Raw genomic sequence first — 115343 nt, forward strand, 5'->3', positions numbered from 1 at the left:
ATAATTTGTCCATCTTTCATGGCGATGATGACATCACTATAGCGAATCGCCTGATTCATATCGTGCAGGACCATCACGATGGTTAATCCATGCTCGACATTGAGCTCTCGAATGAGCTCCAGAATGTCAAATTGATAATACATATCCAAATAAGTCGTCGGTTCATCTAAGAAAAGGATCGGTGTTTTTTGCGCTAAAGCCATCGCAATCCATACACGCTGCCGTTCTCCGCCTGACAATGAGGCAAGAGGCACCTTTCGCTTATCCGTCAGCTTTGTACAGGACAGTGCCCACTCAATTGCTTTCTCATCTTCTTCCTTGTCACTGCCGCGCATCGTCTGATAGGGCGTTCTCCCAAATGCCACGACTCGTTCGATCGTTAAATCGAGCGGCGCTTCATTTTGCTGATGAACGACTGCCAGCTTTCTCGCGAGTTCCCTTGGCTTGAACGCATTCAGCTCTTGCCCATCTAAATGAATCTGTCCTTTATGTGGACAATGGTTATGTGCCATCAAAGAAAGTAACGTGGATTTTCCCGAGCCATTTGGACCGATAATGGTGGTGATTTTCCCCTTTTCAATCTTTGTAGTGACCGATTGAACAATATCCCTCTGCCGATCATAGGAAAACGACACCTCACGAATGTCCATGCAGACGATCCCCCCTTCTTAATAAAAAGATCAGAAACGGCCCGCCAATAACAGCCATGATTGTAGAAGCAGGGATTTCATTTGGTGCCACAAGCGTTCTGCCGAGCGTATCAGCCGTCAAAATGAGCAAGGCCCCGCTTAACGCAGAAAATGGAATCAGTACCCGATGGTCCGAGCCGACGAGCCTTCTAGAGATATGGGGAATGAGCAAGCCGACAAAGGCAATCACGCCCGCTACCGCAGCAGTCACCGCTGCTAATAACACCGCCGTGATTGAAATCAAAAGGCGCATTCTGGTCACACGCAATCCTAAGTTTTTCGCCGTCTTATCTTGAAGGGCAAGCAAGTTACACCATCTGCTAAAGAAAAGCGCAACCACAAGCCCAACGACGCCATAGACACCGATTAAACGGACATCTCCCCACGTTTTCATCGTCAGATTTGACTGTCCAGACTGATTAATGGTGATATTGAAATAGCTGCAAATGGTCACAAACGCTTCTGCCATCCCTGTAAACATGGCATTGATGGCGATCCCCACCAGAATCATTCGAATCGGGCTTAAGCCGCCTTTCCAAGACAACACGTATACGAGGAAGCAGGCAATTGCCCCGCCTAAAACTGAAAATAAAGGAGAGTAGAAATAAAATTGAGGAAGCGCTGTAATTGCCATTAAAGAAAAGAAGCTAGCTCCTGATGAAATACCAATAACACCGGCATCTGCTAATGGATTCCTCATCACAGACTGCAAGAGGACACCGGAGACAGATAAAGCCGCCCCTGTAAACATCGCAATGAGCATGCGGGGGATTCTTAAATCTTTAATGATTTCTACCTGTGCATGTTGACCGGTCATAAGCCCTTCCAATAATTCAATCGGTGTAACATGAATGCTCCCCGTAATGGCGGAATAAATAAATACGCCGGCTAGTAAGAGACTGACTATCAGAAATAAAATCCCTGTTTTTTTCATCTTGAACGTCCTTTTATCATTAAGATTCGCCGCTTATGACGGATACAACATACGAGTCAATTCATCTAATGCCTCTGCTGCCTTTAAATTGCCTGTTGTCCCGAATAAGCTTTCTTCGAGGTCGTACACCCGGTCTTGTTTGACCGCATGGAAATGTTTCCAGATGTCATTTGTTTTAAATTCTTGATCAAACATTTTGACGACTTCATCCGGCATCCCATGTGCGGCTCGGAGAATGATATCTGGATTGGCTTTTTGTAAATACTCCGTATTGGATGCCAAATACTCCATTTTCTCACCTTTTACGATGTTCTTTCCTCCTGCAATACGCACAAGATCACCGATATACGAATTCTCTGTTGCCACTAAATAACTGCCTGGTACACCAAGCAAAATGAGAACGGATGGCTTCGTCTTTCCCTTCGTTCTCTCTTGTATGTCTTTCTTTTTTTGTTCAAAATCATCCACAATGCGTTTCGCTTGTGTCTTTCTATCATATTTTTCTCCAAGCTTTGTGATGGTGTTCTCCATCTTGTCCAGGCTCTCAAGGTTGAGGTATGTCGCAGGGACAGAAGCTTGTTGAAAAGGCGTTTCTAAATCATATTGAAGGGTCGTGACAGACAGGACATCTGTCGGTTGAAGTGATTGGATGATTTCCATGTCCGGGCTCATTGGGTTACCGACTGCTGGGAGTCCTTTGTATCGAGCCGGCAAGGATTTTTGACTTGTTGGCACCCCGACAAGATCTACCTCTAGCGCATCCATGATCTCAGCAGTAGCTACAGTCGTTGCCACAATGCGGGCACTTGATGCTGCGCTTTTTTTGCCTTTCGCTGAGCTTTCAGCTGATTGTGAGCAGCCTGCTAAGAAGACGCACACACATAGAGCCGTGATCAGGGTACATAACATTCGATGCTTCAAAAAACAGAAGCCTCCTTTCGAAAAAAAGGAAGTGGATGCGCCGAGATGAATGGCGCACCTCACTTAACATAGATTCTTTATCTTGTACGAGTTTGATACTTTCTGACGAGCACGAATAGTGATCCGCCGAATAAAAGAATGTACACCCAAAGAAGTGAAGTATCTCCTGTTTTTGGGTTCAGCTGACCTGTCTCAGACTTGGTTTGATCATCTGATGGCGTAAAGGTCATCTGCTCTGCACCCGTTTCCTCAGGGGCGAGATTCGCAAGCTGGCTTGGTTGAGAATCGTGATCATTCGGATTTTTCACAAAGCCGATGCTCTCATCGTCTCCGATCACCGTCGCAATTCCGCTTCCTTCACCAAGTGAAATGCCTTTCGTATCATAGACAAGTTTGACATCGTACTGCTCATGATAATTGGCAGTTGGAATGTCAATTTTCACGCGTGCTGCCTGATCACTGCTTACACTTTTTGCTTCATATTGAATCACTCGTGTATCTGCTTTTTGATCAGTCTTTGCAACTAGCGTCTCTTCAAATTTACCGCCGGTTCCTACTTGGAACGACGTGATGGCTGAGCTGTTCTTCACAGTGTATGAAACGAAATGGCGGCCATTTTTCACCACCAATGTCGCAGGGCTCACGACGTAATCGTTCATGCGAGAAAGCTCATCTTTGTCTGCTTTCTTCATTGAGAAAGGAAGCTTGTACACCCCGTCTTTTAGCTGAACTGTCTCTTGATTCGTTCCGCCGTTCGTTGTGTCTGGTGCTGGTTTATTTGGTTTTGGTGTTTCTGGTGTAGCCGGTGTTTCTTCCTCTATTTGACCGTCCTTCAGTGGAACGATACTTTTTGAATCAAATTGAAAACGAATATCGTACGTTTGATCATAGTGAGCGGCTGCTACCACAATGTGTACTTTTCCGTTAACTGCTTTTTTCAGATCAGACACTTCAAATGAAACCACTCTTGTGTTCTTTGCTTGATCTGTGCTCACGTTTTTCACTTCTTGATAAGAACCGTTTTTCTCTATTTTCAAAGAATCAACTGACGTATGATCCTTCACCGTAAAGGAAACGGTTTGCGTTCCATTTTTAACGGTTAACGATGCTGGATGTGAGAAGTATTGGCTCATCCGAGATGCCTCATCCTCATCGCCCTTCAGCACACTGTAGTTGATACGATACACACCATCTTTTAATTGGTTCTGCGGTGAATCAACTGGTGTTGTGCCGTTGTTATTGTCAGGCATTTCCGGCTGATCGTCTGGTGTTGTGCCGCTTTGATCATCCGGCTTTGTTTCGCTGTCACCTGGTGTCGTACCACTTTGATCATCTGGTGTTGTTTCACTGTCGCCTGGCGTCGTACCGTTTTGATCATCTGGTGTTGTTTCACTATCGTCTGGCTTCGCAGGCGTGACAAGTGTGAGACTGCTCTCGTCGAAAGCGATCTGTACGTCATACGCCTCATCATAAATAAAGCCGCCTAAGTCCCAGTAAATTTTGACCCAGCCATTTAATTTGGCTGATACATCGGCTACATCAAATTTGATCACACGCGTATTCGCTGTCTCATCTTCACTGACCGTTTCAGTGGTGACGAGAGAGCCATTTTGTTCGACCTTGAAATCTGTGATTTCTTTGCTTTGCTTCAGCGTCAAATAGGCAGTCGTCTTGCCATTTTCGATGATGAGCTTAGCTGGCTTTTCTGTATACGTATCCATCATGGATGCTTCAGTGCTGCCATTTTTTAAAATGGTGAATCCGGCCGTATATTCACCATCAACCAATGATGCCGCCTGAGCCGTTCCTTGAGGCAGCTGAAACGCAGTCAACAAACTGAATAAAACGAGCAGAATAGCTGTCTGTAGATGAAAAAGACGTTTCAAAAGATGACACTTCCTTCCGTTAATGCTTGATGATCCACTTTCTCGCTAAAAACCCGCCTGAACATAAGACAAGCACAAGGAGCCATCCCATCTGGCTTGTATCACCAGTTTGAGGATTTTCTTCTTGTTTTGTTTTGGTGGATGAATCAGTTGTTTTGGTTGTTTCTTTTGATGATTCTTGATGTTTTGCTGCACCTGCTGTTTCTTTTGAACTGTCAGAAGAAAGTGACTTGATGCTGCTTTCATCGAATTTCAGTTGGATGGTATAGTCATGATCATAATCAGCCGATTTGACTGTGACATGGATTTTTGACTTGATTGGTTTAGACAAACTCTGTGCTTGGAATTGAACAAGCCTTGTATTGGCTTTCTTATTCGTTGATAGAACCGTCGTATCGACATAGCCGCCATTTCCCGGCACTTTAAATTCCGTTACCCAGCTGCTGTTTTTAATGGTCATTTGAACCGTTAGCTTGCCATTTTTCACGATCACTTTTGCCGGCTTCAGCCAGTAATCATTTGCCATCGAAACGGCAGTTCCTTCGGCCTTCATCACAGTGTAATTGACGGAGTATGTACCATCATTTAATGAAGCAGCCTGTGCATTTGAAAAAGGCAGTATAAGTGCCAGAAGCAATGCAGCCATGAAGGCTGGCATCCTGATCCATTTTTTCATCAAACGAATTTCCTCCCTTTTTATTGAACAGTTGCTGCATCAAACTTGACGCGAATATCGTAATTGCCTGTATATCCAATGACCGGTACAGTCACACTCACTTTAGCTGGTACAACATCTGTCAGGCTGTTGACATTGAACTCTACCGTTCTCTTATTAGCAGCTGTGTTTGTACTGATCACCTTCGCATCTTTGTAGACACCTTGATCCAATGTTTTAAAGCTTGTAATCCAAGAGCTGTTCGTTAACGTGACTTGCGCTTTGATTTTTCCGTCCTTCACAACAAGCTTAGCTGGTTTTTCAAAATACGTATTTGCTGTTGACGTTGAATCACTGTCTGCTTTCCATACCACATATTGTGCTGAATATTGACCATCTGCTAAGCCTGCTGCTGAGGCAGAGCTAACCGGGGCTAGAGCAAACAATAGGACAAAGCTAAAGAATAATAAGACGTGTGATGCTGAACGAAGTGATTTCATATATATCCTCCTAAATGATATTGATAATTATTCTCAATAGACAATAAAAAAAATAACCTTTATCAGCGTATGAATCACACTCACAAATGATTATGATAATCATTATCAATAGAGACCAAAAAATAAATCTTTGCTTTTGACAAGTCAAAGATGTCTGTTGCTACATGATGTAGTGATACACGGTTTAGGTAATCTGTCCCATTCATGATACCATGGCATAACCTCCCCATTCCATTACAGGGAAAAGAACCCTCTTCTCCTTGATATTATATGATGAATGAAATTATTGTCAACATCATTTTTCATACTATTGACTTAGATTTCTGGAAAATCACAAAAAAAATCGATCAGGGACACTGATCGAAATCGATTAAGAAGGGACATGTTCACCCTTTTCACTATTTTTGCGCTCTAAAGACCAAGCATACATTTCCCGTATGACTGGTTCAATTTTCTTTCCTTGTTCTGTTAGTTCATATTCAATCCGCACGGGAATGTCGGGATATACTTTTTTCTCAACAAGGCCTTCAGCTTCTAAATCTTTCAGCCTTTCTGATAATAACCGTCCGCTGATGTTCATTTCATTTTCTAGCTGACAAAAACGTTTTGGCCCTGTCAAAAGCTGATTGATGATCAGAATCACCCACTTCTTCCCTAAAATCTCCATGGCATCTGTAATTGGGCAGCCATCTACTTGAGCCATACTTTACTCCCTCCTGCTTTTCTCTACTTTTTTTCATTATAACATAATTAATTACTTGAAATAAGTCACTAACTATTATATAGTTTAGTTACTAAAAGTAACAAGGTAATCATTTTATCAATTTTCAATAAACCATTGAACATGCAGATGCATATAACATGAAGGAGATGACCGAGCTTTGAATACAATAGAGCAGGTAAGATTAGGTGTAACAGAATTACATGTGTCCAGCTTTGAGCGTTCTTTGCCTTTTTATACAGACATTTTAGGTTTTACTTTATTAGAACAGACGGATTCTACTGTCACGCTTGGCAGCAACGCAAAGGAACCAATCCTTGTGCTGAAAGAAGATGTGCAGCTGAAAGAGAAGCCGGATCATGAGCCAGGACTTTATCATTTTGCGGTTTTATTACCTACCAGAAAAAACCTGGGCACATGGCTGGCGCATGTGATCAAAAAAGGCTATCCTTTAATTGGAGCAAGCGATCACTTTTTCAGTGAAGCCATTTATTTAAGTGATCCAGATGGAATCGGCGTCGAAATTTATGCTGATCGTCCTCAGGACATATGGGTAGGTGAGCATGGAGAAGTGAAAGGTGGCGGAAATGCTCCGCTTGATGGAGATGGTCTCCTGCAAGAAGCCGCTGATTCCACCTGGGAAGGACTCCCGGCTGGTACAGTCATGGGACACTTGCATTTCCATCTCAACCCAGAAGAAGCCGATTCCTTTTATGTGAACACGATCGGTTTTCATATCCGAATGGCTCCCCCAGCCAGCTTATTCGTTGCTGGTGGCGTCTATCATCACCACCTTGCCTTTAATGCATGGGGACGCGGGAGAAAAGGAGCCATTGATCCACGTTTTTCAGGAATTAGAAGCTATACACTGGTTTTCCCAAAAGAAGACGATAGAACATCCGTCGTCGAACGTCTGACAAAAGCAGGCGTTCACATGAACACGACAGGAAAAAGTAACGAATTTATTGATCCATTTGGCGTTCTCGTTCGTTTACAGATTGAAGAAACAGACAAAAAAGAAGGTGCAGAATATGGACAAACACACAGAGGTTAAAACAGCCATTTTAAAAGATAAAATCAAACGAGTACAGCAAGAAGACGGATTTATATATATCACTGGACCTATTAAACTGCCAGTGAATTTAGACGGTAGAACGGTCATGTTTAACTGGTATTCATGGTTAAAAGATGACGGGAAAGAACCATTATCAGATGAAGCTTTAATCGAAAGCCTTTCCTCCCGTGAGCTTGCAGATCACCAGCAATCAAGTGTCCTTGTTTACGGAGATTTCGAACATGCTGATGAAGCGCTGATCCGCATGCATTCCATCTGCCACACCGGCGATATTTTCGGAAGCAAACGCTGCGATTGCGGGTTCCAATTGAAACAGTCTATGCGGATGATTGAGGACAATGGAGCAGGCGCACTGTTTTATTTAGCCAACCATGAAGGACGCGGGATCGGTCTTTTCAGTAAAGCCATGGCCTACATCTTGCAAGAAAACGGCTACGATACAGTAGAAGCAAACGAAGCACTAGGCTTTGAAGATGACACACGTCAATATGAAGAAGCGATTGCTGTTCTTCAAACGTTGCGTACAAAGCCAGTCAGACTTATTACCAATAATCCGAAAAAGACCGATGCTATCAGTCATGCAGGCCTTTCTCTTTCTGGACGGATTCCACTTTGGGGTGATGTCTCTGAGTTCAATGAGAAATACTTGCAGACAAAAATTAACCGCTCAGGCCATATGAAGGCGGATCAAGAGGTGCGTACGATTGCCACATCATGAGCGATATATGAAACTAGCCCTTGAAAATGCCGAAGCAATGAAAGGTCAGACATCTCCCAATCCGCTCGTCGGGGCTGTGATTGTGCGAGAAAATGAAATTGTTGGGGTCGGGGCGCATATGAAGGCCGGCGAACCACATGCAGAAATCCATGCGCTCAAAATGGCTGGAGATAAGGCAAAAGGTGCCACGATCTATGTGACACTAGAGCCTTGTTCCCATCATGGCCGCACAGGCCCATGCGCTGAAGCACTTGTGAAAGCTGGCGTAGAAAAAGTAGTCGTTGCTGCACTGGATCCGAACCCGCTTGTTGCCGGGCGCGGGATTGCCATTTTACAAGACGCTGGCATACAAGTTATCACAGGCGTCATGGAGCAGGAATCCATTCTTATGAATGAAGTGTTCAACCACTTTATTACGAAAAAAACACCTTTCGTGACGCTCAAAGCGGGCATTACGTTAGACGGAAAAATTGCATCTGCTACGTCTGACAGCAAGTGGATTACATCAGAGACGTCCCGTTATGATGCACATCACATTCGCAGTATCAACGATGCGATCTTGGTCGGTGCGCAAACCGTCATTCACGACGATCCTTCATTAACAGCACGGATTCCAAACGGTCATCATCCAATTCGAATTGTCTTAGACTCTAAGCTGTCTATCCCGCTGACGGCAAAGGTGGTCACAGATCAAATGGCGCCAACATGGATCTTTACAACTAAACAAGCCGATGAAGAAAAACGAGCCGCTTTAGAAGCAGCTGGCGTCAGCGTCATCATGACGGATAGCGATACCCGGGTGCCCTTACAAGAAGTACTTCAAGTGCTTGGAGAAAGAAATATCTCCTCCCTAATGATTGAGGGCGGCGGGCAAATCAATGCCTCATTTTTAGAACAGCAGCTTGTCGATAAACTCGTCATCTACATGGCGCCCAAGCTCATTGGCGGACGACTCTCTCCTTCTTTTTTCGGAGGCGAAGGCATACGCCTCATGAGTGATGCAATTGAACTCGATCAACTCTCTCTTGAACCACTCGGAAAAGATATAAAGATAACGGGTTATCCTGTTTATCAATAACATACTTTCATAAAATAAGGATGTCGAGATTTTCTCGACATCCTTATTGTTTCTCACAAGATTTATTTTCTACAGTCTCTCTAAAAATTCAATTCGATTTCCAAATGGATCATCTACATAAAACCTGATGGCTCCATCTAACGGCTGATCTTCCTTTATAAGAATATGATGTTTCATTAATGTCTCTTTTAAATTTGATAATTTTTTTACTTGAAAAGCTGGATGAGCTTTTTTCGCTGCTTGAAATTGATCTTCAATGCCAATGTGAAGCTGTTGATTGCCACACTGAAACCAAACACCGCCACGTTTTGCTAGGTGAACAGGTTTAGGTATTTCCTTCATTCCTAGAATCTCCCCAAAAAACAAACGTGCTTTCTCTTCACTCCCCTTTGGGGCAGCTAACTGGACATGATCAATTCCAAGAAAATTTGACATCTTTGCTCTCTCCCTTTTCACATCATTTAAAAAACATTATATGTGACGATCACGTCTGAAAAATATATCTAGATGTGTACTCAAGCCCTATGATGTTGTCGATCCACAAATCATCTCCACGAAACGTGTCGTAAAATGTTTCATGTGAAACATCTGTGATCTAATATTGATCAATTTCCCTCTATCAGCCTGCCAAAGCTTTCGGGTGAAAGTCCCGGTGAAATGCGCAGGCGGTGTAAGGACATCATGCCTTGTTCCTTTTTCGCATGTCCTGGTTCAGTGGTCACAGCCATTTCATATCCTGCTTCCTTCGCCAGCTTCAGCGTGTCTTCGTTATAGCGACCGACCGGATAGCTGACCATGATTGTTTGTTGAGAAAAACGCTGGTCAAAGAATACCTTCGATCCTTTTAATTCTTCTTCCTGCTGCTTCTGTGATAAACGATTGAGCTCTAAATGATGAATGGTGTGACTCTCTATTGAAATACCATGCGCCACCATATCATCCATTTGAGCATCGGTTAAATGATGCGGACGGCCGATGGACTGCTCGATCATAAAAATCGTGGCTTTCATTCCATATTCCTTTAAAATCGGAAATGCCTTTGTGTAGTTATCCGTATATCCATCGTCAAATGTGATAAGAACATACTTTTCACTTGGTGTCGAATTGGTCGCGAGAACTTGATATGCCGCTTTCGGCGACAGCGTGACATAGCCGTTGTCTTTCAGCCATTTCATATGAGCCGCAAATTCGCTTTTTGGCACACGTAACGAATTACCGCTGGAAATACTGTGATACATCAAGATTGGAAGCGCAACGGGTTCCTTTTGCTGAATCCAGTTTTGTTTGTCTATCTCTGCCGCTTCAATTTGCTGCGTTTCTGTTGTTTCTTTCGTTTGTACTTGACCCTTTACCTCTTTGATGGCTTGCTGGTTTCCTTCTGTTTGCTGTTTCGCACCCATACAGCCCGAAATGAGCAGCATGACTAAACCAACTGCAAGCCACATACATGTTTTTTTCATTCACCAATCCTGCTTTCTCTTTATCTACCGAATGATTATAACAGAAATTGGTTAATAACTGATATCTATTTTGACAGGGTATTCATTTTTTTACACATTTCGATCATTTCAATGGCAAGCAGATGGATGGTCTCTGTTGTGAGCATTTGGTCTTCTGCATGTATGAGCAGTAAAGAAAAGGGAAGCTGTTCCCCTGCCGCCTCTTTTTGTATCAGCGACAAGTGCAGGTCATGGATGCTTCGAAACGCTTCCTCCCCTTTTTCAATCAACTGCTGTGCTGCTTCAAAGTCATCCGCTCTTGCTAGACGAATGGCTTCTACATAATGGCTTCGTGCCTCACCTGCATGGGCAATGATTTGAAAGGCTGCTCCCTGCATTTCCTCTAATACCGTCATCTGCTTCTCCTCCGATTGCTCAAGATTCATTTGCTAGTTTCAGTGCATGTTCTAGAATTTTTTCTCCATTCGCTGTTCCATATAATCTTACATTTACCACATCGACAGGTATATGATAAGGTGCCGCTGTTTTTTCTGCTGCCTTTCTCATAAAGCTAACTTGCGGTCCTAGCAAAATGACCTTTACATCGTCCCCATGCTCTTCTAATTCGTCCGCAATCGCCCCTTCAGGTATCGCATAAATTTCATAATCCAGCCCTTTTCCTTCTGCGGCTGCCTTCATTTTAGATACCACAATCGACGTCGACATTCCTGCTGCACAAGCGAGAATGATTCGTTTCATATCCCATCACTCCTATTGATAAATGACATCTGGTTCATCCCTTAATTTCCTCGTTTGGATTAATGTCTTGTACCAGTATCCTGACGCTTTCATTTGGCGATTCCGTTCTTTCTCCAGCTGGATCTCTACTAATCCGTAGCGATTCTTGAATGCATTCATCGGTGAGACATTATCCGTAAAAGCCCACAGCATATACCCCTTGCAGTTTGAACCTTCTTTTTTCGCTTGGAGGGCTTTTTTCAAATGCTGGCTGATAAATGAAATTCGGTACTGATCATCAATGATGCCGTCTTCGTTTTTAAACCGCTCTTCCTGCTCGACCCCCATACCGTTTTCAGCCACAAACCACTCGATATTGCCGTATTCTTCTTTTATTCTCATGCCCATATCATAGACGATATTCGGATAGATTTCCCAGCCTCTGAATGGATTCATTTTTCTCCCTGGGAGCTCAAATAGATCGTAATAATAAGATGGATGAAACGGTGTATTTTCGTTCCAAGCCTTGCTAGGTGCCTTAACGCGATGCGGATAGTATAAATTAAGACCGACCACATCGACTGTATGATCTTTAATGATCTGAAGCTCTTCTTCCGTTGCATCGAAAAGAATGTCATGCTTTTTCAATACATCAAGCAGTTCTTCTGGATACTCGCCTTTAATGGAGGGATCTAAGAACACTCGATTAAAAAACAAATCATACATGCGGGCCGCTTCTTGATCATGCGGAGCAGTCGATCTCGCATACGTCACTTCTGGATTGAGAATGACCCCGATTTTTGCACCGGCTGATTCCTTCAAGCCCATTTCCTGAAAAAGCTTCACCACTTTTGATGTCGCCAAGGCTTTATGATAGTTCCACTGCATCCATTTCTTCGTATTTTGCTCGAAAGGATAACGAATAGCATCTAGATACACACGAGTCTGAACAACAATTGGTTCATTAAAGGTAAACCAATGTTTGACCCGGTCTCCATAGCGTTCAAACACCTTTTCTGCATAGAGAACAAACAGCTCGACAACATGTTTAGATGACCAACCGCCGTACTTTTCAAGCAAAACGGCAGGAAGCTCATAATGCTCTAAGCAAAACATTGGCTCTACACCTGCTTCAAGTAATTCATTGATGAAATCATCAATATAACGAGCATAGGTCTCATCTACAATTCCATTCTCGTAATCTATGAGAAACCTCGACCAATTGATCGATGTCCGGTAATGAGATAACCCAATTTCCTTCATAAGGGCTACATCTTCAGGATAGCGCTCGTAAAAATTCGTTGCTCCTGCTGGTCCGTATCCTTCGTGCCATACGTGATACCCCTCCTTATACCAAAGGTCTATATACGAATCCTGATGCGGTTTCTTCCCTTTCCAACCCTCCGTCTGCCAAGCAGAAGCCGCAGCACCTAGAATAAAGTCATTGGGTATGTCGATTTTGTTCATGTTGCCACCTGACCTTTCTTCGTGTGAATTTGAAGTCCTTCCCACATCCCTTGTAAATACATAGCTCCAAGTGCTCGGTCGTATAATCCATAGCCAGGTCTGCCCGTCTCACCAAAGATCATTCGTCCATGATCTGGCCGGACATAGCCAGCAAATCCTTCCTTAAACAATGCGTTCACAATCGCTCCCATATCGAGGCTGCCTGCTGACGACAGGTGTGCCGACTCTTCAAAATCACCGTTTTCATATAAATTGACATTGCGTAAATGAGCAAAGTGTATACGCCCTTTTTTGGCATACTTTCTCGCAAGTGAAGGAACATCATTTTTCGCATTACAGCCTAGGGAACCGGAACAAAAGGTCAGTCCATGCTGTGAGCGTTCATCGAGCTGAAGGATACGATCTATTTGTTCTTCACAACTGACAATGCGGGGCAGACCAAATATGTTCCAAGGAGGGTCATCTGGATGCAGTGCCATGTTCATGTTCTCTTCCGCTGCAACTGGAAGGATATTTCCCAAGAAATAGTCTAGGTTCTCAAACAACCCTTCCGCACCCAATGCCCTGTATGCAGCCATCAACTTTCTCATTTCTTCCTGCGTATAAGACGTATCCCACCCGGGTAAGGAAAGTCGATCTTTTTCTATATCCATCTGTTCAAGCTGATGCTGAAAATAAACAAGGGTCGTCGATTGATCAGCTAGTGGGAAATCGAGCTGTGTTCGTGTCCAATCAAGGACTGGCATGAAGTTATAACAAATGACCTTCACACCATGCCTTGCTAATCTCCGGATATTTTCTTGATAATGCTCGATATAAACATCCCGGCTAGGCTTTCCCAGCTTAATATCTTCATGGATCGGGAGACTTTCTACGACTTCAAAAGCAAGATCGTGACGTTCGATTTCCGCTTTTAAATGAGCAATACTTTCCTCCGGCCACAGATCACCAGCCGGCACATCATAGACGGCACTGACAATCCCTTTCATGCCGGGAATTTGCCGAATATATGAAAGGGAGACAGGATCTTCTTTGCCATACCATCTAAATTGCATGTTCATTCATGAGCCCTCCTTCTATTCTGAATCAGGTGCTGCTTCTGGCTTCCGGTTGGATAAGAGAACAAAAGGTAAATAGATGAAAACAGCGACAACAATACAGATGAGCTGTGTGATGACAGCCCCCATACTGCCAGCGGTAGACAGCCAAGCATTCACAATCGGAGGTGTCGTCCACGGCACCATCACCACCGCTTTCCCGGCAAAACCTGTAGCGGTTGCGATATAACCAATCGTACCTGTCACGAGTGGTGTAACGATAAACGGAATCGCCATCACAGGGTTCAACATGACAGGTAATCCGAAAATAACTGGTTCATTGATGTTAAACAGTCCAGGTCCTGATGAAAGCTTGGCAATGCTACGCATCTCTTCCCTTCTACCCGCTATAAAAATGGCGATCAACAGACCAATCGTCACACCCGAACCACCAATGCTCATATACACATCCCAAAATGGCATCGTGATAATATTTGGAATCTCTTTGCCCTCTTGAAATGCTGTCATATTCACTGCAATTGATCCTAATAACAGCGGCTCGCGAATCGGTTTAATCATTTGGTTGCCATGTATACCGATCACCCAGAAAAATTGAGCCACAAACATTAACGTTAAAATACCAGGCAGTCCCTGCACAACACTTTCAAGCGGACGCTGCACGACGTTATACACCGCTTCATGCAAATAAATGCCTGTCACACGGTGAAACGCAAACCCGAATGAACTAATGATTGTAATCGTAATAATTGATGGGAAAAGTGAAGAAAAAGACGTCGCCACATTTGATGGAACAGAATCTGGCATCTTAATTTGCAGCCACTTCACCTCGGTAAGCTTACAAAAAATCTCTACAGAGACGATGGCAATGATCATACCCAAAAATAAGCTTTTTGGATCGGAGAATTGCCTCGCCAGCACATCAACAACCTCACGCATCGATCCATCGACTTCAAGAAGAAGTGTCGTCGGAATAACGGATATAAATGAAATCAATGCCATTAATCCTGGGAATAACGATTTATGTCCATTGATTTTCCCGAGCTCAATCCCGATGAGGAACACAGCCCCGATCGTTAAAAAGTTCAGCGTGGCATAATTGATTGCCTTCATAATTGGCTGAAGCTCTGCTAAAAACCTGAATATCTCAAAATGGGCAAGCCCCGTTTCCGGGCTCATGATCATATTTGCGACCAGTACAGCAAAAGCCCCCGTAATGATGATTGGCATTAATGTGACAAATGCTTGCTTAATCGCCATAATATATTTCTGATTTGTAATACGATAAGCGACATGTCCCATGACGTCGGCCGCTCTCTCTTTAAAGCTCATGATCCGTCTCCCCCTTTACAAAAACTCGTGATCATCCTCCTTTTTGATGTTATTTTAAAAGCGCTTTCATTAACATCTAATCTTTTTCCTCACAGATGCGGAAATGGGTGTCCTTTTTTTTCATCTGGCTGTTCCAACACGTGCAGCGCCGCCGTCAGTTCTTCAAATGAAGCAGCTTTGATGATTTGCTCCACCACTTCCTTCTGCTCTGTCAAACGCACAAGAAATTGATAAAGTGACTGCAATTCTTTCTGATACGTCTTCTGTATACTTAACAAACAGACGACCTGTACCCGATCTTCGCCCCACAGCACTGGTTTTCTCAACGTACAGATCGCACAAAACGTATCATCTGTTGCCGGTTTGATTGGGTGAGGGATCGCGACCAAATGACCGAACGACGTAGGTGACACTTCCTCTCTTTCCAGCAATAGCTGTTCAAAATCATCGGGGATTCGGTTTTGTTCCTGCAATACATTCACGAAAAATTGAAGAACCTCTTCCCTTGTTTGTAGATCTTGCTGAAAAAAAGTCATCTTCGGACTGATATATCGCAAGACCCCCATTTCTTGTGACCCCTGTACAAATCGTTTCAGCCTCGACATATCGTCTTCACTGAGGATCGTATGTACATCAATCACTGGCACAGGTAGTGTGTTCTGAAGCGGGATGGTACTAATGATCAAATCGATACTTCTCAAGTCATACGACAAAAGGTCACTGACACTTGCAGTTCCAGCAATCTCTAGCCTTTCGCTAAAGGCGGCCTTCAGCTTATGGAGAAGAAGCTGACTGCTTGCGACACCCGTTGCACACACAATCAAGCATTTTTTTCTCACAGTCTGAGTTTTTGTCCGCTCTATGGCAGCACCAATATGCAGCGCCAAATATCCGATTTCATCTTCATGAATCTCTACATTCTCTTTTTCCTTCAGCCATCTTCCCATATAGACACCTGCTTCAAAGGCAATCGGATAATGCCTTTTTATGTCTGATAAATAGGGGTTACGGATGTTCATATCATATCGGAACCGATGAATCGCTGATCTCAGGTGAAGACTTAGTCCCACAATCAATTCCTTGTCTGTCTGAATATCAAGTGACATGTGCTCTTCGACATAACCAAGTAATTGGTGAGTTAAACGGAAATGCTCTTCATCAAGCATGTGAAATAGCGTGTGGCCCGTTTCTCCATACGCCATCATTTTTGCCCCCATTAAATGAATCGCAATATAGGCCATTTCAGATAATGGAAAATCTATACCGAGTACGTGACGCATATCTTCTGCCATTTGCCTCGCCACTTGAAAAGCGGGCTGTGTTTGAATGTCTTTGAGTTCTCCTTCCGGCATCATGACCAATTTTTTCTCTTCAATTCGTTTGCACGCAATGGCGATATGTGTCACTAAGTTGCTTAAACCGATCTCTGACACATGAAGGCCGCTTGCCTTTGTACGTGAACGCACCATATCTTGAATCAATTGATATGTTTCTTCAGGTAAAAGGGCAGGGTTCGGATGCTCCTGCTGAAACACATGCTCAGCTAGACAATACCTTAATTTCATTTCATCTCCAGTCAGCCTCAGTCCATATTTAGGACGGTGTGCAACAGAGAGGCCATGTAAAGAGAAAATATGCTTGACTGCTTTCAGGTCATTTTTCACAGTAGATTCACTCACAAATAATTCCTCGGCCAATTCATCTAATTTCATATAGTCTTCGGACAATAAAAGCCTTCTCAATAAATAAGAGATACGATCCTCCGGCTGATTTGGAATGACTTGATTCTTTTTTTCATTTCTTTCTCTCATTGAGTTTTTCAAAAAAGTACGAAATGCTCCATAATCTTCGACAGTCAATGTATACCCTGCTCCACGTTTCATATGAAGTGTTGCCCCATGTGCTTCTAATATTGATTTAAGCGCTTTCATATCTGTTCGAACTGTTCGTGATGTGACGCCTATCAGGCGTGCAATTTCTTCACCTGTCAGCTCCTGCTCTGCCTGCATTAACCGCCTCAACAGCTCCTCCTGACGTAGAGATAACATAGACTCCCCTCCCTTGGTCAATTACTTTTGCCTATCATCATAAACGAAAATAGAACTCTTTGCCCAGTTTTTCTTTCCGACCGGGAACTTTGTTATGGCTCATACGTATGAATATGAAACAAGAGGAGGGATACATCATGTTTGTTATCATCATCATACTAGCTACTTTAGGCGCCATTACCGCCCACATGTTTACACCAAAAGATAAGCGTTCATCTTCTAAGCATTCTGCACATCACAGTTCAACAACCAGTAACTATACTGATTCGTATACACATCACGCTTCTGATGCCTCCTGCGGTGGTGATTCTGGTGGTAGCAGCGGATGTGACTAAACCAAAAAAACAGCCGCTTGTTCAGCCGGCTGTTTCGTTTATTTTATTAAAGAGCTTTCCAGCCCCGTTCAATTAAATGTTTGACATCCTTTGCAAAATCCTCGCCCTTTTCCATCACATCTTGGGCTCTTCCTGCAAAATTACTGGCGACAGCGAGTTCCATTTTTTTTAACTCAAAGTGCATAATTTTTTGGTCTATCTCCGTCATATAGGTTTCATACTCATTGTTCACAATGTCGTGTAGCACGTGATAGGCTTCTTTCCGATGACGGTGAAAGTCCGTTCCTCTCTCACCTTTCCATGACGAATCTAGAGCAGGCTTCTTGATTTCCTTTATGTCAGACTGCGCAAGATCTTGTTCTGTTCGAATATTACTTTTGGCTGTCTTTAACCGAGAGATCATTTCGTCAAATTCTGCACGTTTGTTTTCAATCCCCATATGCAGATGGTGCAGCATCTCGGATAAACTCATGTCATCCACCTCTATTAGACCTCATAAGAAAGCACGGCGTCAGCGTTTTTGAAACCGAGCAGATCATCTGCTTTTTCCAGTCCTGACATTTCTATCGTTCGCTTTCATTAAGTATAGTATAAGGTGAAAAGCCTTAGTCTTAAATAGGGAAAAGGTGTCCTTTTAACATGGTGTTTGGAAGAAAAACGGAATAATCTAAGGTCATAAATCCCGAATTATATATGAGTCTTTACGACTATATTTTACATCGTATTCAGCTACGCTATCAATAAAACGATTAGGGCTTATGATTTTGCCGCAATCGCCTCATCCTGTTCTTTTAGCGTCTTCACATTTGAGCGTGTATCCTGAACGTTTTTGATCAAGGCTTCTTTAAAGCTTGAGACCATTTCGCCCACCTCTGCTTCACGTGCCGTCCATTTGGTTACAAATTCAAGGCTGTTTTCACCAGCTTTATCTGCTGCTTTTTTCATTGTTAAAGCTTCAACTGCTTGGGAGACTTCATCTAGTTTATCCATCACTGTTTGGTAGTTTAACTTAATTTGTCCCATTATGATATCCTCCAGGTTTGTTCAGCATGAAGCTCGCTTACAAGCTGCTCCATGCTTTTGAGATCAAGCGTTTTGCGTCTTCTACTGCGTCTTCTCCTTTTTCAGCCAAACGTGCGGCATCTCCAGCTAAAGAGCTGGCAAAGGATAAGGCAGCCTGCTCTGCTTCTAGTGTACTGATTTTGAATTCGATTCGGCTCACGTAGCGTGGGTATTTATCGCTTACGATCGTTTGCAGCGCATCATGCGCTTCATTTCGCTCTGATTTGAAATCTTGGCTCCGCTCACCTTTCCAAGAGGCCCCAAGCTTTGGCTGCTTGATTTGTTTTAGATCTGTTTCTGCCGCATCTTGTTCACGTTCAACCTTACTTTTTGCTTTTTTGAGTCGAGCAATTTTCTCTTCGATCTCTGCCTTTTTATTTGAAATGCCACCGTTAAGGGCAGACAGCATATCCGATAAGCTCATATGGGTTCCTCCTCCTGTCAAAAATAAAAACGCTGCTTAGAGTCCCTCTAAACGAGCGTAATGGTGAATCGCACTTTTTCCAATATTGTTATTATAAGGTTCAAAGACTCATGTTTGAATAGGGATTTGTGCTCTTTTTATGGTATAAATATGCTTTCAATCTGCTTCATACCACACCTTAAGCCCTCTTTTATAGGGGGTCAAAATACACAACCACCCTTCTGGAAACACACATAGTCTTACGGTCCTAGGACAAACAAAAGCCGCCCGGGGGAGGGGCGGCTTTTGCAGCGGCTTATGATGCCGATTCTTCTGAGTCTTGTTGATTTTTCACGTACCAAATGAATTTCCCTGTATATCCGTAAATGATGGCAAGACCAATCGCAACAAAGCTCAGCCACATAAATGGTAAATAAGAGAATGTCGAGACGCCTAGAATCCCTGCCATGTAAATTCCGTTATCTGACCACGGAACCATACCAGACGTAAGTGTTCCACCAACCTCAGAGTTTCTAGATAACACACGTCTGTCTAATTTTAATTTGTCATAGCTTTTTTCCATGATTTTTGGTGTAAGAATTAATGAGACATACATTGCACAACCAAAGATATTCGCAAAGAATGCTACTACAAGTGTAGATAGGGTTACATTTCCTGCATTATATAATTTCTTCTCGAAAGTAGCGACAATTACTTTTAAGACGCCGAGATATTCAAGTACGCCACCAAAACCAAGTCCGAGAATAATGACCACTAGCGATCCAAGCATATTCACAATACCGCCACGATTTAACAGCGTATTTAAGAAATCTACATCTGAATTAATAGAGAAGCCGTTATAAGCTGTACCAAGCGCATCAGCTGGGTTCATTCCTTGGAATGCCATCGCCCAGACTGCCCCAAGCAGTGCACCAATTGCGATAACAGGCATTGACGGTTTTTTCAATACAAGTAATAGGACAACAATGACTGCCGGAATGATCATCCAAATATTAATCGTGAATGTATCCTGCAATGCTTGTTTTAAAAACTCTACTTTATCTTGATCAATATTTCTTCCACCATACATAAATCCAGTAATTGTAAACATAATAGCCGTAATCACAAAGGCCGGTATGGATAAAACCATCATGGCTCTTACATGCGCCAGCACGTCCACTTTTGAAAGAGAGGAAGCGAGCACAGTACTATCAGATAAAGGAGATAATTTATCACCAAAATAAGCGCCAGATAAAACAGCCCCAGCTACGATCGGTAATGGGATACCCAATCCTTCGCCAATCGCAATCATCGCAATACCTGCTGTTCCAACTGTACCCCAAGACGTGCCAGTAGCAACAGACATAATAGAACAGATAAGCAGTGTAGCTAATAAGAAGATATTAGGATGAATAAATTCCAGTCCGTAATAAATTAACGTGGGTACAACACCGCCGGCAATCCATGTACCAACAAGTGCACCTACTGCAATTAAGATTAAAACAGCCTCTAATCCATTTGATATCCCTTTTGTGATCGCATTTTGAAGGTCTTTGTACGAATGCCCTAAACGAATTCCTAAAGCGATAACCATAAACCATGAGATGAACAATGCTAGCTGAATATCTAGTTTGAAGTAAAGAGTGAATGATAAAACAATTGCTAAAAATAAGCCAAGTACAGACACGACTTCTAAAATAGACGGTAGACGTGGTGTTTTCATTTTGTTTCCTCCCTTTGTGCGTGCGTTAAGCGTTTTCAAAATATTGTGAAAAAAGTGTGTCAATTCGAAAGAAAGTGAATTGCCTGTTTTTCTCTATTTCACAGGCAATTCCACATATTAATAAAATAAAATTTTTGATATTATTATCGCTCTAGGAGCTCTGCACCCGCAATGCCAGGCTTTGTCATCTCGTAAGGATTCAAAATAATATCAAGTTCTTCTTCTGTTAACACATCATTTTGCAGGCAAAGATCTCTGATCGATTGTCCTGTTAAAATGGCTTCTCTTGCGATTCTAGCCGCGGCTTCATAGCCTAAGTGAGGGTTTACCGCAGTAATGACACCTGCACTTTTTTCGACATATTCTTTCAAACGTTTTTCATTTGCTTCGATGTCCGATAAGCAGTGATCTGTGAATGAGCGGAATCCGTTATTCATTATACTAATAGATTGAAGCAAGTTAAAGACCAGAACAGGCTCCATCACATTTAACTCAAGCTGGCCTGCTTCAGAAGCAAGACAGATGGTGTGGTCGTTCCCAATGACCTGGAATGCGATTTGGTTAATGAGCTCTGCCATGACTGGATTGACTTTTCCAGGCATAATGGATGATCCTGGCTGACGGGCTGGCAATGCAATCTCAGCAAGACCTGCACGTGGGCCAGATGCCATTAAGCGAAGGTCATTCGCAATTTTAGACATGTTCATCATGCATACTTTTAAGGCAGCAGATACTTCTGTGTATGCATCTGTATTTTGCGTCGCATCTACGAGGTGCTCTGCTCCTACTAATGGCAGTCCAGAAATATCAGCAAGCTTCTTCACGACGATTTCGATGTAGCGAGGATCTGCATTGAGGCCTGTCCCAACAGCTGTCGCACCCATATTTACTTCATATAAATGCTGTTTTGATTGGTTGATTCGTTTAATATCTCGGCTCAGCACACGGCTGTATGCTTCAAACTCTTGTCCTAAACGGATCGGAACAGCGTCTTGTAAATGAGTACGCCCCATTTTGATGACATGATCGAATTCTTTTGCTTTCTTTTGAAATACGTCCTGCATGGCCTGCATCGTCTCAAGTAAAATGTCTAACTGCTTGAGTACTGCAATATGGATCGCCGTTGGGAACGAATCATTTGTCGATTGTGACATGTTCACATGTGTGTTTGGACTTAAATGAATGTATTCGCCCTTTTGATGTCCCATGATCTCGAGGGCTCTGTTTCCAATGACCTCATTGGCATTCATATTCATAGACGTTCCTGCGCCGCCTTGAATCGGGTCTACGATGAAATATTCATGGAATTTGCCTTCAATGACTTCATCTGAAGCTTGAACGATCGCATTTCCAATTCCTTCATATAAACGTCCGACTTCCATGTTGGCTTGAGCTGCTGCTTTTTTGACAATGGCAAATGCTCGAATGAGTTCTTCATGCATGCGATATCCTGTAATCGGGAAATTCTCTTTTGCACGAAGCGTTTGAACACCATAATACACGTCTGCGGGAATTTCTTTTTCACCTAGAAAATCCTTCTCGTAACGATAAGTTGCTTGAACCATCTCGTATGACCTGCTTTCTATAGAATAGTTAAATCACTAAATCTTCTGCGATTGGCGTTTCCATAATCTTTTTCACTTCTCGTGGATCTGTTGTTTTACCTAATGCCCACATGAGCTTTGGCACGATAGCTTCTGTGTTCATGTTTCTTGAACGAGCAACCAGTTCTTGATTGATTTTACGTCCTACTTCATACACACTCATGTCTTCTCCTTCTTCGAGACACTGAGTGGTGATCACAACAGAAATGCCTTCTTCCAGCAATTCGTTGATTTTTTCTAAAAGGTTTCTTCCTTCGAAAGGAATTCCGCCGCTGCCGTAGCTTTCAATGACGACTCCTTTGTACAACCCTTTGATTGAATCTAAAAACTCAGGCTTCAGTCCTGGATGCAGTTTTAATAAACAAACGTCTGTGTTCAAGGATGCATCTAATTTAAGCGGTTTCATTGATGATCTTTTTACTTTGCTATTATATTCAATTTGATGATTTTCAATCGATGCAATATATGGGTAGTTAATACTTTCAAATGCATCGTAGCTTTTCGTTCTTAGTTTGATTGCGCGAGTTCCTTGAATGACTCTGCCATCAAACACGACATACACGCCGCCAACACCGTCACATGCAAAACGAATCGCATCTGTAATGTTTTTCTTCGCATCTGTTTTCTTAAACGTAATTGGAATTTGAGACCCTGTAATGACAATTGGCTTATCAGGATTTTGCAGCATATACGATAGTGCTGCTGATGTATAGGCCATTGTGTCCGTACCATGCGTGACGACAAATCCGTCATATTGATCATAATTTTCATAAATGGCTGTTGCGATATCAACCCAGTATTCAGGCTGCATATTGGTACTATCTATACTCATTAGGGACTTTGTGTCCATTGTGTAGTCTGCATTAATTTCGTTTAAATAGCTTAAAAGGTCCTCAGCTTTAACACCTGGAGCTAAACCATTTTCACTTTCTACAGATGCAATCGTCCCACCAGTGGTTAAAAGCAATAATTTCTTCAACAGGTCCACCTCTTTCAGTAAAATTACTTCGTTTGTCACACATATTATAAGCCAGCTTGTGCTATTCTATAATATACGCTTTACGCGTACCTTCATTGCCATTATAGTCACATAACGCGAATTAATCAAGAAATTATTACGCATAACGCGTACACTCTTTGTCAAAATATGATATACTGTTGTTGTATATAAAGGAGCGTTCATGTATGATACTCGATCGTTTAACCACCCTTAGAAAAAAGAAAAAATGGTCTCTCCAGCATACGGCAGATCGCCTAGGTATCGCCAAAAGCACCTATGCCGGTTACGAATCTGGGTACCGACGACCTTCGCTTGAAGCAGTGAAACTGCTGGCTGATTTGTATGATACGTCCATTGATTTTTTACTTGGTAGAACGGACGAGCCAGAGATACAACGCAAAATCTCTGATATCAAAATTGAGCTGACGGAAGCAAAAGAAGGAACCATCCATGTAGACGGCGTTCCACTAACAGATGAAGAAATTAAACAGCTTGTTGCCTTTATTCGGGCGAAAAACACTCTGAAAGTATAAACAACACAAAAAAGAGAGGTCCCTGTCATAGAGGGACCTCTCTTTTTCTGCTTACGACAGCTCACTTAATTCCTCTAACCGCCGCTTCGCTTCTTCTTTATTAAAGGAACTATAATAGCGATAATTCTCATCATCTAAGATGCGGTAATGCTGACTTAGCACATTCTGCTGAAGACGAAACGTACCTTTTCTCACAGACGTCCGCCACCAAACCTTTCCGCCAATCGTACGTTCAACAGATAAATGCAATTCATCGTGGGCGACGACTTCCAAAATCTCAAGCGGATCATCCCCAAGTGTCCCTTTTAAAATGTCACTATCCCTGAATAATGCACATACGGCCGCAGATTGCGTCCAGTTGAGGCGAAGACGATTCTTTTCTACCTGCTGCAAATGCCGTTTGGATAGCCCAAGCACCTCAGCCATACGGTCCTGTGTATAGTCTTTTTCTTTTCGAATTCGTGCCATTTGTTCTGTGACGAGGTCAATTACCATTTCTTTGTCCATCTCTCATCACCTCTTGATTGTTCAGTCTTTACTGACATCTTACACGATTTCTTAAAAAAAGTGGCGTCTCACCTCATGGAATGATGGCGAAAACATCTATTGATTCTGCTTTTCACCATGACCATGCTGCTGTTTCCAATTCTCTTGGGCGGTCTCATGTAAATATGGATAAATGTCTTGTTTCACCGTTTGCTCAAATACTTCTTCATCTAAAATACTGTACGCCGGAATCTTGATCAATTTCCCATCAATTTTCCGAATGAGCACATCCATGAACAGAAATCCCCTGATACTGTAACGATGCCTGCGCATATCAATAGATTGTATGTCTTGAAAAGGGATTGTTTGTTGCCGGTATAAAACAGCGCCATTCTCTCCTCGCTGAATGCGAAAAATCACATTTCCCCTCTTCGTAAAAGCCGGAAGAATCATCAAAAAAGAGATCCACCCATAGACAATGCCTAATAATCCGCCTAAAAATAAAAACAACGTATAATTCGATTCAAATGTAAGAGCTTCTGAAAATAACCAAATACCAATGATGCCAAATCCGCCCGTTGCTAAGAATGCCCATACTCTTAGAAAGGGTCTGCTCCTCACTTCTATTACTTCACTTGGATTCAAGCGCCATTCTCCTTTTCTCCATTAGAATATAGAACGTAATCCGTCCCTATGAGCCGTCTCTATCCGAAATTCATTTTCCTTCATGCCCGACACTAGCCAAGAATGCTTCTGCCCCGGAATAACAAATATCATAGACTCTACATCCGGCGTATTATTTTTATCATAAGTGACCTTCATCAAAGAATCCATTTTTCCTTTTCTGACCCTTACATCAGAAACAAATGCCCGCACAAGCTCTTGGTTCTCTGCTTTATTTAGAAAAGAAGGCCAATCATCATTCCCTTGACTGGCTTGTTCTAACAGCAGTTCAAATTCTTCCCCCTGCAAATTGATGACTGGTGTGAGGTGTTCACTCATGTGTATGTTCAAAAAGGTTGTCACTTGCTCCACAGTCTGCTGATCGTCTTTTAGTTTGTGAATCTGATGCACTTGTTGATCATAAAGCGTATGGTGTGAATACACACCTGCCTGAGTCGTATGAAAGGACGTACTGACCTCTTCATCTAATGCACCAAACCTTGAAGCTTTCACTGTATGTGATGCATCGTTCATGGCTTGAATGAAATGCCGGTATTTTTCTTTATAACGGTATTGTCTATTTCGAAATTCCAGCACGTCTTTTGCCAGCAAAGAGCGACATGCAATTTCAAATAAAAATCCAAGACGTTCATCCTCTACATCTGGATAATAGGCTTCCTTTAAAGACATCCCTTGCTCAAAATAGCCTTCACTGTAAAAACTAAAGATGAGTTCCTCGATACTTAGACTTAGCTGATCCAACTTGATCTCTCCTTATCCAAAAGAAAATGCGCCCTTCAAGAAATCACCTGCACCTTTCAACAGCGAATCTGCGGTTTCTTTTGTTTTTTCTATTCCTTTATGTATCACCTGATTTGCTTGATCAATGGTGTCATTGACTGCTTTAACACCTTGACCTGCCAGTTCAAATGCTTTTTTGCCCTGATCGACGACCGCATGAATTGGGTCTTTTAATTTCACTGCGACCTGTTCTGCAAAACCAGAAGTAAGCTTGGCGACTTTTTCACCAATAAAGCCACCTACTGCTGATCCTATCGCACCGCCAACGACTGTTCCAATCGGTCCTGCAAAACTTCCAAGAGCGCCGCCCACAACGGCACCTGCAACAGATCCGCCTGCAATAAAGACCGTATTATTCACTGCATTTCCAACAGCCTTTGCATTTTCACGCTTGAGAACTTCTGGCTGATCCCCAAATTCTGCATAGTTCTCCGCAATTTTCAGACCGCAGCCAACCGTTTCTGTTGCACCCGTGACGACCGTTGCAATGATGGCATTTCCTTTCGCAAACCTTGCACCATTTTTCAGAACAGACTTGATGCCAGCTGTGTCCTTCCAATTGATACTTCCTTTTGTGAAATCACGTACACTGTTCGTGAACGCAACTGTATCGCTAGGATAAAATTTCGTAAATTTCTTATGGACCAGGTCAGCCATCGACCAATTGGATCGTTTTAATAATTCTTTTTTACTCAGCCAAATCCTTGCCAACCGGTCAAATCTCGTTCCTTCTACCCGTCCGGTCACATCAAGAAGGAGCTTTGAATGCTGCGCAGCATAGCGGCCATTTTCTTTAATAAAGGTCGTCATGCCAAGCCCATAGTATTTTGCCTGCATCATCACAATACCAGCTAGGCTCGTGAGTGTACCATATTGATCATAAAGACTGTACATTTTCCTTAAAATATCATCAGCTTCGACCATTTTATCCGTTGCATGACGAATGGCAATGTCGTCACTGCTCAATTTGCTCATTAAGGCTTGTCCAGAACCCCATGCATCTCCTACTCCAGAAAAACAGCTTCGATAACGGGGATCACAGCCTAGGATGAGGCCATCCAGTTCACTATGTAAATCGTGGTGCTTTGTTTCGATGGCCGAAAGCTCTCCTACAAAATCATTCGCCAGCCCTGTCAGCTGATCTGGATCTACTACAATGTCACGCGCCATCACATCATCTCCCTTCTCGGTTTCTTTCTCTCCGTTCTTCTCGCCTTTTTCGCTCAAGCTCTTCCATTCTGGCGATTTCAGCTTTACGTTCCTCGATTTTGACAGCAGCATCCCGCAGTTCCTGACTTGTTTCAAGCAAGTCCTTTTCAAATTGATCATAGCGTGTCACTGTTTCCTCAAAGCTTTGATCAAATTTATCTCTTGCTTCCCCTTGCCAGCCTGATCCAACTGCCTTCAGCCGATTCTCAAGCAGCTGCTTCGACTGCCGAATGCCATCAGCAGCTTCCTGGAACTTTTGAGCGAGTGCAAGTGTTTGACTAGAATCCAACTTTCGCACCCCTTTCTCCCAAATTAACGTACAAATGGATGATTTTATATGTCCTCATTATAAATAAAAAGACACCCAAAAAAATCACCCTAAAGAACCATTCAGCACACCGCAAAATAAAAGTAGGTCTTTTTCCTCTCTAATTGTCAGAGAAAGCCTTTCTTGTTATGAAGCGCATTCAAGACATGATAAAATGAACATATTCTACAAAAGGAGTGACGTATTGATGAAAGAGGAAATGATCCAGCGATTCACAAGTTATGTAAAAGTGGATACACAGTCTGATGCAGACATAGAGAGCTGCCCATCCACTGAAGGACAGCTGAACTTAGCAAGGCAGCTAGTTGAAGAGATGAAATCCATCGGCATTCAAGAAGTGACAATGGATGAAAACGGTTATGTCATGGGCACGATCCCATCTAACACAGACAAAGAAGTGCCAACCATTGGCTTCCTGGCTCATATCGACACAGCCACTGACTTCACTGGCAAGAACGTGAAACCGCAGATTCATGAGAACTATCAAGGCGGGGACATCACGTTAAACGAAGATCTACATATCGTATTATCTCCAGCACAGTTTCCAAATTTACAAAAATACCAAGGACATACGCTCATCACGACTGATGGCACGACCCTGCTTGGTGCAGATAACAAAGCAGGTATCGCAGAAATTATGACCGCCATGCATTACCTGATTGAGCATCCAGAAATCAAGCATGGAAAAATTCGTGTCGCCTTCACACCAGATGAAGAGATCGGCAGAGGACCTCACAAATTCGATGTTGATGCCTTTGGCGCTTCTTATGCTTATACGATTGACGGCGGCCCGCTAGGAGAGCTTCAATATGAAAGCTTCAACGCCGCAGGTGCAAAAGTATCAATTAAAGGAAACAACGTCCATCCAGGGACAGCAAAAGACAAAATGGTCAGTGCTGCAAAGATCGGCATGCTCTTTCACAACAAACTTCCTTCAGATGAATCTCCAGAATACACAGAAGGATACGAAGGCTTTTTCCACCTCACGAGGTTTGTAGGAGAAGTAGAAGAAGCAGAGCTGCAATATATTATTCGTGATTTTGATAAAGAGAAATTCAACAAGCGCAAAGCACTGTTTGAAAAAATCGCACACGACTTAAAAGCAGTCTACGGTGAAAACAGCATCACCCTTAGCATTCAGGATCAATATTACAATATGAGAGAAAAAATTGAGCCAGTCAAACATATCGTAGACATCGCTCATGAAGCCATGGAAAACCGCTCAGTGACACCTGTCATTGAACCAATCCGCGGCGGTACAGATGGCTCACAGCTTTCATATAAAGGACTTCCAACGCCAAACATCTTTACTGGCGGGGAAAACTTCCACGGTAAATATGAATTCATCTCTGTAGAGAACATGCTGAAAGCGTCAGAAGTGATCGTGGAAATTGCACGTTTATTTGAAGAAAAAGCATAAACATGTTTACAACCGTTCCTGTTCGGGAACGGTTTTTTAATAAAAGTTTACAATTTTCTGAAACTTTTATGACACTTAATCGTACTAATAGAGACAACCCCAGAAAAATTCTTCTTGACGAGTGAAATAACTGGAAATATAATAGTTAAAAACAACCAGTATTTTAGACCTAAAAAAACATCCAGAATAAACCTTTAGAACTAAACGCTATTTGCTAACTATTTTCAGTTATAAACATCACTCACCCTGTCTACACTTAAAGAATAGGATGAATTGGAGGAATGTCATATGATGATTTTATTGATTATCGCTTCACTTTGCTGCTACTTACTATTCTCTTTCAAAAAAGATAACCGCACCCAAAAACGAAAAAGCGCAGAGCTTTCGGAGTTTGAAATCTTTCGTATGCGCCGCCACTACAACGGCAAACGCCGTCACCCACTAAACGATGCACCCAAACAAGTATAAATGTAAAAAGAAGAGCCTCGTCACCAGGGGCTCTTTTTAAGTATAAAAAAACGACCAAATTCATGGCCGTTTCTCTTGTTTATTTATACACCTTCGCAGGTACTTGAATCATAGGAATTCCTACATAGTACGGTGAAATTTCATATGGCTGGAAGACAACAGCGATTCCCTTTTTCGTGAAGTAGTACTGCGTGTCGTAGCCGATTTGAATATCGCTTTTTTTCAGATTCGCATAGAATTTACTTTTATGCTTCTTTGTGTAGTTATAGATATAATCTCTTACTTTTGTACGCTTTTTCTTTGTTTTTACCACATCTGTAAAGTACAGTTGCTTTGTTTTTTTCTTTGTTAACACATAGTTCATGCTCGTAACCATCGTATCCCCGTGCATACTACCGTCATTCATGTAATCATAGTTTAGGATACTTAGTTTCTTCCCATTGTTAAATTTCGTTTTAAACGATCTCTCGTATGTGATCTTCCCAATGCCTTCTTTTTTCGCTTCGTCCTTTAAGAACAAGTACGTAGAATAAGAGAATGCAATATCATCTTTTAAATCACGATTGATGGTTTTCATATGCGCTTTACTAAGGTTTTTCACCTGTGCATATTTAAACGTTTTTTTCTTTTTATAATAGTGTGTACTTACTTTTGCTTTTTTCACTTGTTTGGCATCCGCAGATCCAACTGGCGCAAACAATGAAACAATCAGCGAAAAAATGAGCAGGCTGATCGTTAGGCCTTTTTTCATTGTCATAGTAAAAACCCCCATTTTTGTCTATTACCAATTGAGTATACCATGACAAAAGAACCAAAAGAAGTGTTTTCTTCCATATTATTCTTTATTTTTCATGTGAGGTTTGTTTACCGTTTTCATAAGTTCCTGTATGCTTAAGATAGAATGTTAGATGAAGTGTGGTGTTTATCATAGAAGAGAATATTTTTAGTCATATCCGGACAACATTTCATAGTTTGTCCCCTACCCAGAAAAAGATTGCCAATTACATTTTACAAAACCCTCAGAAAGTTGTGCTTCATTCGATTAGTGCACTCGCTGCTGAATGCAACACAAGTGAAACGACGATCTTTCGTTTTCTGCGAAAAATTGGCTATGAGTCCTATCAAGTGTTTCGTGTCCATGTCGCGCAGGATATTGCGACCAATACACCTCAATCCATATACGGTGAGATCGAAGCATCTGATAGTGTCGCAGATATTAAACATAAGGTCATAGAGTTAACCACCAACTCTATTCAGGATATGAAACATATTTTAGAAGACCAAGCTGTGACACAATTTATTGAGCAAATGAAACAGGCTCATAAAACCGTCTTCTTTGGAGCAGGTGCCTCCAGTTTTATTGCCGGAGATGCCTATCATAAGTTTCTCCAGCTTGGCTTTGAAGTGAGTCTATGCAGTGATCCTCATATGATGAATATGATTGCAACACATGCAACGGAACATGATTTTATCGTCGCGATCTCACATTCAGGAGAAAGTAGAGAAATCCTTGATGCCGTGCAATTTGCAAAGGAAAAAGGTGCAACGGTCGCCTCGATTACGAGCTATCCGAAATCAGAGCTCGCCAAGAAATCCGACTTTCATCTGCTCAGTTCATCGAGAGAAACAACCTATCGTTCTGACTCAATGATTTCTCGTATTAATCAGCTTGTGATTATTGATGTTTTGTACGTCACAGCTGTTTTAGAATTAGGATCAAATGCAATCGACAACGTCAAACGATCTCGATTAGCTGTAGCTAAAAATAAAACATAATCGACCATAGACCGGAGCTGTTTCCGGTCTTTTTTTTGTGACTTTTCTCATATTTTCCGTTGACACATTCCTATTTCGTCATGTACATTAAATGAACAATAGTTTATTTCCTACTATTAATTTAAATCGGTAGTATATATACTAACAAAAAGAAAAGAAAGCGCTTTTTGTAAGGGGTTTCTAAATAGGAGGCGGACAAAATGGCAAAGCAAATTGGATTCATTGGATTAGGCATTATGGGGAAACCTATGGCACTCAATCTATTAAAAGCCGGTCATACTGTGACTGTTTTCGATATTCATACAGAAGCTGTTCTAGCATTAAAAGAAGTGGGCGCAAATGCCGCTGCATCAGCTGCTGAGGCAGCATCTGAAAGCGATATCATAATCACGATGCTTCCAAAAGGTGAGCATGTAGAAGCAGTTGTAGCAGGTGAACAAGGCATATTGGCTACAGCAAGACCTGGCACGATTATTATAGATATGAGCTCTATTTCACCTGTTACTTCTAGAGCATTAGCGGCACTGGCAAAACAGCATCAGGTCGAATTTATCGATGCTCCTGTCAGTGGCGGAGAGCCAAAGGCGATAGACGGGACACTTGCGATTATGGCGGGCGGAGAAAAAGAGATTTTTGAACAAGTAAAGGATGTCCTCTATGCCATGGGCAAAGATGTCGTATTAGTTGGTTCAAATGGAAGCGGGACAACCGCAAAGCTTGCGAATCAAATCATCGTCAACTTAAATATCGCTGCCATGTCCGAGGCACTCGTCCTTGCCGCTAAGTCTGGCATTGCGATTGATAAAATGTATGAAGCCATCCGAGGTGGACTGGCAGGAAGTGCTGTACTCGATGCGAAGGTTCCTCTCATTTTAGAACGAAACTTTGAGCCTGGCGGACGTATTGACATCAACTTAAAGGATTTAACCAATGTCATGGAAACTGCCCACGATATCGGCGTTCCTCTCCCGCTTTCTAGTCAGCTGCTGGAAATCTTCCACGCCCTCAAAGCGGACGGAAAGTCTGGACTTGATCACGGTGGGATCGTTCAATATTACGAAAAAATGGCTCATGTTGAAGTGAAGAAAGGATGAGGTTCTATGAAACAAAGCATTGAGTTACTAAATGCCATTCCGAAAGCGGATTCAGACCGCATTCAATCAGCATACGAACAAGCACTAAACCATTTCCACCATAAAGTGATTGTATTAGACGATGACCCAACAGGCATTCAAACCGTACACGGCGTCTCTGTTTTCACCGATTGGTCAGAGAAAAGCATTGAAGCTGGTTTTCTTGAAGACAGCCGTATGTTCTTTATCTTAACCAACTCTCGCAGTATGACAGAGAAAGAAACGGCGGTTCTTCATGAAACGATCGCATCAACGATTGTGAAAACGGCTGAACGGCTTGATCAAGATTTCATCATTGTCAGCCGGGGGGACTCCACCCTGCGTGGACACTTCCCGCTAGAGACTGACATTCTCAGAACGACCATTGAACAGCAAAGCTCCCGCCAATTTGACGGGGAAATCCTTCTTCCCTTTTTTAAAGAAGGCGGCCGCTTTACGATTGGCAATATTCACTACGTACAGGAAGGTCACGAATTAATTCCTGCTGGTGACACAGAATTTGCATTGGATCGTACATTCGGATTTCAATCTTCTCACCTCGGAGAATGGATCGAAGAGAAATCAAACGGATCGTTCACTAAGGAAAACACTACTTATATTTCTTTAGAAGATATCCGGGCTTTACGTATTGAACAAATCAAGGATCAGCTGATGACCGTGAAGGATTTTCAAAAAGTGGTTGTAAATGCAGTAGACTATGACGATGTCAAAGTCTTTGTCATTGCCCTCATAGATGCCATCAAAGCAGGTCAGCACTTTCTATTTAGAAGTGCGGCAGCTCTCACAAAAGTGCTTGGCGGTGTTGAGGATCAAGCACTATTAACTAGACAAGACTTAATACAGGAAGAAAGCACGCACGGTGGCCTCATCATGGTCGGTTCCCATGTCAAAAAAACAACCGAACAATTGCGAGCGCTGCAGCAAAATAAAGACATTGCATTTATTGAATTTGATACACACCTCGTGTTAGAACCTGAAGCATTTCAAGAGGAAATTGACCGCGTGATTCAACAAACTGAACGGCTTTTAACAACCGGGCAATCGGTTGCTGTTTATACAAGGAGAGAACGGCTTGATCTTGGGGATGATCGTCAAGAGGAAGAATTGAAACTGTCTGTTCAGATTAGTGATGCTGTGACAAGCATTGTTCAGCGCCTCTCCATTCGCCCTAAGTACCTCATTGCCAAAGGCGGAATCACCTCAAGCGATATTGGAACAAGAGGACTCAGTGTCAAACGTGCGACCGTCGCAGGTCAAATCAAACCAGGTATTCCCGTTTGGCAAACAGGAGAAGAAAGCAAATTCCCATTTATGTCTTATGTGATTTTCCCGGGAAATGTTGGCTCAAAGGATACGTTAAAAGAAGCAGTAGACATACTTGAAGGATAAAGCAGAGGGAGCGTTCACGCTCCCTTATGCAGCACAAAGGAGGAAAGATCATGTCGTTAGTTTTTATCGGACTTGGCGTTTTGTTATTACTTTTACTCATGGTTGTCTTTAAGTTAAACGCTTTCATTTCGTTGATTATTGTCTCTTTAATCGTTGCCGTTTTAGAAGGCATGTCACCACTTGAAGCGATTGCTTCAGTCGAAAAAGGGCTTGGAAGTACACTCGGCCATCTGGCGTTGGTTCTTGGCTTTGGAGCGATGCTTGGTAAATTGATGGCTGATTCTGGTGGTGCTCAGCGTATTGCCATGACACTCATCGACCGCTTTGGTATCGGGAAAATCCAATGGGCGACGATGCTGACTGGATTTGTTATCGGAATTGCTCTATTTTATGAAACCGGATTCATTATTCTTATTCCATTAGTCTTTACCATTGCTCAAGCCGCAAGACTTCCTGTGTTGTATGTGGGAATGCCGCTCGTCGCTGCACTCATTACAACACATGGCTTCCTCCCTCCTCACCCAGGGCCGACAGCCATTGCCAATGTATTTCAAGCCAACATGGGACAAACCTTATTGGTTGGAATTATTTTAGCCATTCCTGCTGTTTTAGTAGGCGGACTTTTGTTTACGAAACTATTTAAGAAAGATCAACTGCATGCACACATTCCAAAGGACTTGTTTAATCCAAAGGAATTTACAGAAGAGGAAATGCCAAGCTTTGGCATTAGTATTTTCACCGCTATTTTACCTGTATTGCTCATGACATTCAGAGCATGTTTAGAAATTTTCTTCCCGTCCTCCCCGCTGCTACCGGCGGCTGAGTTTTTAGGTGAGCCGGCGATTGCCCTATTAATCTCTGTGCTGCTTGCCATCTACACATTTGGTCTTGGCAGAGGAAAGAGCATGCAGGACGTCATGAAGTCGATTACGGATTCAATTGGTTCCATTGCGATGATTCTATTGATCATTGCAGGCGGCGGCGCCTTTAAACAGGTGCTCATTGACAGCGGTGTTGATCAATACATTGCAGGGATTATGCAAGGAAGCACACTGTCTCCTCTGCTCCTCACTTGGCTGATTGCAGCTGTCCTTCGTGTCTCTTTAGGGTCAGCGACTGTCGCGGGTCTCACAGCAGCTGGCATTTCTGCACCGCTGATTGGCTTGACGGGAGTCAGCCCAGAATTAATGGTGATTGCAACAGGCGCCGGCAGTATTACATTCTCTCACGTGAATGATGCGGGTTTCTGGATTTACAAAGAATACTTTAATCTGTCGATGGCCCAAACTTTTAAAACTTGGACATTAATGGTGACTGTTCTTTCACTTGTTGGATTAGCTGGTGTTCTCGTCGCTGATTTGTTTATGTAGGAAAATAAATAGGAAAAACCATTGACTTTTTCTCAAAAAGATTGAATAATTGTGTTTATTAAGAAAATTAAATCAAAGGTAACCTTATTAAGAGTGGTGGAGGGACTGGCCCTGTGAAACCCGGCAACCGCTGTTCCTAGGAACAGAATGGTGCTAATTCCTTAAGCAAGCTGATGCTTGTTTGAAGATAAGGCAGAGATCTCACAGTATATGATGCTCTTCCTTATCCAAGGAAGAGCTTTTTTATTTGATTTATAACCTGAAGAAAGAAGGGATTCAGCATGACACAAGTACAAACCATTGGTAAGAAAACAATAAAGCCGCCATTTCGCGCAGATCAAGTAGGGAGTTTACTTCGTTCAGAACGTATCAAAGAAGCCCGCAAGCAAAAAGCAGACGGTACACTGACAAAAGAACAGCTCAGACAAATTGAAAACGAAGAAATCACTCGTATTGTAGAGAAGCAAAAAGAAATTGGATTAGAGGTTGTCACAGATGGAGAATTCAGACGTGCATGGTGGCATTTTGACTTTCTAGAAGGGCTAGATGGGGTCGAAGGATTTGAAGCAGACCAAGGCATTCAATTCCACAATACGACGACAAAAGCGAGAGGCATCAAAGTAACAGGTAAGATTGATTTTACTGATCATCCAATGCTGGAGGATTATCGCTTCCTTCACAGCATCGCGGGTGATCATACGGCTAAAATGACGATTCCAAGTCCGAATATGCTCTTTTTCCGTGGAAAGCTTGAAGAAGGTGTGTACGACAGCTTAGATGATTTTCACCATGACGTGGCACAAGCTTATAAAAAAGCCATCCGTGCTTTTTATGATGCAGGCTGCCGTTACTTACAGCTAGATGATACAGCTTGGGCTGTGTTCTTTTCTGAAAAAGGACATGAACAAATCAAAGCTTTTGGCCGCGAGGAAGATGAACTGCGTGAATCGTTTGCGAAAACAATCAATGAAGCGGTTGCCGATCGACCAGATGATTTAGTGATCACCATGCACATTTGCCGTGGTAACTTTAAATCAACTTGGGCAGCCGAAGGTGGTTACGAGGCAGCGGCAGAAACGATTTTTGCCGGTCTCGATTTGGATGGTCTCTTCTTAGAATTCGACGATGACCGTTCTGGCGGATTCGAACCCCTTCGTTATGTGAAAAATCCAAACCTTCAAATCGTACTAGGTCTTGTCACTTCAAAGTATGGGGAACTTGAACCCGTTGATCAGATCAAAAGAAGAATCGAGGCAGCGGCACAATATGTGGACATCAACCAAATCTGTTTGAGCCCACAATGTGGATTCGCCTCAACAGAGGAAGGCAATTTGTTAACAGAAGAACAGCAATGGGAAAAGCTGCGTCATGTGATTGAGATTGCGGATCAAGTGTGGACATCATAGTCCACTCACAATAAAAAGAGACAAACCGTTTGATCAGCGGTTTGTCTCTCTTTTTTATGCGTCTAAATGCTTTCCATTTGTCGCGATCACTTGTTTATACCAATCAAAGCTTTTCTTTTTCTTTCTATCTAATGTACCGTTGCCTTCATTGTCACGGTCGACATAAATGAAGCCGTAGCGTTTTTTCATTTCAGCTGTTGATGCACTGACAAGATCAATTGGGCCCCAGCTTGTATAGCCGATCAGATCAACGCCGTCTGCGATCGCTTCTCTTGCCTCAAGCAAATGACTTCTGAGGTAATCAATTCGGTAATCGTCTTGAATGGAGCCGTCTTCTTCTACTTGATCCACAGCACCCAATCCATTTTCTACGATAAACAATGGTTTTTGGTAGCGGTCATATAGTTGGTTTAGTGTTGTACGAAGTCCTTTTGGATCAATTTGCCAGCCCCAATCACTTGCTTCTAGATAAGGGTTTTTCACGCCTTCAAATAGGTTGCCACCAGTAACTTGTCCAAGTACCTCTGGATCTGTACTTGTCACAAAACTCATATAATAGCTGAAGCCAATATAGTCGACTGTATGGTTTCTTAGAATGTCTTCGTCACCGTCTTGGAATTCAATGTTGATGTTATTTTCCAGGAAATAACGTTTCATGTATCCAGGGTAATAGCCTCTCGCCTGTACATCTGAGAAGAACAATGTTTTACGATCTTGATCAATCGCAGCAAACATATCTTCAGGTCTTGAGCTGTACGGATATGTGGTCATCGCTGCAATCATACAACCGATTTTCGCATCTGGAATGATTTCGTGTCCTGCTTTAACAGCTAGAGCACTTGCAACAAATTGGTGATGCGCTGCTTGATATTGAATGCTTTTCTCGTCTTCGCCTTCTTCAAATACAAGGCCACCCCCTGTGAAAGGAGCATGTAAGACGACGTTAATTTCATTGAAGGTCATCCAATATTTCACTTTATCTTTAAAGCGAGTGAACAATGTTTTAGCGTATGTTTCATAAAGACCCACAAGCTTACGGTTTCTCCATCCGCCGTAGTTTTTCACAAGTGCAAGTGGCATTTCATAGTGAGAGATCGTGACAACTGGCTCAATTCCATGCTTATGCAGTTCATCAAATACTTTTTCATAGAAAGCGAGGCCCGCTTCATTCGGTTCCGCATCGTCGCCATTTGGGAAAATACGTGGCCAAGAAATGGATAGTCTGAAGCACTTGAATCCCATTTCTGCAAACAGGGCAATATCTTCTTTGTAACGATGATAGAAGTCGATCGCATCATGATATAAGTTAAGGTCCTTCATTGATTCATCGAATGGGTGCATAATACCGTGTGGTGATACATCCGCTGTGGATAAGCCTTTTCCATCTTTGTTATAAGCGCCTTCAATTTGGTTGGCGGCTACTGCGCCGCCCCATAAGAAACCTTTAGGAAATGTTTTTTCTAAATTGGTCATGTTGAATGCCCTCCTCATTTTCTTCTACACTGACTGTAAGCAATGTCTCTTTTACTGTAATCGCCCCATCTGTTTTCGCATCAACTTGTGCAAAATCATTTGTGTTGGTGACGATAATTGGCGTTGTTACATCATAGCCATCTTGCTGAATGCCCTTGATATCAAATTCAACTAGTAGATCTCCTGCTTGAACGAGATCACCTGACTCTACATGACTTGTGAAATGTTTACCGCCAAGTTTTACTGTATCAATCCCCACATGGATGAGAAGTTCTGTGCCTTGATCACTCTTTAAACCAATGGCATGTTTCGTTTGGAAAATGGTTTCAACCTTGCCGTTGAACGGGGCTACTACACGTCCAACTGTTGGGACAATGGCTGTCCCTTTACCCATGATTTCATTAGAGAATGTTGCATCATTTACTTGATTGAGCGGCTTTAGTTGACCTTCAAGCGGGCTTTGTACCACTTCATTTTGAAGCGCTACTGTGTCTTTCTTTTCTTCTGGTTTGTCTGCTTTTGTATCATCTTTCACTGGTACATCTTTGAACCCTAGAACAAGTGTCATGATGGTTGCTACAACAAAGCCGATCACTAATCCAATGATGGAGTAAACAAATGTCGGTCCAATGAACGTTGGGAGACCTGGAAGACCTGCTGATCCTGATATCACATATGACTTTACTTTGAAGATAGACATGAACACGCCGCCTGCTGCTGCACCAATGAGGGCTGCAAGGAACGGTTTTTTCAATCGCATGTTCACACCATACATAGCAGGTTCAGTAATACCCATTAACGCAGTGATACTTGTAGACATCGCCAATGATTTGAATGTTTTGTTTTTTGATCTTAAGAAGACACCGAATGCTGCGCCTGCTTGTGCCATATTCGCTACAAACATCATTGGAAGAATGAAGTCAAAACCGTTTAATGTAATGTTGTTGATCATGATTGGAAGTAGTGCATAGTGCATACCCGTAATGATCAATGGTGACATAAAGCCACCGATTAAGAGTCCGGCCAAAATACCTGCATGTTTGAACAATAAATCAATTCCACCGGAAAGGCCATTTCCGATAATCCCACCAAGCGGTCCAACCGCGATGAGCATAACTGGTACCACGACAAGAAGTGTAACTGTTGGAACAAGAATGATTTTTAGTGATTTCGGACTATATTTTTCCGCGAATCTTTCAACATATGAGCCGAGCCAGATAGTGAGTAGAATTGGAATCACCGATGAAGAGTACACAACGGCAACCACTGGCAAGCCTAGAAATTCTGTATTTCCTGCGCCTAGTAAAGCCGTTAACTGCGGGTGCAGTGCGGCTGCTGCAATGGCAGCGGCGATATACTGATTTGTGCCAATTTTTTTGGCTACGCTTACAGCAAGCAGAATCGGTAAGAAGTAAAAGGCTCCGTCTCCGATAGCTGTTAAAATCGCATATGTGCTGCTTTTATCTGAGATCCATTGGAACGTCAGCATTAATGCTAAGATCCCTTTGATCATACCAGCTCCAGCGATGGCTGGAAGAATCGGTGTGAAGACACCAGAGATAAAATCGAAAAGTTTAGAAATCACATTTTGTTTTGATGCTTCTTCTGAATCGCCTGATTTCACATCGGCTGATAACCCAGAATCAGCAATCATTGCTTGATAGACGTTTGATACGTCGTTGCCAATAATGACATGGTATTGACCGCCGCTTTGATTCACGCCCATGACGCCGTCTGTTGATTGCAGCTTCTCTTTATCCGCTTTGCTTTCATCGTATAGGTTGAAGCGGAGCCTTGTCATACAATGCGTGACTTGCTTTACATTCTTTTCACCGCCGACAAGCTCTAGAACTTCTTTTGCTGTTTGTTTGTGGTTCATTGTGTTACCCTCCAATCGTTGATTTCATCTTGATATAGAAAAAACCTAAACATCCATTAATGCCCGAAAAATAGCGATTCAGACATTAATCGATATTTAGGTTTTGCCTGCTTAACCAGTAACAATCCTTCATAGCGATTGATCGTTATTCAATTTTATAAGCCTTTAGATACAAAAAAACCTAAATCATGCCTTATCAAAGATAGGGACAATGATTTAGGTTTTGCCTGCTTGACCAGTAACAATCCTAAAAGATTGTGGGTTATTAAGTTTATAGTTATAAATTAGCATGTTAATTTCGATATGTCAACGCTTTCTTTTTGATTTATTTTCTTTTTATGACTCGATCGATGTGCAAAGTTAAGTATAACATCTCATCTTCTATGAGACTTCGGTTGTATTCTTTTTGAACATAGTCATTAATTTTCTCCGTACATTGAAAAGCGGCTGTATTTTTTTCCTTTACCACTTCATACAGAAACTCATTTTGATTTTCCATTTGTGTTTCGTTAAACAGACGCTGTCCAAAAAACTTCAAATGCGTGACAAAACGGAAATAATTTAATGATTCTTCGTCCAAATCAATTTGGAAATGATACTTTACGATGTTCAAAATATCTTGAATCAGTTTTGTAATTTGAATGACATTCGGCATTTCCTCATTCAGTTCTGCATTGACAATATGCATCGCAATAAAGCCTGCTTCATCCTCGGGAAGATGGATGTTGAGCTTGTCCTGTATGATCCGAATCGCTTCTACACCACACATGAATTCCTCTTTGTACAGCCGCTTGATTTCCCAAAGCAAGGCATTTTTAATGTCCATTCCTTTTTGATGACGTTCAATAGCAAAGGTAATATGATCCGTTAATGTGACATAGATGCTGTCATTTAAATTTTTGTTAAGGGTCGTTCTTGCGTGATCGATAATTGCCTCACACACTTGCATATACTCGATCGGAATATCATAAAGCAGGGTTTTGAATTTTTCTGATATATCTTTATTTTGAATGGAAAATACTTTTTCGATACGTTCTTCGTCAATCGGGTCTCCGCTTTTCTTTTGAAACGCAATCCCTCTGCCCATAATGACCAGTTCATGCTGCTCGTCATCATACGCACTGACCACATTATTGTTGATTACTTTCGAAATGATCAATTGATCCCCCCCAGTACATTCCGCTTTTTCGAGCATTTCATTGTTGATTGATATGTCATTTTATTATTATTTTCAAAAAAGAGGACTTTAAGATGATTTTACATTTTTTTTTGATACGGTCAACTAGAAAGAATGACATATTACCTCTCAGAAATGACGATTTAGGGGCAAAAAGGCTAAAAATAGACAAAAAACACTCTTCAAAAAGAGTGTTTTTTACAAAATTAGGAGCAATCCCAGTTATAGACGACATTTTCGAAATGTTTTCGTTTGAGGTCTTCTGGCTTGATAAAAAAGTTAGCAATGCCGCAATCTCCCCACAACATGTCCACTTCATCATCTGAGTCAATTTGCAATAATAGCACAGTATGTTCTTGGTCTACATAGGTACGCGGGTCTTCTTGTGTAAAACCTGGGTATCCGCCAACTTTATGGCCAAAACCACTTGCTGTCTCATAAAATTCATCTAGCAATTGATCTGCTTCATCACCATCAATACCAACAGCATCTTCGAATAGATCCCAGCTTTGCTTTCCTGTGACTTTTTCAAAGCGGAAATCTCCTACACTGATCGTTTCGCTTGATAATTCACCTGTAATCGCACCTTCCTTCGTAACTGGAAAATAAAAATCGTCAGGAATTTTCACGAATGAAAAATCAGTCAATAAGTCTTCTTCAGCTAAGAAAGGTTCCTCAATAAATTTGATCCGAAAATCTTTTTGCTCTGTTTTTTGGTCAATATTCATCCCATAAAGATCATCATGTACAGAAATAAACACTTGCAAAAGTCCTGTTTCTGGGTAATCTTTCAGCTTTGGCAGCTGGCCGAAATTGATTTGTGCCAGCAGCTTCATAGGATGGCCTTCTCCATCAACGGGATATTCGTCGTTTTTTGGGAAATAAGGATCACCTGCTATTTTGCTGTCATATGGTCCTGTTTTTCCTTGTTTTATCTGTAATTGAATCAGTGGTTTTTCAGTTTGATCTAACAATGGACGGTAAGGCGCAAGTACTTCTTGCAGCTTTGCTGATTGTGTCAAGATGGTCTTTCCTCCTTATGAATAGGTCTAATGATCAAAACAGGTCTCTCTTTTTCTATCATACAGAAGTGTAACTTCCCTGTCAGTGAAAAACCCGTCAATATCATGACAAAAAACTCACTTTAACACGTAAAAAAACCTCCGATACGGCTGGAGGTTTGGTGATTCGTTTATTTATTTCACTTGATAATTCACTAAGTCTGTTGCCAATGTTTTCATCGTTTCGTTCGTTTCGTGCAGCCCCTCAATAATTTTTGTGAAAGTGCCAACGAGTTCTGCTTGATGTTCAGAAGAAGCCACGATTTGTGCTATTTCTTCTTCCATTCCTTTGATAGAGCCTTGCACATCTTTTAGCGCTGTTTCAATATCTGTCGTTGCTTGCTTCGCGTGAGTAGACAGCTTCCTCACTTCCGTAGCAACCACCCCAAAGCCTGCCCCTGCTTCACCGACTCTTGCAGCCTCAATGGATGCATTGAGCCCAAGTAAGTTCGTTTGATCAGAGATACCTTTGATGAGATTAGACACTTGGTTGATTTTAGAGGAATTTTCGACAGTGGTTTTTGTATTTTGTAGAATTTGTTCACTTGTCGCTTGTAGTTCCTCTGAATGTGCAGCCACTTGCTGTACCATCGCGACTAGTTTTTCGGAAGCATCGTTACTTTCCGTCATAATGTGTTCTAATCGTTGTTGATTCGTTTGGTCATATGCTACACAGAAGGCAGCGATCACTTGACCATTGTCATCTTTAATCGGGACGGCGACGATGTCCATAGGAATTCCGTACACCTCTTTAGGAATCTGGATAAACGATGGCTCTCTCCCATTTTTCAACATCGAAAAGTTTTGGAACCCGGGAGCTACAACATCCCCAGCTTTAAACCCTAAGTCAATGTTCCCGTGCTGCTGATAATAAAGAACCTTCTCTTTTCCTAATACAGAAAAGGTTAGCTGCTCTCTCATAGCTAGTCCAACGATTGGTAAAGCGTCTATTATGTTATCAATTCTCTGTGACATTCGCTCACGTTCATCCTCTCTTTTTCTCAGTACACTCTCTTTATCGGTTCTTTATATGATCTATTACAGCCTGCAATGTGTACTAATATCAACCAAATGACCTAAGACATATAAAACAGCCACATTCTATCAAGAGAATGTGGCTGTTTTTAAAAGAAGAAGATGCATATCAACACACTAATGACGATGAAAAAAAGATACATGCAGTCGATCCATGAAGTGCTGATGACATGATAATACGTTCTCTCCCTCGTCCCAGTGAAGCCTCTTGCTTCCATCGCAATGGCTAGTCGTTCAGATTTCCGTACGCCTTGCGTGAAAAGAGGGAGTGCATAACGTATAAAGGCTTTCCAGCTGTTTTTTTGCTTGTAACCTCTAATTTTATGTGCAGCCTTCATTTGCTTCAATTCACTTTGAAACAACGGGATAAACCGGAAGCCTGCCAGCATTCCATATGCCCATTTGGGTGACATTCGGCATTGATGGATTAAGCTCATCATAAAGGCCGTCAAATCAGTTGTTGATGTAAAAAGGAGACCAAATGTCACAAAGCCAAGCATTCTAAAAGAAATGGTCAGCCCATTTCTTAAACTCTCCTCTGTGATATGAAACCATGCCCATTTCCAAACTGTATGATCTCCCTTGCCAAAGGCCGCGATCATCCAAAACACGAGAATGAAAAAGAGCAGATAAGGTACAAGTCTGGTGATGAGGTATTTCAAATTCCAGCCGCCTAGGACAAGTCCAATTCCAAGTGCAAACAGCCAGATGATGAACGTCGTTTTAGGATCAGAAATCGCCATCAGACAGCACATCGCAAGGAGATGGGCGAGTAATTTCATGACTGGATTTACAGTGGATAGAAAGGAGTGATTACTTTGCAATCGTCATCACTTCCTTTCTTTCAGCCATATAGCGGTAATGTAACGGCACTCTCAGCTCACAGGAAGTGACAAGTTCCTGATGAGAAAATAAATCAAAAGGCGTACCATCATAAACATGCTCCCCTTGATGAAAAACAAGCACCTGATCAGCGCACTCATCAACGAGTTCCATATCATGTGTGACCATGATAATAGTGGTGCCTTGTCGTTGACGTTCTTTTAAACGCCGGATTAACTCCCTCGCCGTTTTCTCATCCTGCCCGAAGGTCGGCTCATCTAAAATGAGTACATCCTGATCAAAAAGAAGCATCGTGGCAACACTTAATCTTCTTTTTTGTCCTAAGCTTAAGGTGAAAGGATGCGCGTCTCTATGCTTCTCTAGGCCGAACTCTACCAATAGCTGATTCGTTTTTTCTTGCACAACAGGCTCTGGCCAATTTCGCTGTCTCCCACCAAATGCGATTTCATCAAACACTGTGTCCTGTATAAATTGAAGTTCTGGATTTTGAAATACAAAGCCTGCTTTTTCATATAATGTTCGGTCAGACCACTTTTTCAGGTGTTTTCCTTTTAAGAAAATGTGACCTTTCTTTATTGGTTCTAAACGGATGACATGTTTAAGAAACGTACTTTTTCCGCTTCCATTTTCACCGATGATCGCAACCCAATCTCCTGCTTTTATATCAAGGTGCAGGTCATCTATAATGCTTTTTTTCCCGTAGCTTAATTGTAGATGATCTGTGCGAATAATGACCTCTCGATCTGTTGATGACAATTTCTCATGACGTTCTTTTCTCGCCTCAAAGGTTTGCAAGAGTGTTTGACTCAGTGGATGAAACGGATCTTGTACGATAGTGGACCATTTCTCGGGAAATATTTTCGGACGCCAAATGCCGGCTTCTTTCATTTCTCCCTCAAATGTGTTCATCACGTCTTTTGGCGTTCCATCTGCTATGATACGGCCTTGATGATCTAATAAGATCACCCGATCCATCCACTCGATGACACCGTCTAACACATGCTCCACAAAAATCATCGTCTGATTCTGTTCAGCCGAAAGATGCTGAAGTAATTGAAATATCTCCATTCTTCCTGCTGGATCAAGCTGTGCTGTCGGTTCATCAAAGAACAGGACATCTGGCTCTAATGCTAGTAAACAAGCAAGCGCCAACCGCTGCTTCATTCCGCCAGATAAGGTATGAATATCTGTGTTTGGGTCGACATCCAGCTGTACCTTTTTCATAAGATGCTGAATCATGTCATCCATTTGTTCTCGAGGGACAGATCGATTCTCTAAGCTAAACGCAATTTCTTCATTGACTCGGTGCATACAAAACTGCGAATCTGGGTCTTGAAACATGACACCAGTATGCCTTTGCCGCATCACTTCTCCCTGTACTTCAGCTTCCATATGCTCTGGAATAATGCCAGCAAGCACAGAAATCAGCGTAGATTTCCCGCTTCCACTTGGTCCTAATATCAGCACCTTTTCCCCCTTTTGAATAGAAAGAGATACTTGATGAAGAACGGGATTCGGCTGTTCATAAAAACGGACAGCGAGATTACTGCACGCGAGAAATGAATCCATGCTGGTCACCCTTACTTCGTTTTTCTTTCATGATGGCATATTGATTCAGCACACCCGTTTTAGATAAAGCATCCACCACAACCTTTGCCAAGCAACCACCGAGTAACATACCGCTGATGACTTGAGTGACAAGTGTCATGAGTAACACTTGAGGCGTGTAATAGCCGAATCCATTGGCAATGAGGCTATATGCCATTGCCCCTACTGCTGCAAAGGCACCAGACAACATGAGTGTCCACATGCGATATCGCTTATAGCCAAATAGAGCGAAGGCGATTTCTGCTCCAAGTCCTTGGCATACACCAATCAAAAGCGCAGAAAGACCGAAGTGGCTGCCTGTCAGTAATTCCACGGCAGCGGCAGCTGTTTCTGCGATGAGGGCAGCTCCTGGCTTTTGGATAATGTAAGCAACGATTGGACTGGCAATGACCCAAATTCCGAACATGATGTTGCCTCCTGCTGGACCGACAAGGGCTGTAATCGGTAAATAAAGAGTCGACCACCCTAAATAGATAACTCCGCATGCCACTGATAAAATGACAGCAAGAACGACTTCTTTCATCTTCCATGTCATGAAGAATGCACCTCCATTTGGACAGGCCACTCTTCGACAGTAAAGGCCATGTCCCAGAATTTATACTCAAGCTGACAGCTTAAGATGAAGTGCTGTTTCATTTTCTCCTTTTCCTTCTCACTTGCTCCTTCCGCCCACTGATCAAGCCGTTTGCAAAGCTCCACTGTAACAGAGTCCGTTAACCCGCCATAAAACGTGATCCACTCATAGAATGGATGGGCAGGGTCGGGCTCAACATCTTTAAGCATTCGTTTGCCTATTTCCCAATAGGTCCAAGGGCAAGGGAGCAAAACCGCTATGATTTCTCCTAGCGTCCCTTCCTTTGCGACTTGCAGCATGTGATGAATATAGTGATGGGCACTTGGCGCCAAAGACGCACCTTGCAGTTCATCATAAGCGACACCTGCCACTCGGCAAAGGTTTTGATGAGGATGTGTCTCACTATCAAGGACAAAAGCCATTTGTTGATGGAAAAAGGTAATGTCCTCTCTGTCTGTACATCTGCTGATGGCTGCCGCATAAATTTTAATAAAGGCATTTAAATATTCTGCATCCTGTTTGACATAATGAATGATCTGTTCCTTTTCGAGTTCTCCTGCTGCGAGTCCTCTCACAAACGGATGCTGATAAATCGCTTCAAATAATGGTTCTGCTTCTTGCCTTAATTGGGTTGAAAATGTCATAAAAAAAGCCTCCTCTTTTTCAGTTGAATAAATGAAAAAGCCACCCCAAATGGAGCGGCCTTCTTATCGATTCAATCATGAATAAGACAAGGTCCAGCTCCACTTCCCTCCGCTAGTACAAACTAGATCAGGTTCAAAGGGTCCAAGATTTCCTCTTGTCTCAGTCATACATGACTCCCCTAGTGGACTTTTGTCATTTAATTATCTTTACTCTACACATGTGGCGATTTGATGTCAACCGCCGATCTTAATTCAATGTATTGATCGTTGGCAGCTTCTCGATCCCTGCTGCATAGTAGAAATTAAGGACACTGAAGAAATCAATTGGCTTTCCTGTCTTTAAATCAACAGCCAAAATATGATCGCCGTAATTTGTCAGGTCATCAATGTCTAAACGCCTTGGCGTTGTCTTTCCGAGAGTATCAACAAAGCTGCTATGGTAGTACTGCCCACTAGCAAACGATGATTCATGATACATAAATAATGTCTCCACATCTAAGTAGACAAGAATGGCCTCAGAGGAACTCGCGTATGGAGCAGAGTACGATACTGGTGCCGAAATACTCTTCACTTTTACACTGTCAACAGAATGCGTTCTCTGTTGATATTTTCCATCATATGAGAAATAAAATACACGCTCCCATTTATAATCAGCGGTCTTAGATTGTTTGTTATATACTTTTGTACCATTTGCGAAAACATCCCCATTGGCATACGAAGCAACAAAGTATTGCAATGTTGATGACAGGGATTCAGCACCTGTGAAATTTGGTGGATTTTTTGCATTCACCTGTAATGTATATGAGTCTCCAAAGTCTCCACCGCTAGTAATTCCAAACGCATAATCACCCGCTGGTAAATTGCTTAACGCAAGCAGACTGCCTGCCGGTTGAATCAGATCCGTTGGATAAGCTTGTCCTTCTTCATAATCAATAACAAATAACTGAACGAAATAATCAGCATTTGGAGAGGTAATCCGGCTGATGAGCGCCTGAGGGGACGATGTACTTAAGAACCATAAATCAACTGGATCTTCCTCGTTTAAAACTGCCGATTGATTAATGGCTAGTCCATCAATAGAGCGAACGGCAGACGTGCGCATCTTTCCATCTGCAGCCGCTTTTCGTTTAATACTTATTCCCTTTTTCTTATCTACTTTAAATGATTTTTTTACTTCCTTCTGTTGAACCGCAGTCCCTTTATCCTGCTTTTCAAACGACTCTTGCACTTGCTGAATGGCTTTTTCAGTCAGTGGCGATACTTTTTCACTTGATTTTGGTGCATCTTCTGCTTTGATTGCTGGTGAAAATAAACCTGTTGTGACCAATAAAATAGACAGTAAGGCGGCGGTGATTTTGACATAAAATGCTCTCACAGGAACATCCCCTTTTTCCTAATTTGGGTTTTTTACCCTGTGATTATTTTACCATTTTTCTAATACTTGTTTTGGACTTTTTTAGGAAATTTTTATAACAAAAAACCAGCCGTATGAGTCACGACTGGTTTTTTTGATGATTTATGCAATGGTTTTGACAAATAAGCGTGCTGTTTCTGCACTTGATCCTGGATTTTGTCCAGTAATAATTTGTCCGTCTACAACAGCGAATGGCGCAAATGCATCGCCTTTTTCAAATGCTGCCCCTTGCTCGCGAAGTTTTGTTTCCAATAAAAATGGAACTTTAGATGTCAGCTGAACAGCATCCTCTTCCTCATTTGTGAATCCTGTTATTTTCTTGCCGTCGATAAATGATTTTCCATCACGATCCTTCACATCAACAAAGGCAGAAACGCCATGGCAAACTGCCCCAACGGCTCCATTTTTGTCTGAAATCGCTAAGATCGCATCGGCAACCAATTGATTGGACGCAAAGTCGATCATTGGGCCGTGTCCTCCAGCAAAGAAAATGCCATCATACTCAGCTGGGTTTACATCGGTCAGTGCCTTTGTGTCTTGAAGTAATTCATACACATCTTGATATTGTGCTGGAACTCCTTCAGGAATTGAATTTTTATCGATCGGTACTGTTCCACCTTTTATTGAAACAATTTGCACGTTGAGTCCATTTTCTTTAAAAATATGAAATGGCTCGGCCAATTCTTCTAGCCATAAGCCTGTTGGGTGTCCGTTCATTTCTGAGCTGCTTGTTGATACTAATAAAACGTTCTTGCTCAACTTTTATCATCCTTTCTATTTATCATGTGACTATTTTATATTTTGCACAATTAAATATCAAGCAATCAGACTTGGATACAACTCTTTATGTTATACCCGATTTTTTAAAAAATATAGCCTCACTTCAAATCTAATCATTCTGTCACATTCTATTGACAGGGAATTTCATGTAAAATTGTGTTGAAATGATATAATATGAGAAACAATTGACAGACCTCTTGCGCTAGAGGGAATTTAAAAGGAGTGGAAAAAGAGATGAAAACCTATTCGATTGTGATGATTATCATCACGCTCTGTATCATATTGGCTGTCTTTTTAATGAATCTTACGGGCGTCATGTATGGAAAAATCATATTGGCTGTCGCTGTTGCCCTTTGTCTTACGTCCATTATTCGTTTGATGGGAATGCGTAAAAGATAAAAGCCGCCCTCTAGGGCGGCTTTACCGTGTAGACAAACCCTCGCATTCGGTGTCAGTCCTGTGCTTCAGTGCTCACCAATGTCAAATTCGCTCCGATGCTCGTCCTTCCTAAACTGCAAGGTTTTCTATCACGCTGATAGGATTATATAGCCAGGATAAGTGCAATTAATGCAAGAAAAGCTGGTAACCCTTGTTTGATGATAATCGATTTATTAGACGTCACACCGCCAAATACTGCTGCGATGAACACACAAAGAACGAAAAATAGCTGAATCATATATCCTACGGTATTCGAACCAAGAATGAGCCCCCAAATGAGTCCAGCAGCTAGAAAGCCATTGTATAGCCCTTGATTAGCAAACATCACTTTCACATTTGGATCCTTTTGTAAGTGTTCAGGCAGATTGAAAGATCTTTTCGCCATTTTTGATTCCATAAAAAACATTTCTAGTAACATGATGACAATGTGCTCTAAAGCGACAATTCCTACTAAAATCATTGCTAAAATATTCAATTTAGTGAATTCCTTTCTGATAGACGGTCTCGTATTTGTATTTTGTCCGTGTATAAATCAAAGTCTTGGATTAGCTCTAACGCCTCATGAAAACGACTTTGTGGAATGTCTTTCATTTTTCTTACACCAAATTCCTTTTTAATAAAAGCCATGATGGTATTAATATGAAGCTTACCGTGGCCATCATACTCTAAATGGCTGCAAAAAGTCTGCATCGTCCCTCGAATCACCTTTAATTGCTTGGCAGTGACACAACTCATTGGTAACGCTCATCCTTTCTTGGTTTTTTAACAACTAAAAAGAACATTGAATGAAAGAAAAACCTTCCAATCTCTATTATATAATGGTTTCATTCGGATATCAAAATAAAAAAGAACAAACATTCGATCAAAGACGAGTCATACGCTAAAAATCCATGTCTTAACGTATCAAAAAGCCGGATTCATGGATAGAATCCGGCTTTTTGTTTAGTTGCTTTTAGAAATTAATACCTTTCCAACAGAACGGTCCTTACTTTGTCCGACGACTTTAAAGGATAGGCCGTATGTTGGCACATCACGTCCTGCATCCGGGTTATTTGGATTCACATAGTTCTTTTTATCACTAAATGTACGCGTTGGGTGGATATAGCGATCCTCTAAGGTTAAGCCTGTTGTCGCTGTATAATCAATATTCAGCTTCGTGCTTGGATTCAAAGAGAATGCTGCATCATGTACTTGGAAACCTGTCGCTGCAATAGAGCCGTCACTCCATTTCAACACTTGTTGATCTGCATCTACGACTCCAAGGAAGCCGTTCCCTGGATGTTTTCCAACCCAGTTATCACTGTACGATTGATCGACGTACCACACGACCAAACCGTTATTATAGCTCATCAGACTTGCTCCTCGTTTGATATGCTTTAAGCCTTTATCGACATCAGCATAAGAGCGCCATTCTAGTAAATAATACTGAGCGGCATATTGTTTTCCATTAGATTGAGAGAATCCATTAAAAGTAAACGTGGACGTTCCCTCGGCATCATCTGACCACACTTTTGCTCCATCTGCTGTAATCTTTAGATCATCTACAAATAAACCTGGCAGTGAATATCCTGCATCGGTTGTATAGCGGAATTGCAGATCGATCTTCTTCCCTGCATAAGCAGAAAGGTCAAAGGATGCATCTACCCAGCCATCTGATTTTCCATCGATGCCATTGCCTTCATTCGCTCCTGCCTCATTTCGATCATTCGTAATATTACCAGCAATGGTTGTCCATTTGTCTGTCCCAGTTTCACGAACTTCTACATACGCATAGTCATAATCTTCTTCGATATCGTACCATGCTTTAAACGTAAGCTCGGCTTTGCTTCCCTTCGACAAATCAATCCCTGATGTCGTCATGGTAGCATTCAAATTGTCACCTGTTCCGCTGAAGTATGAATATTGCCCTTGTGCAGGCTGAGTGACCACAATCTCTTTATCTGGCAAATCGACTCGAACCGCATCATGGTTGGTTCCTTTTGTTGCTGCTTCATCGATTAAAACTGTTTTGCTTTTTGTTAATGTCTTACCATCAATGGTTTTTCCAGAAAGCCAGTTGCCGCCATGCAAGTTTTGAAGCATTTCTTTTGCATATGGACTAAAACCTGTTGGTTCCGTACCAGGTACTTTACCTGCCCAGCTTCCGCTTGACATGATAGACCAATAAGAAACGGGCTCTCCTCTGCCTGTGTATTGTGTATCGTATTCATCAGGCAGACCAAGATCATGTCCAAATTCATGTGTGAACACACCTGCTGCGCCATCTTCAGGCTCAATCGTATAATCTAGAGCGCCTAACTTTCCGCCTTGACCCACTTCTGATTCAGTGTTTGGAATCTCAAATACATCACCAAGTGACCAGCGATGCGACCAAATCGCGTCAGAGCCAAGCTGTCCGCCGCCAGCTTCTTCACCTACGCCAGCGTGTACAACCATGAGGTGGTCAATGATACCGTCCGGCTCATTATAAACACCGTCCCCATCCATATCATAGCGGTCCCATTGATCATATTCACCAAGGTCAATGTTTGGATCCTTTGCCGCTGCTTCGAGGGCTTCTTTCACCAATTCGCGCGGTCTGCCGTCACTGCCTGATTCGTCTGGTACGTTCCCGCCATAATATGCTGCTTCATGCTTGGCTGTATACCATCCAGCTACTGTTCCACTAATTGTGTAGCTTCCACCGGACTGCTTTTCATAATACTGCTTCATAGATACTTTTCTTTTACCATCTGGACCAATGTAGCCATTTTTTCCGAAAAGCATATCTTGGTAATGCTGCTGATCATACTTGTCATAGTACATATCAGTCTCTTCTTTTTTAATACTATTATGCTTATAATCTTTAAAATCTACTAATAAGACCAAAACTTTATCATTACGGACGTCGCCTTTATATTTTTCCTTTTTCACCGGCTTTACTTGATTGCCTTCTTTTCCTTTATGCTTCTTTAACTTTTTCTTTTTGGCTAGTTTATTATGTACATTTTGTTTGTATTCTTTTAGGAATTCAGGTTCTTCTGTTAAGGTACTTGCGCTTTGTTTCATCGCTGCTTCTTCTTTTTTCTTTAGGTAGTTCTTTAATGCTTTTTGGGTTTCTGCCTCATTGGCATTCTTTTTGATCTTTCCTTGTTTTTTCAAGGCTTTGATGAGGCGGTCTTCATTGACAACACTTGCGTCGAATGGAATACCTGAATAATGACCACCATCTGAGGTTGTTGACTTTTCTGAGGTGTGGGCAGATAGAGGGGTGCTGAAAGCTGTCAATGTGCCTAAACTGAGGACAGCTGTTAGTGCGATGCTCGTCCATTTCCCTTTTTTCATATTGGTTCCTCCCTAATTTGGTAATAAATAATATCTAATTCTAGCATATTCCAATATACTTAAGTCGAAAAACATTTTATTTTCAGAAACTTTGTGGAAAATGCACAATACGAGATTGAAATAGGTGGAACGAATTGTCGAAAATAAAAGAACCCTAGGCTATAAATGCCTAGGGTGTTTGTTGTTTTTCTATGAAAGCTGCTCTCCTTGATATGCAACAACATCAAGTGGAGCGGCTAAAAATTCTTTTGCCTTTGCGACGAAAGCTTGGAAATGTGCACTTGCATTATGGCTTTGAACCGCTGCTTCATCTTTCCACACTTCTACCATTAAAAAGGTGTTTTCTTTCTCTGTATCCTTGAAAAGCTTGTAGGACACATTGCCTGCTTCTTCCTGTGAAGCTTTCATTAAACCGTTGATTTCTTCTAGAAATACGTTTTCTTTCTCTGGATGAATGGTCATCCCTGCATGAATAATAATCATATGATCGTCTCCCTTTTTTTAAAAATTATTTCCACTCTGTGATGCGATCGATCGGTAAACGGTAAGAAGCATAACCTTCGTCAGCTGCTTTCCCAATGGATAGAAGCATAACTGGTACATAGCGCTCTTTATCCCAGCCGAATGTTTCAGCGATGACTTCTTTGTCATATCCGCCAATTGGGTTTGTATCATAGCCATGCGCACGAGCAGCAAGCATCAGCTGCATTGACACAAGTCCACCGTCAATTAAGATCGTTTCACGATTCACTTGCTCTGGAAGAGCTTCAAAATGTGCAGTTAATGCAGCAATTTGTCTTTCTTTTACTTCCTGCGGCATGTAGCCATTTTCTACTGCTTTTGAATAAATTTCTTCTAAGTATTCATTGTTTTTCATATCTGCAAACACAGCGATGACAGCTGATGATGTAGCTACTTGTGTTTGGTTGAATTTTGCGAGTGGTGCGAGCTTTTCTTTTCCTTCTGGGCTGTCAATGACCATGAAGCGCCAAGGCTGTGCATTCACTGATGATGGTGCTGTTGTTGCCTCTTCTAAAATCTCCGTCATTTCTTCTTTGCTAATTTTCACTGCTGGATCATAGTTACGAATGGAGCGGCGCCCTTTCATAATATCCATAAAATCGTTTGTTTTTAATGTTGTAGCCATGTGTAACACTCCTTTAGGTTGTTTGAATCTTCTCGATGTTTTGTTGTATACGGATGAGCACATCAGTGAGAAGCTTTCGTTCTTCATCACTTACGTTTTCAAGCATTTCTGAGATAAATCGTTCTTTTTCTTTTTTAGAAGCTTCGATTCTTGTTCTGCCTTCATCTGTCAGACGAACAAGCGTGACTCGATTATCTTCCGGCTTTCTTCTGCGCGTGACCATTCCTTTTGTTTCTAACTGTTTTAAGTGACGCGTCACAGCCGCACTATCAATATTTACTTTTTTCTGCAAATCGGATTGGCTGATTTCGTCGGCTTGGAATAACAGTGATAGCAACTCCAGTCTTGATTGGCTGATGCCCGTGCATGCTTCGAACTTCACACCCATCATACGGTTCACGCACTGCAAACGATATAATACCTCTGCTTCTTCAGAGCAAAATGCAGTCAATGCCATCCCCTCTTTTCTATTCAGATCAATTAGTTGATATATCAATCATTGACTCGTCAACTAATATACACCCATTGTTTCATGATTGCAAGAGGTTTGTTTCATAAAGTGAAATTTTTTATTTCAATAAAAAAACGAGCTGTACGCTCGTCTTAAGAACTTGGTGTCGATGTTGGTCCCACATAGTAGCTGATAAATCCAATGATCATCAAGACTACAAAAATAAAGAGAATGAGTTTGAGCATTCTCATGGTTTATCCCCTCCCACTCATCTAACTTATCATATCTAGAAGAAGCGCTACCTAAAATTTACATAAAAAAAGACAAAAGCGATTCATCACTTTTGTCTTTTTCTCTTTATTCTGTAATCACTGTATGAATCAAAGTCGGAGCATCAGCATGGTCAGCGATGCGGATGTTGTCATAAATTTTCTCCATGACATTCGCAACATCTTCACGATTTGCATGCAGCGTCACGAGAGATTCACCTTTTTCTACACGATCGCCTACTTTTTTGTTGAGCATGATGCCAACAGATAGATCGATATCGTCTTCTTTTGTTGCACGTCCTGCTCCAAGAATCATCGCTGCAACACCGATTTCGTCTGCGACGATTTCAGCGATCACACCTGATTCTTTTGCCGGCACTTCGATTTGATAAGGTGCTTGTGGCAATTTTTCCGGTTGATCTACAATCGAGCCGTCTCCACCTTGGTTTTCTAAAAATTCCTTAAATTTCTCAAGTGCTTTGCCGTTTTTCATGACTTCAATTAGCTTTTCTCTTGCTTCATCAAGTGTCTCTGCTTTTTTCGCAAGAACGACCATTTGACTTCCTAATGTGAGCACAAGCTCGTTTAAGTCTTCAGGGCCTTCGCCTTTAAGCGTGTCAATCGCCTCTTTCACTTCAAGGGAATTTCCAATCGCTAATCCTAGCGGCTGAGACATGTCTGAGATGACAGCCATCGTTTGTCTGCCAACATTATTTCCGATACGAACCATTGCTTTTGCAAGCTTCTCAGAGTCTTCAGGTGTTTTCATGAAAGCACCTGCACCTGTTTTCACATCTAGTACAATGGCATCTGCGCCAGCAGCGATTTTCTTACTCATAATCGAGCTTGCAATGAGCGGAATGGAGTTAACAGTTCCTGTTACATCACGAAGGGCATACAGTTTTTTATCAGCAGGTGTCAGGTTGCCTGATTGTCCAATGACCGCTACTTTATGACGGTTCACCAGCTCGATGAACTCGTCTTTTGTAATTTCAACATGGAAGCCTTTGACTGCCTCTAGCTTGTCGACAGTTCCACCCGTATGTCCAAGACCACGCCCAGACATTTTTGCAACAGGTACATCAAGTGCTGCAACAAGAGGAGCGAGTACAAGCGTTGTTGTATCGCCTACACCGCCTGTTGAATGCTTGTCTACTTTAATGCCGTCGATAGCAGACAGGTCAATTGTGTCCCCTGAGTTTGCCATAGCGAGTGTTAAATCTGCACGTTCTTGATCCGTCATATCTTGGAAGAAAATCGCCATCGCCAAGGCACTTGCTTGGTAGTCAGGAATTGTTCCGTCCGTATAACCTTTGACAAAGAAAGAAATTTCCTCTGAAGATAATTCTTTTCCGTCACGTTTTTTCGCAATGATATCTACCATTCTCATTGTTTTCACCATTCCTTTTTTAGTTTAGTAAATCAAACCGACAACGCCTGCTGTTAAGAAGCTGACGAGTGTTGCACCGAATAACAGCTTTAATCCAAAGCGTGCGACAACGTTTCCTTGTTTTTCATTTAAGCCTTTCACTGCTCCAGCAATGATACCGATAGACGAGAAGTTCGCAAATGACACAAGGAATACAGAAATGATCGCTTCTGTACGAGCAGTGAAATGAAGACCGTCGCCAGATAGAGCAAGCATCGCTACAAATTCGTTAGATACCATTTTGGTCGCCATAATACTTCCTGCTTGTACCGCTTCACTCCAAGGTACACCAACAAGGAAAGCAAATGGTGCAAACACATATCCAAGTACATCTTGGAAAGAAACACCGATGGCAGCTGTGAAAATGCCATTAATCATCGCAATTAATGCAACGAATCCAATCAACATCGCAGCCACAACAATGGCTACTTTGAAACCATCCATAATGTATTCGCCGAGCATTTCGAAGAAAGATTGTCTTTCTTCTTCTACGACTTCAAGCATGTCTTCGTCTTTAGACACTTCATATGGATTGATGATAGACGCAATAATAAATCCACCAAATAGGTTCAGCACAAGTGCTGTAACAACGTACTCCGGTTTAATCATTTGCATATACGCACCGACAATGGACATTGATACAGTCGACATCGCAGATGCACACAATGTATAAAGACGCTGTTGAGGTAATAATCCAAGCTGCTTCTTAATGGAAATGAACACTTCGGATTGACCTAAAATCGCTGACGCTACGGCGTTGTAAGATTCTAGTTTCCCCATTCCATTGACTTTACTAAGCAAATACCCAATTCCGCGTACGATTAGCGGAAGGATACGCCAATGCTGCAGGATACCAATCAAGGCAGAAATGAAGACGATCGGCAGCAAGACATTGATAAAGAAAGTTGACGCATTATCATTCATTAAACCGCCAAATACGAAGTTGATCCCTTCACCAGCATAGCCTAGAAGCATTTGGAATCCTTTTGCAAAGCCCCCGACTAGGAAGTTCCCAACACCTGTATTGAGCAGAATATAACCTAAAATAAATTGCAGTACAATCATGACAATGACTGGACGGAATTTCACTCGCTTTTTCCCGTTACTTGCCAGCCATGCAATGGCGAGAATCACCAGCAAACCGATAATACCAATGATGTATTTCATGTTTTTCCTCCTTGAATGAATTCGTTTACATTAATGTGCTTGTATGGAACAAACCCTATTTCGCAAACAAATTGCGGAAGAAAATCCCAGAAATGAGATCCTTCCGCATATGACTTTTTCATCATCTAATGAGTCATGATTGTTATCCTACCATAGGATCGTATGAATTAATAGTCTTTAGAAGGAGCTGATTGATCCCCTTTAATAATGGAAACGCCTGCACTGGCACCAATACGGGTTGCGCCTGCAGCTGTCATCGCTTCTACGTCTTCTTTTGTTCTCACGCCGCCTGATGCTTTGACACCGATGTCCGGTCCAACTGTTTTACGCATTAATGCGATGTCCTCAGCTGTTGCACCGCCTGTACTAAATCCAGTTGATGTTTTGACGAAATCAGCGCCAGCTTTTACAGAAAGTTCACAAGCTCGTACTTTCTCTTCATCTGTGAGTAAACAAGTTTCAATGATGACTTTCACTAAGGCTTTGCCTTTTGCTGCGTCTACAACGGCACGAATATCTTGTTCAACTGCATCATATTCGCCATCTTTCAATGCCGCAATATTGATGACCATGTCCACTTCAGTTGCACCGTTTTCAATGGCATCCTTTGTTTCAAATGCTTTCACTGCTGTTGTGTTTGCACCTAACGGGAAACCGATGACTGTACATACATCAACGCCTGTTCCTTCTAGTTCTTTCGCCGCAAGAGATACCCAAGTTGGGTTCACACAAACGGAAGCAAATTGATATGTCTTTGCTTCTTCTAGTAACTGCATGATGGCAGCTTTAGATGTATCTGGTTTTAGTGCTGTATGATCAATGAGCTTTGCTATTGTCATGATTCACACTTCCTTTTAAATATGATACTTTCATCTTAAATGACTATTGAACAATTGTAAATATAGTTATGAAATTTTGTTCATCTATTTTGTGACATTTAAAAGAGCTCTTGCTGTGTGCTGATCGATCACCAATACGTTCGCATATTTTCCTCTCAGCGCCCCATGGATAGAGGCAACCTTTCGATGTCCACCAGCCACAAGAATGGAGCGCTCTTTTGTTCTCAAATCATCCAGCTCCACACCGATTGTGCGATTGTTAATCGCTTCACTGCAAATGCGTCCTTCTTGATCATAAAAACGCGAACAGATATCTCCGACACTGGATGTCTTGAGCAGCGCCTTTTCTTCTTCACGGAAATAACCAAGCCTAAACAAAAGCGCCTCATCTCTTACCGTCCCAACAGTAAACACAGCGATATTTGCCTGTTTGCCCATTTCAATAATGCGCTGAATATGTCTGTCCTGTTCGACCATCTCTTTAACGGCGGCACTATCGAACACAACAGGCAGTGGCAAATAGCGTGGTGCCGTTTGAAAAGCTGATGCAAACAGCTGAATCGTTTCCGCAGAATATGTATTCACATGTGAATGGCTGATTCCACCTTTCAGCTGAACCACTTCTACCCCTTTTACCTGTTTAGGTTGCATCTTTTGAGCAATTTGATACATCGTGGTGCCCCAGCTCACTCCAACGATATCGCCGTCTTTCACCGTATTTTGAAGATAATCTGCACCAAACCGGCTCAAGTAATCCGTAATCGTTGGATAATCGTCCTTTGGTGAAAATACCACATGAGCCTCGAGCAGATCATATTTTTCTTTCAGCAATAAGGACAGCTCATTTAAATCCTCAAATGGGTCCATCACTGTAATTTGGACGTACCCTTTTTCCTTCGCATACTGAAGCAGACGAGACACCGTTGGTCTCGACAGGTCAAGCTGCTTGGCGATTTCCTGCTGACTGTAATCAGATAAGTAATAGAGCCTTGCTGCTTCAATACTTAATTGCTGTTTCTCCCGATCCATTCGTACGCCTCCTTTTTCTCTCTATCATAACAAATTGTTCACTTCACCATGCACAAATGTTCATTTGAAGAAAATGGTGTAGGCTGCGTGAAAGGTCTCTTGCTTCTCTAGGGTTTGAATGCCGAATTTCTCCTTATACTGCCCGTTTGTCCCTTCCATATCAGCGATCCCATACCAAGGCTCAATACAAACAAAAGGAGCCATTGTTCCCTTTTCTAGATCATATGGAGACCAAATACCAACGAACGGAAAACCACTGAGATCGACCTCAACGCCGTGACCTGCTTGAGAAGTCAATGATACTTGATCAATATGACTAAAGATCATTGCATCGTTCTGAAAAAGTTCTGGGCGAAGTTGAATCGGCTCAAACTCAACACCTTTCTCATTCTCTCTCACAAGTGAATTATGAAGTTCATATTGAACTGGATCATGTTCGGTGGAAGGTATCAATGTGAGTGAATAATCAGCTGTCTGCTCGCTTTCAACAAGCGGGACATGAAATGCCGGATGTCCACCAATCGAGAAATACATCGTGCCATCTCCTTCATGAACAATTTCCCAGGAAATCGTTAGTCCATTTTCCGACAGTGCATAACTGATGCGCGCTGTAAATTCATACGGATATTGTGACGTGTGACGGCCATTTGATTGATATTGAAAAACCACCTGATCTTTTGCTTCTTCAAATAGTTCAAAATCAACATCACGCAAAAATCCATGCTGCGAGAGTTGATACGTTTGATCGTCTATCTTGTATTGATCATCCTTCAACCGTCCGACAATCGGAAATAAGACGGGCGACACCCTGCCCCAATAAGCAGGGTCACCAGACCACATATATTGACGTCCACTTTCTTTATGAAGCACCTCTCTCACCTCGGCACCTCTCTCATTGATTTGAACCAATAACAGATCATTTTCAATCGTTCTCATTCAACACATCCCCTTTCCTTCTTCTTTTATTATGACAGGGATTTTCGGTTTGAGTATAAAAATAAGAATCCCTCAAGCCTTAGAATGTTTCTTCATATAAAAAAATTTTAAAAAAGACAGAAATTCGCCAACAAAATGTAATGCTGATTCGTCTAATCTTATATAAAATAAAAGAATCGTTGTTCTTTTGGAGTGACAACAAAAAAGACGCGTTTGACATTGATGGGGGATTCTTTTTCATGAACAGCAAGGAAAACCGTTTACGTTACATATTAGGATTAGATGGGCTGAGAGCTGTTGCCGTTTTGGCGGTCATTGCTTATCACTTACATATTGAACCCGCAAGCGGCGGGTTTCTTGGCGTTGATTTGTTTTTTGTGATTTCTGGTTACTTGATTACAACCATCTTGCTGCATAAGCAGGATTTGGGCTATCAAGAGCTTCTGCCTTTTTGGATGGGCCGCATCAGAAGGCTGCTTCCAGCTGCCTACGTCATGATTTTTTTAATCGTCAGCTGGTGCGCCATTGCTGGTTCAAATGCATTAATGTCCATTCGTGGCGATGCCTTATCGTCCTTTTTTTATGTGAGTAACTGGTGGTACATTTTTCATCAGCTCTCTTACTTTGACAGCTTCAATGCTGTATCTCCACTAAAAAATTTATGGTCTTTGGCGATTGAAGAGCAATTTTATCTCATTTGGCCGGTACTGTTGATTGCTGGACTGAAATGGGTGAAAAATAGATCCCATCTTCCTATGATCACCTTTGGTCTGGCACTTGTATCTGCTTTATGGATGGCCATTCTCTATTCACCGGATACTGACCCGAGCAGGATCTATTATGGAACAGACACACGTGCGTTTGCACTCCTCATCGGGTGCAGTCTTGCATTTGTCTGGCCCATGCACAGACTTTCCAGCAGAAAATTACTTCCTATCGGCAGACGTATGTTACAAATAGCCGGATTCGGTTCGATGGTCATTTTCCTCTTATGTATTTATGCAGTCGACGAATTTGACGGCCTTCTCTACCAAGGCGGTATGCTTTTATTCTGTTTGAATGCAGCGATCTTAATTGCGTGTGTCTGCCATCCTGCCAGTCTTATTGGGAAATGGCTGTCATTTCAACCACTCGTTTGGCTCGGAAAGCGGTCTTATGGCATCTACTTATGGCATTATCCAATTATCGTGCTGACCACACCGGTCATTGAGATTGGACAGCCTTCCATGGGACGTGTCACATTGCAGCTCATCGCAATTCTACTCATATCAGAGGCTTCCTATCGTTTGATCGAACAGCCGATTCGTAAACTCGGGTTTAGACACTATTTTGCCTCTTGGTCGATTTGGAAAACAGGAATCAAGCAATGGTCTATGTCCAATAAAGTGTTTCTTGGGATTGCGGCAGTCCTTTTGATTTTATTTACCATTGGCATGTCTAGCTCGTCTCATACATCCCCGCATGCGCAAGAAGTCACACAAATTAAGACAGCGCCCCAAAAGGCAGGCGGTCAGACAGAATCAAAAGTGAAGAAAAAGAAAGACAAACATAAGAAAAAAGCAGCGGATCCTAAACAATTTCACCAAGTTCTTGCCATTGGTGATTCCGTCATGTTAGACATTGCTTCAAATTTAGAAAAGGCCTATGAACCCATCACCATTGACGCAAGGGTCGGAAGGCAAATGAACGAAGCCATCCGCATCGCCCCTCAATATGCTTCTTTTAACAAGGCTGATGCCGCTGTTATTATTGAGCTTGGCACAAATGGTTATTTTACAGAGGGGACTTTGACCTCATTCATTCAACATTTCTCGAAGGCACATATTTTTCTTGTGAACACTCGCGTTCCAAGATCTTGGGAAAATGATGTGAATGCAGTCATTGAGCGTGTGGCCAATCAACACCACAATGTGAGCTTAGTCGATTGGCATTCAGCCGCTACCGGACAGCCATCCTATTTTCAGCCAGATGGTGTTCATCTTTCCACAAAAGGCTCTGACACATTGACTGAGCTCATTAAAGCCAGTATCAAGAAAAAAGGAGATGTGTCCTCGGCATCATAAGAAGACTAGCATCCTGTGAAGAGAGATTCAAAAAAGACATGCTTTCCTATGATTGGAGGCATGTCTTTTTTTGTGATGGATGAGCACGGAGCTGCATTATGTTTTACTTTTAAAAGACCAAACGATGACAGGGATGAGAATTAACGATAAAATTCCTCCGCTTAAAGATAATGTAGCATAACTCGTATTCGCCATGACCATTCCTGAAAGGGCACCGCCAGAAGCACCTGCTAACGCAACAAAAACATCGAGTGTTCCTTGGGTTTTTGCCCGGTTTGATGGTTCTGTAGAATCCACTATTTGAGCAGTACCACTAATTAAACCAAAGTTCCATCCCAATCCAAGTAAAGACAAAGCAATGATTAATAGAATCATTGAATCACTTGGTGCGAATGCTGCTAATAAACCAGCAAGTAACAATGTGATGCCCGACGCTATGCTCATAGCTGTTCGTCCTAGTTTATCTACAAGTACACCCGTGATAGGTGAAGGAAGATACATGGCCCCTATATGAAAACCAATCACAATGCCCACTTCGGCTAATCCATGACCATGATGCTGCATATGCACCGGTGTCATGGTCATGAGTGCCACCATGACAATTTGAGTTAAGATCATCACTGTGGCCCCTACTGTAAGCCCTTTTTTATCTGTTTTTTTATCAGCAGCATCTGGTTTATTTCCATGCCCATGTTCTGCTTTGTAAGTTGCTATTCTTCGGGCAATGTCTAATGGATCAGGACGCAGCAGAATAAAAAGGACAAGACCAGCTACAATAAATGCTACTGCTGATAAAATAAAAGGACCGGCAAGTGCTGGAACGCCAATGGACACTGCAAATTTACCCATCACTTCAACTAAATTCGGACCTGCTACTGCTCCAAATGTTGTCATGACCATTGTTGTACTAATTGCAGTTGCACGCTGTTTAGAATTTGCTAAGTCCGTCCCAGCATAACGCGCTTGTAAGTTCGTGGATGTTCCTGCTCCGTAAATGAAGAGCGATGCAAATAATAAAATGACACTATTCATCATAGCTGCCAGCACAACGCCAATTGCTCCGAGCCCTCCAACAACAAAACCTGTCGATAAACCGATGCGTCGTCCATAACGTTGTGAAAGCTTCCCTACAATGAAAGCTGACCCAGCTGACCCCAAAGTAAATAAAGCGATTGGGACTCCTGCATAGGCTTCAGTTCCAAGCATTTGTTGTGCTAAAATGGCACCTACCGTAATTCCTGCAGCTATGCCAGCCCCTCCAAATATTTGCGATAGACTGACAACAAACAATACTCGTTTATATAAATTTTTCAATTTTTGGGGTGAATCTATATAATTCTTCACTACATCTTTTTCTGTATCTAACACTTGTAAACACCCACTTGAGATTTATTTGCCCAATGTAACCATTATATCAGTTCCGACTACAATCCTTGATTTAAATCTCTTCCACCTCTCGGCCATTTCATGGAGAGCAAGCGGTTGTTTTCGGATCATAGACACCTTGTTTTGAAATGGATCATGAATAAAGCGCCCACATGACTGACCTGTACTTTTGAGCTGATGCGTATCTTTTGTCGTTTTCTTTTATGCCGTTAAAAGGCTGGCTCTCAATGCTAGTGCGTGCTTTTCCTTCGTTTTTTGATCCACCAACGCAAAATCACCATTCTCATACGCTAATGAAAATAATTCTTCGATATGAAAAACACCTGCCTGAAACTGCTTGCTCAATACATGCAGTGCCACAGCACTGGCGACTTGAGCCGTTGCTTGAGACTCATCGCGACCTTTTATTCCAAGCGCTGCTCGATGAATTTCGTTACCCTTCATTCCTACCGCTTCCACTTTCACTGCATATTGATCTGTACCCATTTGAGCAGATTGAATCAGTGAAATGGCACGTTCCTTGATTTTCGGCATCGTGAGAAGGGACGTCATTCCGAGTTTCCTTGTGAGAGCAAATGCACGTGTCGCTACACCAGAATCAAAACAGAGCCTTGTTGTCACAGAAGGCACATGGAGCGTCGAAGGCAATGTTTGCTGGTCAGAGAAAGGGAACTGATAGGCTTGCCGCTTTCCAAGCGTTTTGCCAAAATCAATGCGTTTCCCTCCAGTAAAACTTTTGACTTTCTTTCGCTGATGATTCTTCGTCAGCTCATAATCCGTATGCACATGATCAAGCGTCCATTCAATAGCTGCTTTTCCATGCTGGTCACCTAGCCCAAGCATGATACTAATATCAATTTGCTCCACAGAGGTCAGAATAGATGCCGCCTTCGCTGCAAGCAAATTGGTGAGACCAGGTGCAAGACCTACGCTCAGCACAGCCGTTGCGTTCAATTGCTGTTGATGGACCTTTGCTAGCTTCTCAATATAGGCTCCTTTTGCCGAAATATCGAGATAATCAATACCTGACCGTAAGCATGTTTCAGCAAATGACGTGTCATCTTGATCCAGACACATGATCACCAGTCTCGTTTCATCCATCCAGTCCGTATCCATTGGTTGTCTTACGTCTATCTGAAATGGACGTACACGCCCATTCGTTTGGCGTGCAAATTGTTCAGCCTTCTCATAACTTCGGCCAGCCGCAAAGACTTGCCCAGGATACACGTCACTTAATTGAAGACATATTTGCTGCCCCACATGTCCATAACCGCCTATCACCATCACTTTTGACCTCATTTTCCAACCGCCTTTCTATCGCCTCTTTTACAAACAATCCCTTTGATCATGCCCGCTTGAAAATAAGGTCTGATGTCTTGAAATCCTGCTTCGGTTAATTGTGCTGTCATCTTTTCTTCAGACACGGGATATGTTGTGACACCCAGCCTTTCTCGGAAGGACGTAAACACTTCCTTTCCCAAGCCTTGACGATTCATGAATAGAGAAAGCATATGAAGCTCCTGCTGAAATGTCGGCGTTTTCGGGTCTCCTTGAATAAACGCCAACATGAGAGGCGCCCCTGGTTGAAGCCGGCGGGCGATCTCCTGTAAAAAGGTCAGCTGATCTTTTACAAAATGAATGACAAGCAAACTTACTGCTGCATCGTACGACTTTTCAACCGGCACTTTGTCTAAGGCCATCTCATACCATGTGACGCGATCTTGCATATGAAGCTGTGCCACTCTGCGCTTGGCCATATCAAGCATGGATGGAGATGGATCAACCCCTGTGATATGCCAGTCTTTATTTCTTTGAAGCATGTTGATGATCTCTTCGCCCCCACCTGCTCCGACTATTAACATGCGAGAAGCCGCTCCCATTAATTCGATTTCTACTCTATCCACTGTCAGCTCATGCAAAAGATGATAGCCCGGTACTTTATGTGCAATTGTCGCTGCATAGGATTCAGCAACAGGATCATGCCAATGTTGATTTACACTCATATGTCTTCTCCTCCAGTTTCCGCTTTGCTTCGTTTCCTTTACACTAACGGTATGTTATCTTCATTGTAAGAAGATAGATGAGAAAAAACGATCCCTAAAAGTAGGGATATTGAGGAGGAGATCAAATGAACAATCCAGCCGCTCATTTTCAGCAGCTGAGAAAAAGCATTCGAGATGAACTTGCTGCTATCTGTGATTTTGATGCTGCCTGTATCACAACCATTGATCCAGCTACTCTCCTCTCGACGGGTTCTTTTACAGATGAACCGATTGAAGCCATACATAACGAGCTGTTTCAAAATGAATATTTAAAAAAAGATGTGCACCAGCATGAAGACCTAGCGAAAGGTCCTGTCCACGCTGCCAGTCTCGTCCAAAGCGGAGAATACATCAATAGTGGTCGATACCAGCACATTTTGTTACCTAACGGATGGGCAGATGAATTGCGGGCAGCCCTTGTAATTCAAGGTGAATGCTGGGGAATCGCCAGCCTTTATCGGAAAAAGGAGAAGGAACCTTTTCATGAACAAGATATACAAGCGGTTAGTCGCCAAACACCAGCACTCGCAGCCAAGCTGAGAGATGAACTTTTTAAAAGAAGAGAAACGGAAGAAGATGAAACGGCGGAACACCAAGGCTTCCTCATTCTTTCACACGATTACCATCTTCTTTATGGAAATGAAACTGGACTTCATTGGCTTCACACCTTCCAGACCTTTGAGCAAATTCATGACGGTGCCATCATGCCCCGTCCGTTTAGAGCATTAGGTGCTAAGCTTTTATACGGCGGCGGTGACCAAACAGCGGTCAGCATCACCAGAATGCCGACAGGGCGTTTTCTCTCTCTTCAAGCATTTCGTTTAGCACAGGCAGCCGGGGAGGAAGAGGCTGTCATGATTCATATTAAGCGAGCTCAAACAAGTGACATTCTTCCTTATATAGCGAAAACATATCGGCTGACAGAAAGAGAAATGAACGTCCTTGACTGCTTAATAAAAGGACAATCCACAAAGGAAATTGCCAGTACGTTATTTATCTCGCCTCATACGGTGCATGATCATGTAAAGGCGATGCTCGAAAAAACAAATTTGAACAGCAGACGTATGCTTGTTTACTTTTTCTCACACATATAAAAAAGCGGCTACCTCATTGGTAGACCGCTCTTTCTTTATTTTCCGATGACTCGCTCATGCAGGACATGTGCGACTCCTGCTTCGTTATTGGATTTTGTCACAACATCCGCAACTGCTTTGACATCTTCAATGGCATTTCCCATCGCAACGCCACAGCCCGCAAATTCTAGCATCGACACGTCGTTCCCATTGTCACCAATCGCCATCACTTCTTCACGAGAAATCCCAAGTTCATGCGCTAGAAGCTTCACGGCATTCCCTTTGCTCACATCAGGATGAAGAATTTCTAGGAAGAAATCTGTGCTTTTTACCATCATGTACTGATCCTTCACTTCAGATGGAATGGCTTGTATCGTCTTTTCCAAACGTTCCGGCTGATCAATATACATCATCTTCGGAAGTCTCATGGATGGGTCTGCCTCTTCGACAGGTAAATACTTAAGCGGCAATTTCGTTAAATACGATTCAAGTACCGTGTATTCACTAATATCCCGATTTGGTGTGTATAGATGAGCCGAATCGAAATAATGCATAGGTGTATCCAGCTGACGGCTCAGTTCATATAAAGAAGTCAAATCATCATAGGATAAAGTTAATTCTGATACGACTTCATTTGTATGGCTGTTTTGTACAAGCGCTCCATTATAGGCGATGACATAATCCCCCTCTTGATCAAGCTGCAGCTCTTTTAAATAGCGATGCACCCCGCCAATCGGCCGGCCTGTACATAAAACAATTTTAACGCCTTCTGCCTTCGCCTGTTGAATGGCTTCAAACACCTCATCCGGCACCATATGCTGATCATTTAATAACGTACCATCCATATCAATTGCGACTAATTTATACATTCACTGCTCCCCTTTTCTCAGCAAAACGTGCTGTCACTATTTTGAGTGATCATCTACATAATCACATGCTATTCATCATACTATATACCTATTTTAGCCTATCGTTTTTTTCTCACGCTGTCTACTTGTTCCTATCTGTAACAAAAAATCACTTCATCCTCATCTATTATAACCTATTCTATGGAATCCGCTGTGAATAGAACAGACCTCTCATTTTAACAGTATGAAAAGGAACAAATGTTCATCGGAGAATATTTTGAAACTAGCAAATCTAATTGTATGATGGATAGCAAAGAAAGGAGGTGCAGGGAATGATTACATTTACGAGAGGAAAATTGTCAAAAATGTCTGGTGTACATATTGAAACCATTCGTTTTTATGAAAATGAGGGTGTGCTCCCCGAGCCTAAGAGAGCACATAACGGCTATCGTTTATATGATAAAAAATATGTACTCATGCTATCCTTTATCACTGAAGCAAGAAAGCTAGATTTCTCACTCAAAGAAATTCGAGAAATTATCACGTCACTATTCGAGAAACAGTCAAAAACAGAAGCGGAACAGCTGCTCGAACAAAAAGTAGAAGATATTCAAAAATCCATTCAAGAGTTAAAAAAGAGGAAGGCGGCCATTCAACTGTTAACGAAACAAACATTAGCTAACATTAGTTAATTGTAGAGACTGCCAAAGATGTGCCGGTATTTTTTACTGGCACCCCTCTGCGCCTAGCTGTTAAGTACACGTTGTATGAAAACATCAGGTATACTAGAGACAGCTTGACGTGACATCAATCGTATGGAAGGGGTTATGAATAGAATGAGAATAGCAACCATTGGAACAGGTGTGATTGTGGAAGGTTTCCTCCAGGCAATTGAACAGCTTGAAGGTGCTTCTTGCCACGCTGTCTATTCAAGAAAGGAAGCGACGGCAAAGAAACTCGCAGATCAATTTGGGGTGCAAACGACTTATACGGATTTAACCACTATGTTAGAAGATCCCCATATAGAAGCGGTATATATCGCATCACCCAATCGTTTACATAGCGAGCATGCCACGGCTGCATTGAAACACGGAAAACATGTGATTTGCGAAAAGCCTTTTACCTCTAATGTGAAAGAGCTAGAAGCCTTAATCGCTCTCGCAAAGGAAAAGCAGCTCTTCCTATTTGAAGCCATTACGACCGTTCATATGCCCAACTATCATTTAATCAAAAAACACCTTCATCAATTAGGCAGAATCAAACTCGTTCAATGCAACTACAGTCAATATTCAAGTAAATATAATCAGCTGCTCGCCGGGGAAACGCCGAATGTCTTTAACCCAGAGTTTTCTGGCGGTGCCCTCATGGATATTAACATTTACAATGTTCATTTCATTATGAATCTATTTGGTTCACCGAAAGACGTTCGTTACCAGGCCAACCGCCATCCAAACGGCATCGACACATCTGGTGTATTAACTTTTACTTACAATGATTTCATCGCCACAAGTGTTGGCAGCAAAGATACAAGCAGTATGAATTTCGCTTTGATTCAAGGGGAAAAAGGGTTCCTGCATGTGAAAAATGGTGCGAATGGCTGTGAGGAAGTGTTGCTGCATATAGGAGACCAAGTCACTTCACTCAATGCACAAACCAATTCAAACCGCCTGTTTTATGAAGCAGAAGCATTTCAGCATATCATTGAAACAGGAAATGTCGAAAAGTGTTATGAATGGCTTGATGACAGTCTTTCTGTCATGAAGGTTCTTGAAGACGCTAGGAAAGACGCCGGTATTCTTTTCCCAGCAGATCATGCTTAAATAAAAAAACCGCCTTCTGATGAAAAGGCGGTTTTTTGGCATTAGATACTCTTTGAATATGCCACCAGACGCTGAGACATATGATTCACTTCATCAACTGAAGCGTTCACTTGCTCTGTCAAAGCAGCCTGTGTTTGCGTAAGAGCTGTCATATTGGAGATATTTTCAAGAATTTGATCGATTTGTGTTTTCATTTCAGTTAAACTTGATTCGATATTTTCTGTCGCATTGGCACTATGAAGCGCTAGCTTACGTACTTCATCGGCAACGACTGAGAAACCGCGGCCCTGCTCGCCTGCTCTTGCTGCTTCAATTGCGGCATTCAAACCAAGCAGATTCGTTTGGTTTGCCACTTCTTTGATTAAGTCTGAAATGTTCTTCGTCTCATCTGCACTGTTTTTCGCCAAATTAGCAGCAGACGTTGACTGCTCTTGGGCGACAGCAAGCTCTTGTGCTTGGTTTGTTACAGAACTGATACCAGATACCATTTCACTAATAGAACTTGAAAGCTGCTCTACTTGGGAAGCCATTTCATTGGCTGTTTTTTCTTTATTTTTTTCTAACGTAATATCACGAATCGTTCCTGCGACACGTAAAGGGACACCCTTCTCATCACGAATGGTTTCACCACCCGCATGATACCAGCGGTACTCGCCATTTTTACTCTGCAATCTATAATCAATGTCAAATGGTGTACGGCCAGAATGGTCATTTAAGTGATCCGCAAAAGCTTGGAGAGCCGATTCTTTATCTTCAGGATGCAAACGATCACTCCAGCTGCTCAACACGTTCGGGAAATCCTTTTCATCTGTAAAACCAAGCGTTTTTCTAAACTGTGGAGACCACCAGAATTCATTGTTTGGATTGACAGGATCGCCAGCCTCTACAACCATATCCCAAGGAGCTTCCACAAGCGCACGGTTGATCAAGTCATATCTTGTCACGAATGCTTGCAGCTCTTCTTCTTTCAATTTCTGATCATGAATATCAAAAAGAGCCCCTGCCACACGAAGAGGTACCCCATTTCGATCTCGAATCGTCGTTCCAGTTGCTTTGAACCAGCGATACTCGCCATTTTTCAACATCAGACGATATTCGATATCATACGGTGTACGGCCAGAATGATCCAATAAATGCGTAGAGAATGCATTCAAGGTGTATTCCTGCTCATCTGGATGAATTCGAGATGCCCAGCTGTCTAAGACATTCGGAAAATCGTTTTCATTTTGAAAACCTAACATTCTGCGGAAATCATCTGTCCATGTGAATTCGTTTTTTGGATTCACAGGATCTCCTGCTACAACCGTCATATCCCATAGACCCACTTGAATCGCTTTTGTCACTAAATTCATACGCATATGAATATCTTCTTGCACTTCTTGCATCTTTTGCAACGCTTCATTTATTTGAGCCACTGCTTCTATTGTTTGACTAGAAGAGAATGCAGCAGTATCAATTCTGGCTGAAAAATCTCCCTTCTCAATTCGTTCAACTAATTGACTGCTTTCACTAAGAAGGGCTTCCGACGATGAATCACTTGCTTTTCTCATAAACATCTTCAATAACTCCTTTCATTCTTTCGTACGTTTTTGAAATATTTTACAGTTATAAACAATTTTTTATTAGGACTTTAGTAATACAAAAGATATATCGACAAAAACTGAAAATTGTTTATGTCAGAATGAAGGCAAATGTTCATTTTTTCACGAAGTTTTAGATTTTGGGGATGGGTCATGGAAAAGATTTATGGAAGAAAACGGCTCAATTGATAGAATCAACCGCCTATTTTGTCTGAAAAATCTCTTTTTTTATATTGACACTGACCGCTCGAAAAAAGAAAATGGAACATAAGCATTTTAAAAAAGGAGAACGTCATGAGCGCGAATCAGGAACAACACGAATTAAAAAAGCTTTTATCGCCGCGTCATATTCGCATGATTGCGATGGGCGGGGTCATTGGTACAGGAATCTTTAAAGGAAGTGCCGATACAATCGGCTTAGCAGGTCCTGGAGTTATCTTTTCCTATGTATTTGCTGGATTGCTTCTTCTCATTGTCATGGCGGCTTTAGCTGAAATGGCCATCGTCTACCCAGGGAATAACCTTCGCGACCTCATACAGATTGCGCTTGGTCAACGTTTTTCATTTGTTGTCGGATGGGTTTACTGTTTTATGTGGCTCACTGTATGTGTCATTGAAATTATTGCAGCGGGCAGTTTGCTTCAATATTGGTTGCCGAACGTACCATTATGGTCTTTATGTTTACTTTGCTCGCTCTTAGTCATCGGAATTAATTTAAATAATGTAAAATACTTTGGTGAAATTGAGTTTTGGTTCGCTGGAATGAAGATTTTCGTTATTATTGTGTTTATTATTCTCGGTGCTGCATTATTATTTGGAATCATTCCGAGCGAACAAAGCACGCCTGTTCTCACCAATTACCAAAACTTTGTCCCGAACGGATGGGGTGCTGTCTTTGCCTCATTATTAGTGGTGATCTTCTCGTATGGAGGCTCTGAATTGATCGGGCTGACCATTACAGAAACAAAGGATGCAGAAAAGGTATTACCTGGTGTTGTCAAAAGTATGATGTGGCGCATCATCTTGTTTTACACACTGCCGATTTTGATTATTTGTGGACTCATTCCTTGGAATCAAATTGATCCGAATAACAGTCCTTTTGTCCAAGTCTTTTCAGCAGCTGGCATGCAAGGTGCCTCTCACTTCATTAATTTCGTCTTAATTACAGCCGTTCTATCTGCCGCCAACTCTGGTATTTACGGCACGACAAGAATGATTCATTCTCTATCTAAATCAGACGGCGGTCCAAAAAAGCTGGCACAGGTCAACAAAAGAGGTGTACCTATTTTAAGTTTATGGGTGACCGTTCTGTTTCTTTTAATCGGAACATTCTTTGCTTACTTGTACCCAGATCAAATTTTCAGCTATATGCTGGCTATCCCTGGTTTTGCGGTTTCTCTTATTTGGATCAGCATCTGTCTGGCTCATTTGAAACTGCGTCCAAGATATCCGCAGGAGCCGTATTTCAAAGTTTGGTTATTTCCGTATTTCACTTTATTTGCTGGTCTTGTACTCAGTGTCAGTTTTGTTCTGTTCCTATTCAGACCAGAGAACTTACCTAGCTCGATTATCAGCATCGGTTTCTTAGCAGCCGCCATCATTGCTTCATTCTTAATGAAAAAGAAAGCTTAGAAACGCAAGCAAAAACCCGCCTCAATGGCGGGTATCAGATTGTTGATAAAGGGCTAAAATGAACTTGATTTTAGCCCTTTGTCTTCTTTTCAGCGTGACAGAAAACCTTTGCAGTCTAGGAAGGACGAGTACTGGCGCGGAGCGAATGTGACATTCGTGAGCACCAGCACGCAGGACTGACACCGAATGCGAGGGTTTGTCTACACGCTGAAACCCGCCTCAGTGGCGGGTTTTTTCATGAGCAGCTGCTGTGACTTCGAAATCGACAGACGCTTTTGGGATGCCGTTGATGATGATGGTTAATGTATGAATGCCCTCATAGTGCTTTCTCGTTGTCATATTTTGAAACGACTGAGACCGGACAAATTCTCTATGCAGCGCCGATTCTGTTTCAAATTCTGTGATTTTAAATACCTTTTGATTGCGTGTACCACGAGCTTTCACGTAATCAATGGCATACTCTACGCGCAGCTTTAATGGCTTATCTGCCTGAAGAATAAAATGAAAGGTCAGCTTCTCTCCAATACGAACGGGGTCTTGCGTCACCTTCAAATCCGTTACTTGGATAGACGGATCATCTCCATAGCCAAATAAAGCCATGATATCTGGATCGCCTTTTTTCAATAACGTACGGGATGCATGTTTGACAATCCAGTTTGTATGTTCATTGGTTCCATACCAGCTTTTGACCATTTGCTTCATGAGGTCTGGCTGAATTGCAGAAATGTCATTTAAATGATTCGCTACACTTTTTTGCACATATTTGGCCGAATCTGACTTCAAATTTTCTAGAATGGGCAGCGTGACAGAAGGGTCCTTTTTCAGCGCAGGGACGGATAATCCCCACGGCAAACGAGGCCTGCACCCTTCACTAGCGAGACGGCGAATATGTTCATTTTGATCCTGTGACCACACAAGCATCTGCGCCAGCATTTTCTCTTGATCTTGAATGAGAAAAGGTCGAACGGCAAATTCAGCAGTGGAAAACGGTGTAAAGAATTCAAGTGCTTTGATCGAGATATCCCAATGGTCAACACCATATGTCTCGACGTAGTCTGGAAATACGAGCGCACTGAGCCCTGTAAAATGCGGTGCTGTCTGACGCAGTACATCGATTGCCTTCTCATAATCCTCAGGCAGACAGGCGTGCATCGATTCAGTCACTCTTCTCATTCGTCCTTTTAACTCCAGCTGCTCCCAATCCTCTTGAAACACGAGCTGATGAAAGTGATCAGCATCAAATACAGTTGACGCTTGCGCCAGTTTTTCTGCTAAATGTTGAATAAATGGTTCATTATATACATGTTTTAAAGGTTCGATCGTGTCCGCCTCCCATAGCTCAATATCATTATTTTATCCTAAATTGTCAAAAGCGGCATAACAACAAGCCAAAAACAGCCCAATTCCGAAGAATTGAGCTGTTGTCCCGTTATATAAACATATTAATAATCATAATAAATGCAATGGCGCTAACGGAAATGATGGTCTCCATAGCCGTCCAAGTCAAGAACGTCTCTTTAATGGTCATACCAAAATACTCTTTGATCAGCCAAAAACCAGAGTCATTGACATGAGACAAAATCAATGAACCCGCTCCTGTTGCTAAAACAAGCAGCTCTCTGCTCACATCCGGCATGGATGCAGCGATTGGGGCTACAATTCCGGCCGCTGTCATCATGGATACTGTAGCAGATCCTGTTGCCACACGAATAACCGCAGCAATCAGCCAGCTAAGTAAAATCGGTGAGATTGGGGAGTGTTTGGCTAAATCAGCAATATAATCCCCAACGCCTGAATCGATCAGTACATTATTGAACGCTCCGCCTGCACCAATCACAAGCAGAATGGAAGCGATCGGTCCCAAACAATCGTTACTGAATGACAGCACTCGGTCACGGCTCATCCCTTGTATAAAGCCAAGACTAAAGAAAGAATACACTGTCGCAATCAATAAAGCTGTTATGGGATCTCCAATGTACTTGAACATCTGATACCACATACTATCCTCTGGCAAAATAATATCCGCCAATGTGGCAAGCAGCATAAGAATGACCGGCACCAAAATGGTAAACATCGTATTCGCAAAACCAGGAAGCTTCCGATCAGCATTTCGTTCCGTGAATTGCTTTCTGAGCAGCTCTGGAACTGGTTTATGTATCCGTTTTCCAATCCACTTACCGTACAGCGGTCCAGCAATAATAGCTGTTGGCAAACCGACGATGATTGAAAAGAAAATCGTTTTTCCCACGTTGGCATGATAGATGCCTACTGCTGCCATGGCAGCTGGGTGAGGCGGAACTAGCCCATGCACAACAGACAATCCTGCGATTAATGAAATCCCAATCGTCACGAGCGAAATGCCCGTTTCAATCGCAATGGTAAAGAGTAAGGGAATGAGAAGAACGAATCCGACCTGGAAAAAGACAGGTATCCCCACGATAAAGGCTACAAACATCATCGCCCAATGCACATTCTTCGTCCCAAAACGACTGATGAGTGTTTGAGCGATCCGCTCAGCGCCCCCTGACTCAGCCATCATTTTCCCAAGCATGGTCCCAAGCGCTAGTACAATCGCCAGTAACGATAACGTGTTCCCTAATCCCGTTTTAATCGATTGAATGATTTCCTGTAAATCCATTCCTGTAGCAAAGCCTACTAGCATAGAGGTAATGATCAAACTCACAAACGGATTCAACTTAGCGACTGTAATGAGAATGAGTAAAAGGACAATCGCCGCAATCACAATAAATAAAAGCATGTTCTCCCACCTTTTCCCCGATGTTTAACGATTTTGTTTTAATTGCAACGCACTAATGACATCAAATTCATCCTTCAGTTTGTCATAGAGACGCTCATATAAATAAAACAGCTCTATGTATGTTTCGTTGTTCTTCATATTTGGTTCATGGCGGGCAGAAATACGAATCCATTCCTGCACCTCTTCTATCTCTTCCATATGACCTAAACTATGAAGTGCAAGGACAGCCGCCCCAAGTGCGGAAGCCTCGTAGCTCTCTGGAACAAGCACTTCTCTGCCCATTGTATCCGCCAAAATCTGCCGCCATAGCGGGGATCTCGCAAATCCACCAGAAGCCCTGACATCCTTCGCTGGACCTGTTAAATCTCTTAGTGCCACACCGATCGAGAAAACACTCATAATGACGCCTTCTAACACGGCTCTAATAAAGTGCTCGCGCTTATGCTGAAGACCGATCCCGAAGAACGTGCCTCTTGCGTTTGGATTCCAATAAGGTGCTCGCTCACCTGTTAAAAATGGTAGAAACAGCAGTCCTTCTGAGCCAGCTGGAACCTTTTCTGCAATATCAATCATTAGATCGTAAGGGTCTACACCTAGACGCTTTGCTACCTCCACCTCGGAAGACCCAAATTCATCCTTGAGCCATCTCAGCATAATTCCGCCGTTATTGGTCGGTCCTCCGACGACCCAATGCTTGTCCGTCAATGCATAGCAAAATGTTCTTGATTGCTCATCTGTAATTGGCTGATCTACGACTGTACGTACTGCACCACTTGTCCCAATCGTGACTGCTACCTCACCTTTGCCAATCGCACCAACACCAAGATTCGCTAATACACCGTCATTTGCACCCACAATAAATGGTGTATCTTCTTCAATGCCCATTCGCAGCGCAATTTCTGGCTGAAGCCCACGCAGCTGATGCGTCGTTGGAACAAGTTCAGACAACTGATTCACCTGAATTCCTGCAATGCGTAGTGCCTCCTCGTCCCATTGAAGCGTTTCCAATCGGAACAGTCCTGTTGCTGACGCGATTGAATAATCGACCACATACTGACCAAAGAAATGATAAAGAACATACTCTTTGATGGAAATGAATTTTGCTGCCTGATTGAAGACGTCAGGTGTCATTTCCTTGATCCATCGTATTTTTGAAAGCGGTGACATTGGATGGATCGGTGTTCCGGTTCTTTTATAAATTTGAAAGCCATCTAAGTCCGTTATGATCCGTTTCGCTTGTTCTGCACTTCTGTTATCAGCCCAAATGATACTGTTTGTTAATGCTTTTCCATTCTCATCCATGACGATTAAGGAATGCATCGCCGTACTAATTCCCACACCTATGAGGTTTTTTACATCAAATGCTGCTTTCGTCAATGCGCCTCTTACACTCGCAATCACAGCATCTAAAATATGTTCAGGGTTCTGCTCAACCCATGCTGGCTGGGGGTGAATGAGGTCATAAGGAACAGAATGCTTTGATATGACTTTCCCCTGTGATCCAAATAGAACCGCCTTTGTACTTGTTGTTCCAATATCCAAACCAATTACCGCCTGGTTTCCCTTCATCTGTATCACGCCCAATCATTGATTTGAAATAAAGTGTCGTGGTGCCGGTGTACCTGATAAATCCCATTATAGGAATATTTTTTTTGACATTCAACGATCAAAAAGAAAATAATTTTCATTTAAAACCTTAGAATCGTTACCACAACAGCATTTTTCACTAATAGAAAAATTTATTTTTGAAACCATTACACTCTTTTTTGAGAAATGGTTTCTCTCATTTGCTTTAAGTTTGTTAATGTTTCCTGCTGCCTTAAATGTGCAAGCGCAAAATATAGCACATCAATCACAGTAAGCTGGGCAAGCCTAGCAGACATCGCTTCCGTTCGGAAAGCCGTTTCTTGCGTTGATGTATACAGCGTGACATCTGCAAGCTGACTCAATGGAGAACGCTGATAGCTTGTAATGCCAATGGTTTTCGCTCCTTTTTCCTTGGCTGTTTTCATCGCATCCAGTAAATCCTTATTTCGACCAGAATGAGATATACCAAGCACTGTGCTCTTTTGATCAAGCAGACCTGCCGACATCGCTTGAAAGTGAGAATCTGTATGAACAATACAGTTGATGCCTGTCCTCATAAATTTGTGAAAAGCATCTGTGGCGATGAGGCCAGACCCACCGCTGCCATAAAACTCTAAGCGCTCTGCTTCATGGATTAATTGTACGGCTTTTTCTACATCTTCTGGATTCAACAATTGAAAACTATCCTTTAATGCAGTGATGTTCGCCTGAAATACCTTTTGCATAAAAACGGCAGTATCATCGTCAAGACTCATCTCTTCATCTACATAATCAGGCTTCGTTTGGTCTATTTCCTGGGCAATAGCAATCTTCAAATCTTGATACCCCTCAAATCCAAGCCTTTTACAAAGACGAAAAATCGTTGCCTCTGAGCTCGCTGTCTTTTTGGCAAGCTCGACAATCGACAAATGGATGATGTCGCGGGGCTCACTCGTAATGTGCTCAGCAATTGCTTTCAGTTTTGGCGGCAATCCTCTGCTTGCTGCCCTTATCTTATCCATACTACTTAAACTGACAAAAGCCAATTGACTTCACTCCTTCTCTATTCATGTGAGCGCATACATTTCCTCATGTTCCCATCTTATAAAAAAGAAGCCTGTTTGCACAGACTTCTTTTTTAAGAATTCAAGACTTTGATCATTAAATCAAAAAACCTTTCAGCATCTACATCCATACACACTTGAAGGTTGCGATCTTTTCCCCATTGGTGCTGAAAATCACATATCATTTGACCATCGCAGAACTCACTCTTCGTCTCCACTTCTACATGAAAAGCCCGTGTATTCACAAGTTGTTTATCAATTGCAAGACTTACAGCAAGCGGATCATGCATGGCACATGCCCACACCCCATTCCGCTCAAAATAGCGCTGGCGGTAAATGCTTGTGCTCTCTCTGATATAACCGGCTAACGTTTCATTTTGAATGGCATTAATTCTCTCATCCGTTAACAAGACCTGTCTCGTGACATCCAGCCCTACTTGAGTCAATGAAGGGAAACCAGCCTCCAGCACCAATTTCGCCGCTTCTGGATCTGCATATGTATTAAATTCCGCAACCGGTGTGACATTCCCCTGTCCCTGCACGACACCCCCCATAAAAATGACTTCTTTCACGTGATGAATCAGCTCAGGGCATTTTTTTACCGCAAGGGCTAAATTCGTTAACGGTCCTGTCAACACAAGCGTAACCTGCTTCGAATACTTCAGCACTTGGTCAATGATAAAATCAGGCGCAAAACCTTCATCCGCGGTCTTCTTAGGCCGGGCGTCCTTTAAAGCGCCGCCAATTCCATCCTCCCCATGCACCCGATGTTCATAATGAGGGACTCTCAAAAGAGGCGTTACTGCACCTTTGATGACAGAGATTTCCTCTGCCTCAACCAACTCAAGCACTTTACACGTATTCAACGTCGCCGCTTCAACAGACACATTCCCGCACACCGTTGTGATCCCCAACATATCAAACCGCTTACTTTTCACTGCAAGCAAAATACCAATCGCATCATCAATTCCAGTGTCTACATCCAAGATCAATTTCTTTTTATTTGCCATGTTTGAAAGCTCTCCCTTGTTTGTAAGTGTTGTTAGGGGAATGATAGCATATTTTGAAATTGATTTAGGGAATCAATCGGCTTTGTCGACTTGTTATTTCACTTTTTCTCCAATGTCTTTCAAATATTGTTCGCGTTCTTTTTTGGAGAGATTTTTTAAAAAATTCTCTTTTAATTCCGGTTCATCTTTATATTTTTCCCAGTCCCTAAAACGAATTGATAACTCATATGAATAACTCATTGAACCGATTTCTTTTGTTCTATACTTTAATGAAGCGGAGAACTCGTACTTTTCTGGCTCATCATTTATATATCCTCTAATTACGATGTAGCCCATTGGATCAATAGTTACCCTCTTCTTAAACGTTATGGTCTTAATAAAATGATGGATGTCTTCTTTGCGTAAACATTCTTCTATTTTAGGCTTCATTTTTTCTGCGAGCTCTTCTGCTTTTTCTTGATCGCTCTTTTCTTTTACCACATCATTTGATTTACTTTGCTTATTGTGCTGAGTGACTAACGAAGTCACTGAGACAATGATGATAACGACCAAAACAGATACAAGTTTTATTGTGTTTTTCATGTCTACCGTTGCCACCTTCTTAATAATGAAAAATTAACTTTTTGTTATTTATCCCCAATATCCTTGAGGTACTGTTCACGTTCTTTTTCAGAGAGTCTTTTAAGATAGTTTTCCTTTATTTCAGGCTCATCTTTATATTTATCCCAGTCTTTAAAGCGATATGATAAATCAGGAGAATGACTCATCGAACCTATTTCATTAGATTTGTATATTAATGATGCAGAAAAATGATATTTTTCTGCATCATTATTTATATATCCATCAACTGTGACATAACCCATAGGGCTTATAGATACATTTTTTTTAAATGTGATGGTTTTAATAAAATTGTGAATATCTTTTTCATGTAAATATTCTTCAATTTTTGGTTTCATCTTTTCTGCGAATTCTTCGGCCTTTTCTTGATCGCTTTTCTCTTGCACTACTTCATCTGAAAAACTCTGATGAATGTACTCTACAACAAACACAGTTACGGAGATGACGGCGACCACAATTATGATAGAAAATTTCATGATATTTTTCATAAAAAGCAAAACTCCTTGATGAACTTTAATCAGCTGACTATTGAATTTGACAAAATAAAAACAGGTAGGCTAGTACCTGTTCTACTCTTTTTCTCCAATGTCCTTGAGATATTGCTCTCGTTCTTTTTCAGAGAGTCGTTTAAGATAGTTTTCCTTTAATTCTGGTTCATCTTTAAATTTATCCCAATCTTTAAAACGATATGACAACTCAGGATCATAACTCATTGAACCGATTTTTTTAGCTCTATATTGTAAAGAAGCTGAAAATCCGTACTTCTCCGGTTCATTATTTATATAGCCATCGATTATAATATCCCCCATAGGATTGATGGTCACATCTTTTTCAAACGTTATGGTTTTAATAAATTTATGAATATCTCTTTTGTGCAAGTGCTCTTCAACCTTGGGTTTCATCTTCTCTGCAAGTTCTTCTGCTTTTGCTTGATCACTCTTTTCCTTGACCGCATTATTAGATTGAATATGCTTAACCTGAACGATTAACGAAGTCACTGCGACAAGGATGACTACAAACAATACAGATAAAAGCTTTATTGTGTTTTTCATGTCTACCGTTGCCACCTTCTTAATAATGAAAAATAAAAAACAGGTAGGTGATTACCTGTTTTATTATTTTTCTCCAATATCTTTAAGATACTGTTCACGTTCTTTTTCGGAGAGTCTTTTAAGATAGTTTTCCTTTAGTTCAGGTTCATCTTTGAATTTATCCCAGTCTTTAAATCGATAAGATAATTCAGGAGAAAAAGTCATGGTACCTACTTCCTTAGATCGGTATTCTAATGATGCAGAGAAGTCATACTTTTCTGGGTTACCATTAATATACCCTCTAATTATTATATAACCCATTGGATTAACATTTACTCCCTTATCGAACGTAATGGTTTTAATAAAGTTGTGAATATCTATTTTATGTAAACGTTCTTCTACTTTCGGTTTCATTTCTTCTGCGAATTCTTTTGCTTGTTCTAAATCGTTCTTCTCTTTCACGATTGTTTCACCTTCTGATTCATTCAATTTTTTTTCTTTATCTTTTTGAAAAACAAGTGATAATACTAGAATAAAAACGATAGTAATCAAAACAATCAGTACAACCTTAAATGTCTTTTTCACAAAAAATATCCCACCTTTTAAATATTCAACCGATAGGTTTTTATAGATATTTACCATACAATATCTTATAATATACATGATAATTATTACAGGAGTGTAAATGTTGTCCAAAAAATATGCAATTAATCAACTTAGCGATAAAGAATATAATGAAATATCATCAGCCTCTTATGATATCTTCAACTATGAAAATTCTAAAGATATACACTTGAAAAATGGTAAAATAATGTATGTTGTTGACCACCAAGAAACAAAAAAAGGGCTTAACTCACTAACCCTTGTATCAGAAGAAGATTTCGAGCGCTCCGATGGCGGAAAAGACCTCACCAAAATCAAAAACGCCGTCATCGCCTACCGTGGCTCAGAACCGATTGGGGCAGGCCAATATAAAGATACCATTAAAAAACATGGAAAAAAAGAGTCAGATGATCTTCTTTCTACCATTTTGACAAAGCTGCCTCCTTTTAGCCAGTCAGAGACGTCAAAGGAAGTCACGACGAAAGTGACGACAGGGACAACGACCTATACAAATGAGATTGTACAAGATTGGTTGATTTCAGATACGAAGTATTTGATTAAAAATATCCCCTTTGAACACGGTGCAGAGAATCAAATGGTGCAGGCGGACCGGTATGCAAAAGAGATCCATAAGAAAATGCCGAATGCGAAGATGTATGTGACAGGGCATTCACTTGGCGGGTCAAATGCTTCTTATGTTCTTGTCAAAAATGATTTTATTAAAGGCGGGGTCACCTTTGAGAATCCGAATATTTACCCAAATCTGTCGGATGGTCTGCAAGCCAAAGCATTAAAAGGTGATTACCGTAGTAGATTAACAGAATATATCAATCTCAATGACGGGCTATCTCTCTTAAATCGTCATACGACAGAAATCGGTCGTGTGAAAGTGATGTATGATGCCGCTTTACCTGAAGGCGTCGATTACACTGAGGACTCCTCAAAGGCCGTCCAATTTATGAAAAATCTCCTCAATCGGGCAATGAGTGTGAATCCTTCACTTGATGCGAATTTATTTCTTGAAGCCCTCGCCGGCAGCCATGGCTTAGACCGGTATTCCTTTTCGTCAGATGGCTCCGTTCAAACCATTGATGATATGTTGAGAAAAAACCCTTCTCTCACTGCCGCCATGTTACATCAATTGAGCCAATCAAATGTTCACCCGCAAAGTGTGGTAGCGATTTTAATCAAGTCGCATGTTCTCATGAACACAGGTCGTAAATTCTCCACATATGCCGAGCACCATATGCAGCAAATCATTCGTAAAATTGAGAAACTCGATGACAAAGTGGAGCAATCGGTGGAACGCGTTCGTTCAAGATACAAACAAATTGTCGGTTTTGGTTCGTATGACCAGCTGACGGCTTCAGATGTGGATGCTGTGATTCGCCACTTAAAAACAGAGGGTCTTGAAAATGAGTTCTATTCGGTCAAAAAGTATGATGCAGCGATTGATCATGCGATGGATATGAAAAGGTGGATGGATTCAATATCAGATGATATGAGCCAGCTAGGAAAACAATACCACGATGCAGATACAACCCTTGCCAAGAATATGGGGATTTCTTAAGGAGTACGACAAATGGAATTTTCAAAGAAACAACCAACAGACGCAGATCGTTTTTTGCAGAGAGTGACAGATACGCATACATCTAGCTCCATCTTCTCTCAAGCAAACTTTAACACGGAAGATATGACACCAGCAGAGCTGGCTGCTTTGAAGGCAAAGATCAAAGAAGAACAGAAAACAGCGCTGATCAGAGCCATCCGGCATCAACTTCAAAATGAATTTGCAGAGGATCGTCAAGAAGCCAAAAAAATAGTAGATCTGATTGATGACCTTCTGATTAACGTGTACAAACATCAAAAGAACATCAAAACCCATATGTCAGGTGAAGCCATTGACGCCTTAATCGAAAAAATCGAAAAAAGACTCACATTTTTTGAGCTGAAAGAAGATGTTCAATCAGCCATTGATTCGATCGGCATTTAAATGAACCTGCCATCCAGTGAATCTTTTCCCCGTCTCACTCGTATATACTAAAAGAGTGATTGATTTGAAAGGAGTTCTGTTTGTGGGATATATGTTGTTATTTTCGGTTGTGATCGGTCTTGTCCTGACCCTTTTGCTCACACCACTCAGGTTAATCGTTAGAAAGAAAGGGACTGAACAACAGGTGCCGCTTATGTGGATTGCGGGACTGGCACTGCTGTTTATCATCGGGATTTTCGGCTTCTACTACATCACCAATTTAGACCGCAACCCATCATCACTGTGGCTCATTGGACTTGTTGTGACAGCAGCAGGTGCCTTTTTATCAGTGGGATTGGAGCGGAAGATCAAGGGCGTTTTATTTCTCATATTATTGCTGCTCGGTGTTTATATTGCAACCGCTTTTCTATTCAATGCAAATGAGAAATTCGACGTGTCTAAAATGGAGCAAAAAGTCGAAATCAAAGCGTTCGATGAGACAGAAACACCTGCGAGTGTACCACCGCAATTTGCTCGCAATAAGATGAAGAAATCGTTCGGACAGGTGCCAAACACGAGTTACTACGAGCTTGGCAGCTTGCAAATTCAGAAGGTCAATGGTGAGTATGTGTATATCGCACCCGTCGAGTTCTCCGATTTCTTTAAATGGATTCGTTCTGGTAGCACACCGGGTTACTTTACATTAAGTGCGACCGACTCATCTGCCAATCCAAAGTTTGTGAAAACCGAGATGGTCTATACGCCTTCTTCCTATTTCAATAAGGAAATTGAGCGGCATATCCGTCTTCAGTACCCAGATTTGATTTTCTATGGAGACACGCAGCTAGAGATCAATGATGATGGCAAGCCTTATTACATCCAAACATTTGGAGATTTCATCTCTGCACGAAACGGGTTTAAAGCTTCAGGTGTGGTTGTTGTGGATGCCAAAACGGGTGAAACGAAGAAATACGCCTTAGACAAAGTACCAGCCTTTATTGATGGCGCTGTGTCACCAGAGGCTGTCAGTCTGCAGAATAGTTACTTCGGCAACTATGTACATGGTTTCTGGAACAGTATGTTTGGAAAATCAGATGTGAAGCTGCCTTCAGACGAGGGAACGGAAGCCAATGTAAGTCCAGTGTTTGATTCAAAAGGGGATATGTATTACTTCACAGATTTCACCAGTCCAAAAGAGGGCGTTGATTCCATGCTCGGGTATGCACTAACAAATGCCCGAACAGGAAAAGCCACGTATTATACGGGTAATCTTGAAGAATCCTACATGGATTCACAGGGAGCTTTGCAAATTATTGAGAAACGATTTATCGAGAAGAAATGGAAGGGCCGCATGCCGATTCTTTATAATTTCTACGGGGAAGCCAGCTGGCTTACACCTGTTCTCGATTCAAACGGGTTCCTGCAAAACTACTTTATAGTTTCGGCAGCCAATCCTGAAATCGCCGCATACGCTTCTACACCAAACGAAGCACTAAGAGCCTATAAAACAGCTCTTCAAAAAGGCGGCGGTACCGTCAATAGTTCATCAAAGCAAGAAAAGAAAGAGTCAACAGGCAAAGTGAAGAGGGTGTATAAGGAAAAGACCGGTGATTATACAACCGTCACCTTCTTACTAGACGATGGGAAAAACTACACCATGTCATCTGAAAAAGAGCCTCTTATTATTTATTTAAAAGAAGGCGATCAAGTCAACATGAAGTATACAGATACAGGTGAGATTTTCCTACCAGTCGATGAAATCAACATCAAAGGATTATAAAAAAAAGACGTTTCTCCTACTGCGGAGAAGCGTCTTTTTTCTCTTTTCTCAACAACTCAACAAGTAATTCCTTATTTTTATTCCCACCTGTCATCGGGGATTCGACATAGGAAAATGTCCGTTTAAAGTCCATTCCCCTCACAGAAATGACAGCCAATTCCCCGCCAATGCTGCCCCGCTGGAGGACATATTTAGATAAAACAGACAGCCCCATTCCATGAATGACAGCTTCTTTAATCGCTTGATTGCTGCTAAATGTCACAAAGGTCCGCGCTTTCAGTCCATTTGATTTCAGGACGTGCTGTAAGTATTCTCCTGTCCCAGATCCTTCTTCTCTTGTGATCCATGTTTCATTTTGTAATTGATCAATGGTGACATCCTTTTTCTTTGCAAACGGATGGTCTAATGGGGCAACGATATACAGTTCATCCTCTAGGAACGTTTCTACAGAGAGTTCTTTGTCATTGGTTTGTCCTTCAATCAGTCCGATGTCGACATGGAACAACCGAACATGTCTAGCGATCGCCTCTGTATTATCAATGACTACCTCAATATCAACATGCGGATAGAGCTGATGAAATTGTGCCAAAATTTGCGGCAGCACATACTCCCCAATGGTAAAACTCGCTCCAATCGTGAGCTTCCCTCGTGCCAGATGATGATGCTCATAAATATCCTGCTTCGCCTGTTCATATAAACGAATGATTTGTTTTGATCGATGGTACAGCATATCCCCAGTTGGCGTCACCGTTAATTGCTTTGGCGAACGATTGAGCAGAACCGTCTGAAATTCCTGCTCCAAGTTCTTAATGTGAAGACTGACACTCGGTTGAGAAATCCGTAGCTTCTGAGCTGCTTTTGTAAAGTTTTTCTCTTCTACCACTGTCACAAATGTCTTCAGTGCATCATAATACATCTGTCCCTCTCCTATCAGAAATCTTAATCCTACATCTTCAATACATATATCTTACTAATTCCTTTCCAACTCGTAAAGAACAGCCTAAACCAATCAATTTAATAAAAATATTTACTAATTTTTTTAAAGACTCTATACTGAAAGGAGATATTTTCTATAGGAGGTGCTGACTTGGCAGCTAAAATAAAGGACATTGCGGAAAAAGCCGGATTATCCATCGCTACCGTGTCTCGCGTACTGAACCAAGATCCCAACCTATCGGTTACGGATCAAACACGTGAGAGAGTATACGCGGCAGCAGAAGCTTTGTCCTATCAAAAAAAGACATTTAAACATTCACTAAAAAAAATTGCCTTTCTCTATTGGATGACCGAAAAAGAAGAGCTTGAAGATATTTATTTTAAATCCATTCGTCTAGGCATTGAGGAACTCACCAATACCAGAAGCTTAAATGTTACCGCTTACAAACCATCTGATGGTCTTCAATCGATTGATCCTTCTACAGAAGGCATCATCGCCATCGGTCGATTTAAAAAAACTGAGCTTGATCAATTATATGCGATCACAAAACATATCGTCTTTATTGATACATCACCAGATGAAGACCGCTTTGATTCTGTGAAACCAAACCTGAAACGAATTGTAGAAAAGATTATCGATTCTTTTATCGAAAAACAGCACACATCCATTGGATTCATTGGCGGGACAGATCTTGATCTCAATACAAATAGGCGGATTCCAGATATTCGTGAAACGACCTTCCGCCAGTACATGACAGCACACAACAAACTGGATGAACAATTGGTCTATATCGGTCACCACTTCTCTGTAGATGAAGGCTATTCATTGATGATGAAGGCGATCGACGAGCTCGGCGATCACCTGCCAACCGCTTTTTGTGTCGCAAGTGATCCTCTTGCGATAGGCTGTTTACAAGCATTAAATGAACGCGGTTTTTCTTTACCAAATCGAGTGAGTGTCTTTAGTATCAACGATATTCACGTCTCTCAATATGTGTCACCACCGCTCACAACTTATCACATCCATACCTCTTTACTTTGCGAAACAGCTGTCGATTTACTTTTAGAAAGACTGGTTGATGGCAGAACATTACCAAAAACCGTGCTGATTGCCTCAGAACCTGTCTTTCGGAAAAGCACGATATAAACAGCTGGAAGGCCTGCCGTATATGGTGGGCTTCTTTTCTCTTTATTTCAGTAAAAAATTTTACTTAATAAATTTAATAAAATGTGTTTACTTTTTTTACTCAAGTTGATATTCTCACATTAAGAAAGCGTTTTCTTATCATCTGTGAAAAAAGAACGAGAGGGGATTACGAATGAAAAAGGGAAAATGGGCGACATTATCGGCAGTCGTTGGTACTGCTGTGCTGCTGCTGTCAGCATGCGGACCAGGAGATGACAATTCAAGCGGTACACAGCCGGCATCTACAGGTACAAAGACCTTGCTAGTGTGGGAGGATGTCAAAAAGTCTGATGGGATTCAAGACGCCGTCAAAGAATTTGAAAAACAAAACGACGTGAAAGTCAAAGTGGTCGAAAAAGCATATGCCGACCAAATTGAAGCGCTTCGTCTTGATGGCGCAGCCGGCACTGGTCCAGATGTCATCACCATGCCTCACGACCAAATTGGATCAGCTGTCACAGAGGGATTGTTACAAGAAATCAAACCAGATGAAAAAGTAATCAATTCCTTCACAGACGAATCGATTCAATCACAAACGATAGATGGCAAGCTGTATGGCCTGCCAAAATCCGTTGAAACCACTGTGCTTTTCTATAACAAAGACCTTGTGAAAAAGGCACCAACGACACTCGATGGCTGGTATGACCTTTCGAAAAAGCTGACAAAGGACGGGAAATACGGTTTTGTTGCGAAGTGGGATGAAATTTATTACGCAGAAAGTGTATTAGGCGGTTCAGGTGGCTATATTTTCAAACAGAAAGACGATGGTTCTTATGACGTCAATGATATTGGTCTTAATAACGATGGTGCCATCGAAGGCGGAAAATACATTCAGACATTCTTTAGCGAAGGTCTTTTCCCGAAAGGCATCATTGGTGAGCAAGGAATCAATGTCCTCAATTCCTTATTCACTGAGAAAAAGGCAGCGGCTGTGATTTCTGGTCCATGGTCATTTGGTCCTTATAAAGAAGCGGGTATCGACTATGGCGTGACGGAACTGCCAACACTCCCTAACGGAAAACATATGAGCTCGTTCTTAGGTGTAAAGAGCTACAACGTCTCCTCTTATTCTAAAAATAAAGAACTTGCCGAGAAATTTGTTGAGTTTATCACGAACGAAAAAAATTCGAAAAAGCGCTTTGAAGTAACAGAGGAAATTCCACCAGTGAAAAAGCTGATGAAAGACCCAGTCATTACTGAAAACGCTAATGCGGATGCTGTTTCAAAGCAAACGAAATATGCCACGCTGACACCGAACAATCCAGAAATGGCAGAGGTGTGGAAGCCGATTGACAGCGCATTAGGGCTGATTGCGACTGGCCGTACCGATGTGAAAAAGGCATTTGATGATGCGGTCAAACAAATCGACTCGCAAATTAAAGCGAATCACTCCAAATAAACCCCAAGCGCAGGTAGCTGTTCATCTATCATGCTGCCTGCACTTGATCTAATTTCATATGAAGTAGGTGTTAAACGTGACGGGTAACCTTGAACTAGACCGCACACACATAGTGGAATCAAAGACACACCGGAGACGGGCGCTAATGTTCTCTCTTATACCCGGGATGGGGCAAATATACAACAAACAGTATGGCAAAGGGGCACTCTTTTTCCTGTTTGGCGTTTCTTTTCTACTTGTGTTTTATGATTTATTCAATATTGGCTTCTGGGGGCTGTTCACACTTGGTACGATGCTGCCTCGTGACAACTCTGTTTTCCTTTTAGCAAAAGGAATTATTGCACTTTTAACAGCTGGATTTGGCATCGGTTTTTATGTACTCATGATACGTGATGCATTTATGAACGGAAAGAAACGTGATCAAGGGGTTCCGCTTCATTCCATCCGTGCTCAATACCATCAGCTCATCGACCAAGGCTTTCCTTACTTAATGAGCACTCCTGCTTTCTTTTTACTTCTATTCTCTGTTGTCTTTCCTATTATGTTCAGCTTTGCGCTGGCCTTTACAAACTATGATTTATACCACTCGCCTCCTGCCAATCTCATTGATTGGGTAGGCATCAAAAACTTTCAAAATATCTTTTCAATCGATATTTGGAGAGACACATTCATTGATGTACTAGGCTGGACGGTTGTATGGACGTTGGCTGCATCGACCCTTCAATGTGCTGTCGGCATTTTCCTAGCGGTTCTGCTCAATCAAAAAGATTTAAAAGGAAAACGGTTTTTCAGAACGATTTTGATTCTGCCGTGGGCTGTTCCAGGATTTGTGACCATTTTGGTGTTTGCTGGATTGTTTAACGACACGTTTGGTGCGATCAACAATACCCTTTTTGCATCGATTGGAATTGATCCAAAACCATGGCTGACAGATCCATTTTGGAGCAAAATCGCTCTTATTGCGATGCAGACTTGGCTTGGTTTTCCTTTTGTGTTCATTATGACAACTGGCGTTTTGCAGGCCATTCCTGAAGATTTATACGAGGCTGCAACCATTGATGGGGCAAATTTCTTTCAGAAATTCCGTTCCATTACATTACCGCTTGTCCTCTATTCAATTGCACCTATATTAATCACGCAATATACGTTTAACTTTAACAACTTTAATATCATCTATTTATTTAATGGCGGGGGGCCGCCTGTTGCTGGATCCACAGCGGGGGGAACAGACATCTTGGTGTCTTGGATTTACAAACTGACGATGCAGTCTTCTCAATATGCACTCGCTGCCGCTGTTACAATCTTACTGTCAATCTTCGTCATTGCCATTGCACTTTGGCAGTTTAAGAGAACGAATTCATTCAAAGAGGAGGACATGATGTGATATGGGATCAAAACAAAATAAGCTCATTCGCCTGAGTATCACTTATTTCATCCTTTTCATTGCCTCCGTTTGTATTCTATATCCACTCCTTTGGACGATCGGCGCTTCCTTTAATCCTGGGAACAGCCTGATGAGCACAAGCATGTTTCCGAAGAATCCAACGTTCAGCCACTTTACAGAACTCTTCTTCGGTCAGGGGGCACTTTATGCAAAATGGTATTGGAACTCAATGAAAATCAGTATTGCGACTATGCTCTTAACGTTGATCCTTGTCAGCTTTACAGGTTATGCCTTTTCTAGGTTCCGATTCAAAGGACGCAAGAATGGACTGATGCTCTTTTTGCTGTTGCAAATGATTCCTCAATTTTCAGCGCTGATTGCCATTTTTGTATTGGCTCAAATGCTTGGACTCATTAACAGCCACCTCGCATTGATTTTGATTTATGCAGGCGGACAAATCCCGATGAATACGTATTTAATGAAAGGCTATCTTGATGCGATTCCAAAGGATCTCGATGAATCAGCCAGAATGGATGGCGCAGGGCATTTCCGGATTTTCATCCAAATTATTATGCCACTTGCCAAGCCGATTTTAGCCGTTGTTGCCATCAACTCATTTACAGGACCGCTGGGTGATTTCATTATCTCCAGTGTCATTGTCCGCTCACCCGAAATGTATACGCTCCCAATCGGTCTATACAATCTTGTATCAGACAAAATGGGTGCCAGCTACACGACCTTTGCAGCCGGGGCTTTACTCATTGCGATTCCAGTTGCTTTATTGTTTCTTGTTTTACAAAAACAATTTGTATCCGGCCTCACACAAGGCGGGACAAAAGGATAAGGGGAGATTTGATGAAGAAATGGTTGCTTGTCACTGTTGTCGTTTTCTTTCTGATGGGGTTAGGTATTCTGCCTGAAGCAAAGGCTGATACGATTTCGGTGAAACCGATCAATGGATTGCAAGGTGATTTCATCAAAGGAGCCGATATCTCCATGCTCGCAGAAGTGGAGCGAAGCGGCGGCAAATACTACAACCAAAACTGGCAGCAGGTTGATCCGCTCAAGCTATTAAAAGAGAAAGGTGTCAACTATGTGCGCATCAGACTCTGGAACCATCCATACGACAACCAAGGCCGTGCCTATAACGGGGGGACAAACGATTTACATACCGCCATTGCTCTCTCGAAACGTGCAAAAGCACAAAACATGAAAGTGCTGCTTGATTTTCACTACAGTGATTTCTGGACCGATCCCGGTAAACAGTTCAAACCGAAAGCTTGGGCCAATCTCTCCCAAAGCGATTTAGAAAAAGCTGTTGGCACTTACACAAGCGATGTACTTAAAGCGATGAAAGCACAAAATGCCCTACCAAATATGGTACAGGTCGGGAATGAATTGAATTCAGGTATGCTTTGGCCGAACGGAAAGAGCTGGGGTGAAGGCGGCGGTGAATTTGACCGACTCGCTGCTTTGCTAAAAGCGGGGACAAATGCTGTCCGCTCTGTCGATTCAAACATCAAAGTCATGCTTCATCTTGCACATGGAGGGGACAATGGTGCATCTCGCTGGTGGTTTGATGAAATCACCAAACGAGGCGTTTCGTTCGATACGATCGGTTTATCTTACTACCCGTATTGGGACGGGGGATTTAGCGGTCTTACTAGCAACATGAATGATATTAGCGCCCGCTATAACAAAGATGTCATCGTGGTAGAAACCGCCTACGGCTTTACAACAGCAAATGGTGACAACCTCGATAACTCATTTAACCAAGATTCAGTCAATACGGCCGGTTATCCAGCATCACCACAAGGGCAGGCATCTTTTATACGAGATCTATCAGAAAAAATTTCACAAGTAAAAAACAATCGCGGGAAAGGGTTCTTTTATTGGGAGCCGCTTTGGATTCCAGCAAAAGGTGCGCCATGGTCTAGTCAATACGGGCTCGCTTATATTCAAACAACCGGCACAGTCGGGAATGCTTGGGAAAATCAGGCCATGTTTGATTTCAACGGAAAAGCCCTGCCTTCTCTTGATGTATTTAAACAAATGACACCGTAATTAAACAGATAGGACGTGACAAAATGGGAAAGCGTTACCCACTCGTTCACCCAAATGTGAAAGGCTTTTTGCATGGTGGCGACTATAATCCTGATCAATGGCTTCATATGCCGGAGATCATTGACGAAGATTTTCGATTAATGAAGCTTGCACACTGTCAAACATTCTCTATCAACATTTTCGCTTGGAGCAAGCTCGAGCCAAAAGAAGGGGAATATGATTTTGCCTGGCTGGATGATATCATGGATCGCTTGGCAGCGCAGGGAGCTCACGCCATTCTCGCCACGCCAAGCGGAGCAAGACCTGCTTGGCTCTCGCAAACATATCCAGAAGTCTTACGCGTTGAAGCAAACCGCCAGCGCAACTTACACGGACTTCGCCATAATCATTGCTTCACCTCACCGGTTTATCGAGAAAAAACGAATACACTCAATCGTTTGCTTGCTGAACGCTACAAGGACCACCCAGCGCTGATCATGTGGCACATTTCAAATGAATACGGCGGCGAATGTCATTGTGATCTTTGCCAAGAAGCATTTAGAGACTATTTGAAAGACAAATACAACCATGACCTTGAAGCTTTGAATCAAGCATGGTGGACGGGATTTTGGAGCCACACCTTTACCGATTGGTCACAAATCGAGTCACCTGCACCGCACGGGGAGCACATGATTCATGGCATGAACCTAGACTGGAAGCGTTTTGTCACAGCGCAAACGATCAATTTTTATCAAAATGAGATTGAACCGCTGAGAGAATTAACACCTCATGTTCCAGTAACCACCAATTTTATGGGCGACTATCCGCATATGCGTCCATTCCTTGGACTGGATTATCATCAATTTGCAAAAGAAGTCGACGTGATCTCATGGGATAGCTATCCAGCATGGCATAGCGGCAGAGAAACCACTGCAGAATTAGCGTCAAACGTCGCCTTCGTTCACGATTTGTATCGTTCATTAAAGGGCGGTCAGCCGTTTCTTGTGATGGAAAGCACACCAAGCCTCGTGAACTGGCATGAAGTGAATAAGGTGAAGCATAAAGGAATGGCACACCTCTCTGCCATGCAGGCGATTGCCCACGGGTCCGACTCCGTCCTTTATTTCCAGTGGAGACAAGGCCGGGGCGCCTCTGAAAAATTCCACGGCGCTGTTGTGGATCATTCAGGACATGAACACACGCGTGTGTTTCAAGAAGTCGCTGATTTAGGAAAACAGCTGGAGCAGCTTCAACCGATTGCGGGTACATCCGTTCAACCAGAGGTCGCCATCATATATGATTGGGAAAACCATTGGGCTATTGATGACGCGCAAGGCTTAAATAATACCAACAAACGCTATGTAGAGGCTTGCCAAACTCACTATCGCAGTTTCTGGAAAAAGGGCATCCCTGTTGATATTGTCGGGATGGAAAAGGACTTCTCATCCTATCGAGTGCTTGTGGGGCCAATGCTCTACATGATCAAACCAGGCGTGGCAGAAAAGATCGAAGCATTTGTCAAAGAGGGCGGCATTTTTGTGGCAACATACTGGAGCGGCATGGTCGATGAAAACGACCTCTGTTTCCTCGGTGGTTTCCCTGGCCCTCTCCGCCATGTACTTGGTGTTTGGGCAGAGGAAATCAACACATTGATGCCAGATGAACACATCTTAATGACCACAGGAAATGGACGCACCTACCATGTCGGGCAATATTGCGAATCCATTCACCCAGAATCAGCCTCTGTGTTAGGGCATTTTGAGAATGGCTGCTATGAAGGACAGCCCGCCCTTACTGTCCGTCCATTTGGCAAAGGGAAAGCATACTATATGGCTTCTGAAAATGAGCAAGCGTTTTATGATGATTTTTACGAAGATCTCATCACAGGAATAGGGATAAAGCCGATCCTCTCCTCTTCAATTCCAGAGGGAGTCAGCGTCCAGAAACGAACAGATGGATCGCAGGACTTTGTGTTTATGATGAATTTTACAGAACAGCAACAGAACATTTCACTAGATTCAGCGGAAAGCTATGAAAATATGCTGACTGGACAGCATACATCTCGACGGTTACAACTGAATCCTTACGAATACGTTATTTTGAAAAAATAGTGTGAAAGAAGCGTCCATCCAAAGGGCGCTTTTTACTTTTTGTTGAATCTAAATACCTATATATTTTCTCCCGATAGTAGATTATCAATAGAAGTATTATTTTTTATCTAAATTTTTTGACATATTGAACACCGCACCATGATTGGCCTCGCCATCCTTTTTTACCATTGTATAGGTATGAAAGCGGTTGCCTAATACTCATATTTTTGATACTCTTTTTTTCAATGCAAATGTGGGATTGCATTGGTAAAAAAACAAACAAATGTAAACGGTTTATTGTAGGGGGAGGGGCTTATGTTAACGTTTGTTGGATTGTTGATTATTTTAACGATTGTTGTTTTGCTGATTTGGGGGAAAGCAAGTCCAATTGTCGCCATGGTCATGGTGCCTTTAATAGGGGCGCTCATCGCAGGATTTGGTATCAATGACATTCAAACTTTCTTTGAACAAGGGATTATCAAAGTTTTGCCAGTGGCGACCATGTTTATCTTCGCCATTTTATTTTTTGGCATTTTACAAGATACAGGGTTCTTTGAACCTGTAATTAAAGCGTTAATCAAGCTGACAAAAGGGAATGTTGTCACAGTTGCGATGGGAACTGCCTTGATTGGGGTCATCGCACACTTAGACGGAGCAGGCGCTACAACCTTTTTATTAACTGTACCTGCACTGCTTCCGCTTTATAAAAAATTACATATGAGTCCTTATTTATTGCTATTGTTAATCGGAACGAGTGCTGGATTAACCAATATGATTCCATGGGCTGGCCCCACAGGACGGGCAGCTAGTGTCCTAAATATGGACCCATCTGAACTGTGGGTACCGCTTATTCCCATTCAGCTGATCGGGGTCGTGCTCGTATTAGGAATGGCATTCATTTTAGGAAAAAGAGAAGAAAAACGAATTCGGGTGAAAATCGCGGCAAATGAAATAGCTGCTGTCCAATTAGAAGGCGCTGATTGGGATCGTGCCATTCAATCGATCAGCGAAACAGGCGATGCGTCTTTAAAGCGTTATCACTTAATGTGGGTCAATCTCATTCTATTTTTAGCTGTTGTTGTCCTTCTCGTGCTGAACGTGATTCCTGCTAGTTATATGTTTATGATTGGTCTTTCACTAGCACTTTTGGTGAACTATCCGAATGTGAATGTACAAATGGAGAGAATTAAGGCGCATGCTCCAAGTGCACTAATGATGGCAGCTGTAATTTTCTCCGCAGGTTCTTTTTTAGGAATTCTTGAAGGAACGGGCATGCTGAAGGCGATTGCAGTAGACAGTATTCACATTTTGCCAGCTTTCTTACTGCCATTTTTACATATCATTGTGGGGATATTTGGGGTTCCGCTTGATATGCTGACAAGTACGGATGCCTATTATTATGCACTCTTGCCGATTGTCGAATCGATTACATCAGAGGTTGGTGTGTCAGGGACATCTGCGGCATACGCCATGATGATTGGAAATATCATCGGCACCTTTGTCAGCCCCCTTGCACCTGCTGTATGGCTTGCCATCGGTCTTGCAGGGGTCGATATGGGGAAACATATCCGCTACTCCTTCTTTTGGATGTGGGGGTTCAGTATCGTTTTACTCATCATCGCCAAACTGATTGGCATCATATAAAAAGAAAGACATGCGCAAACCAGCGCATGTCTTTTTCTTTGAATTATGAAGGATACTCACTCGTGTGAATGTCTGTTTTCGGTTTTCTAATGAGTGACATCAATCCAACGATTAGCAACAAGATCATCGGAACGAAAGCAAGACCAACAGTTCCAATTAAAAGAGTCACAGCCGAAACCAAGAAAAGAATACCAGAAAGCACAGCACGGCGGTCTGTTTTCAAAACAATCACACCAACAAGGGCTAAGACAGCCGCAATTGCGGAAACAACCATAAACTGAACGCCAAAGGCATGAACCGATGCCTCAAGTGTTTCAACTGGCAAGGCGCTGCCTTCCTCTTGTAAAATTTCATTCATTTCTTCATAAAATGCTGGGTCCACAGAGAGCATCAATGCCCCAAAACCAACACCAATTACGTTGAGGACAATACTGATTATCCCCATAATTTTTTCACCTTTACGCTTAATCATTGATAGAAACCTCCTAAAAAGTTAAATTAACCTGTTTTTACTTCTCGCTTTTGGAAGACGATTAAAGCAACCGCCAAGAAGATGGCCCAATAAATGACTAGGACCGTTAGTGAGAATCCTAGGGACATGCCTTCGATATAAGTAGGTGTTTCTGCGAAATACTGTACAGGATCGTTGGCAAACAATAAGTATTTCGCCCAATCAAAGAAGAACATCAAAATGCTTGTGATGGATGCTCCGACAACATAGGCTAATACACTAATTGCTATGGAAATGGCCTCACTTCTAAACACCGTTGAGATGGCAAAAGAAAGTGTCCCTAATACAACAAACATAGCACAATGCGCCAAATAATAAGAGACCATATTTGCAAACTGAGACCGTTCAATGACTTCACCATTTTGATAAGCCAAATACACATAATCATTGTTTAGTCCAAAGAATATCGCACCTAAGATAAAAGATAAGATAAATAGGACAGCGATCAGGAAAAGTGAATATAGTTGAACGGTAAAGTATTTAGACAAAAGAACCTTCAACCTGGATGGCGGACGAATCAGTAATAATTTAATTGTACCATGCTTATATTCAGCCGAGACAATTGTGGCTGCAATAATAATCACAAATACACCGACCAGCTGAAGCAAATTAGCATTTGTTTTCACATAAGTCCATGCATTTTTACCGAATTGATCGGCTGGAGGTAGATCATGTTTGATTCGATACTCATTGATCGCTATATCGGTTTCAAGGGATCTCTTATAAAATCCTATATTATCCTCTTTCAATTCTTGCTTATTTGCTTTATTGATTTCTTGCAACTCAGTTTTCCAATCACCGGATGCTTGATCTCCGTCATTTGTTTTAAGTGCAAAAATCAACGTCGCAATCATACCTAAAACAAGAAGCCCAACCATAATCCAAGTACCCACACGATAACTGATTTTCATCCACTCGTTTTGAATGAGGCGAATCATACGTCTGCCTCCTTTTTACCTGTTAAGCTTAAGAACTTATCTTCTAAGGTTTGTTTTTCTATTTTGATTTCGTACAAATGAATAGAAGCCTCGCTCAAATGACGAATCAATTGTGGCATTTTCTCTTCTAGGATGGAGAAGAATAAGTACTGCTCCTCTTCTCTAACTGTGATGCCTTCCTCAAATGCTTCAATGAGCTTTTGAGCTTCTTCAAGCTCACTTGATGCTACTTTCATTCGATAATTGACCAAATCATCCTGCTTCGTCTCTGCACGCTGATCCTCAATCGCAATCAGCTTTCCTTTTTGGATAATAGCAAAACGATCACACATCAATTCCATTTCTGACATGAGGTGACTTGAAACAATGACAGCAAGCCCTTCTTCCTTTGCCAGCCTTCTCAAGTAATCTCGTATCATACGAATTCCCTCTGGATCTAGTCCATTGGTCGGCTCATCTAAGATTAGCAGTTTCGGTTTATGTATCAATGCCTGAGCAATCCCCAAACGCTGCTTCATTCCTAATGAAAACGTACGGACACGCTTATGTTTCACATGCTGCAAACTAACTAGTTCTAGCAGTTCATCAATTCGACCTTCATCCACTTTTCCATTCATTCTGGCAAAATGAACAAGGTTTTGTCTTGCCGTTAAATGATTATACATTTCTGGATTTTCAATAATTGCACCTACATCTTGGATGGCATGCTGATATGAGGTTTGAATACTATGGCCATTAATCAGAATGTCACCGGATGTAATGGGAGAAAGACCGACCATCATGCGAATGGTTGTCGTTTTTCCTGCGCCATTCGGCCCTAAGAAGCCAAAGACTTCGCCCGCTTGGACAGAGAAACTCAAGTCTTGAACAATCTTTTTCCCGCGAATATGCCTAGATACATTTTGCAGTTCTAAAACGTTCGTCACGTTACCTCTCCTTCTTTGTCTAAGTATCATCTATCATCTATTTCCTGATAAACACCATGATCCGTCAAAAATAGAAGAACACTTCCATATGGTACAGCAATGCCCAAAAGTTGTGAAGGGGATTAGGCAAAATTTAGAGAATCATCTGCCTTTTTTAAGGTAGAGTTAAGAAAAGCGTGAATTTTTATAAGAAAAGAGGCTTGATTTTTTAAAAAAAGAATGATTTTCAATAGGTACATATGTATGAAATGATGTTTAAGATTATACCTTTCACCTATAAATATCGAAATAAAAAAGAGGCTGATGATCGACAGCCTCTTTTCATATATTATACTTTCTTCACAAACTCCGATTTTAACTTCATCGCGCCAAAGCTAGGAATTTTACAATCAATGTTATGATCGCCTTCGACTAAACGAATCCCTTTGACCTTCGTCCCTATTTTTAAAACCGAAGAAGAACCTTTGACTTTTAAATCTTTAATCACAGTGACCGTGTCACCATCACTTAATAGATTTCCATTCGCATCTTTGACAACAAGCTGCTCCTCTTCCGCTTGTTCTTGTTCTAGCGACCATTCATGCGCACATTCTGGACAAATAAGCATGCTGCCATCCTCGTATGTATAGGTTGAACTGCACGATGGACAATTCGGTAGATTAGACATTTGTGTTTCCTCCAAAGAATAAAGTGGTCGGAAAGACACCTCACAGATATCCTTCCGATTTATTAATTAGACTTTAAATACATTAGATATATTTTTGAGTATTTTTTTATTTCTTGCCATTCTATTTCTTATTCTCTTTTGTATTTTCTCAAGATATTTCTTTTCTAACCTATGCAGAAATTTAATACTTTTTGAAGACCTTGCGACCGACATTTTCATATTTTTTGTCTCCAAATCAATCGGTTTCCCGATCAATTTGGGCATGACCTTTTTTAACGTAATCTCAGGCGCATATTCAACTTCCGGTTCATATAATCTCACTGAATCCTTCAGAGGAGCAAATACATTCAAGATGTATGGATCTGTAGGGTGTACTCGGAAATAATCAACCGCATAATCATATAAACTTCTCTCAATATTGTCCTCATCTGTAAGCGGTAGAGCATAGAAATGGTTAATAAATTCTACAGTATAATCTTTAATGGCATCATGAAGTTTCTTTTCGTACCTTCTTGATTTGATCACCGGCTTAATTATACCATCTTTTTCAAAATAGCTCGTGATGCTTTGATATGGTATATTGGCAAATAATGACTCAACGAATATTAGTGATGTCATTTTAGAAGTGTAATTATAACGCACTGAAGTACCTGTTGTTGGATAAATACTTCTTGCATAGTAAAATATTGTCTCTATTTCGCTTCCATATGCGTCATTTAGTAACCGATCTAAGCAATCTTGGGTGTAACCTCTTCCCCAATATTCTACAAATGCAAAACGCTCATTAAAATCTATTTCTTGTTTTAAATATTTGGTAATGATCTCTCTATCTTCTTTTGCTTTACTTAATAAATAGGCTTCGTATTTTAGAGAGTTTTTGGCTGTTGTTTTAATCGCTTCTTTTGTGTTCTTATCAATCTTATCAATAGATTTTAAATGACTTAATTCTGGGAAAATCTCATCGAATTTAGATTCATTCATTGATAGTGCATCTAGTACACTTGCGAAATCTGTCATCCCTTCAAAATTTCCAAACACAGAATAGAATTCTTCATCCACTTTATCGATAAAAGATGGAATCCTCCATGCCTTTCTTGAACCATAAATATATTTGGTCTTTATATCATATTTATTCGCCTCAATAATTGAATCCGCTATAAGCTTAAGATAATAACCATCTCTAGAAATAAAATAAAGCGTATCAATTCCTTTTCTCATTGCATGTTTAATTGCCCAATGAATATAGGGAACAAAATACAGACTTACATAGGAATAAGCATAATAACTAGTTTCATCTTTATTTGTCTCTCTAAATCTTGCAAATAAATTTGAAGTTAAATAAGAATCATAGGTTCTTGTTCTATTGACTAGCTGCTTTTCGTATGCATTAAATTTTGTCATTTTATGATGTATAGCTTCAATATTTAAAGACTTTGCTGCTTTAAAATCAGCCACTTGATTATCCCCATAATGTACCCACTTACTGTAATTATAGTTCATTTCCTCAAACACTCTTAAATAGAGTTTTCTTGTTGTTTTTTGATCTCCATAATCACTTGATAAAAATAAAGGTAATTCAGCAAGACGTTCATCTGCATTTTTTAGCATCTCGAGGATAACCGCTTTAGGTAAATACATATCACTAATAAGAACAACATCATTCCCTTGATTAATTAGATCTACAACGTATTGTACTCTATCTTTCATAGGTTCAATATTTTCTATTTCTGCCTTAAATTCTTCTGCTCTTAAAAATTCCACTTGTTGATCAGTTAAATGATATAGCTCCTGTAACCTCGACATAATATCATCGAAGAAGATTTCTAATCTATCATCTTCCCGAATAATTAAAGATTTCTTATAATAATCCCTTACATAAGATTCAGCTTGAGATCTAACACGTGGATAGTTTTCAACTAAATATGAAGGGAATTTAAGGCCACTGTATCTAGCAGCCTCTCCAACATAGAAAAATATCCCTACAGGCTCCAGAGTTTTTCTTTGAATGAGCGTATCAAAAAGATCAAAACTATATAAAGTAGGAAAGTCCCTCTTTTCAGGACTAAACTTTAGAGTTTTTTCAATAATTTCCTCAAAGGAATTATCATTTGTGTATTTCCAAAACAAATCATAAATTTCTTCTCTTCTATCTTCTTCATTATTATCTTTGTAAGAGCTCAGGTAATCCAATAACTCTTCAAAATTATTACTAATTTTTCCAAAAGTCATCTCTTTATAATCAAAAACGAAATCTCGCAAATTATTATACTCATCATAATCAAAGATATATCGTGTGAAATGTTTGACACCAGCTGCAAGCAAATCATAAAATATTGAAGAATAATCCATTATAGCGATATCAATTTTATTGAAGATCTCATAGATATCATTATCTTCATTCCAGAATAGTAAATGTGGACAATCTTTGTACTTTTCTTTCAGAAGATTATATTGATAATCATTATTTACCAAATAGTGCATTTTAAAGATCATTAGTATATTTTGTTCTTTTAGTGTTTCTACTAATTTTTCCATATCAGGAATTGCTCTTCCGAAAAATGCAGTAGTAGATCCATCCCTAAATGTAGGAGCATATAATGCAATTTTTGTATCTTCAGGTAGCCCTTTTTCTTTTAAAACATCATGATTATAAGAAGAGAATGGCTCTTTATAAGTTACAGCAGGATATCCTGCTCTAATTATTTTGTCATCATCTATGCCTACTTGTTCTTTAAAATGATTCTCCATTAAAGGGGAAGTGACTAGAAAGAGTTGGTTGTTCTTAAAGACAGAATTGTATTTAATATACTTTTTATATATTCTCTCTTTTAATTGGACTGAATTAACTTTTCTCTCTATAGATTTACATCCAACGCCATGCCATAGATTAAGTATGACAACTTCGTCTTTAAATAATACAGGTATATGTTCTTTTACTTGATGTACAACAAAAACCCCTGCCTGCTGTTTAATTTTATCTGCTTTTTTAGAAGAGTACAATTCTGCATTGTACCCTAAACTTCTAATTCTATTAATTACTTCTTCATCGTCACACATCCAATATGCAGTAATATCTGGACGATACTTATTCACATAAATGAATAACCATTTAGGATTTCCTACAAATGAATTAGTAGCATTAAAAATCCACAATTTTTTGTCCCTGATGTTCTTCAAATTTAAAAACTCCTTTTAATTATTTTTCACTTATATCAACTTACTACAAAGTAATCTCACAAAAATTATAAATTCATAAACATATATCAACAATGAGGGACTAATTTCCTCCAACTGACATCCTAAACATTATAATTCAAAATCTCAAAATTGAATAGTTGTTATAAATTGTTTTTGGGCCTATATCATGGTGATTTCAATCCGTTTTCAAAGGTTATTTCAGAACTTTCATAATAAAAAACTTGTAGATCTACATCTACAAGTTTTTTAAATCATCCGGCTTAATTGTATCGCAGCCGCAATATTCCTTGCTGTTCTCTCTACATGCACACTAGCATCATGCATGGCTTCAGCCAGAGTCGTGACGCCAGGGACAATACTAAAAAGTGCATCAATGCCATGATCATGTACAACTGCACTGTCTTTTGAGAGGGACCCAGCGATACCAATGACAGGGAGTCCATATTGTTTCGCAGCTTTGGCTACACCGATCGGCGTTTTGCCGTAAATGGTCTGTTGATCAATCCGCCCTTCCCCTGTAATGACTAGGTCAGCGTCCTTGAGTACGTCAGCAAAATGTACGGCTTTCAGTACAATATCAATTCCCTTTTGCAGATCAGCCTGTAAAAAGCCTAATAAACTCGCGCCCAGTCCTCCTGCCGCTCCTGCACCTGCCGCATCACCAAAGGAGACATGAAGATGCTGCTTAGCCACTTGTGCAAAATGAGATAAATTCTTGTCCAACAGTTGAACCATTTCTGTATCTGCTCCCTTTTGAGGACCGAACACAGCAGACGCTCCTCTTTCACCCGTTAAAGGATTATCCACATCACACGCCACTTCCAGACGGACTGATTGCAATCTTGGATCCAGTCGAGATAGATCAATAGAAGCTAATTGATTCAGTGAGCCACCGCCCGGCGTGAGGTCTCGGCCTGCTTTATCGAGAAAAGAAGCACCTAAACCTTGCATCATGCCAACGCCGCCATCATTTGTTGCGCTTCCGCCAAGCCCAATGATTAAATGCTTCGCTCCTTTATCCAGCGCTGAAAGCATTAATTCTCCTGTCCCTCTAGACGTCGTGAATAAGGGGTTCCGTTTTTCTGGCGGGACAAGATGTAATCCTGATGCTGCTGCCATCTCTATGACAGCTGTCTGCCCATCTCCCAACATACCAAAAAAGGCATCCACAGGTTTGCCAAGCGGGCCTGTGACCACTTGCTGGACAATGGTTCCGCCTGTCGCATCCACTAACGATTGAACTGTGCCTTCTCCTCCATCTGCCATTGGGATTTTCATATATTTTGCATGTGGCAAAATAGAGCGAAATCCTCGTTCAATGGCACATGCTGTCTCATAAGCAGATAAACTTTCTTTAAATGAATCTGGTGCGATCACAATCTTCATCCAAAAACCCCTCGTTTCTCATTAAGTCCTCAGCTGAACAGCTGGAAAATACCAAAGATAATGGTCGATACAACGGTTAATGTCAAACCAATTAACGATTCAAAGGGCATTAGTTTCAACCGTTCTTTTATATCCATTTGAACACTTCCTGCCGTTGCATGGAAAAAGCTTCCGTGCGGCATATGGTCGAGAACAGTTGCGCCAGCGTGAATCATAGCTGCGCCTGAAAGGGCAGATACACCAAGACCAATAAGAGTTCCGCTAAATACACCACTTGCAACTGCCGTCCCTGCAGTTGTCGAAGCTGTGGCTGCCGACATAAAAATTCCAGACGTTGGTGCAAGCAAGTAAGGAGGTAATCCCGAAGCGTCAAGCGCCTGAATAAATACCTCTTTCATGGAAGAATTCGATACAATTCCAGCTAATGTACCTGTCCCTAGTAACATGATCGCTACACCTGACATTTTATGCAGCCCTGACATCGCATAATCATTGAGAAACTTCCCTTTTTTCATGAAAAGAGCGCCAACAATTCCTCCTATTGGTAAGGCAATCATTGGATCAATATTTATTTGAAACAACGGTCTCAAGGCTAACAAAAGAATGGTCACAAGCGGGCCTACAAGCGCTTGTAGAAAACCAGGTACTTGAACCTCGCCTTGGTCAGCTCCCTCTTCCAAAACAGGTGTCCCTTTATTCGCAAGCTTTTTGGCTAAAACATACGTGACGGCTATCCCGAAAATAGCCGGTATGACACCTGCCGCCATCAGGGAAGTAAGCGGGACACCAAAAGCATCAGAGGCTGCAATGGCATTCGGATTCGGTGACATGATATTCCCCGCCTTCCCTCCTCCAATCATCGCAAGTAAAATACCCGTTTTAGAAAGTTTTGCACGCTTGGCAATGGCAAGTGCGATTGGTGCTACTGTAATGACTGCTACATCTACAAAAACACCCACCGTTGTTAAAATCATTGTTGCAAGTGCGAGTGCTAAAAGTGCCCTTGCCTCTCCAAGCTTTTTCACGATGGCCTCCGCAATAGATAACGCAGCACCCGACTCAATTAAAACCCCTGCCAGTACACCTGCCGCCATGATTCGAAGAACAGCCGGAATCATGTCCTTTGCGCCTTCCATCATGACGTTCACGGTCTGCACAACATCTACACCGCCAACCAAGCCGCCAATAAATGCGCCTGCCAGCATGCCATAAGCAGGTGATACTTTTTTTAAAATAAGAACAATAGCGATTACAAGCGCAGTCAATGCGCCTAATGTACTCACTGTCACATCTCCACCCATACTCCATCCCTCCTGATTGTCTTTTCTTAATTGTAAGCGTTTACCCATTGGGATCGAGTTGTGAATCCAGATGAACTTCTTTTATTTATTTCTTCATTCAGTTGTGCAAATGCACAATTAAGACAGTTGATTGTCCAATTGTGCTATGTACAGCTCCATCAACTGTTTCACATGACGAGGATCTTTTCCAGTCAATGCCTGGATTTTATCTAATCGATATCGCAGTGTATTACGGTGAATAAATAGACGATCAACGATTCTTTGTAAATCCCCGCCCTCTTCAATGTAAACCTTTAACGTTTGAACGAGTTCCGTTTCTTGTATCAGCGGATGATAAAAATCACTCCACCGTTTGCCCTCTTTGGCGGCTCTCGCTTTTATAAACAAGCTTTCAAGCTGATAAGATTCAAAAACATATATGCTTTCCTCTGGATGGAGCACCTTTCCTAACCGCAGGGCTTCTCTCGCATGCTGAAAGGACACCGGTAATTGACTCATGTCCTCAGCGACAGTTCCTACACCCACTAGCACTTTTCCATCAACTGCACCTGCCATTGTTTGCTGCAGCTGTTCGATCACATGCTTGAGTTGATGGTCACATATGGGCTGTCTTAAAAGGATCAATTCATGACGGAAGGTCATGCCTAGTAAATCATCCGCATTCTTATCGTATTGAATGGCATGCATCATTTTATGTACAGTGTCCTCAGACGATGGAATCGGCTGAAAAACAATAGCCATTCGCCGCTTGTCTAAATCCATTCCAAGCCAGTCAGCACGGTGCTTCAGCTGATGATCACCCATGTCAGATTCGGAGATGAGCTGATTCACAATTTCACTCTCTATTCGCTGCCGCCACTGGAAGCGTTCAAGCAGAAAAGATTGCTCTAAAACGAGCTCAGCTGCCATTTTCACCAGCTCAGCATGATGACGAATGTTCTCTGGCTCACCCGTAATCCCAATGACACCAACAACTTGTTCCCGAAAGCAAATAGGCAGATTGATTCCATGTCTCACGCCTTTTAAGCGGCGGGATGTCTCCTGATCAATCTCCACACTATCTCCGCTTGACAGCACTAGACGTGCTCCATCATGTTTTTGTCCAATCCTTTTTCGTTCACCAGACCCAATAATGACACCATCTGCATTCATGACATTGATGTTTTGATGTAAAATATGCATCGTACGTTCAACCATCTCTTGCGCCAATTCACTGGTTAAAAATTGCATTCAGCATCTCTCCTGAAGGGGTTTTCATTCAATGTATCATAGTGTCATTGCACAATAAATGCAAAGCTTCAAAAAACAGCCGTTGACAAAGATACGCCAAAAAGTGTTTAATCAAATCAAGGGACCGACCGACAGTCTAATCAAAAGAAAGGATGGCTTTATGAGAACCGTTAAACATCCTGAGGAACGCAAAAATGACATCTTAAATGCAGCAGAGAAGCTTTTTTCAACCAAAGGCTATCAGCAAACCACAATTATTGACATCCTCAAAGCCGTTGGCATTGCAAAAGGCACATTCTATTATTACTTTACTTCCAAAGAAGAAGTGATGGATGCAATCATTGACCGGATCATAAAGGCAGATATCATCGAGGCAAAGCGTATTGCCGCTGATCCAGATATCTCAGTGATTGATAAATTATTTCGCATCATCATGGCACAATCTCCTAAACAGGGCAGTCATAAAGAAGGCATGATTGAACAATTTCATCAGCCTGCTAATGCAGAGATGCATCAAAAAAGCTTGATCAAAGCCATTACAGAGCTATCACCCGTTTTAGCAGAAGTCATTCAGCAAGGGGTAGAAGAAGGGATATTTCAAACGGATTACCCGCAAGAAACTGTCGAATTTCTCCTCGCTTCTGCACAGGTTATCTTTGATGAGGGACTTTTCCAATGGACCACAGCGGAAAGCATACAACGGGCTCTAGCATTTATCGCAATCCTTGAAGCCTCATTACATGCAGAAAAGGGAAGTTTCTCCTTCCTTCTCCAACGTTTAACTGGAGAACCGGAAGACAATAATCAGTGATTGGTTACTTCAATACCAATCCTGCATATATTATAGACTGACGGTCGGTCTAAAAGGAGAGTGATTTTCATGTCGTTATCAGCCAAAAATGGCTCCACCCATTTTATCTATCTCGTTCTCGGGCAAATTATTTCCGTTTTCGGGTCTTCCTTGATTCGTTTTGTTCTATCTTTACACGTCTTGGATATGACACATCGTGTTGATTTATATGCCCTGCTTTTCGCTTTATCCAATATCCCACTCCTCCTTTCGCCATTAGCAGGAGCAATTGCTGACCGATTTAACAGAAGAAATTTGATGATTTTATTTGATGTTCTTACTGGCATTATGATTCTGGCTTTTTATTTCTGGTTATTTTCAGGTCATGATTCACTTTATATGATTGGAGCCGTCATGATTCTCCTTGGTGTCATGAGTACGTTTTATGCTCCTGCTGTGATGTCCAGTATTCCTCAGCTAGTGAAAGAAGAAAAATTAGAACAAGCGAATGGCATCGTGAATGGTGTGCAGGCCCTTTCAGGTGTTGTCGCTCCTATCATTGGTGGCGTTTTATACGGACTCATTGGGAGCCAGGTCATCATAGGCGCTAGCAGCATTGTATTTTTTCTATCAGCATGCATGCTTTTACGGTTAAAAATCTCTTTCTCACCTAGCCCACTCGCAGAACCGATGACCAAAGTACTCTTGAAAGATATGAAACAAGGCTTTTCCTATATCGGAAGCCAGCCATTTTTAAAAAGAGCCATGCTGCTTGCAGCGCTACTAAATTTCATCCTCACACCATTTTTTATCGTTGGAGGTCCCATTATTTTAAGGGTCACAATGAAAAGCAGTGACATCATGTATGGAATAGGAATGGGCATCATTGAGTTTGCCGTCATCGCAGGCGCCCTGCTAGTTGGGCTTGTAGCGAAACATTGGCGAATTCCTACTTTGTATCGCTGGCTGCTCGTCATCGCAGTCATTTTGCTGCCTGTTGCTTTTTCAACATCCAAGATGGCTCTTCAATTTGGTACATTTCCAGCCTATTTTCTCTTTTTAGCAGGTTGTCTCCCAATTGCCATGCTACTCACCATGATTTCGATCGTTGTCATCTCACATGTGCAAAAGAAAACACCCAATGCTCAATTAGGAAAAGTCATGGCCAATCTAACAATGGTCTCTCAATGTGCTGCACCGCTCGGGCAAATGATGTATGGGTTCTTGTTCAACACTTTTTCCACTAGCATGTATGTGACCGTGTTAATCGTGAGTGCCTTGATGTTTGCACTTGCCATCCTAACAAAAAATATGCTTCGACATGAAGGAGAATCAGCCTCATGAGATTGACGTTTATCAAAAAAGACCTAACCCGCCACCGTCTCATTTCAATCGGCTTAACCCTTTGCATCATGATGACATCATTTTTAGCAACAAGCGCTGCGCAAATGACGGCCCAGCTGAATGGTTCCATTTCTGATCTACTCCAATCAGCCAAAGCACCAGACTTTGTCCAAATGCACGATGGCAGCTTAGATGAAAAAGCGGTCGATATATTTTCAAGTAAACAGTCGATGGTGAAGGCACATCAAATTGTTCCAATGATTCCGATCGAACACGTCAGCATCAAGTTCGGGCAGGAGCCTGCTCAAGCGGGTGTGATGGATCATTTATTTGTAAAGCAAAATCGCTATTTTGATTTCCTTTTAAACGAACGAAATGAAAAGCTCACTGTAAATAAAGGAGAAGTAGCAGTCCCTATTTATTTTCAACAAAAATACCATTTAAAGATTGGCGAAAGGTTACTCATTACAAAAGGCTCTCATCAATTCTCTTTTCAAATCAAAACGTTCTTACGAGATGCCCAAATGAATCCAAGTCTTGTCAGTTCAAAGAGATTTCTTCTGCATGATGCGGACTGGGTGGCACTGAATCAAGTGTTTCAAAAAAAGGAGTACTTAATTGAATTTTTATTGCATGATGCTAGTCAAGCAGATGCTTTTCAATCACTCTATCAATCATCTGAGCTGCCACAACAGGGGCCTGCTGTCACATTACCCCTGCTTCGCATGCTGAATGCCCTAACAGATGGTATGGTGATCGCCATTCTCCTTCTTGTTTGCTTTCTGCTCATTAGCATTTCCCTCCTCTCTCTTCGTCTCGCTATGACCGCCGCTATAGAAGAGGATGAACGTGAAATTGGAATCTTAAAAGTACTAGGAATCCCTTTATCAAAAATCAAACAATTATACGTTGGGAAGTATGCTGTGCTTGCCTGTATAGGGTGTATAGCAGGATATTTGATGACACTCATGTTTGGTGATTTGTTTACAGCCAATATTCAGCAATATATGGGGAATCACTTCTCTTTTATTCATCAGGTGATCCCGCTTTTGGTGTCAATTTTGACGGCAATGATCGTCATCTCATTCAGCTATACTGTCCTAAGGAGATTTGGTCAAATATCAGCAGCTCAAGCCATTCAAGGCGGCATAAGCTCACCAAGCCGTAAAAAACAAATTCCTATGTACCTCCAGAAAAACAGATTCCTCCCAGTCAATTTTTGGTTTGGATTGAAAGATCTGTTCTCGCGAATAAAGATGTATTCAACAATTACCTGTATTATTGCGCTTTGTACATTTTTAATGTTAATGCCGATTCAGTTATGGTACACATTACAATCACCCGATTTCGTCACATATCTTGGCTCAGGAAAAAGTGACCTTCGAATTGATATTCGGCAGGGAAATCATTTAGAGAAAAGTACAAATAAAATAGCGTCTATGATTAGCGTAGACCAAGACATTCAAACATCTGCCGTCTATGAAACCACTTCTCTACAAGCCAAAACAATGGAGAATACATTAGAAACGCTTTATTTAGAAACAGGTGATCTATCAGCATTCCCTCTCACCTATTTACAAGGACGGGAACCGTTGAAGGAGGAAGAGATTGCTTTATCGGTATTGAGTGCTGACTCACTTCAGAAAAAGATAGGCGAAAAAGTCACTCTCGCCACAAATGGACAGCAAGTTCAAAAAATGGTTACCGGCATTTATCAAGACGTCACCAACGGAGGGAAAACAGCTAAATCATTATCTCAGCCTTTTCCTCATTCATCCCTTTGGAAAACCATTCAAATACAATTAAAACAAGGAATAGATATGGCAGGTAAAAAAGCAGCACTTGAAACAAATATGTCTCCTGCAAAAGTGACAGATATGAAAGAATATGTGCATCAAACAATAGGAAGCACCGCATCTCTAGTAAAAGTGATTGCATTATTTTCAACCATCGCAGCTTTTGGAACAGCCAGCCTAATGTTAATGATGTTTCTGCACATGTTAAGGGCGAAAGATTTAAATCGTACTCACTTGTTAAGAACGATTGGTTTTTCTCAAAAAGATTTAACCTATCAATACTTAACAAGTTTTATCGTCGTTCTCTCTATTGGCGCCTTCATTGGAGCAATCGCTGTTCATACTATTGGTCCGGCGTTGATGAGTGCAGGCGGAGCATCATTAGGAGCATCAAGCCTTCAGTGGTTAGCCCCGAAATGGGTTTGGATCGTGTATCCTATCCTGCTGTTTATGGTGAATTTAACTGTCATCTCGTGGCTATTGAAGTCCTTTTTTTCTAGTAAAATCAGCCGTCATACTCTTTCATAAGGAGATGTTTCACATGGAACAATTAATTGAAGCGAAGCAATTGTCTTTACAAATTGATTCATTAAAAGGACAAAAACAAACCATTCTTAGAAATATTCACTTAACCATTAAACGTGGAGAATTTGTCACCATTATGGGACCTTCAGGGTGCGGAAAAACCTCTTTGCTTTATCAACTTAGCGGTATAGAGACATCCTCCAGAGGAGAAATCAAATATAAAGGTCAACTGCTATCAGAAATGACAGACAAACAGTTAACAGCTTTACGCTTATCAGAGATGGGATTCGTCTTTCAACACAGCCACTTACTAAAAAACCTCAATCTATTTGATAACATCATTGCTGCAGCTTACTTAGCGAAGAAAATGCCGAGAAAAGAAGTCAATGAACGAGCAAAATATCTAATGGAGAAACTTGATATTGATCATTTAGCTGATAGATATTTATCAGAAGTATCAGGAGGACAACTCCAAAGAGCCTCTATCTGTCGAGCTCTTATGAATGGACCAAACATTCTTTTTGCCGATGAGCCCACAGGTGCTCTTAATTCAAGCACCACAAAGGAAGTCATGGATATTTTTTCACAAATCAATTCTGAAGGAACAACTTTGCTTCTCGTCACCCATGATCCAAAAGTGGCCCTTTGCTCTGAAAGAATTTTGTTTATGAATGACGGTCAAATTACAGCTCATTTAAATTTAGGAAAATACGATCGCTTTACCGCTGAGAAACGAGAGGCCTTGTTAAACAAGTGGTTACAAAACTTAGGGTTTTAATTGGTGTCAAACAGGCAGAAAGCTGCCTGTTTTATTTTTTCTTACACTCAAAGGAGTAATCCATAGTCAAACTATTTGTTTCTAGTATGATTTTGCCGTCTTCTTGTTGACAAGATTCTGTCAGTAACTCAATTTCTTTGCTATAAAAGTATCTCTTTGAGATATAAAGAGTGACTAAAACAAGTAAAAGCGTCGTCATCACAATTGTCATTTGCCAGTTTAACATTTGAAATCTTTTTTTCATTTCAACATCCTTTCTGAAAGGTCAACACTTGTCTCGGATATCCACCTTTCTCTGTAACTTCCAGTTTCTTTTCCAAAATCATCTAGCAACATCATAACTGATTTTCCCTTCTAGATCGACCTTTCATTCTTCTTCTCTCATAGCTAAAATAGCTTTATTTCATATATTCAGATGGTATTTTCGACCATAAACTTAAAACTAATAGTATCTATCACGTTTTTAGACTTCCAAAAAAAGATTTTACTCATTTGAATAAACAATCAATCATCATTACAATAACGTACATCTCATGACATAAGGTCCTTTTTATTACCTCCTGTCAATCACCTCCCAGAAACGATTATATTTTACCAAAAATTGTGATATCGTTTTTTATTGAAACAGGCGATAGGATGTTAAAGAGGTGAAATTTCCATGAAAATCATTTCAGCTGAACAGGTGGGGAACCGTTTAAATGATTGGCGAATTGCCATTCGTAAGCATGATGTACACAATGCAAAGACAATCTACACAGAATTAAAGGAATTACTTCAAGAGATGGAAGAGAATCAGGAGGTCTTGACCTACTATTCATTGCTAGAAGGCAAGTTTAAGCTCATGTTATATGAACGAAGAGGTAAAAAACTGAATGAACCGACAGTGCTAGAATACCCTTCTAAAACAAACGACTTAATTGAATATTATTTTTACCTATATAAAGCCCTTTACGCTTCATATAACAGAGACTATGCATCAGCCATCGGACTGTTTAAAATTGCTGAGAAAAAACTACAAAACATTCCTGATGAAATAGAAGTAGCAGAATTCCATACGAAGGTCGCAAACCTATATATGATGCTTCGCCAAAGCCTGATTTCACTTCATTATATTCAGAATGCCATCGATATTTTCAAAGGTCATGATGGCTATGAAAGAAGACTGGCAGCAGCTTTTGTGATCGCAGCCACCAACTTCATGGATATTGGCGATTTCAAAAGAGCTGAGAATTACTACACAAAAGCATTACACATCTCAAATCAATTAAACGATCATTTTTTAGCATCACAGCTTTATCACAATATCAGTATTCTATATGCCGAAGTTGGAGAATCAAAAAAATGTATTGATGCCCTAGAAAAGGCTCTTAGTGATGATGACTACCTTTCATCTTGTTATTTCGAACACTCCATGTTTATGTTACTAAAAGAGCTACTCTCCATTGATGAAAAGTCGCAAGCTCTCTATTATTTTGAATTAGTCAAACAAAAACAAGAAATAGACAGAAACCCCATCTATACAGCAAAAATGAATTTTCTCTATCACCTATATTTCACTGAAGACATATCCAAAAAAGCTCAAACCTGTTTCGATGACATCAGTATTCTGAAAGAATTAAAGGATGTTGAAGGTGCCCGTGAATTAAGTGCACTAGCTGCCAAACACTTTGAAGAGCTAGGTTCAATTCACCAAGCATACCTCTTTTTGAAGGATGCCTATCAATTAGAACACACTACACTTAATTGGAGGAATTATGATGAAAAAAGTGAGTTTACTCATTTTCGCTTTAGCCATCGTTGTTTTCGGACAAACGGTGTCTTACAATTCGTTAAATGATACACATCTTGGCCCAGCAGAACGACCTATCGGAACATAAACCAATACAATACAAATAACCACTTGCCTCGTTACAAGGCAAGTGGTCCACATTTATTTTAGTTCTTGATAAGAAATGAGGCGGTGAATATGTACCGCCAGATACGTAAGTTCGTCATTTGGAATAACAATACTATGCACCTGTTTAATATAATCTTTGATTTTGAAAGCTACATCCATCGCTTGAGGATACAAGTGTGCAATTTGTTCAAACAACTCATTTTCTTGATCTGATAATAATTTATTTGCGTAAAATCTTTCAACAAAGAATTTCACATGTGTAATAAATCGGCTGTAATGAATATTCTCTTGATCCATTTTCATATTCAACGTATAGCGGACAAGATTCACAATACTTCCGATCATCTTGGCATACTTCATGCCATCTTTGGAATCGGACTCTTCACCTAACGCATTAATTAAATGGAAGGCGATATTGGCCGCTTCTTCCTTTGGTAATTGTATGCCCAATGTATTGTTGACTAACTCAAGCGCATAATTACCTACTTCAAATTCTTCGGTATAGTAGTTTTTGATTTCCCAGTATACTCGATTTGTAATATTAATATTCTTCTTGTGCCGTTCTACTGCAAAATTCAAGTGGTCCATCAAGGTAAAATAGACACCAGAATTCAGACTTGAGTTTAAGCGTTTTTCAGCATATTGAACAATATGCTGAGTTAAATCGATAAACTCTTGCGGCATTGAATCTAATAGTTGGAGAAATTCCTTCGCTCTCATGTTATCGACAGACATAAACACTTGATCTGCCTTCTTTTCTTCAATCATTTGACCTGGTTTTTGTCCATAACCAATCCCCCGGCCGAATAGAACCATCTCCTGTTGGTTCTGATCTTCAGCCAGAACCACACTCGAGTTTAAAACTTTTTTGATTTTAAACATCGTTATCACCTGTTTTCATGATTGTGGTTTTTCAATCAAGCGATTCACCATTTGTTTCAATGACCTTTTTGTACCAATAAAATGAGTCTTTACGAGAACGTTTTAATGTACCGTTTCCATCGTCATCTTGATCTACATGAATGAACCCGTATCGTTTTGACATCTGTGATGTACCTGCACTTATAATATCAATTGAGCCCCAGCTCGTATATCCGAATAGGTCAACGCCTTCTTCCACCGCTTCTCTCATTTGGCGGAAATGCTCTTTGAAATAGTTAATACGATAATCATCGTGAATTGATCCATCACTTTCAACAACATCTTTTGCACCCATGCCGTTTTCTACAATGATCAGTGGTTTTTGATAACGATCATATAATTCTATTAAAGAAATTTTCAGACCAACCGGATCAATCTGCCATCCCCAATCAGTAGATGGAAGGTAAGGATTTTTGACCCCACGGATGGTATTTCCATCCGTTTTTTCTAATCCTTCATCAGCTGATTCAGTTAAAGACATATAGTAGCTGAACGAGATAAAATCTACTGTATTTTCTTTTAAAATAGAAAGATCATCTGATTCCATTTGGATATGAATGTTTTTTCTCTCAAGCATGCGCTTGATAAGCGGCGGGTATTCACCAAATACCTGAACATCTGCATAGAAATAGTTTTCTAAGTTTTGTTTCAATGCCCGCTCCACATCATTCGGATGACAAGTGTGCGGATACGTTGTTAATTTTGTCAGCATACACCCTACTTGACTGCCTGGTATGATGCGATGACAATCTGCTGTTACGAGTGCAGAGGCAATAAATTGATGATGGAGTGCTTGATAAACCGTTTCTTCCTCTTTCCCTTCTGGGCAGCGATCAGGAATAATTCCTGCTGTAATAAAAGAGTGGCGGTGAATACTATCTATTTCATTAAAAGTAAGCCAATATTTCACATCATGTTTATAGCGTTCAAAACATACATTGGCGAACTTAACAAAGAGATCAACGACTTTTCTTTCAACCCAGCCATTATATTTCACGCTCAGTGCTAACGGCATTTCATAATGTGACAGCGTCACAATCGGTTCTATGTTGTGTTTTTTCATTTCTGCAAATAAACGATCGTAAAATTGGAGTCCTTTTTCATTTGGTTCTTTCTCTTCTCCAGTTGGGAAGATACGGCTCCATGCAATAGAGATGCGAAGAGTTTTAAAACCCATTTCAGCAAATAGAGCCAAATCCTCTTTATAGTGATGATAGAAATCAACACCTCTGCGTTTTGGATACTTTTTATCATCTGGGTCTTTCATCGCTCGATCTATATTTTCAGAAGTAACAGCTAGATGCCCTTCATAATCTTCTACACTCAAATTAGACCTGTACATCGCAATATCAGCAACAGATGGGCCCTTTCCATCTACATTCCAAGCGCCTTCTGCTTGGTTGGCGGCAATGGCGCCGCCCCATAAAAATCCTTTTGGAAAACCTTTTATTGTCGTCATATGTTTAGCCTCCTAATTGGGTGATAACCATCAATGTATCTTGGCGATTGACCTCTTGTAATGGCTGTACCTTAATATCATATTGATCTGTATTCGTGATGACAGCAAGCGTAACTGGATCGTATCCTGCTTCCATGATTTTTTCTACATCAAATTCAATGAGTAAATCCCCTGCTTGTACACGATCTCCTGCCTGCACTTTTGGATAAAAATACTGTCCTTCCAACTGTACAGTATCAATGCCAATATGGAATAATACTTCAACC

General features: G+C 41.5%; 107 protein-coding genes, 1 pseudogene and 2 riboswitches (2 of these 110 only partly in view). Of the genes and pseudogenes, 33 read left to right on the forward strand and 75 right to left on the reverse strand.

Annotated features, from left to right (window positions below):
* From NST24_RS18435 to NST24_RS18465, 7 genes are all read right to left on the reverse strand, one after another.
* Positions 1 to 650, reverse strand: the 5' portion of a protein-coding gene (locus NST24_RS18435; protein WP_024719523.1) for an ABC transporter ATP-binding protein. The gene continues 121 nt to the left of window position 1, outside the view; 650 of the gene's 771 nt are visible here — the first part of the coding sequence; the start codon lies at positions 648 to 650; the stop codon falls past the left edge of the window.
* Entirely contained in the window at positions 637 to 1623 is a 987-nt protein-coding gene (locus NST24_RS18440) for an iron ABC transporter permease (protein ID WP_342462091.1), read from the reverse strand. The genes NST24_RS18435 and NST24_RS18440 overlap by 14 nt, the downstream gene beginning before the upstream one ends.
* Before the next feature lie 33 nt (positions 1624 to 1656).
* Complete coding sequence (gene isdE, locus NST24_RS18445) at positions 1657 to 2544, reverse strand: heme ABC transporter substrate-binding protein IsdE (protein ID WP_342462092.1); 888 nt, start codon at positions 2542 to 2544, stop codon at positions 1657 to 1659.
* 77 nt (positions 2545 to 2621) lie between these two features.
* A complete protein-coding gene (locus NST24_RS18450) occupies positions 2622 to 4430 on the reverse strand; it encodes an NEAT domain-containing protein (RefSeq protein ID WP_342462093.1) in 1809 nt (602 codons plus the stop codon).
* Between the two features lie 19 nt (positions 4431 to 4449).
* Complete coding sequence (isdC, locus tag NST24_RS18455; RefSeq protein WP_110487238.1) at positions 4450 to 5106, reverse strand: heme uptake protein IsdC; 657 nt, start codon at positions 5104 to 5106, stop codon at positions 4450 to 4452.
* Between the two features lie 20 nt (positions 5107 to 5126).
* Entirely contained in the window at positions 5127 to 5585 is a 459-nt protein-coding gene (locus tag NST24_RS18460; RefSeq protein ID WP_007497924.1) for an NEAT domain-containing protein, read from the reverse strand.
* 370 nt (positions 5586 to 5955) lie between these two features.
* The gene (locus NST24_RS18465) at positions 5956 to 6288 is read right to left on the reverse strand and encodes a helix-turn-helix domain-containing protein (RefSeq protein ID WP_007497926.1); all 333 of its coding nucleotides are present in this window, start codon (positions 6286 to 6288) and stop codon (positions 5956 to 5958) included.
* Positions 6289 to 6466: 178 nt separating this feature from the next.
* On the opposite strand from NST24_RS18465, the gene NST24_RS18470 reads away from it, so the two are divergent.
* From NST24_RS18470 to ribD, 3 genes are read left to right on the forward strand one after another with little or no spacing between them, the layout of a single operon-like run.
* A complete protein-coding gene (locus NST24_RS18470; protein ID WP_342462094.1) occupies positions 6467 to 7360 on the forward strand; it encodes a VOC family protein in 894 nt (297 codons plus the stop codon).
* Positions 7338 to 8099 carry a GTP cyclohydrolase II gene (locus tag NST24_RS18475; protein WP_008345606.1) on the forward strand — a complete coding sequence of 254 codons (762 nt, stop codon included), beginning with the start codon at positions 7338 to 7340 and terminating at the stop codon, positions 8097 to 8099. Before NST24_RS18470 ends, NST24_RS18475 begins: the two co-directional genes overlap by 23 nt.
* Positions 8086 to 9177: a bifunctional diaminohydroxyphosphoribosylaminopyrimidine deaminase/5-amino-6-(5-phosphoribosylamino)uracil reductase RibD gene (ribD, locus tag NST24_RS18480; protein WP_041507989.1), complete on the forward strand. Its 1092-nt coding sequence runs from the start codon at positions 8086 to 8088 to the stop codon at positions 9175 to 9177. The genes NST24_RS18475 and ribD overlap by 14 nt, the downstream gene beginning before the upstream one ends.
* A 69-nt stretch (positions 9178 to 9246) precedes the next feature.
* On the opposite strand, the gene NST24_RS18485 is transcribed toward ribD, so the two are convergent.
* From NST24_RS18485 to NST24_RS18520, 8 genes are all read right to left on the reverse strand, one after another.
* Positions 9247 to 9612, reverse strand: a complete 366-nt coding sequence (locus NST24_RS18485; protein WP_024719529.1) for a VOC family protein — start codon at positions 9610 to 9612, stop codon at positions 9247 to 9249.
* 170 nt (positions 9613 to 9782) lie between these two features.
* The gene (locus NST24_RS18490) at positions 9783 to 10637 is read right to left on the reverse strand and encodes a polysaccharide deacetylase family protein (protein WP_342462095.1); all 855 of its coding nucleotides are present in this window, start codon (positions 10635 to 10637) and stop codon (positions 9783 to 9785) included.
* 65 nt (positions 10638 to 10702) lie between these two features.
* On the reverse strand, positions 10703 to 11032 hold the full coding sequence (locus tag NST24_RS18495; RefSeq protein WP_008345614.1) for a PTS lactose/cellobiose transporter subunit IIA: 330 nt from the start codon (positions 11030 to 11032) through the stop codon (positions 10703 to 10705).
* A gap of 19 nt (positions 11033 to 11051) precedes the next feature.
* The gene (locus NST24_RS18500) at positions 11052 to 11375 is read right to left on the reverse strand and encodes a PTS sugar transporter subunit IIB (RefSeq protein WP_008345616.1); all 324 of its coding nucleotides are present in this window, start codon (positions 11373 to 11375) and stop codon (positions 11052 to 11054) included.
* Between the two features lie 12 nt (positions 11376 to 11387).
* Positions 11388 to 12821, reverse strand: a complete 1434-nt coding sequence (locus NST24_RS18505; RefSeq protein WP_217967698.1) for a glycoside hydrolase family 1 protein — start codon at positions 12819 to 12821, stop codon at positions 11388 to 11390.
* Positions 12818 to 13882 carry a mannonate dehydratase gene (gene uxuA / locus NST24_RS18510; protein WP_249855504.1) on the reverse strand — a complete coding sequence of 355 codons (1065 nt, stop codon included), beginning with the start codon at positions 13880 to 13882 and terminating at the stop codon, positions 12818 to 12820. Before uxuA ends, NST24_RS18505 begins: the two co-directional genes overlap by 4 nt.
* 15 nt (positions 13883 to 13897) lie before the next feature.
* Positions 13898 to 15208 (reverse strand): PTS transporter subunit EIIC, encoded by a 1311-nt coding sequence (locus NST24_RS18515; protein ID WP_024719533.1) that lies wholly within the window; start codon positions 15206 to 15208, stop codon positions 13898 to 13900.
* A gap of 89 nt (positions 15209 to 15297) precedes the next feature.
* Positions 15298 to 17256: a BglG family transcription antiterminator gene (locus tag NST24_RS18520; RefSeq protein ID WP_342462096.1), complete on the reverse strand. Its 1959-nt coding sequence runs from the start codon at positions 17254 to 17256 to the stop codon at positions 15298 to 15300.
* A 137-nt stretch (positions 17257 to 17393) separates the two neighbouring features.
* On the opposite strand from NST24_RS18520, the gene NST24_RS18525 reads away from it, so the two are divergent.
* On the forward strand, positions 17394 to 17591 hold the full coding sequence (locus NST24_RS18525; protein WP_039165063.1) for a hypothetical protein: 198 nt from the start codon (positions 17394 to 17396) through the stop codon (positions 17589 to 17591).
* A gap of 46 nt (positions 17592 to 17637) precedes the next feature.
* Here the strand turns inward: NST24_RS18525 and NST24_RS18530 are convergent, their stop codons facing one another.
* From NST24_RS18530 to NST24_RS18555, 6 genes are all read right to left on the reverse strand, one after another.
* On the reverse strand, positions 17638 to 18063 hold the full coding sequence (locus tag NST24_RS18530) for a DUF5082 family protein (RefSeq protein ID WP_024719536.1): 426 nt from the start codon (positions 18061 to 18063) through the stop codon (positions 17638 to 17640).
* 284 nt (positions 18064 to 18347) lie between these two features.
* Entirely contained in the window at positions 18348 to 18614 is a 267-nt protein-coding gene (locus tag NST24_RS18535; protein WP_008345634.1) for a YwqI/YxiC family protein, read from the reverse strand.
* A 37-nt stretch (positions 18615 to 18651) separates the two neighbouring features.
* A complete protein-coding gene (locus NST24_RS18540; RefSeq protein ID WP_008345637.1) occupies positions 18652 to 19077 on the reverse strand; it encodes a DUF5082 family protein in 426 nt (141 codons plus the stop codon).
* A gap of 295 nt (positions 19078 to 19372) precedes the next feature.
* Positions 19373 to 20779: a Na+/H+ antiporter NhaC gene (gene nhaC / locus NST24_RS18545; protein ID WP_342462097.1), complete on the reverse strand. Its 1407-nt coding sequence runs from the start codon at positions 20777 to 20779 to the stop codon at positions 19373 to 19375.
* Between the two features lie 143 nt (positions 20780 to 20922).
* On the reverse strand, positions 20923 to 22344 hold the full coding sequence (gene aspA / locus NST24_RS18550; protein WP_342462098.1) for an aspartate ammonia-lyase: 1422 nt from the start codon (positions 22342 to 22344) through the stop codon (positions 20923 to 20925).
* Between the two features lie 28 nt (positions 22345 to 22372).
* Positions 22373 to 23362, reverse strand: coding sequence for an asparaginase (locus NST24_RS18555; protein ID WP_017358664.1), 990 nt, complete (start codon positions 23360 to 23362; stop codon positions 22373 to 22375).
* Between the two features lie 206 nt (positions 23363 to 23568).
* On the opposite strand from NST24_RS18555, the gene NST24_RS18560 reads away from it, so the two are divergent.
* Positions 23569 to 23916, forward strand: a complete 348-nt coding sequence (locus NST24_RS18560; protein ID WP_017368336.1) for a helix-turn-helix transcriptional regulator — start codon at positions 23569 to 23571, stop codon at positions 23914 to 23916.
* Positions 23917 to 23967: 51 nt separating this feature from the next.
* Here the strand turns inward: NST24_RS18560 and NST24_RS18565 are convergent, their stop codons facing one another.
* The 5 genes from NST24_RS18565 to NST24_RS18585 form a co-directional block, all read right to left on the reverse strand.
* Entirely contained in the window at positions 23968 to 24423 is a 456-nt protein-coding gene (locus NST24_RS18565; RefSeq protein WP_008345651.1) for a helix-turn-helix transcriptional regulator, read from the reverse strand.
* A gap of 96 nt (positions 24424 to 24519) precedes the next feature.
* Positions 24520 to 25047 (reverse strand): YfjD family protein, encoded by a 528-nt coding sequence (locus NST24_RS18570; protein WP_056704059.1) that lies wholly within the window; start codon positions 25045 to 25047, stop codon positions 24520 to 24522.
* A gap of 21 nt (positions 25048 to 25068) precedes the next feature.
* Positions 25069 to 25827: a hypothetical protein gene (locus tag NST24_RS18575; protein ID WP_256688837.1), complete on the reverse strand. Its 759-nt coding sequence runs from the start codon at positions 25825 to 25827 to the stop codon at positions 25069 to 25071.
* A 12-nt stretch (positions 25828 to 25839) separates the two neighbouring features.
* Complete coding sequence (locus NST24_RS18580; protein ID WP_058337105.1) at positions 25840 to 27036, reverse strand: glycine zipper domain-containing protein; 1197 nt, start codon at positions 27034 to 27036, stop codon at positions 25840 to 25842.
* 4 nt (positions 27037 to 27040) lie between these two features.
* Positions 27041 to 27364 (reverse strand): WXG100 family type VII secretion target, encoded by a 324-nt coding sequence (locus NST24_RS18585; RefSeq protein WP_008345659.1) that lies wholly within the window; start codon positions 27362 to 27364, stop codon positions 27041 to 27043.
* 226 nt (positions 27365 to 27590) lie between these two features.
* Between NST24_RS18585 and pepT the strand changes: the two genes are divergently transcribed.
* Positions 27591 to 28823 carry a peptidase T gene (pepT, locus tag NST24_RS18590; protein ID WP_024719540.1) on the forward strand — a complete coding sequence of 411 codons (1233 nt, stop codon included), beginning with the start codon at positions 27591 to 27593 and terminating at the stop codon, positions 28821 to 28823.
* 288 nt (positions 28824 to 29111) lie between these two features.
* Entirely contained in the window at positions 29112 to 29291 is a 180-nt protein-coding gene (locus tag NST24_RS18595; RefSeq protein WP_008345664.1) for a hypothetical protein, read from the forward strand.
* Positions 29292 to 29370: 79 nt separating this feature from the next.
* On the opposite strand, the gene NST24_RS18600 is transcribed toward NST24_RS18595, so the two are convergent.
* A complete protein-coding gene (locus tag NST24_RS18600; RefSeq protein ID WP_024719231.1) occupies positions 29371 to 30048 on the reverse strand; it encodes a DUF3298 and DUF4163 domain-containing protein in 678 nt (225 codons plus the stop codon).
* Between the two features lie 161 nt (positions 30049 to 30209).
* Here NST24_RS18600 and NST24_RS18605 point away from each other — a divergent pair, with 161 nt between their 5' ends.
* The 5 genes from NST24_RS18605 (at position 30210) to NST24_RS18625 (ending at position 36365) form a co-directional block, all read left to right on the forward strand.
* Complete coding sequence (locus NST24_RS18605) at positions 30210 to 31067, forward strand: MurR/RpiR family transcriptional regulator (RefSeq protein ID WP_024719230.1); 858 nt, start codon at positions 30210 to 30212, stop codon at positions 31065 to 31067.
* A gap of 200 nt (positions 31068 to 31267) precedes the next feature.
* Positions 31268 to 32161 (forward strand): 2-hydroxy-3-oxopropionate reductase, encoded by an 894-nt coding sequence (gene garR / locus NST24_RS18610; protein ID WP_039165040.1) that lies wholly within the window; start codon positions 31268 to 31270, stop codon positions 32159 to 32161.
* A 6-nt stretch (positions 32162 to 32167) separates the two neighbouring features.
* Positions 32168 to 33589, forward strand: a complete 1422-nt coding sequence (locus NST24_RS18615) for a four-carbon acid sugar kinase family protein (protein ID WP_144679028.1) — start codon at positions 32168 to 32170, stop codon at positions 33587 to 33589.
* A 50-nt stretch (positions 33590 to 33639) separates the two neighbouring features.
* Entirely contained in the window at positions 33640 to 34959 is a 1320-nt protein-coding gene (locus NST24_RS18620; RefSeq protein WP_008345676.1) for a gluconate:H+ symporter, read from the forward strand.
* Between the two features lie 81 nt (positions 34960 to 35040).
* A riboswitch (SAM riboswitch) is annotated at positions 35041 to 35153 on the forward strand.
* 87 nt (positions 35154 to 35240) lie between these two features.
* A complete protein-coding gene (locus NST24_RS18625) occupies positions 35241 to 36365 on the forward strand; it encodes a 5-methyltetrahydropteroyltriglutamate--homocysteine S-methyltransferase (RefSeq protein ID WP_342462099.1) in 1125 nt (374 codons plus the stop codon).
* A gap of 54 nt (positions 36366 to 36419) precedes the next feature.
* Here the strand turns inward: NST24_RS18625 and NST24_RS18630 are convergent, their stop codons facing one another.
* The 11 genes from NST24_RS18630 to NST24_RS18680 form a co-directional block, all read right to left on the reverse strand.
* Positions 36420 to 37838, reverse strand: coding sequence for a glycoside hydrolase family 1 protein (locus NST24_RS18630; RefSeq protein WP_035702586.1), 1419 nt, complete (start codon positions 37836 to 37838; stop codon positions 36420 to 36422).
* Complete coding sequence (locus tag NST24_RS18635) at positions 37810 to 39717, reverse strand: beta-glucoside-specific PTS transporter subunit IIABC (RefSeq protein ID WP_342462101.1); 1908 nt, start codon at positions 39715 to 39717, stop codon at positions 37810 to 37812. The genes NST24_RS18630 and NST24_RS18635 overlap by 29 nt, the downstream gene beginning before the upstream one ends.
* A 325-nt stretch (positions 39718 to 40042) precedes the next feature.
* On the reverse strand, positions 40043 to 40876 hold the full coding sequence (locus NST24_RS18640) for a PRD domain-containing protein (protein WP_342462102.1): 834 nt from the start codon (positions 40874 to 40876) through the stop codon (positions 40043 to 40045).
* A gap of 224 nt (positions 40877 to 41100) precedes the next feature.
* Positions 41101 to 41916 (reverse strand): YwqG family protein, encoded by an 816-nt coding sequence (locus tag NST24_RS18645; protein WP_017358646.1) that lies wholly within the window; start codon positions 41914 to 41916, stop codon positions 41101 to 41103.
* A gap of 174 nt (positions 41917 to 42090) precedes the next feature.
* Positions 42091 to 42930 carry a methyl-accepting chemotaxis protein gene (locus NST24_RS18650; RefSeq protein WP_008345693.1) on the reverse strand — a complete coding sequence of 280 codons (840 nt, stop codon included), beginning with the start codon at positions 42928 to 42930 and terminating at the stop codon, positions 42091 to 42093.
* A 149-nt stretch (positions 42931 to 43079) separates the two neighbouring features.
* Positions 43080 to 43814 (reverse strand): energy-coupling factor transporter transmembrane component T, encoded by a 735-nt coding sequence (locus NST24_RS18655; RefSeq protein WP_024719222.1) that lies wholly within the window; start codon positions 43812 to 43814, stop codon positions 43080 to 43082.
* Complete coding sequence (locus tag NST24_RS18660; protein ID WP_342462103.1) at positions 43804 to 45402, reverse strand: energy-coupling factor transporter ATPase; 1599 nt, start codon at positions 45400 to 45402, stop codon at positions 43804 to 43806. The genes NST24_RS18655 and NST24_RS18660 overlap by 11 nt, the downstream gene beginning before the upstream one ends.
* Positions 45377 to 45976, reverse strand: a complete 600-nt coding sequence (locus NST24_RS18665; RefSeq protein ID WP_019743666.1) for an ECF transporter S component — start codon at positions 45974 to 45976, stop codon at positions 45377 to 45379. Before NST24_RS18665 ends, NST24_RS18660 begins: the two co-directional genes overlap by 26 nt.
* Positions 45973 to 46659: a thiaminase II gene (tenA, locus tag NST24_RS18670; protein WP_017358641.1), complete on the reverse strand. Its 687-nt coding sequence runs from the start codon at positions 46657 to 46659 to the stop codon at positions 45973 to 45975. Before tenA ends, NST24_RS18665 begins: the two co-directional genes overlap by 4 nt.
* Before the next feature lie 87 nt (positions 46660 to 46746).
* A riboswitch (TPP riboswitch) is annotated at positions 46747 to 46850 on the reverse strand.
* 56 nt (positions 46851 to 46906) lie between these two features.
* Positions 46907 to 48034 (reverse strand): hypothetical protein, encoded by a 1128-nt coding sequence (locus tag NST24_RS18675; protein ID WP_008345703.1) that lies wholly within the window; start codon positions 48032 to 48034, stop codon positions 46907 to 46909.
* A 141-nt stretch (positions 48035 to 48175) separates the two neighbouring features.
* Positions 48176 to 48832 carry a type 1 glutamine amidotransferase domain-containing protein gene (locus tag NST24_RS18680; RefSeq protein WP_017358640.1) on the reverse strand — a complete coding sequence of 219 codons (657 nt, stop codon included), beginning with the start codon at positions 48830 to 48832 and terminating at the stop codon, positions 48176 to 48178.
* 225 nt (positions 48833 to 49057) lie between these two features.
* On the opposite strand from NST24_RS18680, the pseudogene NST24_RS18685 reads away from it, so the two are divergent.
* A pseudogene (locus NST24_RS18685) lies at positions 49058 to 49252 on the forward strand (hypothetical protein); the annotation flags it as partial.
* 142 nt (positions 49253 to 49394) lie between these two features.
* Here NST24_RS18685 and NST24_RS18690 read toward each other — a convergent pair.
* From NST24_RS18690 to NST24_RS18740, 11 genes are all read right to left on the reverse strand, one after another.
* The gene (locus tag NST24_RS18690) at positions 49395 to 49766 is read right to left on the reverse strand and encodes a DUF1304 domain-containing protein (protein WP_007498006.1); all 372 of its coding nucleotides are present in this window, start codon (positions 49764 to 49766) and stop codon (positions 49395 to 49397) included.
* Positions 49763 to 50026 carry an ORF6C domain-containing protein gene (locus NST24_RS18695; protein WP_008345710.1) on the reverse strand — a complete coding sequence of 88 codons (264 nt, stop codon included), beginning with the start codon at positions 50024 to 50026 and terminating at the stop codon, positions 49763 to 49765. Before NST24_RS18695 ends, NST24_RS18690 begins: the two co-directional genes overlap by 4 nt.
* A 207-nt stretch (positions 50027 to 50233) precedes the next feature.
* Complete coding sequence (locus NST24_RS18700; RefSeq protein ID WP_342462104.1) at positions 50234 to 52615, reverse strand: immune inhibitor A domain-containing protein; 2382 nt, start codon at positions 52613 to 52615, stop codon at positions 50234 to 50236.
* A 189-nt stretch (positions 52616 to 52804) separates the two neighbouring features.
* Positions 52805 to 53098, reverse strand: a complete 294-nt coding sequence (locus NST24_RS18705) for a putative quinol monooxygenase (protein ID WP_008345714.1) — start codon at positions 53096 to 53098, stop codon at positions 52805 to 52807.
* Positions 53099 to 53123: 25 nt separating this feature from the next.
* Positions 53124 to 53762 carry a nitroreductase family protein gene (locus NST24_RS18710; RefSeq protein WP_017368360.1) on the reverse strand — a complete coding sequence of 213 codons (639 nt, stop codon included), beginning with the start codon at positions 53760 to 53762 and terminating at the stop codon, positions 53124 to 53126.
* 13 nt (positions 53763 to 53775) lie between these two features.
* Positions 53776 to 54219, reverse strand: coding sequence for a MarR family transcriptional regulator (locus NST24_RS18715; protein ID WP_045033720.1), 444 nt, complete (start codon positions 54217 to 54219; stop codon positions 53776 to 53778).
* Positions 54220 to 54570: 351 nt separating this feature from the next.
* Positions 54571 to 55872 (reverse strand): pyrimidine-nucleoside phosphorylase, encoded by a 1302-nt coding sequence (locus tag NST24_RS18720; protein WP_039164991.1) that lies wholly within the window; start codon positions 55870 to 55872, stop codon positions 54571 to 54573.
* A 24-nt stretch (positions 55873 to 55896) separates the two neighbouring features.
* Positions 55897 to 57078 (reverse strand): NupC/NupG family nucleoside CNT transporter, encoded by a 1182-nt coding sequence (locus tag NST24_RS18725; RefSeq protein WP_072368021.1) that lies wholly within the window; start codon positions 57076 to 57078, stop codon positions 55897 to 55899.
* Between the two features lie 167 nt (positions 57079 to 57245).
* Complete coding sequence (gene deoC / locus NST24_RS18730; RefSeq protein WP_007498018.1) at positions 57246 to 57917, reverse strand: deoxyribose-phosphate aldolase; 672 nt, start codon at positions 57915 to 57917, stop codon at positions 57246 to 57248.
* Between the two features lie 84 nt (positions 57918 to 58001).
* On the reverse strand, positions 58002 to 58946 hold the full coding sequence (locus tag NST24_RS18735; protein ID WP_039164987.1) for a sugar-binding transcriptional regulator: 945 nt from the start codon (positions 58944 to 58946) through the stop codon (positions 58002 to 58004).
* Positions 58947 to 59006: 60 nt separating this feature from the next.
* Complete coding sequence (locus tag NST24_RS18740; RefSeq protein ID WP_342462105.1) at positions 59007 to 59882, reverse strand: aldose 1-epimerase family protein; 876 nt, start codon at positions 59880 to 59882, stop codon at positions 59007 to 59009.
* Between the two features lie 239 nt (positions 59883 to 60121).
* Between NST24_RS18740 and NST24_RS18745 the strand changes: the two genes are divergently transcribed.
* On the forward strand, positions 60122 to 61945 hold the full coding sequence (locus tag NST24_RS18745; RefSeq protein WP_342462106.1) for an acyltransferase family protein: 1824 nt from the start codon (positions 60122 to 60124) through the stop codon (positions 61943 to 61945).
* 96 nt (positions 61946 to 62041) lie between these two features.
* Here NST24_RS18745 and NST24_RS18750 read toward each other — a convergent pair whose 3' ends face one another.
* The 3 genes from NST24_RS18750 to NST24_RS18760 form a co-directional block, all read right to left on the reverse strand.
* The gene (locus NST24_RS18750) at positions 62042 to 63313 is read right to left on the reverse strand and encodes an MFS transporter (protein WP_047947042.1); all 1272 of its coding nucleotides are present in this window, start codon (positions 63311 to 63313) and stop codon (positions 62042 to 62044) included.
* A gap of 219 nt (positions 63314 to 63532) precedes the next feature.
* Positions 63533 to 64630, reverse strand: coding sequence for a saccharopine dehydrogenase NADP-binding domain-containing protein (locus tag NST24_RS18755; protein ID WP_047947043.1), 1098 nt, complete (start codon positions 64628 to 64630; stop codon positions 63533 to 63535).
* A complete protein-coding gene (locus NST24_RS18760; protein ID WP_039164976.1) occupies positions 64627 to 65334 on the reverse strand; it encodes a class I SAM-dependent methyltransferase in 708 nt (235 codons plus the stop codon). The genes NST24_RS18755 and NST24_RS18760 overlap by 4 nt, the downstream gene beginning before the upstream one ends.
* 125 nt (positions 65335 to 65459) lie before the next feature.
* On the opposite strand from NST24_RS18760, the gene NST24_RS18765 reads away from it, so the two are divergent.
* A complete protein-coding gene (locus NST24_RS18765; RefSeq protein ID WP_039164974.1) occupies positions 65460 to 66467 on the forward strand; it encodes a LuxR C-terminal-related transcriptional regulator in 1008 nt (335 codons plus the stop codon).
* Positions 66468 to 66502: 35 nt separating this feature from the next.
* On the opposite strand, the gene yidA is transcribed toward NST24_RS18765, so the two are convergent.
* Complete coding sequence (yidA, locus tag NST24_RS18770) at positions 66503 to 67315, reverse strand: sugar-phosphatase (protein ID WP_008345739.1); 813 nt, start codon at positions 67313 to 67315, stop codon at positions 66503 to 66505.
* Positions 67316 to 67626: 311 nt separating this feature from the next.
* Between yidA and NST24_RS18775 the strand changes: the two genes are divergently transcribed.
* Together NST24_RS18775 and NST24_RS18780 are read left to right on the forward strand one after the other, a co-directional pair.
* Positions 67627 to 67986, forward strand: coding sequence for a MerR family transcriptional regulator (locus tag NST24_RS18775; RefSeq protein WP_007498034.1), 360 nt, complete (start codon positions 67627 to 67629; stop codon positions 67984 to 67986).
* Positions 67987 to 68130: 144 nt separating this feature from the next.
* Positions 68131 to 69114 (forward strand): Gfo/Idh/MocA family oxidoreductase, encoded by a 984-nt coding sequence (locus tag NST24_RS18780; protein ID WP_342462107.1) that lies wholly within the window; start codon positions 68131 to 68133, stop codon positions 69112 to 69114.
* Between the two features lie 41 nt (positions 69115 to 69155).
* On the opposite strand, the gene NST24_RS18785 is transcribed toward NST24_RS18780, so the two are convergent.
* Complete coding sequence (locus NST24_RS18785; RefSeq protein WP_342462108.1) at positions 69156 to 70670, reverse strand: PAS domain-containing protein; 1515 nt, start codon at positions 70668 to 70670, stop codon at positions 69156 to 69158.
* 318 nt (positions 70671 to 70988) lie between these two features.
* Here NST24_RS18785 and NST24_RS18790 point away from each other — a divergent pair, with 318 nt between their 5' ends.
* Positions 70989 to 72326 (forward strand): amino acid permease, encoded by a 1338-nt coding sequence (locus tag NST24_RS18790; protein ID WP_159160086.1) that lies wholly within the window; start codon positions 70989 to 70991, stop codon positions 72324 to 72326.
* A 219-nt stretch (positions 72327 to 72545) separates the two neighbouring features.
* Here the strand turns inward: NST24_RS18790 and NST24_RS18795 are convergent, their stop codons facing one another.
* From NST24_RS18795 to NST24_RS18835, 9 genes are all read right to left on the reverse strand, one after another.
* On the reverse strand, positions 72546 to 73499 hold the full coding sequence (locus NST24_RS18795; protein WP_342462109.1) for a DNA alkylation repair protein: 954 nt from the start codon (positions 73497 to 73499) through the stop codon (positions 72546 to 72548).
* Positions 73500 to 73755: 256 nt separating this feature from the next.
* Entirely contained in the window at positions 73756 to 75084 is a 1329-nt protein-coding gene (locus NST24_RS18800; RefSeq protein ID WP_039164961.1) for a GntP family permease, read from the reverse strand.
* A 24-nt stretch (positions 75085 to 75108) separates the two neighbouring features.
* Positions 75109 to 76653 carry a gluconokinase gene (gene gntK / locus NST24_RS18805; protein ID WP_342462110.1) on the reverse strand — a complete coding sequence of 515 codons (1545 nt, stop codon included), beginning with the start codon at positions 76651 to 76653 and terminating at the stop codon, positions 75109 to 75111.
* 185 nt (positions 76654 to 76838) lie between these two features.
* Positions 76839 to 77672: a MurR/RpiR family transcriptional regulator gene (locus NST24_RS18810; protein WP_034646848.1), complete on the reverse strand. Its 834-nt coding sequence runs from the start codon at positions 77670 to 77672 to the stop codon at positions 76839 to 76841.
* Positions 77673 to 77788: 116 nt separating this feature from the next.
* Positions 77789 to 78724, reverse strand: a complete 936-nt coding sequence (locus NST24_RS18815; protein WP_342462111.1) for a nucleoside hydrolase — start codon at positions 78722 to 78724, stop codon at positions 77789 to 77791.
* Positions 78725 to 78817: 93 nt separating this feature from the next.
* Positions 78818 to 79306, reverse strand: coding sequence for a DUF1433 domain-containing protein (locus tag NST24_RS18820; protein WP_138279184.1), 489 nt, complete (start codon positions 79304 to 79306; stop codon positions 78818 to 78820).
* Positions 79307 to 79350: 44 nt separating this feature from the next.
* A complete protein-coding gene (locus tag NST24_RS18825) occupies positions 79351 to 79830 on the reverse strand; it encodes a DUF1433 domain-containing protein (RefSeq protein ID WP_146271823.1) in 480 nt (159 codons plus the stop codon).
* Positions 79831 to 79911: 81 nt separating this feature from the next.
* Positions 79912 to 80394, reverse strand: coding sequence for a DUF1433 domain-containing protein (locus tag NST24_RS18830; RefSeq protein ID WP_025208257.1), 483 nt, complete (start codon positions 80392 to 80394; stop codon positions 79912 to 79914).
* 63 nt (positions 80395 to 80457) lie between these two features.
* Positions 80458 to 80958 carry a DUF1433 domain-containing protein gene (locus NST24_RS18835; RefSeq protein ID WP_041092634.1) on the reverse strand — a complete coding sequence of 167 codons (501 nt, stop codon included), beginning with the start codon at positions 80956 to 80958 and terminating at the stop codon, positions 80458 to 80460.
* Between the two features lie 103 nt (positions 80959 to 81061).
* Here NST24_RS18835 and NST24_RS18840 point away from each other — a divergent pair, with 103 nt between their 5' ends.
* The 3 genes from NST24_RS18840 to NST24_RS18850 all read left to right on the forward strand — a co-directional run bounded on the left by NST24_RS18840 (position 81062) and on the right by NST24_RS18850 (position 84728).
* Positions 81062 to 82546, forward strand: coding sequence for a lipase (locus tag NST24_RS18840; protein ID WP_342462112.1), 1485 nt, complete (start codon positions 81062 to 81064; stop codon positions 82544 to 82546).
* Positions 82547 to 82558: 12 nt separating this feature from the next.
* On the forward strand, positions 82559 to 82969 hold the full coding sequence (locus NST24_RS18845) for a hypothetical protein (RefSeq protein WP_342462113.1): 411 nt from the start codon (positions 82559 to 82561) through the stop codon (positions 82967 to 82969).
* Positions 82970 to 83051: 82 nt separating this feature from the next.
* Positions 83052 to 84728, forward strand: coding sequence for a hypothetical protein (locus NST24_RS18850; protein WP_342462114.1), 1677 nt, complete (start codon positions 83052 to 83054; stop codon positions 84726 to 84728).
* A 16-nt stretch (positions 84729 to 84744) separates the two neighbouring features.
* Here the strand turns inward: NST24_RS18850 and NST24_RS18855 are convergent, their stop codons facing one another.
* The gene (locus tag NST24_RS18855) at positions 84745 to 85644 is read right to left on the reverse strand and encodes a LysR family transcriptional regulator (RefSeq protein WP_025208260.1); all 900 of its coding nucleotides are present in this window, start codon (positions 85642 to 85644) and stop codon (positions 84745 to 84747) included.
* A gap of 171 nt (positions 85645 to 85815) precedes the next feature.
* Here NST24_RS18855 and NST24_RS18860 point away from each other — a divergent pair, with 171 nt between their 5' ends.
* The 7 genes from NST24_RS18860 (at position 85816) to NST24_RS18890 (ending at position 95410) form a co-directional block, all read left to right on the forward strand.
* Complete coding sequence (locus NST24_RS18860; RefSeq protein ID WP_110487214.1) at positions 85816 to 86811, forward strand: LacI family DNA-binding transcriptional regulator; 996 nt, start codon at positions 85816 to 85818, stop codon at positions 86809 to 86811.
* A gap of 172 nt (positions 86812 to 86983) precedes the next feature.
* Positions 86984 to 88249, forward strand: coding sequence for an extracellular solute-binding protein (locus NST24_RS18865; protein WP_024720442.1), 1266 nt, complete (start codon positions 86984 to 86986; stop codon positions 88247 to 88249).
* A 145-nt stretch (positions 88250 to 88394) separates the two neighbouring features.
* Entirely contained in the window at positions 88395 to 89633 is a 1239-nt protein-coding gene (locus tag NST24_RS18870; RefSeq protein ID WP_045033662.1) for a sugar ABC transporter permease, read from the forward strand.
* A 1-nt stretch (position 89634) separates the two neighbouring features.
* Positions 89635 to 90477, forward strand: coding sequence for a sugar ABC transporter permease (locus NST24_RS18875; RefSeq protein WP_007497274.1), 843 nt, complete (start codon positions 89635 to 89637; stop codon positions 90475 to 90477).
* Positions 90478 to 90488: 11 nt separating this feature from the next.
* Positions 90489 to 91697 (forward strand): glycosyl hydrolase 53 family protein, encoded by a 1209-nt coding sequence (locus NST24_RS18880; protein WP_342462115.1) that lies wholly within the window; start codon positions 90489 to 90491, stop codon positions 91695 to 91697.
* A gap of 23 nt (positions 91698 to 91720) precedes the next feature.
* Positions 91721 to 93787: a beta-galactosidase gene (locus NST24_RS18885; protein WP_342462116.1), complete on the forward strand. Its 2067-nt coding sequence runs from the start codon at positions 91721 to 91723 to the stop codon at positions 93785 to 93787.
* 294 nt (positions 93788 to 94081) lie between these two features.
* Positions 94082 to 95410: a citrate:proton symporter gene (locus tag NST24_RS18890; protein ID WP_058337133.1), complete on the forward strand. Its 1329-nt coding sequence runs from the start codon at positions 94082 to 94084 to the stop codon at positions 95408 to 95410.
* 43 nt (positions 95411 to 95453) lie between these two features.
* Here the strand turns inward: NST24_RS18890 and NST24_RS18895 are convergent, their stop codons facing one another.
* The 8 genes from NST24_RS18895 to NST24_RS18930 all read right to left on the reverse strand — a co-directional run bounded on the left by NST24_RS18895 (position 95454) and on the right by NST24_RS18930 (position 105567).
* Positions 95454 to 95882, reverse strand: a complete 429-nt coding sequence (locus NST24_RS18895) for a DUF4064 domain-containing protein (RefSeq protein WP_007497283.1) — start codon at positions 95880 to 95882, stop codon at positions 95454 to 95456.
* Positions 95883 to 95908: 26 nt separating this feature from the next.
* A complete protein-coding gene (locus tag NST24_RS18900; protein WP_144667425.1) occupies positions 95909 to 96859 on the reverse strand; it encodes an ABC transporter permease subunit in 951 nt (316 codons plus the stop codon).
* Complete coding sequence (locus NST24_RS18905; RefSeq protein WP_008347360.1) at positions 96856 to 97785, reverse strand: ABC transporter ATP-binding protein; 930 nt, start codon at positions 97783 to 97785, stop codon at positions 96856 to 96858. Before NST24_RS18905 ends, NST24_RS18900 begins: the two co-directional genes overlap by 4 nt.
* 328 nt (positions 97786 to 98113) lie before the next feature.
* Positions 98114 to 98452 (reverse strand): zinc ribbon domain-containing protein YjdM, encoded by a 339-nt coding sequence (locus tag NST24_RS18910; RefSeq protein ID WP_024720449.1) that lies wholly within the window; start codon positions 98450 to 98452, stop codon positions 98114 to 98116.
* A gap of 66 nt (positions 98453 to 98518) precedes the next feature.
* Positions 98519 to 101629 carry a CDP-glycerol glycerophosphotransferase family protein gene (locus tag NST24_RS18915; protein ID WP_342462117.1) on the reverse strand — a complete coding sequence of 1037 codons (3111 nt, stop codon included), beginning with the start codon at positions 101627 to 101629 and terminating at the stop codon, positions 98519 to 98521.
* Between the two features lie 267 nt (positions 101630 to 101896).
* A complete protein-coding gene (locus tag NST24_RS18920) occupies positions 101897 to 103036 on the reverse strand; it encodes a glycerate kinase (protein WP_342462118.1) in 1140 nt (379 codons plus the stop codon).
* Positions 103037 to 103065: 29 nt separating this feature from the next.
* Positions 103066 to 104337, reverse strand: a complete 1272-nt coding sequence (locus NST24_RS18925; protein ID WP_342462119.1) for a GntP family permease — start codon at positions 104335 to 104337, stop codon at positions 103066 to 103068.
* A 117-nt stretch (positions 104338 to 104454) separates the two neighbouring features.
* The gene (locus tag NST24_RS18930; RefSeq protein WP_342462120.1) at positions 104455 to 105567 is read right to left on the reverse strand and encodes a sugar diacid recognition domain-containing protein; all 1113 of its coding nucleotides are present in this window, start codon (positions 105565 to 105567) and stop codon (positions 104455 to 104457) included.
* A gap of 160 nt (positions 105568 to 105727) precedes the next feature.
* Here NST24_RS18930 and NST24_RS18935 point away from each other — a divergent pair, with 160 nt between their 5' ends.
* From NST24_RS18935 to NST24_RS18955, 5 genes are all read left to right on the forward strand, one after another.
* Entirely contained in the window at positions 105728 to 106378 is a 651-nt protein-coding gene (locus tag NST24_RS18935) for a TetR/AcrR family transcriptional regulator (protein ID WP_148943223.1), read from the forward strand.
* Between the two features lie 69 nt (positions 106379 to 106447).
* Positions 106448 to 107701, forward strand: coding sequence for an MFS transporter (locus NST24_RS18940; protein WP_342462121.1), 1254 nt, complete (start codon positions 106448 to 106450; stop codon positions 107699 to 107701).
* Entirely contained in the window at positions 107698 to 110025 is a 2328-nt protein-coding gene (locus NST24_RS18945) for an ABC transporter permease (RefSeq protein WP_342462122.1), read from the forward strand. Before NST24_RS18940 ends, NST24_RS18945 begins: the two co-directional genes overlap by 4 nt.
* Positions 110026 to 110038: 13 nt before the next feature.
* A complete protein-coding gene (locus NST24_RS18950; protein ID WP_342462123.1) occupies positions 110039 to 110800 on the forward strand; it encodes an ABC transporter ATP-binding protein in 762 nt (253 codons plus the stop codon).
* A 658-nt stretch (positions 110801 to 111458) separates the two neighbouring features.
* Entirely contained in the window at positions 111459 to 112637 is a 1179-nt protein-coding gene (locus NST24_RS18955) for an aspartate phosphatase (RefSeq protein WP_024720457.1), read from the forward strand.
* Positions 112638 to 112730: 93 nt separating this feature from the next.
* Here the strand turns inward: NST24_RS18955 and NST24_RS18960 are convergent, their stop codons facing one another.
* The 3 genes in view from NST24_RS18960 to NST24_RS18970 are tightly spaced (at most 31 nt apart) and all read right to left on the reverse strand, a layout consistent with a single transcriptional unit that may run on beyond the window.
* Positions 112731 to 113579: a PRD domain-containing protein gene (locus NST24_RS18960; protein WP_008347382.1), complete on the reverse strand. Its 849-nt coding sequence runs from the start codon at positions 113577 to 113579 to the stop codon at positions 112731 to 112733.
* Positions 113580 to 113610: 31 nt separating this feature from the next.
* Positions 113611 to 115077: a glycoside hydrolase family 1 protein gene (locus NST24_RS18965; protein ID WP_025208280.1), complete on the reverse strand. Its 1467-nt coding sequence runs from the start codon at positions 115075 to 115077 to the stop codon at positions 113611 to 113613.
* A gap of 4 nt (positions 115078 to 115081) precedes the next feature.
* On the reverse strand, positions 115082 to 115343 hold the 3' portion of the coding sequence (locus NST24_RS18970) for a beta-glucoside-specific PTS transporter subunit IIABC (protein ID WP_057078837.1). Its footprint extends 1598 nt past the window's final position; 262 of the gene's 1860 nt are visible here — the last part of the coding sequence; its start codon lies beyond the right edge, outside the window — the gene reads right to left on this strand; it ends in the stop codon at positions 115082 to 115084.

The sequence above is a fragment of the Bacillus sp. FSL R5-0286 genome (genome assembly GCF_038593245.1).
Lineage (GTDB): Bacteria > Bacillota > Bacilli > Bacillales > Bacillaceae > Bacillus > Bacillus altitudinis.

What these genes read in the sequence shown, in the direction of transcription:
- NST24_RS18440 (WP_342462091.1), bottom strand. Translation starts at nt 1,623, where the DNA reads ATGAAAAAAACAGGGATTTTATTTCTGATAGTCAGTCTCTTACTAGCC.
- isdC (WP_110487238.1), bottom strand. Translation starts at nt 5,106, where the DNA reads ATGAAAAAATGGATCAGGATGCCAGCCTTCATGGCTGCATTGCTTCTG.
- NST24_RS18460 (WP_007497924.1), bottom strand. Translation starts at nt 5,585, where the DNA reads ATGAAATCACTTCGTTCAGCATCACACGTCTTATTATTCTTTAGCTTT.
- NST24_RS18465 (WP_007497926.1), bottom strand. Translation starts at nt 6,288, where the DNA reads ATGGCTCAAGTAGATGGCTGCCCAATTACAGATGCCATGGAGATTTTA.
- NST24_RS18475 (WP_008345606.1), top strand. Translation starts at nt 7,338, where the DNA reads ATGGACAAACACACAGAGGTTAAAACAGCCATTTTAAAAGATAAAATC.
- NST24_RS18485 (WP_024719529.1), bottom strand. Translation starts at nt 9,612, where the DNA reads ATGTCAAATTTTCTTGGAATTGATCATGTCCAGTTAGCTGCCCCAAAG.
- NST24_RS18490 (WP_342462095.1), bottom strand. Translation starts at nt 10,637, where the DNA reads ATGAAAAAAACATGTATGTGGCTTGCAGTTGGTTTAGTCATGCTGCTC.
- NST24_RS18495 (WP_008345614.1), bottom strand. Translation starts at nt 11,032, where the DNA reads ATGACGGTATTAGAGGAAATGCAGGGAGCAGCCTTTCAAATCATTGCC.
- NST24_RS18500 (WP_008345616.1), bottom strand. Translation starts at nt 11,375, where the DNA reads ATGAAACGAATCATTCTCGCTTGTGCAGCAGGAATGTCGACGTCGATT.
- NST24_RS18505 (WP_217967698.1), bottom strand. Translation starts at nt 12,821, where the DNA reads ATGAACAAAATCGACATACCCAATGACTTTATTCTAGGTGCTGCGGCT.
- uxuA (WP_249855504.1), bottom strand. Translation starts at nt 13,882, where the DNA reads ATGAACATGCAATTTAGATGGTATGGCAAAGAAGATCCTGTCTCCCTT.
- NST24_RS18515 (WP_024719533.1), bottom strand. Translation starts at nt 15,208, where the DNA reads ATGAGCTTTAAAGAGAGAGCGGCCGACGTCATGGGACATGTCGCTTAT.
- NST24_RS18520 (WP_342462096.1), bottom strand. Translation starts at nt 17,256, where the DNA reads ATGTTATCTCTACGTCAGGAGGAGCTGTTGAGGCGGTTAATGCAGGCA.
- NST24_RS18525 (WP_039165063.1), top strand. Translation starts at nt 17,394, where the DNA reads ATGTTTGTTATCATCATCATACTAGCTACTTTAGGCGCCATTACCGCC.
- NST24_RS18530 (WP_024719536.1), bottom strand. Translation starts at nt 18,063, where the DNA reads ATGAGTTTATCCGAGATGCTGCACCATCTGCATATGGGGATTGAAAAC.
- NST24_RS18535 (WP_008345634.1), bottom strand. Translation starts at nt 18,614, where the DNA reads ATGGGACAAATTAAGTTAAACTACCAAACAGTGATGGATAAACTAGAT.
- NST24_RS18540 (WP_008345637.1), bottom strand. Translation starts at nt 19,077, where the DNA reads ATGAGCTTATCGGATATGCTGTCTGCCCTTAACGGTGGCATTTCAAAT.
- nhaC (WP_342462097.1), bottom strand. Translation starts at nt 20,779, where the DNA reads ATGAAAACACCACGTCTACCGTCTATTTTAGAAGTCGTGTCTGTACTT.
- aspA (WP_342462098.1), bottom strand. Translation starts at nt 22,344, where the DNA reads ATGGTTCAAGCAACTTATCGTTACGAGAAGGATTTTCTAGGTGAAAAA.
- NST24_RS18560 (WP_017368336.1), top strand. Translation starts at nt 23,569, where the DNA reads ATGATACTCGATCGTTTAACCACCCTTAGAAAAAAGAAAAAATGGTCT.
- NST24_RS18565 (WP_008345651.1), bottom strand. Translation starts at nt 24,423, where the DNA reads ATGGACAAAGAAATGGTAATTGACCTCGTCACAGAACAAATGGCACGA.
- NST24_RS18580 (WP_058337105.1), bottom strand. Translation starts at nt 27,036, where the DNA reads ATGGCGCGTGACATTGTAGTAGATCCAGATCAGCTGACAGGGCTGGCG.
- pepT (WP_024719540.1), top strand. Translation starts at nt 27,591, where the DNA reads ATGAAAGAGGAAATGATCCAGCGATTCACAAGTTATGTAAAAGTGGAT.
- NST24_RS18595 (WP_008345664.1), top strand. Translation starts at nt 29,112, where the DNA reads ATGATGATTTTATTGATTATCGCTTCACTTTGCTGCTACTTACTATTC.
- NST24_RS18600 (WP_024719231.1), bottom strand. Translation starts at nt 30,048, where the DNA reads ATGACAATGAAAAAAGGCCTAACGATCAGCCTGCTCATTTTTTCGCTG.
- garR (WP_039165040.1), top strand. Translation starts at nt 31,268, where the DNA reads ATGGCAAAGCAAATTGGATTCATTGGATTAGGCATTATGGGGAAACCT.
- NST24_RS18615 (WP_144679028.1), top strand. Translation starts at nt 32,168, where the DNA reads ATGAAACAAAGCATTGAGTTACTAAATGCCATTCCGAAAGCGGATTCA.
- NST24_RS18620 (WP_008345676.1), top strand. Translation starts at nt 33,640, where the DNA reads ATGTCGTTAGTTTTTATCGGACTTGGCGTTTTGTTATTACTTTTACTC.
- NST24_RS18625 (WP_342462099.1), top strand. Translation starts at nt 35,241, where the DNA reads ATGACACAAGTACAAACCATTGGTAAGAAAACAATAAAGCCGCCATTT.
- NST24_RS18630 (WP_035702586.1), bottom strand. Translation starts at nt 37,838, where the DNA reads ATGACCAATTTAGAAAAAACATTTCCTAAAGGTTTCTTATGGGGCGGC.
- NST24_RS18635 (WP_342462101.1), bottom strand. Translation starts at nt 39,717, where the DNA reads ATGAACCACAAACAAACAGCAAAAGAAGTTCTAGAGCTTGTCGGCGGT.
- NST24_RS18650 (WP_008345693.1), bottom strand. Translation starts at nt 42,930, where the DNA reads ATGTCACAGAGAATTGATAACATAATAGACGCTTTACCAATCGTTGGA.
- NST24_RS18660 (WP_342462103.1), bottom strand. Translation starts at nt 45,402, where the DNA reads ATGGATTCATTTCTCGCGTGCAGTAATCTCGCTGTCCGTTTTTATGAA.
- NST24_RS18665 (WP_019743666.1), bottom strand. Translation starts at nt 45,976, where the DNA reads ATGACATGGAAGATGAAAGAAGTCGTTCTTGCTGTCATTTTATCAGTG.
- tenA (WP_017358641.1), bottom strand. Translation starts at nt 46,659, where the DNA reads ATGACATTTTCAACCCAATTAAGGCAAGAAGCAGAACCATTATTTGAA.
- NST24_RS18695 (WP_008345710.1), bottom strand. Translation starts at nt 50,026, where the DNA reads ATGAGTTGTGTCACTGCCAAGCAATTAAAGGTGATTCGAGGGACGATG.
- NST24_RS18700 (WP_342462104.1), bottom strand. Translation starts at nt 52,615, where the DNA reads ATGAAAAAAGGGAAATGGACGAGCATCGCACTAACAGCTGTCCTCAGT.
- NST24_RS18705 (WP_008345714.1), bottom strand. Translation starts at nt 53,098, where the DNA reads ATGATTATTATTCATGCAGGGATGACCATTCATCCAGAGAAAGAAAAC.
- NST24_RS18710 (WP_017368360.1), bottom strand. Translation starts at nt 53,762, where the DNA reads ATGGCTACAACATTAAAAACAAACGATTTTATGGATATTATGAAAGGG.
- NST24_RS18715 (WP_045033720.1), bottom strand. Translation starts at nt 54,219, where the DNA reads ATGGCATTGACTGCATTTTGCTCTGAAGAAGCAGAGGTATTATATCGT.
- NST24_RS18720 (WP_039164991.1), bottom strand. Translation starts at nt 55,872, where the DNA reads ATGAGAATGGTAGATATCATTGCGAAAAAACGTGACGGAAAAGAATTA.
- NST24_RS18725 (WP_072368021.1), bottom strand. Translation starts at nt 57,078, where the DNA reads ATGAAATACATCATTGGTATTATCGGTTTGCTGGTGATTCTCGCCATT.
- deoC (WP_007498018.1), bottom strand. Translation starts at nt 57,917, where the DNA reads ATGACAATAGCAAAGCTCATTGATCATACAGCACTAAAACCAGATACA.
- NST24_RS18735 (WP_039164987.1), bottom strand. Translation starts at nt 58,946, where the DNA reads ATGGATCGGGAGAAACAGCAATTAAGTATTGAAGCAGCAAGGCTCTAT.
- NST24_RS18740 (WP_342462105.1), bottom strand. Translation starts at nt 59,882, where the DNA reads ATGAGAACGATTGAAAATGATCTGTTATTGGTTCAAATCAATGAGAGA.
- NST24_RS18745 (WP_342462106.1), top strand. Translation starts at nt 60,122, where the DNA reads ATGAACAGCAAGGAAAACCGTTTACGTTACATATTAGGATTAGATGGG.
- NST24_RS18755 (WP_047947043.1), bottom strand. Translation starts at nt 64,630, where the DNA reads ATGAGGTCAAAAGTGATGGTGATAGGCGGTTATGGACATGTGGGGCAG.
- NST24_RS18760 (WP_039164976.1), bottom strand. Translation starts at nt 65,334, where the DNA reads ATGAGTGTAAATCAACATTGGCATGATCCTGTTGCTGAATCCTATGCA.
- NST24_RS18765 (WP_039164974.1), top strand. Translation starts at nt 65,460, where the DNA reads ATGAACAATCCAGCCGCTCATTTTCAGCAGCTGAGAAAAAGCATTCGA.
- yidA (WP_008345739.1), bottom strand. Translation starts at nt 67,315, where the DNA reads ATGTATAAATTAGTCGCAATTGATATGGATGGTACGTTATTAAATGAT.
- NST24_RS18775 (WP_007498034.1), top strand. Translation starts at nt 67,627, where the DNA reads ATGATTACATTTACGAGAGGAAAATTGTCAAAAATGTCTGGTGTACAT.
- NST24_RS18780 (WP_342462107.1), top strand. Translation starts at nt 68,131, where the DNA reads ATGAGAATAGCAACCATTGGAACAGGTGTGATTGTGGAAGGTTTCCTC.
- NST24_RS18785 (WP_342462108.1), bottom strand. Translation starts at nt 70,670, where the DNA reads ATGTTTATGAGAAAAGCAAGTGATTCATCGTCGGAAGCCCTTCTTAGT.
- NST24_RS18790 (WP_159160086.1), top strand. Translation starts at nt 70,989, where the DNA reads ATGAGCGCGAATCAGGAACAACACGAATTAAAAAAGCTTTTATCGCCG.
- NST24_RS18795 (WP_342462109.1), bottom strand. Translation starts at nt 73,499, where the DNA reads ATGAGAAGAGTGACTGAATCGATGCACGCCTGTCTGCCTGAGGATTAT.
- NST24_RS18800 (WP_039164961.1), bottom strand. Translation starts at nt 75,084, where the DNA reads ATGCTTTTATTTATTGTGATTGCGGCGATTGTCCTTTTACTCATTCTC.
- gntK (WP_342462110.1), bottom strand. Translation starts at nt 76,653, where the DNA reads ATGAAGGGAAACCAGGCGGTAATTGGTTTGGATATTGGAACAACAAGT.
- NST24_RS18810 (WP_034646848.1), bottom strand. Translation starts at nt 77,672, where the DNA reads ATGGATAAGATAAGGGCAGCAAGCAGAGGATTGCCGCCAAAACTGAAA.
- NST24_RS18815 (WP_342462111.1), bottom strand. Translation starts at nt 78,724, where the DNA reads ATGGCAAATAAAAAGAAATTGATCTTGGATGTAGACACTGGAATTGAT.
- NST24_RS18820 (WP_138279184.1), bottom strand. Translation starts at nt 79,306, where the DNA reads ATGAAAAACACAATAAAACTTGTATCTGTTTTGGTCGTTATCATCATT.
- NST24_RS18825 (WP_146271823.1), bottom strand. Translation starts at nt 79,830, where the DNA reads ATGAAAAATATCATGAAATTTTCTATCATAATTGTGGTCGCCGTCATC.
- NST24_RS18830 (WP_025208257.1), bottom strand. Translation starts at nt 80,394, where the DNA reads ATGAAAAACACAATAAAGCTTTTATCTGTATTGTTTGTAGTCATCCTT.
- NST24_RS18845 (WP_342462113.1), top strand. Translation starts at nt 82,559, where the DNA reads ATGGAATTTTCAAAGAAACAACCAACAGACGCAGATCGTTTTTTGCAG.
- NST24_RS18855 (WP_025208260.1), bottom strand. Translation starts at nt 85,644, where the DNA reads ATGTATTATGATGCACTGAAGACATTTGTGACAGTGGTAGAAGAGAAA.
- NST24_RS18865 (WP_024720442.1), top strand. Translation starts at nt 86,984, where the DNA reads ATGAAAAAGGGAAAATGGGCGACATTATCGGCAGTCGTTGGTACTGCT.
- NST24_RS18870 (WP_045033662.1), top strand. Translation starts at nt 88,395, where the DNA reads ATGTTCTCTCTTATACCCGGGATGGGGCAAATATACAACAAACAGTAT.
- NST24_RS18875 (WP_007497274.1), top strand. Translation starts at nt 89,635, where the DNA reads ATGGGATCAAAACAAAATAAGCTCATTCGCCTGAGTATCACTTATTTC.
- NST24_RS18880 (WP_342462115.1), top strand. Translation starts at nt 90,489, where the DNA reads ATGAAGAAATGGTTGCTTGTCACTGTTGTCGTTTTCTTTCTGATGGGG.
- NST24_RS18885 (WP_342462116.1), top strand. Translation starts at nt 91,721, where the DNA reads ATGGGAAAGCGTTACCCACTCGTTCACCCAAATGTGAAAGGCTTTTTG.
- NST24_RS18890 (WP_058337133.1), top strand. Translation starts at nt 94,082, where the DNA reads ATGTTAACGTTTGTTGGATTGTTGATTATTTTAACGATTGTTGTTTTG.
- NST24_RS18895 (WP_007497283.1), bottom strand. Translation starts at nt 95,882, where the DNA reads ATGATTAAGCGTAAAGGTGAAAAAATTATGGGGATAATCAGTATTGTC.
- NST24_RS18900 (WP_144667425.1), bottom strand. Translation starts at nt 96,859, where the DNA reads ATGATTCGCCTCATTCAAAACGAGTGGATGAAAATCAGTTATCGTGTG.
- NST24_RS18910 (WP_024720449.1), bottom strand. Translation starts at nt 98,452, where the DNA reads ATGTCTAATCTACCGAATTGTCCATCGTGCAGTTCAACCTATACATAC.
- NST24_RS18920 (WP_342462118.1), bottom strand. Translation starts at nt 103,036, where the DNA reads ATGAAGATTGTGATCGCACCAGATTCATTTAAAGAAAGTTTATCTGCT.
- NST24_RS18925 (WP_342462119.1), bottom strand. Translation starts at nt 104,337, where the DNA reads ATGGGTGGAGATGTGACAGTGAGTACATTAGGCGCATTGACTGCGCTT.
- NST24_RS18930 (WP_342462120.1), bottom strand. Translation starts at nt 105,567, where the DNA reads ATGCAATTTTTAACCAGTGAATTGGCGCAAGAGATGGTTGAACGTACG.
- NST24_RS18935 (WP_148943223.1), top strand. Translation starts at nt 105,728, where the DNA reads ATGAGAACCGTTAAACATCCTGAGGAACGCAAAAATGACATCTTAAAT.
- NST24_RS18940 (WP_342462121.1), top strand. Translation starts at nt 106,448, where the DNA reads ATGTCGTTATCAGCCAAAAATGGCTCCACCCATTTTATCTATCTCGTT.
- NST24_RS18945 (WP_342462122.1), top strand. Translation starts at nt 107,698, where the DNA reads ATGAGATTGACGTTTATCAAAAAAGACCTAACCCGCCACCGTCTCATT.
- NST24_RS18950 (WP_342462123.1), top strand. Translation starts at nt 110,039, where the DNA reads ATGGAACAATTAATTGAAGCGAAGCAATTGTCTTTACAAATTGATTCA.
- NST24_RS18955 (WP_024720457.1), top strand. Translation starts at nt 111,459, where the DNA reads ATGAAAATCATTTCAGCTGAACAGGTGGGGAACCGTTTAAATGATTGG.
- NST24_RS18960 (WP_008347382.1), bottom strand. Translation starts at nt 113,579, where the DNA reads ATGTTTAAAATCAAAAAAGTTTTAAACTCGAGTGTGGTTCTGGCTGAA.
- NST24_RS18965 (WP_025208280.1), bottom strand. Translation starts at nt 115,077, where the DNA reads ATGACGACAATAAAAGGTTTTCCAAAAGGATTTTTATGGGGCGGCGCC.